The following is a 106,419-nucleotide window of genomic DNA, read 5'->3' as shown; positions in this document are numbered from 1 at the left end:
CTGGGATAGTTAAAAAAAACGGCTGTTACTAGCAGCCGTTTTTATTGGAGAATTTTGATTTGTTAATCGATGTAAGTCAACCAACCGTGTTTATCTTCAACTTTGCCGTACTGGATTCCGGTTAGTTCTTCATAAAGTTTAGTTCCTAATTCGCCCGGTTTACTCTCATCAAACATCAGGAGTTTTTCGTTATACTTCAGTTTGCTGATTGAAGAAATAACGGCGGCAGTACCGGTTCCGAAAATTTCCTGGAGCGTTTTGCTTTCGTAACCGCTTACAACTTCCTGAATTGAAATCAATCTTTCGTTGATATTGTATTTCCAGTCCTTCAACAGTTGTATAACTGACATTCGGGTAATGCCGGGGAGAATTGAGCCGTTTAAAGCCGGAGTAACCACTTCATCTTTAAAGCTGATGAAAATATTCATAGCCCCGACCTCTTCAACAAATTTTTGTTCAACACCATCGAGCCAGAGTACTTGAGAAAATCCTTCTTTCTTAGCTTCTTTTTGAGCGAGCATTCCGGCTGCGTAGTTACCTGCAGTTTTTGCTTCTCCCATACCTTTTCTTACCGCGCGAACATACTTATCTGTTACAAGAATCGGAACCGGAAGGAATCCTTCAGGATAATAAGGACCGACAGGACTGAGCATAATAATCAGTTTATAAGTTTCTGATGCCCTAACGCCGAGTAACGGTTCGGTAGCGAACATTACAGGACGGATATAAAGAGAATGACCAGGCTTTGTTGGGATCCAGTCCTGTTCAAGCTTAATAAGTTCCAGAAGGGAATTGAGTACGAATTGGGGATCAACTTCCGGGATGCACATTCTTTTTGCTGAACGGTTCAATCGCTCAATATTTTTTTCCGGACGGAAAAGTGCTATTCTTCCGTCAACCTGTTTGTATGCTTTAAGTCCCTCAAATATCGATTGTCCGTAGTGAAGAACTATAGCCGCCGGGTGAAGTTCTACTTTGCTGAACGGTTTAATTGTTGCGTTGTGCCATCCGCCGAATTCGGGATCGTAATCCATTTCGAAAACGTGGTCAGTGTAGACTTTCCCGAATACCAATTTCTCCGGTAATACTACTTTTGTGTCTCTTTCCAGAATATCAAGAGTTAATTCGTTCATATCTCTCACCATAATTTTTAAAATTAATTGGATCTTACTTCATTTAGATGTTATATAAAATAAAATGCCCGGATATATTTTCCGGGCATTATTCATAGATGAAAAATGATAATGACGATAATCAATAACGATATTTTTAATCTCTGCTTCATTAATTAACTGGAGAAAACCAAATTCACTTTCTTCTACTTGAAATATATATGAATTTGGTATTAATTGGCAATAATAAAAGAATTACTTAATTTGAATCAAAAATCTGAATTGTAAAATGATATTTAAAAAAATCGGATTAGCAATTACTTTCTCGCCAAACGGTTTACCGTTAATTAAAACAGCCGTCCGTCTTAAAAATCTTTTTAATTCTCAACTCTATTTAATTCATGTCGGACATAGGTCGCCCCAGGTAGAATCTCAAATGAATTACCTTATTGAGAATTCTGGACTTACTCAAGAATCATTTCACATGATATGGCAGGAAGGTGAACCGGCCAAAGCAATTTTAAGAGCTGCATCTGAAAATAATATCGACTTACTGATTGCCGGAGCACTTGAAAAGGAGAGCGTTATCAAATACTACCTTGGTTCGGTTGCGCGTACGATTATGAGGGAAGCAAATTGTTCTGTACTTATAATTACAAGTCCCATTAGGGAATCCAGACCATTTAAAAAATTCTGTGTCTCGGTTGATTTCTCATCCATCGGTGAAACCACAATAAAAAAATCTTACGAATTTGCCAGGCTTGAAAAGGCCGAAGAGTTTATTCTTGTAAAAGAATTTGAAGTTCCAGGTCTTGCAATCACGGTATATGATACGGGTTCAACAAGCGACAACGAAAAGAGGAAACTGATCTGGCAGAAAGAGGAGGAGGAAAAATTAAAACTGTTTGCCAAAGAACTTAATTTAACCGGAATTAACTACTCTACAGTTGCCCTATTCGGAAAACAGGGCTGGGAAGCCAGAAACTTTGCAAAGAATAACGGAAGCGACCTTTTCGTTGTCCCTTCACCTCCTAAGAAACTTAAATTTTTTGATAAGTTATTTCAGCATGATCTAGAATTCGTACTTAGTCAGCTGCCCTGTTCATTATTAATAGTACGCGAGTAAGAGGAATTAATTGAGTATAGCCGAAACAACTGTATTCTTAATAAGTTTGAGCGTAATACTACTATTCGCGAGGGGATTCGGCGAACTCCTGCGCTATTTTAAACAACCTGTTGTCATGGGTGAAATAATTGCCGGAATAATTCTCGGGCCTACAATTCTAGGTACTTTTTTCCCGGAAACTTTCAATAAGCTTTTTAATCAATCAGATACAGTTACTATTGCTTTGAGCGGAATTACACTGCTTGGTGTTGTAATGCTGATGCTGGTATCCGGTCTGGAGATTGATCTAACGCTTGTAATAAGACAGAGCAGGTCTGCCGCAACAATTAGTTTTCTTGGTGTTCTTTTTCCATTCTCATTGGGATTTGTTGCTGCTTATTATTTCCCCGAAGAGCTCGGTATCTCAGAACTGAAAATGCGTCTGGTTTATGCACTTTTCATCGGAACAGCATTATCAATTACGGCGCTTCCGGTTGTTGCCCGTACCTTAATGGACCTTAATATTTTTAAAACTGAGATCGGTTTCTCAATTATTACTTCCGCGATGATCAACGACCTTATCGGCTGGATTATTTTCTCCATTCTTCTTGGAATGATGGGTGTTGGATCCGGGCACGGGCTTGAATTCAAATCATTGATAATCACAATCGTAATTTTTGTTTTTGTACTTCTGATTATTCTGAGAAAATTAATCCATTATTTGCTTCCGCTTCTCGAAAAATATACCTCATTCCCTGGCGGCGTACTCAATTTTATATTAATTGCCGGATTTATCGGTGCTGCATTTACTGAGTATATTGGTATTCATGCAATATTCGGTGCATTTATTGTTGGAATTGCAATTGGCGATTCTGCAAATCTTAAAGAGGGTACCAGGGAGATTATTAATCAATTTGTGACGAACATTTTTGCCCCTCTCTTTTTTGTATCGATCGGATTAAGAATAAATTTTATCGATAATTTTGACCTTTCCTTAGTTTCAATTTTTATTCTCCTCTCTTTCATTGGAAAAGTATCAGGGTCAACGCTCGGTGCACATTTAAGCGGATTTAATAAATACGACTCACTCACAATCGGATTCGGTCTAAATTCCCACGGTGCTATTGAAATAGTTCTTGGAACAATCGCATTTCAGGCCGGACTAATAGATGAGAAAGTATTTGTTGCACTCGTAATAATGGCTCTGGTAACATCAATCTCAAGTGCGCCGATTATGAGCTATTTCATAAAGAAAGGAAAAGAAAAATCCGGATTCCTTTCCTATTTAAAAACTAACAATATCATCTTCTCTGATGCTGAATCAAAAAATGAGATGATAACAGAATTGTGCAGGATTGTATCATCCGGCAATAAAATTGATTTTCAAATCCTTTATAACGAGGTGATTAGAAGAGAGGAATCCATGTCCACCGGATTGGTAAATTATCTGGCTCTTCCTCATGCAAGGATCGTATTAAACGAATCAATAGTCGCAGTTGGAATAAGCAGGAGGGGAATTGAATGGGACTCTCTTGATAAACTTCCTGCCAAACTAATTATTCTCCTTCTCACCCCGAAAGAAAAGCCGGAGATTCAGCTTCAATTACTCTCGGAGATAGCAAAGAAATTCGCTGATCCAGGACTCATCAATAATTTGTGCGAAGCTAAGGATCAAAAAGATTTTGTTTCCAAAGTAAAACAACTTTCTTAGTTTAATATTCGAATTTTATGGACTCTGAATATTGATCGGACTATTATCAATACTGGGCAGAAAAACACTCGATTTTTTTCAGGAGTGCGGTCAGGTTTTTAAGCTGCTTGCTGAAATAAACCGTTTTGCGCCGTCGTTATTTAAGAACAGAAAAAATTTTATTTATCAGATGGAACATATCGGCGTTAATTCGATACCGCTTGTAATGATAATAGCTGTTTTTACCGGAGCTGTTGCGGCATGGCAGGCTGCTTATCAGTTGAAAGGAATTGCACCTCTTTCATTTCTTGGAACCGCTACTAGCAGGGCAATTATTACAGAACTTGGACCCGTTCTAACTGCTATAGTTATTGCCGGAAGGGTCGGCGCTTCAATTGCCGCGGAAATCGGTTCGATGAAAGTAACCGAGCAGATCGACGCTCTTGATACAATGGGTATTAGTCCGGTCCGGTTTTTAGCTACTCCGAGGTTCTTTGCGGCGGTTACTATGATGCCTGTATTGGTGGTTTTTGCTAACGCAATTGCAGTAATAGGGGCCTATTTTATTTCCAATTTGTTTCTCGGCGTTTCATACAACGTCTTCTTCGAATCGGTTAGAAGATATTTTGAATTCAGCGATCTAATTTTCGGTCTTATAAAAGGGATGATTTTCGGGGGCGTTACCGCATTGCTTGGTTGTCATATCGGATTCAAAACCGAAGGGGGAGCCGAGGGAGTTGGGATTTCTACCATCCGTTCATTCGTACTAAGCTCTGCAATGATCCTCATTATTGATTATGTAATGTGGACCCTCATATTCTAAACCGGATTTTACGAAAGATTATTTTTAACCCTATTCAAATTTTATTTCAAAAAATTATTATGAGTTTAATAATATAAATGTAATTCTTACTGCCGATTTTCCCGGACGAAAAAAAATCCTCATAATCTGAAGTAAATATTTCTGTGTAATTAAAACAAAATGTTGTCCCTGCTTTCTAAATTGAAGTTAGTAAACAAATAGACTAATTTTTCCGGGCAACTATTTTTTTTATTGATTACGGAGTTATGATGACAAATTTTAAAATTAAACCTGCAATTAGAACCGAAAATGTTACTTATGCCGTTAGGGATATTGTTGTTTTAGCCAACGAAGTAGCCAAGAGCGGCAGGGAAATGCTCTATTTGAATATCGGCGATCCGAATCTTTTCGACTGGCAGCCGCCGAAACATCTGATTGAAGAAACTCATAAAGCAATGCTTAAAAATCTGAACGGATACGCACCTTCTTCCGGAATTAAAGAAGCCGTTAAAGCAATTGAAACTGAAGCCGATAAAAAAGGAATTAATAATGTTCAGGATATTTTTGTTACTACCGGCGCGAGTGAAGCTATTGATATCTGTCTTACCGCTCTTGTAAACGACGGTGAAAATGTTTTAACTCCTACTCCGGGTTATCCGCTTTATACTGCAATCCAGAGCAAGTTAATGATGTATGAAAATCCTTATTACCTGGACGAGAGCAACGGATGGCAGCCGAATATCGAGGATATTAAAAGTAAGATTAATGAAAAAACACGCGCTATTATTCTGATTAATCCGAATAATCCCACCGGCTCCAATTTTTCACCCGAAACTCTCAAACAGATTATCGATCTTGCTGTTAAACATAATCTTGTAATCTTTGCCGACGAGATATACGACAAGTTACTAATGGACGGGAAAAAACATACATCCATAGCTTCTCTCAATTCTGAAGTTCCGGTAATAACATTCGGCGGGTTATCCAAGAATTATATGGTCCCCGGTTTCAGAATTGGATGGGGAATTGTCAGCGGTAACAGGGAGGTTCTCAAAGATTATATAGAAGCTATTAATAAATTATTACGCGCCCGGCTTTCAGCTAATCATCCAGAGCAATACGGTATTGCGCCGTCGCTTCTCGGTGATCAGTCGCACCTTGAAGTCGCAATGAAAAAACTTACAAACCGCAGGAGTTTGACTGTTGAAATGATGAATGCAATTCCGGGAATTTCGTGCGTTGAGCCTGAAGGTGCGTTTTATGCCTTCCCAAGTATCCACAATATTTCCGACGATGCTCACTGGACTCGGGAACTGATTAAAGAAACCGGAGTAGTTGTTGTACACGGAAGCGGATTCGGACAGGTCCCCGGTACAAATCATTTCCGGATTGTTTTTCTGCCGCCTGAAAATATTCTGGAAAAGGCTTATAAAGCGATTTCGGAGTTTCATCAGAAGTATGTTGAAAAATTCGAAAAAGTACAGGTTAAGTAGTTACAATTGAAAAAGCGGGAGTTAATTCTCCCGCTTAACTCTTTCGATTGAAAATGCAGGGATGCAGAACGAAACATATTCGCATGGTTCATCAAACGGATTTGAATACCTGACGCGCGTTCCTTTCTTAACACAAATCGATTCACCTTTTTTCAGAATAATTTCATTTCCGTCAACTTCAAATTTTTTCCTTCCGGAAATAATAAATGTAATCTCATCGAACTCGGGAGTTTGAAATGGTTCCGACCAGCCTGCCGGAGCTATCATATGTGCAAAACTGTAATCCCCCGTATTAATGCTGGTTATACCGAAATGTTCTTCTATTACTTTACCATCGGTCGTCGGTACAATATGCGGCGACTTTTGTATTTCAAATTTACTCATCGTTTTTCCTCAATTCTTCTGTATTTAAATTTTTGCCTTTTTCAGTCTTAGTGAATTAGATACAACCGATACGGAACTAAGAGACATTGCCAGCGCAGCTATCATCGGATTGAGCATCCCGGCGGCCGCAAGAGGGATTAATACAACATTGTAAATAAATGCCCAGAACAAATTCTGTTTAATTGTTCTTAGCGTATGAGTTGAAAGATTGATCGCCTTTACCACACCCGAAAGGCTTCCCTTTACAAGAGTTATCTGCGAAGTTTCTATTGCAACGTCAGTACCTGTACCTATTGCTATCCCTACATCCGCACGAGCCAGCGCTGGTGCATCATTGATACCGTCGCCTACCATTCCTACAATTTCATTCTGTTGCTGATATTTCATAACAACTTCGGCTTTTTCGTTCGGTAATATCCCGGCTTTAAATTCATCAATACCAGTCTCCAAAGCAATCCTGGCCGCTGTTTTATTATTATCACCTGTAAGCATAACGGTTTTAAGTTTCATCGAATGTAATTTTGAAATCGCATGCGCACTGTCGTCTTTTATTCTGTCCTCGATAGAAATCAATCCTTTCAATTCTCCTTCTATTGCAGCACATATAACAGTTTTTCCTTCTTCCGCTAACTTGTTGTAATCTTTAATTCCGATCGCAGTTTTTACAGAATACTCATTCATCAGGTTTAAGTTACCTGCAATTACTGTTTTTCCATCTACAATACCGGTAATTCCAAATCCGGTCAAACTCATGAAAGACTCCGGTTTTAATAAAGGGACGCCATCGGATTTGGCTCTGTTGATAATTGATTTTGCCAGTGGATGTTCCGAATTAGATTCAAGAGATGCAATGAATTTTATTAACTGATCGGAATTAATTCCATAAGTAATTATTTCTGAAACTACAGGTTTACCTTCGGTGATGGTCCCGGTTTTATCAAAAACGAGAGTCGTAATTTTATTTGCCATTTCAATGCTCTCACCGTTGCGAATCAGAATTCCGTGTGAAGCTCCTAATCCTGTGCCTACCATAATCGCAGTGGGTGTTGCTAATCCTAATGCACATGGACATGCAATGATTAGAACGGCAACAAAATTTATAAGAGCATTATTGAATGAGTCTTCTCCTCCCGTAAAAATCCAGACAACAAATGTTGCAAGAGCAATTATAATTACTGCCGGTACGAATATCCCGGCAATTTTATCTACAAGCTTTTGTATTGGCGGTTTGGTCGCCTGCGCGTCTTTAACAAATTTAATTATCTGGCCGAGAACTGAATTATCCCCAGTACCGGAAACTCTGAAATTGAAAGATCCGTTTGTATTGATCGTACCGCCGATAACATTATCACCGATTCCTTTTTCGACCGGAATGCTCTCGCCTGTAACCATCGATTCATCAACAGCGCTGCTGCCCGAAATAATTTCCCCATCAGCAGGAATTTTTTCGCCCGGTTTTATTATTACAATATCATTCAGATTCAGATCGGAAATATTAATTTTTTTCTCATTTCCGTTTCGGATTATTGTAGCTGTTGGTGGTCTCAGTTCTAGTAGTTTTCTGATGGAATCGGTTGTGCGGTTTTTTGCTCTATGCTCCAGTAATCGCCCCGTTAGTATAAGTGTGATAATTACTGCCGACGTTTCAAAATAAACATGAATTGCCGATTCTTGCACTCCTGCGAAAGCGGGGAAAAGGGTTACCAGTGTACTGTATCCATATGCAGCACCCGTGCCTATTGCAACAAGTGAATTCATTTCAGCGGTAAAATGCTTTAAATTATTCCAGAAAATTTTAAAAAATCTTTTTCCTGAAATGAATATGACAGGAGTTGTTAAGATTAACAGGATTTTACGGGTATCTTCACTGTTAAGAAACCAGATCTTTTGAAAGAAAGAAAAGTCTGAAAGCATGCTGATTAAAAATACCGGGATGGTAAAAAGTAATGAGATTATAAATTCTTTTTTAAGCTCTATATAGGCACGATTCTTCTCCCCGGACTGCGATTCGAAACTTTCCGACTGTTTTTTTTCAAGAACTCCTACGTTAAGTTTATAACCGTATTCTTCAACAGTTTCGGCAATCTTGAGGAGATCAACATTCTCTTCTGTAAATTCAATGTTAACGCTCTCGGTAGCAAGGTTTGCAGTTACATTTCCGACACCGTTGAACTTACTTATGGTTTTTTCCACGCGGGTCACACAACTTGCGCACGTCATACCTTCTACTGGGATCTCGATTTTTTTCGGCATCTTTTAATTCTTTCTGACTGAATAACCGGCTTCTTCAATCGAACTGATTATTTCTTCTTCAGTGACTTTTGTCTCATCGAATTTAACCTCAGCCGAACCGATTTCCACATCGCAGGATTCCAGTTCCAGTTTTGCAAGTTCTTTTTTAACTGCCATTACACAATGCTGGCAGCTCATATTTTCAATTATATATTTTTTCTGATTCATGTTATATCTCTTTTTATGTTTGAAATTAATTTATAATTAGGGAAATCAAATAGGAAAACAGAAAAAATTCCTTTCCGAAGATTTTGGTGAAATGACTGAATATTATTTTTCGGGATTTTTCTTCTTAGTATTGAGCGTATACATATCGTTGTTTTCATTTTCGTCGTACTTATCCAATATCTGGTCGCCTAATGAAGAAACAATTTTTTCTTCTCCATAATTCTTTGCTTTCGGAGATTTTTGTTTTGTAGTAACATCTGGACTTTTCTGGCTGGATGTTTGCGGAGTTAAATTCTTTACGATTTCAATTCGGTCCGGTTTGGAAACCTGTTTCTTAATATTCGATTCCTTTTTAACTTCCTTTTTAGGCTGAACAATTGGTTTTACATCTTCCGGCTTCTTAATCTCTTTAATTGGTTTTGGGTTTCTATCAACAGGTCTTTGATGAGGGATCTGACCGGTAAGTCGTTCTACTATTCTTCTAATCGGTTTGCGCTCGGCAGCAGATGCTTTTGCAATTCGTATCTCAGCTGATTCAATCAAACCTTTTTTTTGCTTTATCTTATAGGTAATAAATGAAAAACTGATCACAACTACTGCAAGGATCGCAACAATCTTCAGAACGGTCACTATTATCGGGATTAATTCCATGAATTAAAAATAGGAAAATTAAATTATCCGGACAATTTATTACTTGGATACGACTGCTTAATTATGCGATGTGACTGGAGGAAGCTGCGTTAGCAGTTACTGCAACAAAATCATTATCAATATTATTGTCTGAATAGAAGCTAAGGATATTAAATTGCGACAAATCATTCAAATATTTTGCTCTGGATGTTTTTTTATAAACTCTATCGCCCTCATTTGTCCTGTATTTTTCGTTCTCATTCATCACTTCAATTCTGGATCTTTGTAAATATGTTTTAGGCTGTTTATAAATCCTGTTGCGCTCTTCATAATTAATTGTATTATCTGAGCGTCTTTCCCTGCCACCGTTTTTATTAATGGCTTGCTCGTTCTGGAAGTAATCTCTCGGTAGTATAACCGGACTATGAGCTGAATCAATATTCTGCGTTCTGCTGCTATTGTTCGCAATTACCTGTTTATTATAGATGGATGGATCGATTGCGACTCTCCTAACTATAGGTGCTGGATGCCTGATTTCCCTTTTTTTGATCTCTGCTTCTATAACCGGATTTGATTTACCTCTTGCCTTAAATGATAAATAAGAGATTGTGGTTACAATCAATAATAATCCAAAGAAAAGGATCAAACTCGTATATATAATCGGGACAAGTGACATATTTTCCTCTTAATTCCACATTAATCATTCAAACACCATACCACAATTTTTTTTGTGTTTCAGGCAATTTTCAAAGCTTAAGAATTCTAAATTCAGGAAAGTGTATTGCTTTGGGACATCTACTATGTTATGACGAAGTAATTTTTTCTTCTTATAAATTCCGCTAACTCCTTTTGCCGTTGGATTTTAATACGATTATTGATATTTTGCCACGCTAAAAATTAAGTATTGAAGTAAACAGAGGAAGAATATGACAAAAGCCGACATAGTTGAGAAAGTCGCTTTAGGGACCGGTCTTACAAAACTGGAGACCGAAGCAATAATCGAAGGATTTTTGAATACTGTGATCCATGCTTTGAGAGAGGGAAAAGGGATTGAAATCAGAGGATTTGGCAGTTATAAAGTTAAAAAGAAAAATGCCCGGTATGCCCGTAATCCTAGAACAGGTGAAAAAGTGTACGTTGGCGATCACTTTGTCCCTGTCTTTAAATTTTCCAAGGATTTTAAAAGTGCGGTCGATTCCGGAATGAAAGAGTTGAGTATAGAACAGGAAAGCTAGAATATTGAATATGACTACATTTCCAGAAAAAATAAATTGTTCAGTTTGCGGCGAAGAAGTTGATGTAAATGATAACTTCTGTTCAAGTTGTGGTGTCGTTCTTAAGAAAAAAACCAAGTCCGACTCCAGTAGAGGTACAAAAGGGATTGAAAGTAAAAGCAAAGATCTGAAAAATGAAAATTTTTCCGGAAGGAAATCGAAAGAGAACACTAAGAAAAATACTTCCGATTTAAAAAAGATTTCTTTTGTAAAGCTTTTCTATGTCGCTTTTTCCCTTTTGTTAGTTGGAATGGTAATTATCTTTTCTTCGGGTGTTATTGATAACGGGGGATCCGTTTCATCTTCTGCTCAAAATACTGATGATGTTCATAGCGGCGTTGATCTCCAGTATCTTCAAAGAATAAATTCGCTTGAAGAGGAATTAAAAGTAAAACCGGATAAATCGAAACTACTTGAACTTGCTCACCTTCTGAATGATTCTGGCTTAAAACCAAGAGCTATAGAAAAATATCAGGAATATCTAAAGATAGACCCGAAAAATGCTGACGTTCTGGTTGATATGGGTGTCTGTTATTATGAACTTGGAAAATATGATGATGCTCTGAGGTTTATGAAAGACGCACTCAAATTTCAACCGAAACATCAGATTGCTCACTTGAATATTGGCATCGTTTCCTTATCGGCAGGTATGCACGATGAAGCTGTTGATTGGTGGAAGAAGGCGGTCGCCATTAATCCTAATAGCGATGTCGGTAAACGGGCGCAGGAATTAATTAATTCACACTAATGGAGGTACAACATGCCTTGCGGCAGAAAAAGAAAACGCCATAAAATGGCAACACACAAACGGAAAAAACGTTTGCGTAAAAATCGTCACAAAAAGAAATTGAGATAATATTTCCTTAAGCCACCTTAGCTCAGCTGGTAGAGCAGCTCATTCGTAATGAGCGGGTCGTAGGTTCGAGTCCTATAGGTGGCTCTCAATTCTTTACTTCCCACAAATCAAGATTAATCATCCTCCCTAATTCTATCCTTGATCTTTAATTCTAATACTCGTTATCAATTCAGTGTTGACTTTATTTAGGTAGCCTTTAAATTCCTAAAATCCAGTTTTCTCCCTCATTGTTGCGTTATGTCAAAATCCTGATCTTTTTGGATTTTTTAGAAAAAAAATCTTGACAATCCCATACAAAATCAGTTATTTTGCATGCAAGTGGGTAATAGTGTTTAATTTTCCCAAAGAGTGGTGGAGAATGTTTTTAGGCAGCTTTAAATACTCGGTCGATTCAAAGGGTCGGATCAGCATACCGGCACGATTCCGTAAATACGTAACTCAGGAAGCCAACGATACATTTATTATTACAAGGGGCATTGTTCAGTGTATCGATATCTATCCGCAGGATTCCTGGAAAAATGAAGTGCTCGTTAGAATTAATCAACTCGATGATTTTGATCCAGATGAGTCGGCATTTAAAAGAATGTTGCTCGAATTAGCTGCTGAAGATAAACTCGATTCTCAGGCACGTCTACTCGTTCCTAAAAACCTTCTTGAGTTTGCGGGTATCGACAAGGATGTTCTGATCCTTGGTCAGAATAAAAAAATCGAAATCTGGAATCCAGCGGTTTATGAATCGCATAAAAAGGAAAATTTAAAACCGTTTGCTGAAATCGCTAAACAGGTGATGCAGAAAAAACCGAAATGAATCAACATGTGCCGGTTCTCTTAAAAGAGAGCGTTGATTTATTAGTTGGTAATATTCAAGGAATTTATTTCGACGGCACAATAGGTTTTGGCGGGCACTCTTCGGAAATACTGAGTCGGCTTCACAAAAAAGGGAAACTTGTTGCAACGGATAAAGATTTTGAAGCGTTTGGTTTTTGCAAAGAAAAATTCAAGCACGACAAACGCATCGCTATCTACAATACAGGTTTTTCCGATATCGATACTATATCAAAAATTGAGTTCATTGAAAAATTTGACGGCATCTTTGTAGATCTAGGGGTTTCTTCCTATCAGCTCGATAACATCGAATCGGGCTTTACTTTTAGAGAAGATGCACCCCTTGATCTAAGGATGAATAAAAACGCAGGTTCTCCTGCTTCAGACATCCTGAATAATTTTTCTCAGGAACTCATTTCACAAATTATCTGGAATTACGGTGAAGAAAAACTTGCCCGTAAGATTGCCCGACTCATTTCAGAAGAAAGGGAAAAACAAAAATTCGAATCTACGCTTCAACTGCGAAAAATAATTGAAAAGATTGTACCCGAAAGATTTCAATCAAAAACTTTATCAAGGGTTTTTCAGGCTCTTAGAATCTATGTGAATAATGAATTGGATGAATTAAAAATATTTTTAGATAAAGCTGTCAACCTTTTGAATATTAACGGGAGTATAGTTGTACTTACTTATCATTCCCTCGAAGACAGAATTGTTAAAGAAAAATTTAAGTACGAAAGCCTTGAATGCATTTGTCCGCCCGGCACTCCGGTTTGCATCTGCGGCAAGGAAAAAAGATTAAGAATTGTGAATTCAAAGCCAATTCTTCCAGGCGAAAACGAAATCAAAGAAAATAAAAGATCAAGAAGTGCAAAATTGAGAGCCGCTGTCAGGACTTGATATGAAAGGATCTTCATTGAAAATTTTTATTGTGGTAATTATCGCCGCTGCGGTTGCTCTCTTTGTTTATGTGGCTTCACTTACTGAAATAAAAAATATGAACAGGGAACGGCTGAATAAAAATGAGTCTCTTGCCGAAAAGAAAAATAGAATTCAATCGTTGTTTGTCGAGATCCAAAAACTTTCGGCTGAAGACCGAATTGTAAAATTTGCCATTGATTCCCTAGGTATGCAGCGGCCTTTTGAAAATCTTGAATCAATAGTTGTATCAAAAGAACAGATTAATCAGGTAGAGAAAATTACAAACGGAAAATATGATTAATAAAAGAGCCCTGATCATTACTTTTATTCTCCTCTTCGGCTTCATTGCGCTTAGCGTAAGGCTTTATGTTATTCAGATCTCCGGAAATGAATACTATTCACTTATTGCCGGGAGACAGCAGAACAAACCTCAAACCGTTAAAGCCGGTCGCGGTACTATTTCCGACAGAAACGGTGAAGTACTCTCTTATACAAGTGATAATATCTCCTTCTTAGTCGATACCCGTATGATCGATTCTCAAAAAGCGGATTCTGTTGCATCTCTTTTCTCCGGATTGTTCGGAAAAAACAAAAATCACTATCTCGCGCTGATCGAAAACGGTTTTAAAAATGTCTGCCTCGAAAAAAAAGTCCCGATGGAAAAAGCACTTCAGCTTAAGAAAGTTGTAATAGAAGGTCTGTTTTATGAAGAGGATTTTTCACGAGTATATCCTTACGGAAGCCTTGCTTCGCATCTTCTCGGATATGTTGATAAGAAAATGACCGGTGTGGACGGTGTTGAAAAAGTTTATAATGAAAAGCTAATCGGTACCGACGGATACTATGTTTTTGAAAAAGATGTGCTTGGACGGATTGTTTCCGTTAATGAAAACGAATCCCGCTCTCCTTCGGCCGGGAATAATATCACACTTACTATAAACAAAACTTATCAGCAGATTCTTGAAGAGGAATTATCTAAAGGATTGGAGAAATATGAAGGCGAATCCGCTGTCGGTATTATTATGAATCCTGATTCCGGCGAAATCCTTGCTATGTCGAATTCACCGGACTTTGATCCCGCTAACTACGAAATATTCCCGGATCAGGTTAGAAGAAACCGGCTCCTTACAGATACTTATGAACCCGGATCTACAATGAAATCAATCTCGATGTCTATTCTGTTTGAACAGAAACTGGCAAAGACAGACGAGATAATTGACACAGAAAAAGGTACGTATTATTTCAAGGGAGTAAAAATATCCGACACACATCCGCATACGAGTTTAACTGTCCGGGAAATCCTTGAACAATCGAGTAACGTAGGAATGGCAAAACTTTCACATCGCATTCCGGATGATTTGTTTTATAAATTTTTAAGGGATTTCGGATTCGGCAATCCTACTTCAATTGATCTTCCGGGAGAAGCTTCGGGACTTCTTAAAAAACCGAATAGTTTCTCGGCCGTTACGAAACCCTTTCTTTCATACGGTTATGAAATTTCGGTTACGCCTCTTCAGATGATAGCGGCTTTCAGTTCTTTAATTAATGGCGGTACTCTTTATCAGCCGTTTGTCATGAAATCGGTTTCGGATCAGAATGGTAAAATTCTGGAAGAAACACATCCGGTTAAAATCAGAAATGTCATTAGGAAAGAAACTTCGGATTTAATTAGGGAGTTAATGGTTGGTGTTGTTGAACATGGAACTGGAACACCGGCTCAACTGGATGATGTTATCGTCGGAGGTAAAACGGGTACAGCTCAATTGCTGATTGATAATTCCTACTCAAGGAAAAAACATAATTCGTCGTTTATCGGATTCTTTCCGGCGGATAATCCCAAAATTGTGTGCCTTATTCTCGTTAATGCCCCGCAGGTAGGTAAGTACGGCGGACTCGTTGCAGCTCCTATATTTAAGGAAGTTGCAAGAAAAATAGTTGATGCGGATCTGACTCTTGTACCGGAAAAGAAATTGATTAAGCGGAATAAAAATATTGCCGATAAATTTATTGCTGATCTTAAGACATCGCCGGTTTCCACATCAAAAAGTTATCTCAACATTTCTGCAAACAATAAGAACCGGACAACCGCCAGGAGAATTTTTAATGAATCAAGAACTACAATGCCTGATCTTAAAAATCGTTCACTAAGGGATGCCATCGCTCAATTGAATGAACTCGGGCTCGAATACAAAATTTCGGGTGCCGGAAAAGTTGTTGGACAGAGCATCGAACCGGGTGCTCCGTTTTCACCCGGCGATACGTGCTTAATTAAATGCGAACCTGTAAGTAAATTGAATAATAACAGAATTAATTGATGAAATTATCTGAACTGTTAAATAAGGTTAAGGTTATCCAGGTCTCGGGTAGAGCAGAATTCAAGGAAATTGACTCCCTCTCTATTGATTCAAGAACTGTCGGCAATAAAACTCTTTTCTTTGCAATTGATGGATTTAAAACAGACGGACATAAATTCATACCAGATGTAATCAGCCGCGGTGCTGCAGCAGTTGTACTAAGCAAACCCGAGCTGGTACCCGATCATCTCTTCGCTCACTCCGGATCTGTTAAAATAGTTGTTGATGATACAAGAATCTCGCTGGCCAGGTTTGCAAGTCAATTTTATAAGGAACCCTCCCGTAAATTAAAACTGATCGGGATTACAGGTACTAAGGGAAAAACAACCACAGCTTTCTATATCAAGAGTGTATTTGACTATGCCGGATTCAATTCCGGTCTCATCGGAACAATTGCGAATTACATTGGCAGCAATGAAGTAAAGACACTACTTACAACACCACAGTCGCATGAAATTAATTTCCTTCTTAACGAAATGGTCAAAAGCGGTTCTACTCATTGTGCAATGGAAGTCTCCTCGCATGCGCTGCATCTGCACCGTGCAGATTGTCTTAAATTCCATGCGGGAGTCTTTACCAACATTACTTCCGATCATATGGATTACCATAAAACGGAGGAACATTACCTTCATTCAAAAAAAATTCTCTTCGATATGATCGGTCCCGATGGTTATGTGATATATAATCTGGATGATCCTAAATCGAAACTCCTTATAAAAGATTCCAAAGCTGAAAAATTCTCTTACGGAACCTCCGATAAAGCCGATTTCAAAATCGGCAGTATTGAATTTGATCTCGACGGAACTACATTCAATATAACTTATGAGGGGAAGGAATATAATCTATCAACAAAACTGGCGGGACATTTTAATGCATACAATGCCGCTTCGGCATTTGCGGTAGCTCTACTCGACGGAATCGATCCTCTCACAGCCGTTGAAGGAATCAAAGCGGCTAAACAGGTGCCGGGCAGATTTGAAATTGTATCAAGAAAAAATAAAAAAGTGATAATCGATTATTCCCATACATCGGATAGTCTTAAACAGGCGCTTCTTGCTGTTCATCATATCGTTAGGAAAGAACGGCCGGTCTACACCGTATTCGGCTGCGGCGGAGACAGAGATAGAACTAAAAGGCCGCTTATGGGTGAAATTGCCTCTTCTATGAGCGACCGTGTCTATGTCACTTCGGATAATCCCAGAACTGAAGATCCGTATCTCATTATTAACGAGATACAGATGGGAATTAAAAATAATAATTACAGAATAATAGAAAACAGGGAAGAAGCTATTCGTGCAGCAATATTTGAGAGCGAGGATAATGCTGTTGTTCTGATTGCCGGAAAAGGACATGAGAATTATCAGGAAATAAACGGAGTAAGGAAACATTTCTCCGATAAAGAAATTTCAGAAAAATATCTGGACGAATGGGCAAAATAAAAATTACAATCGAAGACATTTTTAATCTGCCGACGGCGGTTATTTATAATCCGGATAATTACAGTCCGGCAAGATCAATTCAAATTGATTCCCGCAAAAAACTGCGGGGCTCCATCTTTGTTGCCATAAAAGGTGAAAAATACGACGGGCACAATTTCATACCGGAAGCAGTTGAAAAAGGGGCCGGATCGGTATTAATAAACAAAAAGAATTATAACAAATTCCGTTCGTTGAATATTCCTGTAATTACAGTTGAAGATACTGTTAAAGCACTTGGCGACCTAGCTGCTTTATGGAGAGACAAACTGAATGCTAAAGTGATTTCAATTACAGGAAGCACAGGAAAAACTACAACTAAAGAAATTGCAGCTGTTCTTCTTAACGAAAAATATAAGGTTGTTAAAACCGAAGCGAATAATAACAACCATATCGGTGTTCCTATTACAATCTTATCTGCAGATGAAAATTGTGAAATGCTTATTCTGGAACAGGGAACGAATCATATTGGCGAGATTCCTTATTCCGCAAAAATTTCACGGCCCGATCTCTCTCTTATAACTAATATTGGTGATTCACACATCGAGTTTCTGAAAAACAAAAAAATGATCTACAGGGAAAAATCTGCTCTGTTCGACGAAACTGCCAAAAGAGGCGGAATCATTCTTGCCAACACAGATGATCCGATAATCGCCTCGAATATTAAAAAGTATCCGAATGTGATAACGTACGGTTTCAATAAAAATCCGGACCTTAAAGGAAAGTTGTTGGGTTATACAGACGACGGCCGCACTATAATAAAGATTAACCAAGCTTCCGGACCAATCACATTGCCCATTTACGGTCAATCGAATGCCGCGAATTTTCTGGCTGCGGCTGCAATAGCAAAACAGGTCGGACTTTCTGGTAAATTGATTAAGCAGGGTGCGGAAAAATTAACTCCGGTTCACGGCCGCCTCGATGTTAAAAAGTTTCATAAAGCTGTACTGATCGACGATACTTATAACTCCAGTCCGGCTTCTGTTGCAGCAGCCTACGATCTGGTTAAACGGATCAGAACTTTTAAATTAAAAATCGTTGTACTCGGGGATATCTTCGAGTTAGGCAAGCAATCGGAAAAAATTCATAGAGAACTTGCAAAAATTTTTACATACGACAAACAACTGTTTGTCCTTACCGTAGGTAAGGCAATGGGAAGTCTGACGGATCAACTAAGGAAGAGAAACATTAAATCAATTCACTTCCATTTACGCGAGGCACTTTCTCTCTATCTGAAGTATGAGGAGATCGAAAACTCGGTAATTCTGGTTAAAGGCTCGCGTGGAATGAAGATGGAAGAATTTGTAAACATTCTGGAGAAAAGGTTTGAATAATGTTCTACTATCTATTTGATTACATCAACGAAAAATTTAATCCGCCCGGATTCGATCTGTTCCGGTTTCTTACTTTCCGGTCAGCACTCGCGGCAATTACCGCTTTGATTTTGTCTTTCTATATCGGACCCAGAATCATTGCAAAATTAAAAGCAAGACAGGTAGACCAGCCGATTCGCGAAGAAGGACCAGCTACTCATAAGAAAAAAGCAGGGACTCCGACGATGGGCGGATTGATTATACTATTCTCTGTTGTACTTCCGGTTCTCCTCTGGAGCGATATCAAAAGCATTTTTATTCTGCTGGTCCTCTTCGCTACTGTTGTTCTCGGAATTGTCGGATTTCTGGATGACTATCTTAAAGTTGTGAAAAAACTTCCGCAGGGATTGATTGCCCGCTATAAATTGATCGGGCAGATTTTTGTTGGACTTATTGTTGGATTGGCAGTCTACTATTTGCCCGAGTTCTCGAACTATAATACTCAAACGACATTGCCCTTTTTCAAAAATCTTAACTGGGATTTTTCATACCTCTATATACCATGGGTCATTTTCATTATAACCGCAACTTCCAACGCCGTAAATCTTACTGACGGCCTGGATGGTCTTGCAATTGGAACGATGATAATTGTGATGCTCGCGCTCGCGATAATTTCTTATATGACGGGCAATGTTATTTACGCCGATTACCTGAATATTTTTTACATATCCGGAAGCGGTGAACTTACCGTTTTTATTGCAGCTCTGATCGGTGCGGGACTCGGATTTCTCTGGTTCAATTTTTATCCTGCTCAGATTTTTATGGGCGATACCGGATCGCTAGCGCTGGGCGGTGCTTTCGGTGTAATAATGATTGTGATTAAGAAAGATCTTCTTATCCCGATTCTCGGTGGCATCTATTTCGCTGAAACCCTGTCTGTTATTATCCAACGCCTCTATTTCAAATTTACCAAACGGAAATACGGAGAAGGCAGAAGAGTCTTTAAGATGGCGCCGATTCATCACCATTTTGAAAAACTCGATTGGGCTGAACCCAAAATCGTAGTAAGGTTCTATATCATTACTATCATTTTAACAATAATCAGTCTCGCTTCATTTAAGATAAGGTAATGGAAATAAAAGGGAAGAAAATATCGATTATCGGCGCTGTTAGAAGCGGGATTGGCGCTGCACGACTCTCAAAAAAACTCGGCGCTGTTCCGTTTGTAAGTGATTCGGGTAGCGAGGAAAAACTGAAAACATCAATTGCTCTTTTTGAATCGGAAGGAATCGATTTTGAACTTGGCGGACATTCGGAAAGAGTTTATGAATGTGATCTTATCATTACAAGTCCGGGTGTTCCAACAGACTCGGTAGTACTAAAAAACGCGGCTGCAAGAAAAATAAAAATTATTAGCGAGGTTGAATTTGCCTCGTGGTTCTGTAAAGGCGGAATAATCGCAATTACCGGTACTAACGGAAAAACAACTACAACGGCTCTTATGAACCATACGCTGAACGAATGCGGAATCAAATCTTATTCGGCCGGAAATATCGGCAATGCCTTTTCCGATATTGTTCTGGATGTTAAAGAGGATCAATTTGTTGCTCTCGAAACTTCAAGCTTCCAGCTCGACTTTACTGAAAAATTCAAACCCTTTTTCTCGATCATACTGAATATTACTCCTGATCACATGGACCGTTATGAGAATAAACTTGAAAAATACATCGCTTCCAAAATAAAAATTACTGCTTATCAGGATGAATCGAATTTCTTTTTGTTTAATGCCGATGATATTAACACATCCCGTACAATGCAGAATAGGCGGGTTCAGAAATTAAGCTTCTCACTTACTAAGGAAGTTCCGGCAGGCGCTTTTGTTCGAAACGGTAAGATGTTTTTTGCCTGGTTCGGCGCTTTAGAAGAAGTTTGTCCGGTTACGGATCTTTTTATAAAAGGTGAACACAATGTGGCTAATGCTCTGGCGGTTCTGGCGGTGGCTAAAACATTAAATCTGCCAAACTTGAAAATCCGCGGGGCGTTTCAGTCATTTCATGGTGTTGAGCACAGAATTGAATTTGTCCGCGAACTTAATGGTGTTGAATACTACAATGATTCCAAAGCTACTAATGTCGATTCCGTTGTGGTCGCGCTTAAGAGTTTTGAAAAACCGATCTACCTGATACTCGGCGGTAAAGATAAAGGGAACGACTATTCACAGATTGAATCACTCATCAGCAGGCATGTTAAAAAAATCTATGCCATTGGTGTTTCGGCTGAAAAAGTTAAAAGTTTTTTTGAATCAATTGTTGAAACGGAAATAAAAAACTCTCTCGAGGAATGTGTTGAATCGGCAATGCTGCAGGCTTTACCCGGTTCAGTGGTTCTGTTATCGCCGGCATGCGCCAGTTTCGATATGTTCACGGATTACGAACACAGAGGAAGGGTTTTCAAAAAGGCGGTTAATAATCTATAATATGAAAGGTCTATTAAAAATATTCATTCTGCTTGTGGTTGCATTTATGCTTCTCGGCGCAATTATGGTTTTTACCGCGAGCGGTACATACAGCATCTCGAAATTCAATAACATTTATTTCCTTTTCAAATCTCATCTCTGGAAAGTTATTGCTGCCGGATTTTTATTCTGGGTTTTCGCCCAGATACCGTATGACAACTACCGCAAATACAGCAAATATCTTTTAATCGGTGTAATTGCTCTGCTGGTATTTACATTTCTTTTTGCTCCTAAAGTGAAAGGGGCTGCAAGATGGATCGACCTCGGTTTTATTCAGTTCCAGCCTTCGGAAGCGGCAAAACTGATTCTGATTATGCATCTGGCGGTTATGATTGAAAAGTTCGATCAGAAAATTTCCGAATTCAAGGGTGGATTTGTTTTTCCTCTTATCTGGATAATTGTTGTAAGCGGACTGATTCTTATTCAGCCTAATGTAAGCACGAGTCTCATAATTGCCGCAACGGGATTCACTTTGCTATATATCGGCGGCGCAAGATTTAAGCATATCGGATTTACTTTCCTTTCCGTTTTCGGCATTGCTTCAATCGGAATTATGATATTCAAACACTCGCGCGAAAGAGTTTTAACTTATATAAACAGTTTGTCCTCCGGCGGTGATATTAATATTCAGGTTACACAGGCTAAAATTGCGCTCGGCAGCGGGGGCTGGTTCGGACTCGGATTAGGACACAGCAGGCAAAGCGATCTTTTCCTTCCCGAATCTTACGGAGATTTTATTTTTTCTATCCTCGGAGAGGAAATGGGCTTTGTTGGAACTGTTGCAGTTCTCTTCTTCTATCTCGTTCTTTTTATTATTTGTCTGATAATAGCTAAAAAATCTCAGGATCAATTTGGACAGCTGCTTGTCTTCGGACTCGGTTTCAACATTATTCTAAGTGCTTTTATTAATGCGGGAGTGGTAACCGGAATACTTCCTACGACAGGTATTACACTTCCTTTCATAAGCTTCGGCGGAACGTCTATTATCCTTTTTGCAGTATCAACAGGAATTATTGTAAATGTTGCCCGTCAGTCGATGGCAACAGAAGAATTAAGGATTGCACAGGTAGGATGAGCGGAACAACTATATATCGTTTTCTATTTGCGGGCGGCGGAACCGGGGGACATCTTTATCCTGCTCTTGCAGTTGCACAGCAGATTAAATTGATGAAACCAGAAGCCGAAATTTTATTTGTTGGAACCGCGGATAAAATTGAATCCCGCGTGGTTCCCGAATACGGATTTAATTTTAAGTCGATCTGGATAAGCGGATTCTCTCGAAAGCTTACATTCGCAAATATTCTTTTCCCGCTTAAATTGTTCGTCTCAATGGTTCAATCGCTTTTGATCGCAATGAAATTTAAACCGAGAGTGGCAATTGGATCCGGCGCATATGTCTCCGGCCCTGCTGTATGGGGCGCTTCTGTTCTGGGATCGAAAATAGTTCTGCTCGAACAAAATAGCTATCCGGGTGTCACTAACAGACTTCTCGAAAAGAAGGCTGATGAGATTCATATAACGTTTGAAGAATCAAAAAAATATTTCCGCGACCAGCAGAAATTAAAACTAACCGGTAATCCGGTCCGGTTGAATCTGAACTTGATACCAAAATCCGATGCTCTGAAAAAATTTGCACTGACGACGGATAAAAAAACGGTTCTTATTATCGGTGGAAGCGGAGGCGCCCGCGATATTAACGAAGCTGTTGCTCTCTCTGTTACTAAACTGATTAGTAAAAATATTCAACTGATCTGGCAGACAGGTCCCTTCTACTATGAGCAGTATAAAAAGTTTGAGGGAGTTAATGTAAGGGTAATGAGGTTTATTGATGATATGTCGGCAGCATATTCGGCCTGCGACCTGCTTATCGCAAGAGCCGGAGCCACAACAATTACCGAAGTATCGTTTCTCGGTATTCCTGTAATCTTTGTTCCTTCTTCTCATGTTGCGGCGGATCATCAGACAAAGAATGCCAGGGCCATCAGCGATGCCTCTGCTGCAATTATGATTGAAGATAAAAATTTGAAATCGGATCTCTTTCCTGTAATTGTAGAATTGATTTCGGATGAAATGAAATTGAATTCACTTAGAGAAAATATTAAGGCCTTTGCAAAACCGGACGCCGTTAAAATAATTGCCGGTAGCATAATTAAAATGGCCGAAAGTTTATAAGGATTTTTTATCATGATGATGCAAACTGTAAAGAATGTTCACTTCATCGGTATCGGCGGAATCGGTATGAGCGGTATCGCCGAGATCCTCTTGAGTCAGGGATTCACTATTACAGGATCCGACCTCAATAAGACTGAAGTGACCGACCGCCTCGAAAGCCTCGGCATTAAAATCTACGAGGGCCATTCTTCCGAAAACCTGAAAGAGGCTGATGTTGTTGTCTATTCTTCTGCTGTTAATCTTGATAATCCGGAAGTTAAAGCTGCTATCGAAAGAAAAATACCGGTGATCAAACGCTCGGAAATGTTAGCTGAGTGTATGAGGATGAAATACGGTATCGGCATTGCCGGTACTCACGGAAAAACAACTACTACTTCGATGGTCGGACTTGTTCTTACCGAAGCGGCTATCGATCCTACGATAATTGTAGGCGGTAAACTGAGCAGTCTTGGCGGCACAAATGCCCGTCTTGGAAAAGGAGAGTACATCGTTGTTGAAGCTGATGAATTCGACAGGACATTCCTGAAACTTACTCCTGTAATCGCAGCTCTAACAACTCTCGAAAAAGAACACCTGGATACATATAAAGATCTTGAAGATATTAAATCGGCATTCATTGAATTTGCAAATAAAGTTCCGTTTTTCGGTTTTGTTGTTCTATGTCTGGATGAACCTGCGCTTCAGGATATTATTCCTCTTATCAATAAGAAAATATTTACTTATGGTCTTACACCTCAGGCTGATGTTCGCGCTGTAGATATTATCCATAAGGAAAATTCTTCGGAATATACACTTGTATATAAAGGCAGAGAACTCGGCAGAATTAAATTGAATATACCCGGGCTTCATAATGTCCGTAATTCTCTTGTAGCTGTAACGATTGCTTATGAGATGGGGGTCGGCTTCAATATAATTCAGAAAGCACTCGGTTCTTTCGCCGGAGTTTACAGACGTTTCGAAAAGAAGTATGACAATGAAATAATGGTAATTGATGATTATGGCCACCACCCGACAGAAATTAACGTTACTCTCGACGGAATTAGAAGGGGCTGGAACCGGAGACTGGTTGCTGTATTTCAGCCGCATCTTTATTCAAGGACTAGGGATTTTTATTCAGAATTCGGCCGGTCGTTTCTTAATTCGGATGTTTTTATTTGTACCGATGTTTACCCGGCGAGAGAAAAACCGATCGATGGAATTAGTGGTCAGCTTATTGCCGATACTGCAAAAAAATTCGGTCATAAAAATGTTTACTACGAGCCCGATAAAACTAAAATACCTGAATTGCTCAAGAAAATTTACAGGAAGGATGATATCGTAATAACACTTGGCGCCGGAGATATTTGGAAATTCGGCGAAAAATTTATCGACCTTATTAAAACAAAAAAGTAGATGACTAAAAAACAAAAAATATTCAATCTCTCTCTTCTGTTCATCATGCTCGGACTGATAATCTATCTCTCTTTCTCCTTAAACAGAAATGAGAAGGAGAGAATTGATGTTATTTCACTCGAAGGGAATGTTCATCTTTCAAAGGAACAATATTTTGAATTCGCAAATATCCTAGACCGGAATCAGTACTTCGGACTAACTACAGAATTAATTAAGGACAGACTTCGCAAGCATCCTTACGTTGATAATATCGATGTCCGTTACGACGGTAGCGGAAAGGTTTCGGTTAAAGTAATAGAAAAAAGTTTTGAGTCGATTCTTCTCTACGCGGATAATCAATTTCTGGTTACAGATAATCTCCAGATTCTCCCGATGCTTCCGAAAACCCGTAGAATCGATTATCCGGTGATTATTAATCCGGTTATAAATGATCTTGTATCGATGAAGTTCTATAAGAATAATGAAGATATTCTTACAGCATCAAAAATAATTAGTGCCGTCAAATTGATTAACCCGGAACTGTACGACGGGCTTTCCTCCGTTGATATGCAGACGGGCGGAGATATTATGCTCGAATTCTCTTTCATCAATTATCCTGTGATAATTGGAAGAGGAAGCGAAATAAGAAGAACAATTTATTTTAATAATCTATGGACTTATCTGAAAGGGAAAGAGATAAATAACATAATGAAATATGTCGATTTGAGATATGGAGGTCATGTCTATCTGGGCATACGTGAAACCTCAAACGAGGGGGATAAAACATCATGAAGAAAAATATAATTGCAGGACTCGATCTTGGTACAACAAAAGTATGCGCGGTAATTGCTGAAAAGGCGGAGAACACGGTTAATATTCTCGGTTTTGGCATCGCCCCTTCGGATGGATTGAACAGAGGTCTCGTCGCAAATATTTCGAAGACTGCGGAAGCTATTACGGAAGCTATGAATGTTGCTTCCAACAGGGCTGGTCTTTCAGTTAAAGAACTTAATGTCGGTGTCGCCGGCGAGCATATAACTTCGCTCCGGCACAGAAATTATGTTACAATCAATAATCCGGAACATGAAATCGCGGCATCTGATCTTGAACGTCTCAAATCCGATGTTCAGACGATCAGAATTCCGTCCGACAGGCAGATCCTTCACATAATTCCTGAAGAATATTTCGTCGATTACCAGGGCGGAATTGAAGATCCGATCGGTATGTGCGGATCGAGATTGGAAGCTGTTAATCACGTTGTTCTCGCTTCTGTACCGGCAATTCAGAATATAAAAAAATCGGTTGAGCGTGCAGGTTTCGTTGTTAAGGATTACATACTTCAGCCAGTTGCCTCAAGTCTATCGGTTCTTGAAGAAAACGAAAAAGATCTGGGAATACTTCTCATCGATATAGGCGGCGGCACTACGGATATTGCAATCTACCATAAGAGGGCGATTAAACATACTAAAGTTATCGGGGTTGCAGGTAATCAGGTTACTAATGATATCCGCGAAACCCTTGGAATCGTTACGGCAGATGCTGAGAAACTGAAGAAAGAATACGGGTATGCGACCGAAACGGCTATTATTAAAGATGAAGATATATATATCAAAGGTGTTGGTGCGAGGGGAAATATAAAAATTCCTGTTACGCTTCTTACCCAGATTATCAGTGTAAGAATGCGTGAGCTCTTCTCTCTTATAGATAACGAACTTCGCCACACGGGATTCAAAAACAAGGTAAAGGCGGGAGTAGTTCTAACAGGCGGCGGTTCTCTACTTAAAGGATGTACAGAACTTGCTGAAGATGTTTTCGGATTACCTGCCAGGATCGGCGTGCCGCTTGAGCTCGGTTCCGGACTCTCAAACGAAGTTGAAAGCCCCGAATTCGCAACCGTAGCTGGATTGATAAAAGGAATTCCGGGTAAGTCTTCTTCTGAAAGTTTTACAATTGTAAAAGCTCCAACCAAGAAGATCAACTTTGGAAAAGCATTTAAGAAAGTACAAGATTTTTTTGAGAAACTATAAAAATACCACAACAAGGAGGCTATATGCTTAAATTCGTCACTCTGGATATGGAAGAACCTAAAAAACTATCCGCACAAATTAAAGTAGTTGGTGTTGGCGGCGGCGGCTGCAATGCTATCGATAGCATGATCAAACGCGGCTTGAGCGGAGTTGAATATGTTGCCGTTAATACCGACGCACAGGTTCTTGACAGCAGTCTTGCTATGCACAAAGTTCAGGTGGGTACAAATGTAACGCGCGGACTCGGAGCCGGCGCAGATCCAAACGTAGGTAAAAAGGCAATCGAAGAAGACCGGGAAAAACTAACACACATTCTGGAAGGAAGCGATATGGTTTTTGTTACTGCCGGAATGGGCGGCGGTACGGGAACCGGAGGCGCTCCTATAGTTGCTTCTATTGCTAAAAGCCTCGGCGCTCTGGTTATTGGAATTGTTACTAAACCGTTTGCCTGGGAAGGCAAGCAGAGAATGAAAAATGCCGATGAGGGCATTAAAGAACTTCGCCAGTATGTGGATAGTTTGATCATCATTCCTAACGGTAGAATCTTGAGCATTCTCGATAGCTCCACGGCCGCACGTGCTGCTTTCGATAAACCCAATGAAGTTCTCTACGAAGCTACAAGAGGTATCGCAGATATTATTACCATAACAGGAATTATAAATGTCGACTTTGCCGATGTTCGCACCGTTATGAAAGAGAGCGGGCAGGCATTGATGGGCTGCGGTATTGCAAGCGGGGAAAACCGTGCGATCGAAGCGGCGCAGAAAGCTATTTCCTCACCGCTCCTCGAAGGTATTTCAATCAAAGGCGCAAAAAATATTCTTCTCAATGTTTCCGGCTCATCTAATATGACGATGCAGGAAATTGAAGAGGGTAATAAAGTGATCTACGAAGCTGCAGGTGAAGAAGCCAATATCATTTTCGGACTTGTAAATAAAGATGAATTGACTGAGTACATATCCTATACTGTGATTGCAACCGGATTCGGATCCGAAATGAGTACCAAGACAATCAGCAACATTAAGAAAGAGAAAGAAGAAAAGGTTAAAGAGAAAAAGACGGTTGCTGTTGGCGGTTTTGCCAAAGGGAAAATTGAAGTGGATCAGAATGCAGATCTTACTATCCCTACTATTCTCCGTTATAAACCGAAAGGAAACGATCCGGAACTCTTCCCGGACGATTCTATGATACAAAGCGGTTTTAAAACAGAACCGAATATTTATATGGAAGAAAACGACTTCGGTAAATCCAGATTTGATGAAGAGGACAGCTCTTCGTTCTTAAGAAAAATTATGGATTAAAATGATCCTTTAATATAAAGGTGAAGATATGACAGGGTTCATTTTACTCGGTACAATGTTCCTTGTAATTGTTCTTATGTCATACAAGGCATTTAAGATCTTTCATTATTTCAGATCTGATGTTGAATAGTCTTACTCAAAAGGCTGTTGTTGATTTTCCCTTGTTGTGGTGACGAGCGGATTAAAGAAAATCAACGCAGCCTTTTTGTTTATTACCTCATTTCCTGATAATCACGATTTACCTTCAATTTCTGTTTTATTTTCATTCTGTAATTACTAATTTTATCCCACTTAAAAATAAAGTCTATCCTTATGAAAAAACTATTTGCAATAATTTCCCTGTTTCTTTCATTAAATCCGTTATTTGCACAGGAGGGAGAGGATGTTGGCTGGGTTGCCCGATTCGGACTTGCCGGCGGATTTAATCCTTCATTTGTATTTCCTGATATTGATCCCTTAAACGTCGAAGTTAAAAAGATGGGTTTAAGCGAGCTTTCCGGCTCCAATCTCTTTCTTTGGGGCGGCGGCGGTTATGCTTATATAATGCTGATCGATAACCTGCGTATCGGCGGAATCGGCTTAGGCGGTTCTACCAGCAGCAAAGGTATAGTTAACGGATATAACAGGGAGGTCGATTATAACTTCGGTCTCGGTGGTGTTACCGTCGAATATACTCTCCCGTTTATAAAATCCATTGCCTTATCTGTTGGCGCAATTATCGGTGCCGGTTCGCAGAGTATAGAAGTCTATCAGAACAAGAATGACTATTCATGGTCCGGAATCTTCGGTAAGGTAACCAGCAGCGGAATTACATTTCATGATGATGTCAGTTACGAAATAACTAATACGTTTTTTACAATTGTACCAACTTTGAATCTGGACGTTCCAATAAACCGGTTTGTAGCTCTCCGGTTCGGCGGCGGATACATTTTCAACTTCAACAGCGATTGGGAAGTTAATAACGGCAGGAATATCTCGGGTGTTTTTCCTGAACTGACCGCAAACAAATTTTTTATTCAAACCGGAATCTATTTCGGATTCTTTGCATTTTAAATAATATGAAAACAATTTTAGTTACAGGTGGCGCTGGATTTATCGGGAGTAATTTTATCAATTACTTTCTCGATAAAAATCAGGAATACAGAATTGTTAACCTCGATAAACTTACCTATGCAGGCAATCTGGAAAACCTCCGTTCCAGCGAGAAGAAAGAAAATTACAGCTTTGTAAAAGGGGATATAACAAACAACGAGCTTGTTGAATTTCTTTTCAGGAAGTTCGAATTTAATTACGTGGTTAATTTTGCCGCGGAATCGCATGTAGACCGGAGTATTCTCGGCTCGGAAGTTTTCTACCGCTCAAACGTGATAGGCACTAATGTTCTGCTTGAAGCTGCCCGCCGTCATAAAATTGAAAAGTTTGTTCAGATCTCAACCGATGAAGTCTACGGAAGCCTCGGCCCGACAGGATTGTTCACAGAGGAGACTCCGCTTTCGCCTAATAGTCCCTATTCATCCAGTAAGGCTGCTGCCGATATGATGGCGCTCTCATTTTTCCATACATACGGATTACCGGTTGTGATTACGCGATGTTCTAATAATTACGGCCCCTTTCAGTTTCCGGAAAAACTGATTCCTCTGATGATTATTAATTCATTGAGCGGTAAAAATCTTCCGGTTTACGGCGACGGACTTAATGTCAGGGATTGGGTCTATGTTATTGATCATAACCGGGCAGTTGAAACGGTTATGATAAACGGCCGCCCGGGGCAGGTCTATAACATCGGTGCTAGCCGCGAAATGAAAAATATTGATATTGTTAAATTAATTTTAGCTAAATTAGACAAGCCGGAAAGTCTGATTCAGTATGTTAAGGACAGGCCTGGCCACGATAGAAGGTACGCGATCGATTCTTCAAAAATTCAGAGTGAACTCGGCTGGAAACCCGAATTCGATTTTGAAAAAGCTATGGATCGTACGGTCGAATGGTATCTTGGAAATAAAGTTTGGTGGAACAGAATTATTTCCGGCGACTATCAGAATTATTACAAAACTCTTTACGGAGACCGCTAGAGACAAATCTTTACTATCCTTCAGATTTTAGAGTTATATTAGTGCCCGAATATTTTAATTTTTTGTCATTCAGAACAAACGGTAAAAAGATGGTCTGCTGTCTTTATTATTATATCCGTTTCTTCTTAACAGGTATTATATTTTAAAAAGCATTATGAAATAACCGGATAAAAACATGAAAATGACAATTAGAATTCTTCTGTTAATATTTTTATTCAGTTTTAATTCTCTTTTTTCACAGACCAACGACCAGATTCTGCAGAAAGGGAGCGATACAAAACTTCTTCAGCCGATTACAGTTACAATCGGCGGTAATTTTGTTGTTACCGGTTCGTTCACTGCTTTCGCTTCTCAGAGACTCGATCATTTCATCACACAATTGTTTAATGAGTCGATGGAAAGATCTCTCGGAAATATTTCCCAGTTCGAAGTACTTAAAAAAATGAACGATGAGTTCGCTAAATATCCTCTGAGAGATATTATCCTAAAGAGAATGAACGGCCAGAAAATAATGATTGACCTCTTTAAGTATAGACTGTCAGGGGATTTTTCTCAAAATCCTTATTTAATGAATGATGATGTAATAATCTTCCCGGGCTACGATGAAAAAACAAACTTTGTTGATATCACAGGAGCAGTTAATAAACCGTTGAAGTTCCAGTTTGTAGAGGGTGACAAACTATCCGACGCAATCCTTTTTGCCGGCGGGATCAACCAGGCATATAACGGCGTTACATCAGCAGAAATATCAAGACTCCATGAAAAAGGGAATAGAGAGGAATTAATAACAGTAAATATTCAGGATGACTTCCCTTTAAATCGCGGCGACCGTATAAGAATTCTTTTTGACGAGAACAGCAGAAAAGATTATAAAGTACTTGTGATCGGCGAAGTGAACAGTCCCGGTTATATCCACATTACCAGAGACAACACAACTATTAAAGAGGTAATTCAAAAAGCAAAGGGATTTACTTCCGGTGCATGGCTCGAAAGATCCGAACTCCTTCGGGGAACAAATGAATCTCAAATCCTTAAAATGAATTCATTAAGAGAATCATATGAAAAGGATAAAAATTTCAATATGCTCTTTACCGAAAAGTTAGTGAATGAAGTTAACCTTGAACAATTAAAACTGTTTCGTATGGCCGATACATTCCCAGAAGATTCGATGGTTGTTATTATTGATAATGCCCTTCGAGTTCTTCAGAGTAAAAGTATAATTGATTTTACTAAGATTAATTCCGACACAGCTTCGGATGGCAGTTACAGGGTTGGCGATGGCGATATAATAGTTGTACCCAGAAAAGAAGAGCTGGTATATGTATTCGGGCAGGTAAATAATCCCGGATTTATCAGATATGAAAACGGAAAAAAATACAACCATTATTTGATGAAAGCAGGCGGAATGGGTGAACGAGCAGAGGATGAGGTTAAGATAATTAAAGGTGATTCATATGCCTGGATTACTGCTGATGAACATTCTATTGTAGATGCAGGCGATTTTATTTATGTCCCTAAAAATGTTCCTGTTTCCTTTGATTATTATTTAAGGGCGATCGGATCGATTTCAAGCGTCGTTACTGCTATTGCAACCGTTATTCTTATTCTGTTGCAATCGAATAAATAAATTTAATTACCAGGTTACTTTTTAACGGTCAAAAAGTAAATACATAACAAAAAGCCGGATGAGAAATGAGTAATAATCAAATTGAAAATCAAAAAAGTCAGATGAAAGTCGGAAGCTCTTTATTTGATCTCTTCGAGTTAATAATCACCTACAGAAGATTCCTTTTTATATTCATCTTCCTGGTAACAACCGGCGCTACAATCTATGCGTTGCTTGCTCCAAAATGGTATAAATCTACTGCCTCGGTTTTTCCGGCCGAAAGAAATGACTTGCTTTCGAGTCTATCCGGTCTCTCAAGTCTCGCAAAAGGATTTGCCGGAAGTGGAGGTCTTGCAGCTTTAACCGGATCCAATACCGAATCCGATAAATATATTGCTATCCTGAAAAGCGGTACAATGACTAATGATGTCATAAAAAACTTCGACCTGATAAAAGAATACGAACGAGAAGGAGACTATTACGATAAAGTTGTGGGCGACTGGGAAGATAACCTTGAGCTCGAAGTTCAGGATGAAGGTAATCTCACTATATCCGTTTACAGTAAAAATCCGCAGAAAGCCGCCGACATGGCAAATTACCTGGTCGGAAAACTAAATGAAATTAATACGAGTCTAAGTGTTACTAATGCAAAGGCCAACCGGGAATTTGTTGAAAAAAGATATCTTCAGAATATCGGTGATATCAATAATCTTGAGAATGCTATGAGGTCTTTCCAGGAAAAATATGGTGTTATCGCCATTCCCGAACAACTTGAAGCGACAGTTAAATCAATGTCCGAAATCTATGTTGAACTCTATAAAAAAGAAGTTGAATTTAATGTGGTTAAGCAGACTTATGGAAAAGATCATCCGCTAACCACTAATTCTGAAATTGAAATGGTTGAGCTGAAGAAAAAAATTGATATGTTGAATAAAGGGACGGATGATTCACAGAAAGATGTTAAACTGATCATTCCTTTTAAACAGGCACCTGAACTGGGAAATGAATACCTCAAAATTTACCGGAACCTCGAAATCCAATATAAAATTCTTGAGTTTGTTCAACCACTTTACGAACAGGCAAAAGTTGAAGAAGCAAGAAACACTCCCAGTGTACTGGTTCTCGATTATGCCGGACCAGCCGAACGCAAATCAAAACCTAAAGTTCTGCTATATCTCCTTCTCTCATTCGTTATCTCTTTCTCCATTTCAATGACGGCGGTGATGATCTGGCAGGCAATAAAAAATCTGAGACTTATCGATCAGGAGAGGTTTGATACTCTCGTTAAATCTGTGAAGAAAGATTTTTTCATCAAGAGTTAAATCAAAAGAGATAATCTGAAATTGGCCAGGAAAATGAATCCGGAAAGTAATTCGCTATGGAAAAAATCAATGTTTGTTTCTATGTCCCAGTTGATCAGATTATTTACAAATGTTTTAATATTTGTCGGTATTGCCCGTCTCTACGGACCTGAGGAATACGGCCAGTTCACAATCGCTTACACACTTGCAACCATTTTTATTGTTGTTGCCGATTTCGGATTTGATGTGCTTCTTACTACCGAAGTGGCTAAGAACAGGGATGACGTTGTTAATATCGGCCGGAAATTCTTCTCGATGAAAATACTCTTCACACTTCTGAGTACAACATTTATGCTTTTGATTCCGGCTTTCAAAGCATTCAGTCCCGGAAGCAGAAATATTATCTATGTCCTTGTCCTCTATATGATCTTTACAACGTTTACCAACTTCTTTAATGCAATTTTCAGAGGTTACGAACGATTTGAGTTTGAAACTAAAATTTCATTCATAACCAACCTCATTTTGCTGTCACTGCTTATTCTGCTCGGCACACTGAAAGTAGATCTTTACTTTTTAATGATCAGTTTTGTAATGGCAAGATTCGTCGGACTTATTATTTCAATTATTAAATCAAGAAAACTTGTGGGCGGAGATTTAATAAAACTTGATTTTTCGGGTTGGAGAATAACATTGGCAAGTGTTCTTGTTTACGGGATTCATTTCCTCTTCGGCAACCTCTATTTTCAGATCGACACAATTCTTCTCGGCTTTATTCGAGGTGATCAGGATGCAGGTATTTATCAGGCTGCATTTAAGATCATGTTAATGCTCCTGCTGATTCCCGAGATTGCAATCAGTACTATTCTGCCGATGTTATCAAAGGTTTTCGTAAATAATAGAGAATCATGGAGTAATATAGGCCGGCTGCTTTTTAAAATTCTTTTCTTTATTGCCCTTCCGGTAGCAATTTTACTCTATTTTAATTCCGATATAATTATCACTATCGTTTTCGGGGGTAAAGCATTTAACGAGGCGATCCCCGTACTGCAGATCTTTTCATTTGTAATTCTACTAAGATTTTCTGTTGAACCTTTTGCCCTGATGCTTACAACAGCTAACCGGCAGAGGATAAGAATGTATGTGGTAATTACCGCAACGATTCTCAACCTTATTATTAATTCATTAGTAATTCCGTATTATGGAATTATTGGGGCTGCGTGGGTTTCAGTTGGTATTAATGTTCTAGTCGGATTAGGATATATCATTCCGAACCGGAAATTTTTATTTGAGTGGCTCAATGGTATTAAGATTTTATTTTTTCTGGGCCTCATAATCTTTTCATTTCTATTGGTTGATTCAACCATAGCTGCAACCGTGGTTACGCTCTTGTTGTACGGAGGACTTTCATATTTTATTGGATTCACCGGAGCCGAAAGGTCATCGATAATTAATAATTTTCTCTTCAGGAGATTCTGATATTTTGAGCTGGGTATCTGTAATATCGTTCATCGGATGTCTGCTTATAATTTTATATTTATTGCGAAATAAAGTGGACGTATTCTCACCGGGAAAGATTTTTGCATTAGTCTGGCTACTTGCAATCGGGTTGACGGATCTTAAGTTAAGCCGCCTACAACATGAATGGCCGCCAATCGTCTGGCTTCAGGTTCTGATCGGACCTTTCACTTTTCTATTGGGCGCAGGACTTGTTTATATAATTAAATTGAATAAAGAAATCTGCACAATCGAAACGATCAGGAATTATCGTAATCAATTCAATCTGAACACTTCGAGAATTTATTCAACAATTATTCTGCTCTTTGTACTTTTCATTTTCGGTTATGGCGTAATTTATCTATATACCGGTGAGATCCCAATTTTCAGCCCTAAACCGGGTGTTGCAAGGGCAAACTTTACTATGTTCGGAATCGGGCTGTTTCTTCACAATGTTGTTCTCATTGTACTTTTTACAGTCATTTATTCAATTCTCGTTCAAGAAAAAACAAAAAAGAAATTATTGCTTGGCGCTTTGTCCGTTATTTCGGTCGGCCTTTATTCACTTACGCTTCAAAGATATCAGATATTTATGACGATTCTCCTTGTCATAATTCTTCTATACTACACTACATATAAAATAAAACTGAGCACAACATTAATTACCGGTGTAGTAATTGTAGTTTTCTTTTTTCTTGTTTCATCCTTCCGTGCAGGGGAGATAATAATTCTTGTTCTTTACAAGATTTCGAAAATGAAATTTTCTCCTGAGTATGCGGTTTTCACTGAACCGTATATGTATGTAACAATGAATCTGGAGAATTTTGCCAGATCGATAGAGAAAATTGAGGAGTACTCTTTCGGCTATTATACTTTTGATTTCGTAACCGCGATTACCGGTTTAAAACACTGGATAAGTGAATATTTTTTCATGACGGAAAATCCCTTCCTTATTAGCAGTTACAACACCTATTCGGCATTCTGGACTTATTACAGGGACTTTGGTGTGTTGGGGATTTCTGTAATACCTTTTTTCGGGGGTGTGGGAATCAGCTCGCTTTATTATTCGCTGCGTGAAAAGCCGACTCTATTCAAAATCTCTATTTACGGGATGCTGATTTATGGAATAGTATTCTCTTTTTTCAACAGCATTTTCGGATTTTTATGGTACGTTTATAATGTTGTGGTACTGATAGTCGTCTTTAAGTTTATTTCCAATAAATAAAAGAAGATTTGAATCTTTCAGAAAAAATAGTTTCCGGAATCTCAGACCGTCCTTCAATCGACGTAATAATTGTCAACTGGAATTCCGGCGGACTGCTCAAAAATTGTATTCAATCTATTCCCGCAGCACTGGACGGTTCTTTCGTTCTGAATCGAGTAATAATCGTAGATAATGACTCGTCCGATAATTCTCTCAATTTTGAATTTGATCGGAATCTGCCATTATCATTCATAAAGAATCGGCAGAATTCAGGTTTTGCAAGAGCATGTAATCAGGGGGCGTCCGGTTCGGAAGCGGATTTTCTGCTTTTCCTGAATCCCGATACGGTTCTGTATAATGATTCATTATCAAATCCGTCCGGATTTCTGGCCTGCAACCCTGAGGTTGGAATTGCGGGTATTCAACTGGTTAATGAGGAGGGCGAAGTAGCCAGAAACTGTGCGAGGTTTCCAACACCTTTTAGAATGATCTATCAATCTTTCGGGCTGGATAAGATTTTTCCGCGAATTTTTCCAGGACATTTTATGAATGAGTGGGATCATCTTTCGGACAGGCAAGTAGATCAGGTAATGGGTTCTTTTTTTATGATAAGAAGAGATTTATTTGCAGTGCTGAAAGGTTATGATGAAAGTTTTTTTGTTTATTTTGAAGATCTAGATTTGGCTCTAAGGGCAAAAAAGCTCGGATACAGTAGCTACTACCTTTCCGGTACCAGAATATTCCACAGGGGAGGGGGAACTACTGAAAGTATTAAAGCAATGCGGCTTGCACTTATAATTCACAGTAAACTGATTTATTGCAAAAAACATTTTAATAAGATCTCATATTTTTTAATTTTTTGCGTAACGATGATTATTGAACCGGTGACCCGATTAGTCGATTCTGTTTTGAAAGGACAACCCCGGGAAATGAAAGAAGTATTAAAAGGTTATAAATTATTGTTCAGGAGATTATCAGCTTAATTACAAAAGCTTCGCTATGAAAATTTTACTTCTATCCAGATACGACCGGCGCGGATCCAGCAGTATGGTCCGGATGTTTCAGTATTTTCCATATCTCGAAAAAGAAGGCTGGGAAATAATTGAACAGCCGCTCCTGAGTTACAGATATATTAACTATCTTTTTGAGGATGCCCCTGTACCCTATTTAGAAATTATTAAGAACTATTTTAATAGAATAGCCCTGCTGATGTCTAAAAGCGGAATAGATCTTATATGGCTTCAGCAGGAGGCATTTCCATGGCTTCCAAGATGGTTCGAAAAAATGCTGCTCAAATCGAATATCCCGGTCGTTGTTGATTACGACGACGCCTTCTTCCATCGTTACGACCTTCACAGCAATCCGCTGGTCCGTAGATTATTAGGAAAAAAGATTGACAGTGTAATGAATCTTTCGCGCGTTGTTGTTGCGGGCAATGAATATCTTGCAGATCGCGCCAGGTTGAATTCTGCCAGGCAGATTGAAATATTTCCGACTGTTGTAAGCCTTGACCGCTTCTTTGTCGGCCCGGAAGTTAAGAATGATAAGTTCATAATAGGATGGCTCGGCTCTCCTCCAACGGCCAAATACCTGTTATCGATCCATGAGGAACTTAAAACTTTCTGCAGCGATAATGAATCTGAATTGATTGTTATCGGTTCCAAAGATTTTTCCATGGACGGTTTGCCGGTAGAGATAAGGACCTGGAAAGACGAAAATGAAGTTAAGGATGTTCAGGGATTTGATATAGGTATAATGCCGCTGGTAGATAGTCCGTGGGAGCGGGGCAAATGCGGATTTAAGTTAATCCAGTATATGGCGTGCGCTAAACCGGTTATTGCTTCGCCGGTTGGTGTGAACGTAGAAATTGTTCAACACGGAGTTAACGGATTCCTTGCCAGTACATCGGAAGACTGGATAAAGTATTTTACCATTTTAAAAAACGATATTGAATTGAGAAAGAAGATGGGTTTGGCAGGACGGAAACTTGTTGAGGAGAAATACTCTCTTCAGGCAACGGGGCCCAGACTGGCCGGACTCTTCAAATCCATCTACGAAGAAAAAAGGCTTAAGAACCGATGAGGATCCTCTACGTAATTACTAAATCGGATATTGGCGGAGCTCAGGTTTTTGTTCTTAACCTCGCCAGGGCTTTCCGGAATAACGGTGATGAGGTGGAAGTGGTTGCGGGCGACGGCGATTTCCTGTTCCGCGAGCTCGATAAGTACAACATTAAATATTATTATCTGAACTCATTAAAAAGAAATTTCAGTGTCTTTAATGCCCTTTATTTTGTGTTCCAGCTCCGAAGTCTGTTGAAAAGAAATAAATATGATGTTGTTCACTTGAATAGTTCAAATACTCTAATCGGTGCGGCGGCCTCACTCTTTCTCAAAAATAAACCTAAAAATGTTTTTACTTTTCACGGACTCTCCTTCATCGATAAAAACTTCAATCCTAATTTTATTGTTAAATATCTTGCCAAGCTCTATTTTAAAATATTTCTTAAGGCCATTGACGAGATAATTTTTGAATGCCGGATGAATTACGATGAACTGGCAGGAGAAAGAATGTTTAAAAATGCCAGAATCATTTATAACGGATTGAATCCGGAAGAACTGGAATTCCTGAATGCCGATGAAGCCCGGAAATTTCTTTCTGATAAATGCGGGACTGATCTTGAGAAAAATTTTGTAATCGGTTCTACAGGGCGGCTTGCTTATCAAAAAAATTATGAATTCCTTATAAATAATTTTCATTTAATAAAAGAAAAGATGCCCGATGCAAAGGTCATAATTATCGGAGACGGGCAGGATTATGATGAGTACATGAGGATGATTAAAGAGCGGGGCATTGAAAACGATTTTTATCTGCTTGGTGAGATTAAAAATTCCCACCGTTTTATAAGCGGGTTCGATCTTTTTACGCTTACATCGAGATATGAAGGAGTTGCTATAAGTCTGATTGAGGCAATCTATTCCAATACTCCGGTTCTGGTTTCCAATGTGGGAGGTAATCCGGATGTGGTGGGTATGGACAGCAATCAGCTTTTTGAACTCGATAACACCGAAGAATACCTCGAAAAATTATTAAAGATACGGCATGAACGGAAAAAGATTGTTGAGCATAATGCTTCTCTTCGAGTAGATTTTTCTTTATCAAAGATGGTCAATAATTATAAAGAAGTATATTTTACAACCGGAAATTCGCAGGTTTAATCTCTTCAATCCGGATTAATTGGAAATACATGAATAATTTGTTCAAAAATAAAAATATTCTTATAACCGGAGGACTCGGCTTCATCGGCAGCAATCTTGCTCACAAACTTTTAGAGCACGAAGCCAATATTACCATTGTCGATAATCTTAATCCTTTATACGGCGGAAATTTTTATAACCTGGATAATATAAGAGACCGTGTAAAAATAGTTATAGGCGATGTGAGGGATTCGGAACTTATTAAACCTATTATTGAAAAATCAGATTATCTCTTTCACCTGGCCGCGCAGGTAAGTTATATCGATAGTCTCAGTATTCCGTTTGAAGATCTCGATGTTAACTCAAAATCCACACTAAATATTTTAGAAATCTGCCGTAAGTTCAATCCGGCCATCCGTATTATTTTTTCAAGTTCGCGAATGGTCTATGGCAAAGCCGAACATTCGCCTATCACCGAACAGAGCGAGACCAATCCCCTCAGTCTTTACGGAATCCATAAGCTGACTTCCGAAAAATATTTATTGATGTACTACAAGGACTTTGGAATCCCTTGTACTATTTTCAGAATTACGAATCCGTTCGGACCAAGGCAGCAGATTAAACATAATAAATATTCTCTCGTCGGCTGGTTTATAAGACAGGCGATGGAGGATAAGACAATTAAAATTTACGGCGACGGCAAACAGCTGAGAGACTATATCTATATCGATGATATTATTGATGCAATAGTCCTGGCATCTTCAAGCAATGAGGCTATTGGAGAAATCCTAAATATCGGTTCGGGAAATTCAACTAGATTCTGTGATATGGTGAGCAGTGTTATCTCATGTGTTAAAAAGGGTAGAATGGAATTCATTCCGTGGCCCGATAATTACGAGAAGATTGAGACCGGCGATGTTTCTGTTGATATCTCAAAATTGCACAAAATTACTTCATGGCATCCGAAGTATTCTATTCACGAAGGAATACAACTTACTTACGAGTACTTTAAGAACAATTATTCCAATTACGTAACGGATGAAGAGAAGTAGAAAAGCAGTTTCAAACTCTGTTAATGTATTTTGTTGAATAATAATCTGCTAATCGGTCCCACGCTGCAGACTCGTTCCAATTAAAAACATCCCTAATTCTATCTGTATTAATTCTCTCTAACGGTTCGCTGAAATCAGTCTGTTTTAATAATTTGAAATCGCATTTAATATTTAATCGCGTTTCCATTTCATGAGCTACACGCCCTGTAAATGCCCCCTGTGATTCGGCATATAAACCCGGATTAGTTTTACTTTCCGGATTATTCCCGTTAAACACTTTTTGAACAAATGATTCATATGCTTTTGCAAGCAGGTCTGCATGAATATTATCGCGTATATAATCGGGTGTTTTTACTTCAGGAGTTTTTCCGTTAAACCAGTTCTGAATTAAATAATTCGTAAACCGTGCCTCTTCGAAAGGACCGAATGGATTCGGAATAACAAATTTGCCGAGTTTTATTTCGAATGTTGAGCAGTAATAACGAAGGATTTCGTAGGTTAGACTTTTTGATAAACCGTAAGGGGAGAAAGCGTCAAGAGGTTTTGTCCCGGATCCTTCGTTCGGTTCAAATACGCTGCCTGTATAAACAATCGAGCTGCAATTATTCTTTTTTAGATGTTCAATAACGCCAATAATATTATTCGTATTCTGTTTAACCGCATTGGCGATATCGAACTTAATGCTTTTGTAATCTGTCACTTCAGAGCCGTGGTGGCATAAGACATCAATACCAGATTCAATAATTTCATTAAATACCGCATCACCGAATCTGGAACCGAAAACGGGGGTTACTTTATCCAGAATTAACGAGATCCGTTCCTTTCGTATTCCTTCATATTCATCGGGAGAATTTTTTGTGAGTGTTGCAATTACTTCATGACCTTTATTGGATAATTCCTCAGCAAACCAGAAACCTGTAAATGAGCTTATACCGGTTAATAGAATTTTCATCGTTTACTTTAAATGATATGATTGGTTGAAATCTGGGTGATTCAAATCTTTATCCGAAATTATCTTCGGCTCTATCGGCCATTTTATGTTAAACTCCGGATCATTATAACGGATGCCTCTCTCATGCTCGGGCGAATAAAATTCGGTGACCAGATAAAATGCTTCTGTGTTCTCCTCAAGAGTTATAAATCCGTGCGCGAATCCTTTCGGTACATACAGCGATAATCTGTTTTCAGCACTAAGCTCTACACCAAACCAGTTTTTAAATGTTTTGGATTCCGGGCGAAGATCAATAATTACATCATATAACCGGCCACTTATACACCGCACTATTTTATCTTCGGACTTAGGAGCCAGTTGATAATGCATTCCCCTCAGCGTACCGGTGTCCTTACTCAAAGAATTGTTAATCTGCACAATATTCCTGTTAAGCCCATTCGATTCAAATTCTTTAACACAGAATGCGCGTGCAAAAAATCCCCGGTCGTCCCCGCGCTTTTCCAACTCAATTACATATGCGCCGATTAATGGTGTAGGAATAAATTTCATCTCTGCTATTCTCCGAATTGCCCTAATTTCTTTTTTAGTGTTCTTAATCTAACAAAACGGTCACCTTCAAAATCGCTTAGATTAAAATTGTGTTCTCTATATTTAGAATATAATTCCTCCATCCCTTTTTCCAGATTGTATTCAAGTTTAAAACCGGGCAGGACTTTATTCAACAAGTCAAAATTTACTCTGTAATTTCTAGGATCCTCGCCGACTTCTCCGGTAAAGACGATTTTTGCAGATGGTATAAGTTTACCGACGTTTTCTGCAACGTCCTTCACCTGATAGTTTTCATGATTGGCACCTATATTAATTGCCTTATTATGAATTTCCTGTGCGGGAGCATTTGCAAAAGCAATGAATGCTCTTGCGATGTCACGGGCATGAATCAACGGGCGCCATGGAGTTCCGTCACTCATTATCCGGATTTCATTTCTTGAAATTGCGCATGCCAGAAGGTTGTTTACTACCAGATCAATTCGTAAGACGGGAGAGAATCCGTAAGCGGTTGAATTTCGCAGGAAGACCGGAGAAAAATTCTGATCGGCAAGTTTTCCTATTTCTACTTCCGATTTTACTTTTGAAACCGCGTATGCAGATACCGGATTTAATGTGGAGTTTTCATCAAGGTCCAGGTTAACACCTTTACCGTATACGGAACAGCTTCCGGAAAAAAGAAATCTAGGAATCCCGGCTTCTTTTGCTTTTCTTGCCAGATTGACAGATCCATGCAGGTTTATATTGTAAGTAAGTTGTTCTACCAGGTCGCCCATCGGATCGTTCGATATTGCCGCAAGGTGCATTACACAATCGTGATTTTCAATTTCATTCGGTTGGAGATTCCGGAAATCTTTCAGTAATTCTCTGTCAGGCTTTACTGTATTCTCCCATTCGGCTTCGGGAAATAAATTCAGATCCACGCCGGTTACCGAATGGCCTTCCTCTTTTAATATTTCTAACAGATGTGCGCCGATATATCCTTTGTGGCCGGTTAGTAATACTCTCATTCATTAATTCCAGTTTGCTTGTTAGTTTACCACGGAACGTTGCCGCTATTCCATAATTGATTTAAATATTCTCTGTCTCTTTGAGTATCCATACATGCCCAGAATCCTTTATGCCGGAACATCTGCAGCTGCCTGTCCGATGCAAGCTTAACTAAAGGCTGACGTTCCAGAATGCACTTTTCATCTTTGGATAAGTAGGATAAAAATTCCCGCTTGAAGAAAAAATAGCCGCCGTTAATCCATTCATCCTCGAATTCAGGTTTCTCGCTGAATTCCTCAACAATTTCTCCATTCAGTTTGATTGATCCGAATCTCGATGGCGGGTTTGTGCCTAATATGGTCCCAATCTTACCGTGTTGTTTGTGGAATTCAAATTCCTCTTTAAGGTTGGCATTTGTTAATCCGTCACCGTATGTAACGGCAAAGTCTTCAGAAGGTCCTAAGTACTTTTCCGCAGCTATCGCTATTCTGCTTCCCGTCATGTTCAATTCACCGGTATAGGCAAGTGTAACCTCCCAGTTCAAATTGTGACCGACTGAATGAACCGTAATTTCATTGTTCTGAAGATTTACGGTAAAATCGCTGTTGAGAGATGAATAATTCAAAAAATAGGACTTAATAATTTCCGATTTGAAACCGAGACAGAGAATGAATTTCTTGAATCCGAATTTGCTGTATGAATTCATTATATGCCAGAGAATTGGTTTATCCCCAACGGGAACCATCGGTTTGGGTCTGAATTCGGTTTCTTCCTTTAACCGGGTACCGAGTCCGCCGCAAAGAATGAAAACCGGTATATCCTTATTAATCATATTTGTAATCACCTGCTGTTAATCATAATTTTATTAGGCCAAATATAACTTCCATGTCAGGAATAACCAATTAATATATAATTGATTATAAAGTTCGTGATAATTTAATATTTTGCATCGGCATTTAAAGATAATGTAGGTATTTTTATGACCGGCGCCCGGCTATAATTAATTTATTAATTGAAGGCATTCTATCCAGAAGATCACTAAAAATATTTTTTCATTGTCGGTCGGACAGGGTTTATCGCTTGCCCTTAATTTTGCGGCATTTGTCCTGGCTGCAAGATTTTTATCGGTTCACGATTTCGGCAAATTCGGCTACCTCGTTGCAATTGTTGGAATTCTATCGAAGGTGATCGATTTCGGTCTCGGTCCAATCGTCTTCCGTGAATCCTCAAAAGAATCTGGTGACGACAACTTTCTTAACAGCGCAATCTCGATTCGGCTGGTTCTTTTCATAGCTGTGCTGGCAGTCTTCGATCTGGTAATCTATCTGATCGATTTTACAACCGAGGAATTCATACTCTCGAATATTTTATTTGTAAGCATAATCTTTTCTACAAGGATGGCAAATTTCCGGGAGCTTCTTTCAACACCGTTCAAGGTTCATCTAAAGATGCACTACCCGATGACACTAACTATACTCGACAGCCTTCTCTTCCTTATACTTGTTGCGATTATGCCCTTAGTGAATGGGGGGATCTATTACTTTGTTCTGGCATATGTTTTTTCAACACTGCCCGGATTTGTCCTTCAATTCATCTATCTCGAGAAAAAATTCAATTTTAAGCCGAAGATCATTTTTTATAAAGCTGCCTGGCTTCTTAAGGAATCGGCTCCGCTGGCAGGATTCGTTCTGCTCGCTATTGTATATCAGCAGTTCGATGTTGTCTTGTTAACTTTTTACAAGGACGAGTATTCCGCAGGTATTTATTCGGTTGCTACAAGGCTTACAATGCCTCTTAATATTATTCCGAATGTAGTGGTTACAACGGTTTTCCCGTTCCTGGTTAAGAATATTACAGACAGGTTAAAAACCGATTCGATAAACTCGCTGGTTTACAAAGTACTCTTCCTGGTTTCATTTGCACTTGCTCTGGTTTTTTCTTTCAGGTCGGAATCGATAATAACAATTCTCTTCGGTGCAAAATTCCGGGCTGCCGGACTTCCAGCCGCAATGATTTTCTGGTCACTCGTTTTTATGTTCTTCAACTATTTTACGCTCGATCTTCTTACAGCACACGGAAGGCAGTTAATAAACCTACTTTATTCGTTTCTTCTGGTTTCATCAAATACAATTTTGAATGTTCTGCTTATCCCGGAATTTTCCTACGCGGGAGTAGGATTCTCGAAAGTGATTGCCGGATTTACAGGATTCGCTTTTCTCTTCTGGGCATTGAACAGAAATAAATTCAGTCTATCATTTATAAACCTCCGTTTTATTATTTGGGCCACAGCAGTTGCTCTGCTGATATTTCTCTTCTCATTTCTCCCGCTTCTGGTCTATCTTATACTTTCATTAACATCGATTCTTTTCTCTCTTAAAATATTCGGCTACTTTGAAAATGAGGAATGGAATCTCATCTTTAAGTTAATCAACAGGGAAAAATGGAGCCGGTACCTTCACAGATAGATGTATCAATTATTATTGTAAATTACAACGCCTTCGATCTTCTAGATAAGTGTCTCGGATCGTTATTCAATTTCTGTAAAGGAACTGTGAATGAAATATTCGTAGTTGATAACAATTCAACTTCCGGAAATATCGAGAAGCTTACCGCAAAATATTCCGGAGTCCGGCTTATTAAAAATGAATCTAATATCGGTTTCGCCGCAGCCAATAATGTTGCGTTGCCGTTCGTTAAAGGGAAGTATATTCTGTTCTTGAATAACGATACGGTTTTTAGAGAGGATTCTATTAAGACAGTTTATGATTTTGCCGAATCGAAAACCGTACCGGTATTTACGGGGATTCAATTGCTGAATTCAGATCTCTCGAAACAGGAAAGCGTTGTTGAATTTCCCGGATTGTGGAATACGATAACTGAGAACCTCTTCCTCTATAAGTTATTTGCCGGGAAAAAGTTATTCGATAAGTACTGGCAGAACCGGGTAACTTTTGAAGAACCAGTCGAAGTGGATGTTATACGCGGGGCTTTCATGTTCTGTCCCTCCGCAAAAATTATGGAGATGAAAGGATTTGACGAAAGATTCTTTTTCTATTCTGAAGAAACAGACCTCTGCAAACGTTTTAAAGACTCGGGCGGCAGAGTATTTTTTAATCCCTCCACTTCCATAATCCATTACGGCGGAGCTTCGGCCGATTCGGATCTCTGGTTCAAATTCAAAAATCAAACTACAGGCAAGATTCAGTTCTATCAGAAACACTTTCGCGGCGCTAATTTCATGGTTCTAATTTTATTTCACTGGATAGGACTGGTTCTCAGAGGCTTCATATTTTCAGTTGTCGGAGCAGTATCTTTTAACAGGAATACGATTCTGAAAGGATATTATTTTTTCAGGCAATTATTTGTTTACCCAGTAAACAGGTCTAAATAAGATGCGGATACTACAGATACTTCCGAAAATTCCTTATCCTCCTGTCGATGGCCATACGAAAAGTATGTGGGGTGTTATCAAATATCTTCGGCAGTGCGGTCATGAAATTGATGTAATTGCTTACAGCCAGCAGAAGGATTTTCGAAATGATATTAGTGAAATAGAAAAATACGCAAAACTGTATCCGCTCGATCTGATTACCCGGAACAGCATTGCTGGTGCCGTCGTAAATCTCTTCAGCAAAACTCCTTACAACCTAAGCAAGTATGTCCGTCCCGAACTTGATTCTTTTATTTCCGGTCATCTTAAAAAAAATAAATATGATATTATTCATATTACCAATGCTCACATGGGATGGATTGTTGACAGGATAAGAAGTCTGTGCGACACACCGGTTGTATTGCGGCAGGAGAATCTTGAATTGACAATTATGGAGAGGTATTACAAAAAACAATCGAATCCTCTTCTGAAATTCTATGCCTATATTCAGTATAGAAAATTTATAAAATATGAACCGGTTCTCTGCTCCCGCTTCGACTGCGTTATTATGATGAGCGCCGAGGATGAAAGAAGATTAAAGCGGTTTAATCCGCATGTAAAAACCGTTACTATTCCCCTCGGTATTGAAAAGGAACTGCTGGAAGTAAATAGAACTGAAATTGAAAAATATTCCTTGGTTCATATCGGTTCGCTTGATTGGTATCCGAACTACGACGGTTTTAAGTGGTTTGTTAATTGTATTTTCCCGGCAATTGTAAGAAAATTCAAAGACGTAAAACTTTATCACTACGGCGGGGGAATACCCGGAAAATTTTTCTTTCCCGAGTCCGTGAAAGATAATATAATTGTTAAGGGATTTGTGAAGGATATATTCCAAGAATTGGCGGACAAGTCCCTTGCTATTGTTCCGCTCAGGATAGGGAGCGGTATAAGAGTTAAGATCCTTGAACTGCTTGCCTCCGGTGTTAATATTGTTACAACTCCGATGGGAATGGAAGGAATTCCGGTTGAAAACGGTAAGGAGATTCTTGTTGCGGAGAATGAGTTAGGGTTTGAATCTTTAATTATCGAATTCTTCGATGAGAAATTTGATGGTAAAAATATATCCCTGAAAGGAAAAGAATTCATTAAAGAGAATTATCTTTGGGAGTCGATTGCTGAAAAATTTGAAGATACATACCGTAAGTTGCTGAAAGGCGGGGAATGATCTATTTAGGTGAAATATTATTTTATCTGGCGGGATTTCTTATCCTCAATTCCTTTTTTCTTTATCCTGTTGTTATTTATTTTAAAAGCAGAAAACATTCCGGACCCAAAACCGAATCCGGCTTTGAACCCAAAGTATCTATTCTTATCGCTGCTTATAATGAGGAAAAAGTTATTGAGGAACGGATCAAAAATATCTCCGAACTCAATTATGACCTGAATAAAATTGAAGTCTTTATCGGCTCCGATCTCTCTACCGACCGAACAAATGAAATTCTGATTGAACAGGGAAAAAAATATAACTGGCTGAATATTTATCTCTCCGAAGAAAGAAAAGGGAAAGCCGGAATTCTGAACGAACTCTTCAGAAAAGTTAATAACGAAATCCTAGTGTTTACGGATGCAAATACTAAATTTCACAGAAACGCACTACGAAATCTTATAGAGGATTTTTCGGATAAAATGATCGGAGGAGTATGCGGCAAACTTGTCCTCGTCGATAACGAATCGAGTAAAAGCGAAGGGGTTGAAGAGGTTGAATACTGGAAATACGAGACCTTTATAAAAAAACTGGAGGGACGGTGCGGAATACTTCTTGCCGCCAACGGAGGTATTTTTGCAATAAGAAAAGAGCTTTATCATCCTGTACCGGTTGTTAAAGCGGTTACAGATGATCTGTTTATCTCCCTGTCGGTTATCTCAGGTGGTTTCAAATTTTCATACCGTAACGACGCACTCGCTTATGAGGATACGGGAAAGGATCTTTCGGCCGAGTATGGAAGAAAAGTCCGGTTCGGCGCAACCAATTTTCAGACTTTGATCTATTTTAAAAATCTTCTGTGGGATAAAAATAAATTTTTAAGTTATGCATTCTGGTCGCACAAAGTAACAAGGTGGTTTCTTCCTCTCCTTCTATTTATTCTGTTTATTATAAGTTACATGATAATGAACCAGAATCTTTTTGCACAGAAAGTGTTTTATCTTCAGTTTATACTTTATCTGCTCGCTCTTTGCGGTTATCTGCTTTCTCTTATTAAAGTGAGAATACCTGTATTCTCGCTCCCGTATTTTTTTGTTGTATCTAACCTGGCGATAGCAGAAGGATTCATAAAATTTTTGAAGAAACAGCACAGTGTAATTTGGACATCTACGGAGAGATAAATGAAATATGACATTATTGTGATAGGTGCGGGAATTGTCGGATTGGCCTCGGCACTTAAAATCCTCGAAAAAAATCCTTCACTTAAAATCCTTATCCTGGAAAAGGAAAGTTCGGTTGCCCGCCATCAGACAGGAAATAACAGCGGTGTTATTCATTCGGGTATCTATTATAAACCCGGCAGCCTGAAAGCAACAAACTGTATTAACGGTTATAAGATGCTTCTCGATTTCTGCGATAGTAATGATGTAAAATATGAAATCTGCGGAAAGATAATTGTTGCAACTTCCGAAAAAGAAATTCCTTATATGAAAAACCTCTATGAACGCGGAATCCAGAACGGACTTACCGGATTGAAATTGTTGAGCAGAGAAGAAGTCAGTGAAATTGAACCGCATGTTGATTGCAAAGGTGCTATCAAAGTACCTCAAACTGGAATTATAAATTACACCGGGGTATGCAATAAATATCTTGAGTTGATTCTAAAATACGGCTCTAATATTCTCTTCAATGAGACAGTTACTGATATTAAAATTTCCGGAAGCGGATGCGAAGTGATAACCTTTAATTCCGTTTATCAATCGGACTTTGTTGTTACATGCGCGGGACTTCAGTCGGACCGTTTAGCCAGGATGACCCACCCCAATCTTCAGATTAAAATTATTCCTTTCCGCGGTGAATATTATAAGATAAAAGATGAAAAGAAAGATCTGGTGAAACATCTGATCTATCCGGTACCGAATCCCGAATTCCCTTTCCTTGGTGTTCATTTTACACGGATGATAAACGGTGAAAGAGAGGCCGGGCCTAATGCCGTCCTGTCATTCAAAAGGGAAGGATATTCTAAAACAAGTTTTAATATAAAAGATGCTTTCGAAACTTTTACTTACCCCGGTTTTCATAAGGTTGTTAAGAAGAATTGGAAAGTCGGCATCGGAGAATTTTACAAATCTTTCAACAAGTCGGCTTTTGTTAGTGAACTTCAAAAGCTGATACCCGGTATTCAAAAGGACGATCTTATTACCGGAGGGGCAGGCATACGCGCTCAGGCATGCAGTAGAGACGGAGGATTGCTCGACGATTTTTACATTGTCGAGGATAAAAGAATTTTCCATGTTTGCAATGCTCCTTCGCCGGCAGCAACGAGTTCTCTTTCAATTGGCGATTATCTGGCAAATAAAGTTTTAGCGAATCTGAATTAAATCCTTGAGGAAATATTGAACAAAAATATTGAAAAACTCCTTATACTCGTTACTGATTTCTTTACGGTAAATCTTTCCTGGATTCTCTTTTTTTATCTCAGGGTTGAAACCGGATGGTTCCAGTTGTTGTCGCAGCCCGATTTTCTTCTTCCGCTTTTTTCAATTTATTTCTACTGGCTGATTATCTTCACATTTGTAGGAATGTACCGCACCTGGTTTGCTCTTTCGAGATTTGATGAATTATCCACACTCTTCAAGGCATCGTTCGTAGGTATCTTCATTCTTCTTTTCGTTATAATGTGGGATGATTATAATACTGGTGCTGTATCTTCTTTCAGGTTCTATATTTTCCTCTACTGGCTGATCTTCCTTTTCTTTGTAGGAAGCGGACGTCTTATTGTCCGGAGTATTCAGCGCAATCTTTTGATAAAAGGTATTGGAAGAAGGAATGCGCTCATTATCGGATTTAATGAAAGAGCTAATCAAATACATGATACCATTCTGGATCACCGTGCCTTGGGTCTCGATGTTGTTGCCTATGTTGCCGTCTTCGGTAAAAACCTGGGAAAAGAATATAAAGATGTAAAAGTAATAGATATTGTCGCCAACCTTGAGAAGATTATTGACCAGTACAGCATCAAGAATATTATTATATCGATTGAACGTCATCACGAAGATACTCTTCTCGAAATAATATCCAAATGCGAAGGGAAAAACATATCCATTAAAATTGTTCCGGACTTATATGATATTATAAGCGGACAGGCCCGCACTTCACAGATTTATGGTGTACCGCTAATTGACGTTATGCCGGAACTGATGCCCGAATGGGAAAAAAAACTGAAACGGCTTATGGATATCCTTCTTTCACTTGTCCTGATAATAATTACACTGCCATTCACTTTACTGACCGCTCTTGCAATTAAACTGGAAAGCCCCGGCCCTGTTTTTTACAGACAGGAGCGGATGGGTATGAACGGAAAAATATTCCGCATTGTAAAATTCAGAACTATGGTGAAGGATGCCGAAAAATTAACAGGTCCCGTCTGGTCAACCAAGGACGATCCAAGAATTACTAAAACCGGAAAACTTATCCGTAAGATCAGAGTGGATGAAATCCCCCAGGTATATAATGTGCTTAAAGGTGATATGAGCTTTGTTGGCCCGCGGCCCGAACGCCCTTACTTTGTTGAAAAACTCTCCGAGGAAATTCCGCTCTATAAAAGACGCTTAAAAGTAAGACCAGGAATTACCGGCTGGGCTCAGGTGAAACATAAGTACGATGAAACCATTGAAGATGTTAAAGTTAAATTGCGTTACGACCTTTTTTATATCGAGAATATTAGTCTCAGAATGGATTTTAAAATTCTTTTCAGGACAGTTTTTGTTGTTCTGTTCGGAAAAGGTCATTATGATTAATTTCCTATAATCCGTTTATAATTTTAAGTGAATTCCATAAGATGAAAACTATAGTAATTATACCAACATATAACGAACTGAATAATATTCAGAAATTGATTCCGGAAATTCTCGAATCATATCCCGGTATTAATATTCTTGTAGTTGATGATAATTCTCCAGACGGTACTACGGCTTATGTTGAAAAATTATCGCAAAATGATAAGAGGATAAATCTTATCAGCCGGCCCGGTAAAATGGGACTCGGAACGGCATATGTAGCCGGATTCAAATTCGCTCTTCAGAATAATTTTGATGCGGTCATTCAGATGGATGCCGATTTCTCCCACGATCCGAAGGAGATAAGGAATTTTCTCGAGCTAATACCAATTTACGACCTTGTAATCGGAAGCAGGTATATTTACGGCGTAAGAGTAATTAACTGGCCTATCCGTCGTTTGTTACTTAGTTACTTTGCGAACCTCTACACCCGGGTAATAACCGGTCTTCCGGTTAAAGATGGTACTGGCGGATTTAAGTGCATAAGAAAGGAAGTGCTTCAATCGATCGATCTCGACAGGATCCATTCCAACGGATATTCCTTTCAGATCGAAATAAATTTTCTAGCCTGGAAGAAGAAGTTTAGATTGACCGAAATGCCGATTGTTTTTGTTGATAGAGTGAAAGGGACTTCTAAAATGTCTAAAAAAATTGTTCGTGAAGCCGTCTTCATGGTTTGGAAACTTAGATTTAAAAGTTTATTCGGATCGCTTAAATAATGAATAATCTGATCGATCTCTCCATAATAATTGTTAACTATAACGTGAAGGAGTTTCTTCTCAACCTTCTCCAGTCGATTAGGAACGGCGTTAATAACATAAGAACCGAAATAATTGTTGTCGATAATGCGTCTGATGACGGAAGCGTTGAACTGCTGAAAGAGAGATTTCCTGAGGTTAAGTTAATTGTTAATTCATCCAATGCCGGTTTCGGTGCGGCAAATAATCAGGCGCTTCAGATTGCCGAAGGTAAATATCTTCTTCTTATCAATCCTGATACAATAATTAAAGAGAATACGCTTAAAGAGATGATCAGCTTCTTCGAAAGCCATACTGAAGCCGGAATAGCGGGGTGCAAAGTACTTAATCCGGATGGCTCTCTTCAGCTTGCCTGCCGAAGAGGTTTCCCGGGTCCATGGACCTCATTTACAAAAGTGATGGGACTTAGCCGTCTCTTTCCTAAGAGCAGATTGTTCGCGCGCTACAACCTTACCTTTCTTCCGGAAAATGAGACTTACGAAGTTGATGCTGTCAGCGGTGCCTTTATGATGATGCGGAGAGAACTCTATAAGAAAATCGGCGGCTTCGATCCAAGGTTCTTCATGTACGGTGAGGATCTCGATCTCTGTTACAGGGCTCAGAAATCCGGTTATAAGGTTTTCTATGTCCATACTACCGAAGTGATTCACTTCAAGGGCGAAAGTACTAAAAGAAGCAGCATGGACGAAACCAAAGTGTTTTATGATGCAATGCATCTCTTCGTTCGTAAACATTTTTCTTCCTCTTTCGTAACTGAATCGATTCTACAGGTTGCAATAATTTTAAGAAAACTGATTGCCTTTGCCAATGTCTATAAGCTTGCCCTTGCGAGTATAGTGATCGATTTTATAATTGCTGCCGCTGCTGTCCGTGCCGCGGAATCGGTCTACTCTAATAATAACTGGAACGGTTTCCCCGAATTCAGCAAGCCCTTGGTCTATTTCATACCGGCTCTTATGCAGGTCGTTATTTCGTTGATGAATGGAAGTTATAAGAAAAAATCCTTGTCAACTCTTAGAACAATCGGTTCTCTCTTCTACGGATTGATTATTCTTAGTGCGTTTACTTACTTCTTCAAACAGGTTGCTTTCAGTCGTGCGGTTGTACTGATTACTTATATTATTCTCTTTGTATCATTTCCGCTCTGGCGGATTTTTCTAAAAGGAATTTTCAGAATAGGACTTGAAAGCGATACGCGAAAGTCGCGGACTCTTATCGCCGGTAGCGAGACGAAAGCTTTGGAACTGACAGGCAAACTCAAATCGGATTTCAGTAATCTATATCAAATCGTCGGTTTTATCGGACTTACAAGAAGAAACATCGGAAGTCAAATCGGCAGTTACAAAGTCCTCGGCACTCTCGAGAACATTAAAAAAATTATTGCTGACGAAAAAATAGACAGAGTAATTTTCTCTTCGGATGATATTTCGTTCGATCAGATGTTCTCCGCTGTTTCCTCATCGCAGGGAGAAAATGTTGAATTCATGGTTGCCGGTAAAGAGCTCGATTACCTGGTCGGCAAATCCTCTATTAAAATGCTCGACGATATTCCTCTCCTTAAAGTCCAGTATAATATTTCCTCATTCCCGCATCGGATTACAAAACAGATATTCGACTTCGGTTTCAGTTTAATTTTAATTTTACTTTTGGTCTACCCTTTGATATATTTGATCCACAAGTTCACATCTAAGAAGAGCGATTTTTTTCAATTCATTCTAGGAATTCCGTCGGTTCTTGCCGGGAAAAAGAGTTTCATCGGTCCTTTGAATTCTTCTTTCCACGGTGAACTTTTTATAGGAAAGCCGGGATTAACGGGATTGTGGTATATTGAAAATGTGGACAGGCAGGATCCCGTTGAATTAAAGAACCTGGATCTCTTCTATGCCAAGAACCAGAGTATCTGGTACGACATGGAGATCCTAGGAAGGACTTTTTCTAAAATGTTTTTTAGGTCGGAGTAACAATGGCAAAAAATGTTCTGGATTTTGAAAAACCTATTATCGAATTAGAAAATAAAATTGAAGAGATGCGTAAGTACGAAGGGCATCTCGATATTTCAAATGAAATTAAGACTCTTGAAGAAAAAGTAAACGAACTCAAAAAAAATGTTTATGATAATCTTACCCGTTGGCAGAGGGTTCAGCTCGCCCGCCACCCCGAAAGGCCGTACACTCTAGATTATATCTATATGATGACCGAAGGATTCATCGAACTCCACGGCGACAGGCAATTTAAAGATGATCATGCCGTTGTAGGCGGATTTGCAAAACTGGATGAGTTCAAAGTTATGTTCATCGGCCAGCAGAAGGGCAGGGATACAAAATCGAATCTCTTCAGGAATTTCGGAATGATGAATCCCGAAGGTTACAGAAAAGCTCTTCGACTTATGAAGCTCGCCGAAAAATTCGGTAAACCTGTCGTTACACTCATTGATACTCCCGGCGCTTATCCTGGATTGGAAGCCGAGCAGAGAGGACAGGCGGAAGCAATAGCACGCAATCTCCTCGAAATGAGCCGGCTCAAAGTCCCGATAATCATAGTTATTATCGGCGAAGGCGCCAGCGGCGGGGCTCTCGGAATCGGTATCGGCGACCGTATTATAATGCTTCAGAATACATGGTATTCGGTTATAAGCCCAGAATCCTGCTCAAGTATTTTATGGAGAAGCTGGGATTATAAAGAACAGGCGGCCGAAGCTCTTAAACTTACGGCCGAGGATCTTCTTCAACAAGGTATCATCGACCGTATAATTCCGGAACCTCTCGGCGGTGCCCATAAAAATCATGAACTGATGGCCGCTACTTTAAAGCTTACTCTTAAAGAAGAACTTTCGGCGCTGATGAAAATCAAACCAGAAAAACTGGTTCAGAACAGATTAGAAAAATTCGGCAGAATGGGTGTTGTTGTTGAATAAATTTTTCCGGAGAATCCGTTAATGATTTCTCATACTACAGAAATTCGTGTACGTTATGCCGATACGGATAAGATGCAGTTTGTTTATAATGGAAAATACCTCGAGTACTTCGAGGTGGGGAGAACAGAATTACTCCGCTCGTTAGGACTTCCATACAGCGAGGTTGAAAAATCGGGTTATCAGCTACCCCTTCTTCATGCAGGATTAACCTTCAAACAACCGGCCGTATACGACGATCTGTTGTCAGTAACCGCGATTGTAAGAGAACTCTATTCACCGAAGCTTCATATTGAATATGTGATTAAAAGAAAAGATACCGGGGAGATTATTGCCGAAGGTTTTACAACTCACGTTTTTATGAATGCTGAAACTAAAAGGGCTGTACGACCTCCAAAATTATATACTGATATTCTGGCTCCTTATTTCAAAAAAAAATAATCGATTTCTTTTTCCAGTTTTTGTGGTCTGTTAATTATAATGATCGAAAAAATTAAAGAACTTACCAAAGACACTATTATTTACGGAATCAGCACTATTGTGGGTAGATTTCTCGGTTTCCTCCTGATCCCGTTTTATACTAATGCCCCGTCAATTACTGAGAGTGATTTCGGTGTCTATTCTAATATCTATGCCTATATGGCGCTTCTGGTTATTGTGTTTATTTACGGAATGGATGCGGCTTTTATGAAGTATTATTCAGTTGCCGATCCTGAAAAGAAAAAAGATAATTTCTCCACCCCTTTTCTGTTTGTCCTGATCACTTCTTTAATACTTGCTTCTGTACTTTATCTTGGCAGCGGAATTGTAATTCCGTTAATGGAAATTCCGGAAAAGTATTCCAGTATCTACTATTATTTCATACTCATTCTTATTCTCGATGCAATTGCATTAATTCCGTTTGCCAGTCTACGTCTTAAAAGAAAAGCCGGTCAGTTTACGCTTATAAAACTTTCGAATATCATTCTCAATATTTCACTTAATCTGATATTAATTTTAAAATTCAATATGGGGATTGAAGCAATTTTTATAAGCAACCTTGTTGCTTCAATTTTTTCGTTTACAGCTCTTATACCAGAAATTACACTCAATTTTAATTTCAGAATTGACCGTGAAATCGTCATTAAAATGCTGAAGTTCGGTTTACCCTATCTTCCCGGTTCCCTTGCTGCAATGATGGTTCAGGTGATCGATCGACCTATTGTTCAGGCACTTACAGATTCTAAAACGCTCGGTATATACCAGGCAAATTACAAACTCGGCATCTTTATGATGCTCTTCGTCTCAATGTTTCATTACGCGTGGCAGCCCTTCTTTCTTAATAATGCTAAAGAGGAGAATGCCAAAGAACTTTTTTCCAGGATTCTCACACTCTTTCTGCTGGCGGCAAGTATCATCTGGATTATTCTAACTTTATTCGTGAGCGATTTTGCAAGCTGGGAAATACTGAACGGTAAAACTATAATCGGTAAGAAATATCTGGGCGGGCTTTATATAGTTCCCGCAGTCCTTCTCGGTTACCTGTTCCACGGACTCTTTGTGAATTTTACGGCAGGAATATATATAGAGGAAAAAACAAAATATTTTCCGCTTGTAACCGGTATAGGTGCGGCAATTAATATTGCTGCCAATTTTATTCTGATTCCTTCAATAGGAATATTGGGTGCGGCACTGGCAACTCTTTTTTCTTATGTAACTATGTCGGCGGGACTTTTCGTTATTTCACAGAAGTTTTATAAAATAAAATACGAATACTGGAAAATATCAAAGATCCTGCTGCTTCTGATTACTACCTGTATAATCTATTATTATATCTATTTCAATTATGAATTTTCGTTTGTAATTAAATTCAGCATACTGTTTGCATTTATCGCCGCATCTTTTATTTTGAAAATAATTGAGGTAAGTGAAATCAAACATATGGCCAGATTGCTGTTAAGAATTAAAACCGCTGAGTAGAATTTTTATTTCACAACTAAAGCCTGATTGTATTTCTGCGGAAAAAATTATGGAAAAAATTTTAATTAAGATTCAGAGAATAGAGAACAGATTTGATGATATACCGCTTCCGGAATACGCAACCGGAGGCAGCAGCGGGCTTGATCTTCGTGCCGCGTTGGAGAACGACCTGGTAATCGGTAAAGGGAGTTTCACGCTAGTCCCGACAAATTTGCGTGTGGAAATTCCTTACGGTTATGAGATAGAAGTAAGACCGAGGAGCGGACTGGCAGCCAAAAACGGAATTGGTGTTTTAAATTCTCCGGGTACAATCGACTCCGATTACAGGGGCGAAATTAAAGTGATTCTTTTCAACTTCGGGCCGGAGGACTTTGTTGTTAAACGAGGCGACCGTATTGCACAGATGGTTTTATCGAAAGTATATAAAGCGGAACTTGATCTTTCGAACGATCTTAATAACAGCGGAAGAGGAGAAGGCGGTTTCGGGCATACCGGAACGAAGTAGAGATGCAGAATTTGAGAATTAGAATTTTTAGATCAGCAACCATGAACGGGATAAATCTAACTAAGAACTAAGAACTAAAAACCAAGAACAAAGAACTAAGAACCCCCAACATGTCAGATTTTATTCACATACATAATCATTCACATTACAGTTTGCAGGATGGCGCCTGTACAGTTGAAGATCTAGTTTTAACCGCGAAGAAAAATAATATGCACGCCGTTGCTTTAACTGATCACGGTGTGATGTTCGGTGTTTCAGAATTTTATAAGAAAGCGAAGAAAGAAGGAATTAAGCCTCTCGTTGGAATGGAAGCTTACGTTACATTCGACCGTTCCCGTTTCGATAAATCGGGCGATTTTGAAAACGGCAGAAAAAAATCTAAACATTACAATCATCTTCTTCTTCTTGCGAAAAATAAAACGGGCTACAATAATTTAATTAAGATGACTACTATCGGTCATCTCGAAGGATTCTACTACCGTCCGCGAATCGATCTTGAAATTTTGGAGAAGTACAGCGAAGGTCTGGTCTGTACTTCTGCCTGTCCTGCCGGACCGATTTCGACTCATCTTATAAATGACGAATACGCGAAGGCAAGAGAAATTGCGGTCAGACTGAAAGAGATCTTCGGCGATGATTTTTACCTTGAGATTCAGGATCACGGACTTGCAATCGAAAAACCGATCCTCTCGGCAATGCCGAAACTCTCGGCAGACATCGGCGCTAAACTTGTCGCAACCAATGATATTCACTATATCGATAAAGATCATGCGATCGCGCATAACATCCTTATAATGCTAGGCGATAAAACCGGTACCGCGGATTACCGGGAACTCCGGTACGGTACAGATCAGATCTATTTCAAAACCGCCGATGAGATGAAAAATATTTTCATGAATTATAAAGGCGCAATCGAAAATACTCTGGAGATTGAAGAAAAAATAAATCTAGAACTTGAATTCGGAGATTACCACTTCCCGATCTTTCCGATTCCGGAAACTTCAACTGCAAAAAACCTGGATGAATACCTTGTTCAACTTGCTTATGAACGTCTGGATAAAAAATTTAAAACAATTACACCGGAGATTGAAGATCGTTTTAAGTACGAGCTTGATGTAATCAATAAGATGGGCTACTCAGGTTATTTCCTGATTGTTCAGGATTTTATAAATGCTTCTAAGAAGAGAGGAATTCCGGTTGGGCCGGGACGGGGAAGTGCCGCAGGAAGTCTTGTTGCGTATGCTCTCGGTATCACCAATGTTAATCCTCTTCAGTACAATCTTCTATTTGAAAGATTTTTAAATCCTGCACGTAAATCGATGCCTGATATCGATGTTGATTTTGCTGACGATAAACGGGAGGAAGTAATCACCTATGTTAAGGAAAAATACGGAGAGAATTCGGTTGCGCAGATTATTACATTCAACCGCCTTTCGTCAAAACAGGTTATAAGGGATGTTGCAAGAGTTCTTAAAATTCCTATTCCGCAGGTGGATAGTATTACTAAATGGATTCCGTCAAAATTCGGAAGAGTTTTTACAATCGATCAGGCTCTCGAAGAGGTAGCCGAACTCGCATGGCTTAAAAAATCTGATGACCCTACAATTAAAGAACTTCTCAAGTATGCCAGAATACTGGAAGGGATGAACCGGAATGCATCCAAACACGCTGCCGGGGTTGTTATTACTCCGGGCGATGTAAGCGAATTTGTTCCCCTTGCTACTTACGGAGACGAAGGTGTTATTGTAACTCAGTTCAATATGAAAGACCTCGAGGACGCCGGTCTGCTGAAAATGGATTTCCTCGGTCTCGATACTCTCTCGATCATTCGCGATACTATTGAACTTGTTAAGCAGAACAGGGGAATTGAAATAGATATTGAAGAAATTCCGACCGACGATTTAAGAACATACGAACTTTTCGGAAGAGGCCAAACCACCGCTGTATTCCAGTTTGAATCCGCCCCGATGCGTGAATACCTCAAAAAGCTGAAGCCTTCCAGTATTACAGATCTTGCAGCAATGAACGCACTCTACCGCCCGGGCCCGATGGACTTTATAGACGATTTCATTGCACGCAAGCACGGCCGGAAAAAAATTGCATACCTTCATGCCGTTCTGGAACCGATACTCAAAGAAACTTACGGAATAATTGTTTACCAGGAACAGGTTATTCAGATAGCAAATAAAGTTGCGGGGATGAGTCTTGCAGAAGCCGATCTTCTAAGAAGAGCGATGGGTAAGAAAGATCTTAAAGCGATGCAGGAACAGAGAGCTAAATTTGTTGCCGGCGCCGAAAAAAATAACATAACTAAAAAAATTGCCGAAGAGATATTTGAAGCGATCGATAAGTTCGCCAATTACGGTTTCAATAAATCTCACGCTGTTGCTTACAGTGTGGTTGCTTATCAGACTGCCTATTTAAAGACTCATTACCTCGAAGAATTTCTTGCCGCAAATCTTACCAACAAATATGACAGCACGGAAAAGGTAACGATATTATTAGAAGACTGCCGGAAACTCGGTGTTAAAGTTCAACCGCCTGATATCAATCATCCTTCAGTCTACTTTAAAGTAGTCAAAGGTGAAATAATTTTCGGCATGGCTGCAATTAAAAATGTCGGCATCCAGGCAGTTGAAGAGATTAATAGAGTTCATCAGGAATTAGGAAGGGATTTTACAGGCATTTACGATTTCTGCTCTCATGTTGATACCAGAATAGTAAACAAGCGTGCCCTGGAAGGTCTTGTACTTGCTGGTGCATTCGACTCTACCGGCGGTTCGCGTGCCGGTCACTTTGCAGCTATCGAAGAAGCACTTTCAATCGGAAGCAAAATTAAATCAGCTAAAAATTCTCATACAGACAGCCTCTTTGGCGGATCTTCCGAAACAATCGATTTTGAAATGCCCTCGCTTCCGGATGTCCGTCCATGGGATGATAAAGAACGGCTTGCGAAAGAGAGGCAGGTGCTCGGATTTTATCTAAGCGATCATCCATTAAGAAAATATGAAACCGAGTACAATTCTTTTGCTACAGTCCATCTAGGGGAACCTTCAACATTTCAATTCAATGAGATTGTAAGGGCTTGCGGTGTAATTACCGATGTATCGCCGAAAACAGACAGACAGGGAAGACAGATGGCTTTCTTCCGCCTGGATGATTTCAGCGGATCGTGCGATTGCCTCATGTTCTCCAAACCTTTTTCGGAATTCGGAGAATTGATTCATCCTGAATCAACTATTCTGGTTAAAGGAAAACTTGAAAGCAGCGGAGACGCTATCAAACTTCATGTGGATGAAGCAATATCTCTCGATAATGTAAAATCGAAACTGACAAAACGGATCGGAATTATTCTCGATTCCTCTTTGCACGACGAATATGTTATCAATCTTATTAAAATGATTATGGAGGAGAATCAGGGCAGCATTCCTGTCCTGGTTTGCGTTAGGGATATCGGATCGTCAAGAGAATTTGCGGTCGATTTCAAAGTTAATCCGACCGATGCGTTTGTAGATAGTATAAAAAAATTATTGGGTGATGAATCCCTCGTTTATTTTACCACTTGACGGGTGGGAAATTCTGTGCCAATCATTTCGTTTGATTTATATTTTCGTTTTCTTAAGTTTGTGCCACAATTAACCAAAGGGGAATAAATGGAACAGAAGTGGGCCCTGATTCTGGGCGCATCAAGCGGATTCGGCGGTGCATCGGCCGTTGAACTTGCTAAAAACGGCTATAGTATTTTCGGTGTCCATCTCGACCGCCAGGCTACTATGCCTCAGGTTCAGCAGGTTATTAAAAAAATTGAACGGACCGGTCAGAAAGCCGTCTTCTTTAATATAAACGCAGCCGACCAAATTAAAATAAACGATACTCTCGATGAAATTAAAGAGAGATTTGCAACTAAAGATCACCCTCATGTTCATGTACTCATTCATTCTCTGGCATTCGGTACTTTAAAACCCTATATATCAAAAAACGCAAACGATTGCCTTTCTCCATCCCAGATGAACATGACACTCGATGTTATGGCCCACTCTCTTGTCTACTGGACTCAGGGATTGGTTTTTAGAAACCTGCTTGCTCAAGGCGGCCGGATATTCGCTCTTACCAGTGCCGGTTCTCATTCTGTCATTCCTAATTATGGTGCTGTCTCCGCAGCAAAAGCGGCTCTTGAAGCTCATATCCGCCAGCTTGCCGTTGAACTCGGTGCTATGAAAGTTACATGCAATTCTATTATGGCCGGCGTTACCAATACTCCTGCAGGAAATAAAATCCCGATGTTCGATAAAATGATGAATGCGGCCAAAATGAAAAATCCCTACAACCGTCTTACAACTCCCGAAGATGTTGCAAAAGCGATTCTACTTTTGTGCGACGAAAAAGCCGGATGGATCTCAGGGAATGTAATAGGTGTTGACGGCGGTGAATATATCGTCAATTATATCGGCGAAAATACAAGTACAATAATCAAATAATATAGAGCTCACAATTATGCAATTTATACTTACTGAAGAACAGAAAATGCTTCGCGATATGACCCGCGAATTCGTTAATAACGAAATAAAACCGGTCGCTTCAAAAATTGATGCCGACGAAAAAATTCCCGATGAACTGATCTCAAAACTTGGTGAGCTCGGATTTCTCGGCGTTTCCTTTCCTGAAGAATACGGCGGAGGAGGTTTTGGTGAAGTAGGATACTGCCTTATGCAGGAGGAAATAGCGCGCGGTTGTATGTCCACCGCAACTTTTATCGGTGCCCATCAATCGATCGGCGCAAATACCATATATATAGGCGGCAATGAAGAACAGAAAAAGAAATATCTTACCCCGCTCGCAAAAGGTGAAAAGATTGGTGCTTTCTGTCTCACAGAAGCACAGGCAGGATCCGATTCTTTCAATGTAAGAACACGGGCAAAACAAGACGGAGACCAATGGGTAATTAATGGCGAAAAACTCTGGATAACAAACGGTGGAATTGCTGATATCGTTTCTGTCTTTGCGAGAACCGATAAAGGCGTAAGTGCTTTTATTGTTGAAACTGACAGGGAGGGATTTCATGCAGGACCCCCCGAAAAGAAAATGGGAATTCGCGGAAGCTCAACAAATCCCATTACGTTCGATAATGTCCGGATTCCTAAAGAGAATCTGATAGGAACCGACGGCAGAGGATTTATACTGGCAATGAAAACGCTCGATGCCGGCCGGTTGGGCCTAGGAGCCGCATGCCTCGGCGCTTCAAAAGAATTGCTCGAAATGTCCGCACAATACGCTAAACAGAGAAAACAATTCGACCAGACCATTTCACATTTTCAGGCAATTCAGTTTATGCTTGCTGAAATGGCTGCTATGATTTTTGCTATGGAATCGATGGTCTATAGAACCGCCACTGACTATGATAATAAGAAGGATGTTGCCAAACAATCGGCAATTGTAAAACTCTTCTGTTCGGAATCGCTTGATAAGATTGCGGATCATGCAGTTCAGATTCATGGCGGAATGGGTTATTCAAGAGAATTACCCGTGGAAAGATACTACAGGGATTCCAGGATTAATAAAATTTTTGAAGGGACAAATGAAATTCAGAAAGGTATTATTGCCCGCGAAGTACTAAAAAGAAATGGGGTTGTTTAATTTATAAAAATCGATAGGAGTCAATTATAATGAAACCTTTTACTTTTACTGATGATAACTTTGACGCAGAAGCTTTAAAATCGGATCTTCCCGTGATTGTTGATTTCTGGGCTGCCTGGTGCGGACCCTGTAGAATGATTGCACCGATAATTGAAGAAATGTCGGCTGAATATGATGGAAAAGCAAAAATCGGAAAACTTGATGTAGATGATAACCAGCAGACTGCAATTACATACGGTGTAAGAAGTATTCCAACTGTATTATTTTTCAAAGGTGGCGAATTAAAAGATACCGTTATTGGCGCGGTGCCCAAACAAGTCTTTGTTGAAAAACTCTCGAAACTCTTATAATCATCTTTTCTGCATTTATGATAAATAATTATTTATCATCATTTATTTTTATTCTGTTCTCATTTATTTTGAATTCGGTTGCCGTGGCTCAGGCCGGCAACTGGATTCAATTTGATACTACAAACTGCGGATTGCCAAGTAATACGATAAGGTGCGTTACTCAGGATCCAGCCGGAAATTACTGGATCGGAACATGGGATAAAGGCCTGGTTAAATACGACGGGAAAAACTGGTCGGTCTTTAATAAAGAGAATTCTCCTCTTCCTCATAATTGTGTCTACAGCATCGCGTTCAATAACGGGCATATTTATATCGGGACCATGGGTGGAGGATTGGCAGTCTTTGATGGGAATTCCGAATGGAAAGTTTTTAATGAAAAAAATTCCGGCATCCCCCAGGATTGGATCTATTCGGTTGCTTTCGACAAACAATCGAATATCTGGGTAGGCACTTTCTCGAATGGGCTTGGAGTTTTTGAAAACGGAAACTGGACCATTTACGATAAAACGAACTCTATACTTATAGATAATAAGGTTACATACATTTATATAGATGATAACAATAATAAATACCTTGCAACACAGGGGGAACTTGCTTTTATAATTGATGGCGTCTGGAAATCCGAATCCGATCTTAATGTCGATAGTCTTAGTTATGTAGCCTACTGGATCTCGGAAACATCAGATAAGAATAAATTGATAAGTTATAAATACGGCGATCTGGTTCTATTTGACGGCCTGACTTTCAAATCTCTAAACAAAGGAAATCCGCCAATTCCGATCCAGGGTTTTTATTCCGCAGTAGAGGATAAAAATAAAAAAATCTGGGCGGGAAGTTTTGGTGAGGGCATTATTATATATGATTTCAATAAATGTATTCACTGGAATAAATCAAATTCACCTTTGAAGGACAATTTCGTTTTCAATGTATTTGTCGATTCATACAATAATAAATGGATCTCAACTTATTTCGGCGGAATTGCAATTTATAATGAGGACGAAATCAGATTTTCAAAATAGTTCTGTACAAGTAATTTGAAAAGAAACCGTTGAAAAGCTCCAAAGATTTTCGGATAGAAAAACGGGATTAAAAAAGAGAGGGGCTTCCGGGAAGCAGGTCTATATAAATTAGACCTTGACAAAAAAACCATCATGTATTATTTTCAGTCAAAGATTAGGGGCTTCTGGTAAAAACCCCGAAAAAACGTAAAATTTCCTTGACTTAGAAAAATCATTAAGTTATTTTGAGCTCGCTACAATCAAGAAAAATTAAATAATCTCTTTGGGGCTTTAGACTTTGCATTAAGGAATCCGGTTCCTTTTCAATTAGGGTAATTTTTTAGTACCTGCAAAAATGAGTTTTATTTAATTAACAAAAACAGAATGGAAATCTAAAAGTAAAGGAGGTAATTATTGTCAATTTCTTTACAAGTTTTCACTTCAAGAAACCCTTTCTTAATTAAATCAACAAATTAAGGAGTATAGTATGCATCGAAGGATTTTTTACTTTTTGCTTCTTCTAGCTCTTTGTCCTGTCTTACTTACTGCTGGTACAAAGGGTAGAATTAAGGGAAAAGTAGTTGACTTGCAAACAGGTGAAGCACTGATTGGCGCAAACGTGATCGTAATGGGTACGACCACCGGTGCGGCTACCGACGCAGGCGGCGAATTTCTCTTACAAAACCTGGAAGCTGGTGTTTACACAGTTAGGGCTTCGTATCTCGGATATCAGACTGTTACAATATCCAACGTGAGAGTTAATGCTGACCTCACAGCGTATATTGATTTCGAACTGCCGAGCGAAGACATTCAGGTAGGCACAGTGGAAATTGTTGCACAAAGGCCTCTTATCCAGAAAGATAACACCAACGCTGTTAGAATTACAACCGGCGAAGACATGGAAAAACTTCCTATCCGCGGTTTTAATAATATCTTCTCTCTAACTCCTGGCGTTACTACCACCAACGGCGAATTCCATATCCGTGGCGGTCGTGAAGATGAAGTTGGTTATTATATTGAAGGTGTTTCTGTTAGAAATCCGAGAGGCGGCGGAAGAGCAGTCTCTATTTCTCAGGACGCACTCGAAGAAATTCAGGTTCAGTCCGGTGGTTATACTGCTGAATTCGGCGGCGCTAACTCCGGTATCGTCCGTTCTACACTCAGAAGCGGCGGCTCTCAGTTCAAAGCTTCTTACGAGTATATCACTGATAACGTTGCTTTCCAGAGCAGAGAAGGTGCTTTCGAAGGTAAAAAACGTTTAGGTACTTATTACTGGGGATACCACGAGCAGTCTCTCTCTTTAAGTGGTCCTCTCTTTACTCAGGCTGTTAAATATTTCTTGAATGTCAACTCTACTTTCCAGTTAAGCCCGACTCATATGGATCAGCCGGAAATTAATGTCGGCCTCATCTGGAACGAAAAAACACCGGCTGCTCAGAGAGATACTGTTAATTTCGTTTACCCGAACGGTGCTCAAAGAAAAGCTGCTAGACAGTATTATACATTTACCGGTACATTAAACTTCGATTTCAAACCGGTTATTTTCAGACTCTCCGGAAGTTATAATCTTAATGAAAATGATGCTAACGCAACAGGTCCTTTTCAAGTTAATAACGACCGTCCCGGCGAGTACACAAGCAACGACGGTTCATTCAATTTAAGAATGACTCATATCTTAAGTCCGAAAATGTTCTACGAATTATCCGCAGGCATGGTACTCTCTTCATACATGCAGCAGGATAAAGCTATGAAAGACAACTACTGGGCTTACGGCGATAGTATTGCCAACGCAGCTGCAGGATATGTCTGGACAAGAACACCTCAGGACATTGCAAGAAGAGTATACGGTCGTTTTGTAGCTCCAAGATCTCTCAACGTTTACGACTGGAATTTCCCCAGAACAGGCGCTCCAAACTATGGTTACCAGAAGAGCAGCACAAGTTCGCTTTCATTTAACGGTGCTTTAAACTGGTTGCCTAATAAATATCATTCTATTAAGATCGGCGGTGAATATATTACATGGACATACAGAAACTTCATCCCGGCTTACAGCGCACAAATGCTTTATAACAATCTGCAGAATCCTCAGGGTAAAACCGAAGAACAGATCAAAATCGATATCTTGAGAAATAATGGCTCAACTATTTACGGTTATGATTACTTTGGCAACGAACTTGACGAAGGAGATATTTTCCACGCTCCTCACAAACCTGTTTTTGCTGCAGCTTATATTCAGGATAAGATTGAATTCGAAGATATTATCTTGAACGTTGGTTTACGTTACGACTATTTTGATATTGATAACCTCCAGATGATTGATCCAACCAGACCTGACTTATCAATTATCAAAGCTACCAATACGCTTGTTGAAAGCGGTTGGGAAAAAGTACCTGCATTCAGTGCAGTCAGCCCGCGTATCGGTATCTCCTTCCCTGTAACCGATAAGACAGTTTTCCATGCTCAGTACGGAAAATTCGTTCAGCAGCCTGACTTGAATCAATCCTATGTTGGATATGATTATTATGCATATCAGTTAACAACCGGATATTTCTTCTCTAACTGGAGAGGATTGGGTCTCAGACCTACAAGAACAACCAATTATGAATTAGGTTTTTCACAGCAGATTGCTGACTTCCTTTCATTCGACATTACAGCATACTACAAAGACGTGAAGGATCTTGTTCAGATGGTTTCTCAGTCAGTTGATATAGTTTCCGGTTATCAGAACTACTTTGTTCAGGATAACGTAGACTTTGCAACCACAAAAGGTATCGAAGTATCCCTTACTATGAGAAGGTATAACAGATTAGCAGTTAACGGCAGCTTCTCATTCCAGGATGCAAGAGGAACCGGTTCGTATCCGAATTCGAATCGTGGTATTGTTGGAGCTCCGGTTATTGCCGGTCAGCCATTTAATCCTAAAAACATTTCTCCGCTTGAATTCGACAGACCATTTACTGGTAACCTGAATATCGATTACCGTTTCGGTGATAACGATGGTCCGGCTATTCTTAGCAACTTTGGTGTTAATCTCCTCTTATCTTACGCATCGGGCCGTCCGTTTACACGCGGTATCGGTAACCCGGCTTCTGTTGGTATTTCTCAGCAGGGCAGCGGTGATGCAAGATTCAGAACACCTGCCGAGCCTCTCGGATCTTCTTCTATGCCGGCTTCATTCAACGTCGATTTAAGAGTGGATAAATCATTTACAATTTATGATCGATTAAAAGCTAATATTTACATCACTGTATTGAATCTGTTAAATGCGAAGAATGTAAACAACGTATACCTTACAACCGGTACAGCTACTGATGACGGTTATTTAAGTAATCCAACTACCTACCAGGAGCAGTTAAGAGCTCAGGGTCAGCAGTATATCGATTTGTATCAATTGCTGAATATTCAGAGGAACGGATTATGGAGTGGTATGCGTCAGGTTAGATTAGGTGTAAGATTAGAATATTAATCGCATATTATAAACAAAGGAGAAAGTGGTATGAAATTAATTAGATCAAGCTTTTATCTTGCTTTTGCTTTGATCCTTCTCTGTAGCTTTTCTCTGAAAGCTGAAGGTGTCGAAGGAAAAGAGAAAGGTAAAGTTTATAAAACAGCTGGAACTCCCGGTGTTACCAAATTCAATATAAATAACATCTCTACTTTCTTTGGTAATGATGGTATTTCTGATTTGAGTACTACTGGTGACTCTGGTTTCCAATTCCCAATCGGAAGCGGAAAGACCGTATTCTATGAATCAGGTTTCGTTTATGGTGGTGATTTTCCTCTTGATGATGGTACAAAAGAATTCCGTATCTCAGGTTCCACCTATAACCGCGGCCAGCAGCCCGGTAGAATTCTTCCCGACGGAACAAGAGAGGATTCTAACCTTCCACATGTAAGAATATATAGAGTACGTCCGGATTATAAAGATCCGCAGGCAGATTATAGCAAAGAAATCCTTGATGAAGGAAAAACCCAGGCAGCTATTTATGCTCAGTACGATAAAGACTGGCAGGAATGGCCGGCTCAGTATGGCGCTCCATATAAAGATGTAAATGGAAACGGAACATATGAACCCGCTGTTGATATACCCGGCGTTCCGGGCGCAGACCAGACTATCTGGTTTGTTGCCAACGACGTTGATGATACGCAGGCTCAAAAATTATACGGATCCAAAGGATTCGGTATTGAAATGCAGGCTACCATCTTTGGTTATAATCAGCAGAATGCTCTTGGTGATGCATTATTCAGAAAATACATGATCATCAATAAAACAAACAAAACATTTACAGATTTCTACGTTTGTATGTGGTCCGATCCTGATCTCGGCGGAGATGCAGGCGACGACTTTGCAGGCGTTGATACTGTATTAAGCCTTGGTTACATTTATAACGGTGACGATTCCGATCCATCCTACGGTTCGAATATTCCTTCTTCAGGATTCGACTTTTTGCAGGGACCAATCGTTCCCGGTAATCCAGGCGACCATGCAATTTTCAAGAATAAAATTAAAACCGGTTATGTCAATTTAGGCGCATCTGCTTTCTTCCTCTTTACTCAAAGCGTTGCAAACTGGAGTGACCCGACCTTAGGAAACTATGCAAACGGAGCTCTCCGTTTCCGTAACCTGTTCGAAGGTAAAAACGCTACGTTAGGTACTCCTTTTATCGATCCTCTTACCGGAAAAACCTCCAAGTATTTTGCGCCCGGCGATCCGGTTGCAGGTACAGGATGGATCGATGGTATCTTATTCCCGAAACAGGATAGACGTATCGGTCTGGTAGCTGGTCCATTTACAATGGCCGCCGGCGATACTCAGGAAGTCGTAGTTGGTCAGCTCGCTGCAGGCGGTGTTGCTCCTGTAACACGTCTCGGCGCTGTTGCTCTCTTGAAATATCAGGATTTGCAGGTTCAGCAGGCATACAATAACTTCTTCCAGGTTCCTAATCCTCCTGCTGCTCCTATAGTTCCTCTCGATGAAGTTACCAAGATCGGTAAAGCATCCGAGTTCGATCAGCAGCTCGTTATCTCCTGGGGTGAAGATCAGGCACGCGTTGCCCAGATTGAAAGCCACGACCAGTTAGGTTACAAATTCGAAGGTTATGTAGTTTATCAGCTTCCGCGTCTGAATGCTCAGCTCAACGAAGCTAAAGTTGTTGCAACATACGATCTTAATAACCTTATCGGAAACGTAGAAAGCTTAACATTCGATGCTAATACAAATAACGTAACAAGATCTGTTACCAAGTTCGGAAGGAACGAAGGTATTCAGAGATCTATTACAATTACAAAGGACATGATTCGCGATGGTATTCCATTGGCTAACGGTACTGAATACTACTTTGTAGTTTCTGCCTACTCCGTAAATCCTGATCCTAATGCTGTTCCGAACGTTCTCGAAACCTTATCGGCAAGAATTGTTGCTACTCCGCATCAGCCGAATCCGGGAACCATTTATGAAGGCACAACCGGCCAGGTTATTACTGCTACCCATACTACCGGAACAAGCGACGGTTCTGTTAAAGCCACAGTATACGACCCTGCAAAACTTACCGGCGATACATACCAGGTAAGTTTCGCTAAGGTTAATAACCAGATGGTTTGGAACCTCAAGAATACAACAAAGAATACAACTCCTGTTACTAATGTTACAGATCAGAGCGCAAGCCCGACATCTCCGTTTGTTGACGGTGTTCAGGTAAAAGTATCCGGCGCTCCGAATGACTTCAAGAACTTTGAAGTTCTTGCAAATGCTAACGGTCCTCTTAATCCTCCTGCAAGTGTTTCTGTTAACTGGACTGAATCATTGGGCGGACGCTGGCCAAACGCTGGTGCCGGTCAGCAGAAGAGCGGCGCTGTTTGGGTCCTCGGATCTAACGGCGGCACTGATTATGCTTACTCATACTGGGTTGGCAGAGTAACTCAATACACCGGCGGTTTCGGTTCTACTCCTAGCGGTGTTGCTGCTTTAGTTCCTGATGACTTTGAATTCAGATTTACCGCGACCGGTAGCGAGGCCTTCCTGAACTGGACAACTGGCGGATTTATGCAGGTTCCGTTTGAAATCTGGAATACAAGAGGCACTGCATCAACAGCAGATGACTTTATGTGTATGGCATGGGTTCTTGATGACGGCGACGGTATTTTCCAGGTTCAGGCTGTTGATAACGTTCAGTCGGGCGGTACAAACGATCCTCAGACAGACGCTATTTATTTCCTTATTCCTCTTGATAAGACACCTGGCAAAGTAGGATATAATAATCTCCTTGCTAAACATAAAGCCAACCCGGCTGGTGCATCAGCGGATGTTCTCTGGGCTTACTATGATGACGTTTGGGGTTCCTATCCTGGTATGATGAGATTGGTATTCGTCGGTTTCAACTTGATCGATGCATCCCAGGTTGCTACTCTTCCTGCTGAAAAGAAAGCACCGGAACAGGGTACAATCATCAAGATCTCTACAACAAAGCCGAATCAGTTAAACGACGTATTTACGTTCACAACTCCTAAGGTTGTTAAAGGTAACGTTGAAGCTGCCAAGGAAGAAGTTGAAAAGATCAACGTATTCCCGAACCCATACTATGGTGTTAACCCTCGCGAAATAAATAAATATCAGCGATTCGTTACATTCAGCCACTTACCGGAAAAAGCTACTCTCCGTATCTTCAACTTAGCCGGTCAGTTGGTTCGTACGATCGAGAAAAATTCTCCAAGCCAGTTCATGACATGGGATCTGTTAAACGAAAGCGATTTCCCGGTTGCAAGTGGTTTATACATTGTCTATGTGGATATGCCTGAGTTAGGCAAAACGAAGGTAATAAAACTGGCTGTCATTCAAGAACAACAGATTCTTGATCACTATTAATAGATGGGAGAAGAAAAAATGAAAAATATATATTTAAGAATATTTATAATCTTAGCTCTTGCTGCAAGTGCTATCTATGCGGGCGGCGGTGTAAGAAACGGAACGGGAGCTGCTTCTCAGCTTCTGATTCCCGTTGGTGCCCGCGGTATTGCAATGAGTGGATCTTCTATCTCAGGTACTTCCGGTTTAGAATCCGTTTATTGGAATCCAGCTAACCTTTCTTACGATCAGGGTACAAATGTATTGTTCTCCCATATGTCATACATCGCTGATATCGGAGTTACATACGTTGGTGTTTCTACAAATATCGATGGCTTCGGTGCTCTCGCTTTCAGCTTGAAATCCCTTGCTATCGACGCGATCAACGTTACTACCGTTGAAAATCCGGATGGAAACGGCCAGACTTTTCAGCCGACTTTCCTTACTCTCGGCGTTACATTTTCCAGACTGTTAAGTGATAGAATTGCTGTTGGTGTTACTATGAATTATATCACCGAAAAACTTGGATTGGTAAGCGCTAATGCTGTCGGATTCGATATCGGTATTACTTACAGAAACCTCGCTAACGTCGATGGTCTCGGTCTTGCTATGGCTCTTAAGAATTTCGGCCCTCAGATGAAGTACGACGGCTCCGGTTTGTATATCAATGCTACTCCTTCAACTCTGGAAAGAGGAGAAGCTGCTTACAAACGCGAAGCTATGGCTTTCGAACTTCCTTCTCTTCTCGAAATCGGTATGAGCTATAATCTAAACTTCAATGCTTCCAATTATCTGCAGCTTAGCGGTACATACCAGAATGCTAACTACTACGGCGACGAAGTTAGATTAGGTATGGAATATGGTCTTAACGACATGTTCTTCGTACGCGGCGGATATATGTTCCTGCCTGAACTCGAAAACGACGATGCCAATATCTACGGTCTTACAGCCGGTCTTGGCATTAAGTACGATCTGGGCGGAACTCAGCTTAAGTTCGATTATGCTTTCAGACAGACCCAGTTCTTCGATGATAACCATGTATTTACAATTCAGCTTGGATTGTAATTTGTAGTTAACTTTAAAAACCTGAGCATCTATTTTAGGTGCTCGGGTTTTTTTATTTTAAAAAGGTCTTTTATATCTTTTCGTACCATCTTTATGGATTGATTAATAAGCTTTTATTATTTATTTAACCGGCTGCAATAGTAAACTTGCGGAGTATTAGAATGAAAAAAATATCTTTAATTATTCTCTCTGTTTTATTATTCGGATCAGTTATTCGTTCACAGAATGAACTGAGATTCGAATTCGACTACGCTAAATTCAAGTACGATTCAAAATCAGTCTACCTGGAATTTTATTACGATTTGAATCCGGAGTTTATGACTACCTCTGCCTCGCAGTCCGGTAATTCACTCGAAGCAATCGTTCATATCGAAATGAAAGATCTTGCCGCCGATACATTCTATATTAATAAAAGCTGGCGGATTCAGAACGTAATTGATGCCGAAGCCGGAATTGCTAAAAACCTTGTCGGAGTTTTCGGATTCCAGGTCCCTGAAGGCGATTACTCCCTTCTTGTTAAGGCCTATGACGCCAATAATCAGAATCTTCAGAAAATTATTAATGAAAAGATTATTGTCCGCCCTTACACTTCAAAAAAATTCTCTATAAGCGATATTGAATTATCCGCTAATATTAAAAAGTTTGATGCAGATCCTCTCTCTCTCTTCTATAAAAATTCTCTGGAGGTTGTACCGAATCCTTCCATGGTCTATTCTGATAAAGCGCCTGTACTTTTCTATTATACCGAACTCTATGACCTTTTATTGGAGGATAATTCAGCGGACTTTACACTTTCTAAACAGGTGTTCAATAGTTCGGGAAATTCAGTTTATAAGTCGGATAAAAAAGTTGCACAGAGCCCTAATTCTATTGTCGATTATGGGTTGATCAATTTATCGAAACTGCCGACCGATTCATACAGTCTTGAAATCAGTCTTGTTGATAACGCTACAAAGCATGCTTTTGTTTCTACAAAAAAATTCTTCCATTATAATCCCGGTGTTGCTGCACCGAACCAGGGTCAGCTTGTTAGCGGAAGTTTTATCGGAAGCGAGTTTGCACTTATGACTAATGAAGAATGCGATAAGATGTTTGAGCAGGTCCGTTTTATTGCGACTCAGGCTGAATTAAATCAATACAAGCTGATCGATTCATTGAATATTAAGAGGGATTTCCTGTTCAAATTTTGGAAAAACAGGGACACCGACTTCAATACTCCGCAGAATGAGTATAAAATGGAGTATATGAAAAGACTTGAATATGTTAACCTTAATTTTTCCTCAAAATATAAAGTGGGCCATCTGAGCGAAAGAGGTCGTGTTTATTTATTGTACGGTGAGCCGGACCAAAGGGATTATTTCCCGAGTGAGCCGAATCTTAAACCTCATGAGATCTGGTTCTACGGTGATCTTGAAGGAGGTGTTAATTTTATTTTCGGTGATTTAACCGGATTCGGAAATTATGAGTTGCTTCATTCTAACATGAGGGGAGAATATAGAGACGATAACTGGATGCGAAGAATCAGCACACTATAAAAATTGAAAATCGATAAAAATAAGATCGAGTTTTTCCTCTTCAGCAATCTTACACGGTTGTTGAAGAAGCTTGGACTTGAAAGAACACGCCGGTTTGCCAGAATAATCGGCGTGTTCATTTATTACTTTATCCCTATCAGAAGATCAACTGCAATCTCGAATCTTTCGAATGCGTTTCCGCAAAAATCCAGCTCCGAAATCAGATCTATTACCAGAAAAAATTACCAGAATATTACCATTACTTTTTTTGAACTGATGCTTATGCCCCATCTCTCAACAGATATTATTAAGAACCAGGTTGAATGTGATAAGATAAAACTGATTCAGGAAAAGATGGAAGAAGGCAAGGGGGTAATCCTACTTACCGGTCATTTCGGTAACTGGGAATTTATTGTTTCCTCTATTGCTGCTAAAATAGCGGGTAGTTTTAATGTCCTCGTTAAACCTCAGAGAAATCCCTATGTCACCAAATGGCTCGAAGAGACACGGCATGTTGCCAATACCAAAGTTATTCCGATTGGAGTCTCTGTTAAATCGATCTATCAGGCATTGAAGAACGGGGAGGCTGTTCTTATTGCGGGCGATCAGAGAGGGCATAAGGATGGGCCCCGTTTCAGGTTTTTCAACCGCCAGACCGCATTGTATACAGGCGCAGCTTCAATAGCAGACAGGACGGGAGCCGCGGTACTGATGTGCATTATTGAACGGCAGAATAATCTTAAATATAATCTTCACGTTGAAGAACTCGATTTCTCCGGCATTCCAGAAAATAACGAAGAGAAGATTGCAATCCTTACACAACGGTATATTGATTACCTTGAAAGAATTGTAACCCGGTCTCCCGAACAGTATTTTTGGATGCACAAACTCTGGAAGTATTGATGAAAAATGAGAAGATACTTGTTATTCAAACCGCCTTCCTGGGTGATGCTATCCTGACCCTGCCCATGATTCAAAAGCTGAAAGAACTTTTTCCCGTTTCGGAAATTGATGTTGTCTCTATACCTTCAACAAGAGAGGTCTTTGAACACTCACTGTTTGTAAACCGTGTTTACAGCTACGATAAAAGAGGATCTCAAAAATCGTTTCTTAACCTGATTAAATTTGCAAAACATCTTAAGGCGAACAATTACAACAGAATTTATTCGCCGCACAGGTCATTCAGGACTTCACTAATCGTTATGATTCTCAATGCCGGCCTCTCGTTCGGGTTTGATAACTCATCATTCGCATATTCATATAAAAAACTGATAAAGTATGATAAGACTGCTCATGAAGTTGAGCGGAACCTTCAGTTAGTCGGAATCGATACGCAGCGTAATGATTGGCGGATACCGCCGTTAATAAATATTCCCGGCGCCGTAAAAGAAAAAATTAAAAATGTTTTGAACATATCTTCTTCTCGGTTTATTGCAATTGCGCCTGGTTCTGTCTGGAATACAAAAAAATATCCGGAGGAGTATTATCTGCAGCTTTCCCGTATGCTCGCAGAAAAGAATTTCTTTATTCTCTTCTTGGGAAGCAAAAGTGATTTCGATTTATGCGAACGCCTCCATAATTATATCGGAAACTTTTCCATCAACCTTGCCGGAAGCTTCACTGTTATTGAATCTGTTGAGGCGCTTAAGTACTGCGGACTTCTAATAAGTAACGACAGTGCGCCCGCACATATGGGCATGATTGCTGGCATTCCGGTTCTTACTCTCTACTGTTCAACTATTCCGGGCTTCGGCTTTTATCCGTATAATAGTCGGAGTTCGTTTCTGTCGGTAGACGGACTCGATTGCAAGCCATGCGGAATCCACGGCCGTAATAACTGCCCGATTAAATCATTCGAATGCGGATATCGCCTTAAACCCGAATCTGTTCTCCAGGAATCGCTGCGCCTTATAATGGTTAAGGAAAAATAGAACTCAAATTTATATATTTACATTCCCTTTATAGGAATTGATATGAAATGGTTTAAATGGGATTTTCTTAAGAAGACGTCCTTTTATATTACTCCTAATTATCCTGATGCTGCTACTAAAAGCTATAAATTCAGTCTGCGCAAGACTGTAGCTTATTTATCAATATATACTCTTGTTGCCTGGCTTATTTTGATCTTCATACTGTCAGTTACTCCTCTAAAGGATTTTATTTTTGTACTCGATAACCAGGAATTAAAACTCCAGAGGGAGAAAATTGTTGAGCTTCAGTCCAAAGTTGAGTTCCTAACCTCTCAATTGCAATCAATTGCAAGCACAAACGAGAAAATGAAATATGCTCTCCGGCTTGCCGGAAAAGATTCAATTGCTGCCGATGATCCCCTTTACGATACACTGAAAACAAGAATAAATAAAAAACTTCAGATCGGCGGAAATATTTTTTCGGTTGTTAAAGATCTTTTTAGCCAGCTCTTTCAATCGGACACCAATCTTATATTCCTTGAGCCCGTTAGCGGTATTGTAATTCAGAATTTTAATGCGGAAGCCGGACACCTCGGTATCGACTTTGGTGTCCCAACCGGGTCGCCGGTATTCGCGTCTGCCGGTGGACTGGTTATTTTTTCGGACTATACATACGAAGACGGTTTTATGATAATAATCAGTCATGATAAAAATTATATTACTGTTTATAAGCATTGTTCAACCTTGATAAAAAAAACGAGGGATTTTGTTCGGCAGGGCGAACTAATTGCGCTCAGCGGAAATTCAGGTAAAAACACTACCGGGCCGCACCTTCATTTTGAAATGTGGCGGAAAGGAAAACCGGTTAATCCGGCAGAACTAATTTTTTAAATAAGGAGATTTTTACATGTCAGTCAAAAAAGAGACACATGCTGAAGATGTTAGCATTATCAGCAGTGGAGTTATTATTGACGGTAACCTGCAGAGTGAAGGAAATGTCCGAATCGATGGAATTATTAATGGTAATGTGGCCGTTAGCGGTAATCTTACAATTGGAGATTCTTCAAGGATCAAAGGTGAAATAAAAGCCCGCAATATTTCTATGAGCGGGAAAGTTGAAGGTAAAGTAGTTGTTGCTGAAAAACTCCGCCTTGAATCTAAATCGGTTTTGCAGGGCGACCTGATGGCCAAAATTCTGATTATCGAAGAAGGTGCTCTCTTCGATGGCACAAGTTCTATGAATCAGAACAACTCCAATTCTTAAAGGTGAGTGACGGAAAGGAAAGATTATACTTCCAGGTTTTCCGAGAGTTACAGGAAAGTTGGACCTTACCTGGGTCTGGGGACTCAATTAGCCGCAACAATGATACTTATGTTTTTTCTTGGCCGGTGGCTCGATGAACAATTCAATACAGAGCCGGTATTAATGATTATCTTTTCTTTGTTCGGAGGTTTCGCCGGAATTTATAACTTCATTAAAACAACATTAGACCTTAACAAAAAGAAAATTGATAAAAAAAGCTAAATACCCGGTACTTGTCTTCCTGTTCTATATTATTTCGATATTGATATTATCCCATTTTGAAATATTGACTCCGGTAATATCCGGATCTCTCTTTTATTCGGCCGGGCTGGTCGCGCTAAATTTTATCCTATTCCTCATTTTCTGGGAATTTTCGAGGAATAAACCGAATAAAACTTTTCTCATATTTAACCTCGGCGGTATGGTCTTAAGGCTCCTTCTAACATTAATAGGTGTATTTGTGGTGATAAAATTCTTGAATATTGACAAATATGCGTTTATATTTGCACTCTTCATATGGTATATCTTATTTCTTTCATATGAAGTTAATTTATTTAGGAAAAAAGCTGAAAAGCCTTAATAATCCTCAAAAACAAGTTAAATGTGGACAACTGATTCAACTGCAGTAGCTGATACATTACAAGCTTCCGGTGCCCAGGATACCGGCTGGATTATGCACCATGTTCTCGATGCCCGTGAACTGGATCTTACTCCTTTCGGTATTATTCATCTACCTGAAATCCATCTATTTGGTATGGACCTCTCCATTACCAAACACGTTGTATTTATGTGGATTGCCGTACTCCTTCTCGTTTTAGCATTTATTGCGGCCAAAAAATCGTATCGGAAATCCTTGATTCCTAAAGGAGTTACAAATCTACTCGAAGTTCTTATTATATTTGTCAGAGATGAGATAGCAAAACCGACTATCGGGCATGGCTTCGAGAAGTTCCTGCCTTATCTTCTTACGGTCTTCTTCTTTATTCTCACATGTAACTTTTTAGGTCTGATACCTTACGGTTCAACAGCTACAAGTAATATTTCTGTTACTGCGACACTCGCAACAATTTCATTTATGGTAATTCAGATCGGCGGAATAATGAAGAACGGCTTCTTCGGATATTTCAAGGGACTGATTCCCCACGGAATTCCGATGTGGCTTCTACCGATCATGTTTGTTGTGGAAATATTAGGATTGTTTACAAAACCGTTCGCACTGGCTATTCGTCTCTTTGCGAACATGACCGCGGGTCATATAGTTATTATGGCTCTTATAGGATTAATTTTCATACTCAGGACGTATTTCGTGGTACCCGTATCTATATCGTTTGCATTGTTCATATTCCTGCTCGAAATACTGGTAGCACTTATTCAGGCATATATTTTTACAATGCTGTCTTCGCTTTTTATCGGGATGGCATATCATCAAGAGCATTAATTATTTAATAACAGTACATAATAGGAGGAAGTTAAATGGAATACGCATATTTAGCAGCCGGTTTTAGCGCAGCATTGACCGTTATCGGCGGTGCTTTCGGTATCGGTAAATTAGCAAGCGCAGCTATGGAAGCCAGCGGCCGTCAGCCCGAAGCTGCCGGTGAAATCAGAACATCTATGATTATTGCTGCAGCTCTTATAGAAGGTATTTCGTTATTTGCTTTGGTTATCTGTATCCTTCTGGCTTTAAAGTAATTTCTGTTTCTCTTATAAAATTATCAGGAAGATTATAAATGACTTCAGCTAATTTATTAATGCTGGCTCTTGCCTCGGGCGGCGAAAGCGGCGGTCCACTGGATGTTAATCCGGGCGTGATATTATGGACCGTGGTTACTTTCATCTTTTTGCTCCTTATACTAAAAAAGATTGCATGGAAACCGATCCTTAATTCGCTGCGGGATAGAGAAAACTTTATTAAAGAATCTCTCGAAAAAGCTGAAACTGCTAAAAAAGATGCCGAGAAGCTGATTGCCGATAATAAGCAGAGCATGTTGAAAGCCGAAGAGGAAGCTAAAAAAATCGTTGACCAGAGCAGGGAATTCGCCGAAAAACTGAAATCCCAGATCCTCGACGAAAGCAAATCCCAGGCTAAGAAAATGGTTGAGAATGCTGCGGCCGAAATTGAACGGAAAAATGCGGAAGCTTTTAATAAACTGAAAGAACAGGTGGCCGATATTGCTATTCAATCGGCTGAAAAAATACTTAGGGAAAATCTTGATAAGGATAAACAGGTTAAATTAGTTAAAAAATATCTGGACGATCTTTCCAAAAACTGAATATGAGCATTTACAGAATTTCATACCGTTATGCCAATTCATTCTTTCAGCTCGCTGAAGAAAAGAAACTGTTGAAAAAATATGGCGAAGATATTGAGCTTATCTTCAATACTCTTAGTCAATCCAAAGAATTGAGATCTGTTCTTCGTAATCCGGTTATTAAACAGAAGGATAAAAAGAACCTGCTTTCAAAAATTTTCGGTTCCAAAATCCGTAAGGAGACTTCTGAATTCCTCGATTTTATTGTGGGTAAAAGCAGGGAGGATATCATGATGGAAATTATGAAGGAATTTCTGAACCTGCGTGATGACAAGGAAGGTATTGTTAGAACCGGAATTACTTCCTCGGTTGATTTAACCGATTCTGTTAAGAAAGATCTCGTTTCAAAACTCGAAAAAAGAACGGGTAAAAAAGTAAAACCCGAATATTATGTTGATAAAAATTTAATCGGCGGTTTTATCGTTAATATTAATGATACTATGCTCGATGCATCGGTAAAACACCAGCTCGATTTATTAAGAAAAAAATTCTCGGAAGAGATTAGTATCTAGAACAATTAGGAAAAAAAAATGGCTGAAATTAGACCTGACGAAGTCTCTGCTATTCTTAGAAAACAACTTGCCGGTTTTGATAATGAAGTCGATATCTATGAAGTCGGTACGGTTCTGCAGGTTGGCGACGGAATTGCCCGCGTCTACGGTTTGTCCAATGTTATGGCTAGCGAACTGGTTGAGTTCCCCAATAACGTTACCGGTATGGTTCTTAATCTTGAAGAAGACAATGTCGGATGCGTTCTGTTCGGTGAATCAAGCCTGATTAAAGAAGGAGATACCGTTAAGAGAACCAACCGTGTTGCATCTTTCCCTGTTGGCGATAAGCTCCTCGGTAGAGTTGTTAATCCGCTCGGTGAACCCGTAGACGGCAAAGGCACCATACAGTTCGATAAGTATATGCCGATCGAACGGAAAGCCCTCGGCGTTATTGCCCGGCAGCCCGTTAAAGAACCGGTTCAAACCGGTATTACGGCTATCGACGCGATGATACCCATCGGCAGAGGGCAGCGCGAACTTATTATCGGTGATCGTCAGACCGGTAAAACAGCCATTGCTATTGATGCTATTATTAATCAGAAGTATACTCATACTGAAGAAGCAAAGAAGTTCGGTATCAAACCGGTCTATTGTGTTTATGTTGCTATCGGTCAGAAGAATTCAACCATCGCACAGGTGGTAGCTAAACTTGAAGAGCAGGGAGCTATGGCCTATACTACTATTGTTGCTGCACCGGCTTCTTCTCCTGCGCCTCTTCAGTATATCGCTCCTTATTCAGGTGCGACTTTAGGCGAACATTTCCGCGATTCTGGAAGACATTCGCTTGTAATTTACGACGACCTTTCAAAACAGGCGGCCGCATACCGCGAGCTTTCGCTCCTCTTAAGAAGACCTCCCGGACGCGAAGCATATCCCGGCGATGTTTTCTATCTCCATTCTCGTCTTCTCGAACGTGCATCAAAGCTTAGCGAGGATCTCGGCGGCGGCAGCTTAACAGCCCTTCCGATAATTGAAACTCAGCAGGGTGACGTTTCCGCTTATATCCCTACAAACGTTATTTCTATTACAGACGGCCAGATTTATCTCGAGCCAAACTTGTTTAACGCAGGTGTTCGGCCCGCTATTAACGTTGGTATCTCCGTATCCCGTGTAGGCGGTAATGCACAGATCAAAGCTATGAAAAAGGTTGCCGGCTCTCTTAAGATCGATCTCGCTCAGTACCGTGAACTAGAAGCTTTCGCTAAATTCGGATCCGATCTTGATAAGGCTACTCAGAAAATTCTTGCAAAGGGTGCCCGGCTTGTTGAACTTTTAAAACAGGGTCAGTACACTCCTATTCCTGTTGAGAAACAGGTCGTTAGTGTTTACATCGGTACCAACAACTTTCTCGACTCTGTTGATGTTAAGGATGTAAAAAGATTTGAAAAAGAATTTCATGAATTCGCTGACTTGAAATACCCGGCAATTTATGAGAATATTAGATCTGCAAAAGAATTAAAGGATGATACCGTTCAGCTGCTTAAAAAAGCAGTGGAAGAGTTCATCGAAAAATTTAACAAAGGATAATATTTTACGTAAGAGATCTGAATTCTAATGGCTACACTTCGCGACATAAAGAGAAGAATTAAAGGTGTGAAGAACACGCAGCAGATTACTAAGGCAATGAAAATGGTTGCCGCTGCAAAACTGCGCCGTGCTCAGGAAAACATTATTAATTCCCGACCCTATTCCAGAAAAATCTCCGAAGTCTTAGGCCATCTTCTGAAAATTGAAAAAAATATTAACAACCCTTTGATAACCGAGCGTAAAACTGAAAAAGTTGCTCTGATTGTTATTACTTCCGACAGAGGTTTATGCGGCAGCTTCAATATGAATGTTATCAGAAATGCTGAAGATTTTTTGAAAAATGAACTTGATGAGCTGAACAGAAACGGAAAGGTCTTACTCTACTGCCTCGGTAAAAAAGGGAACGACCACTTCACCCGCAGAAATTATAATGTTTCCGGTTCATACCCGGGAATATTCTCACACTTGAAATTTGAATTCGCTTCCGGACTTGTTAGAGAATTAACTCACAAATATTTATCCGGCGAAATTGATAAAGTTTTAGTTGTCTATAACGAATTTAAATCCGTGATTCAGCAGAAAACGGTTATCGAACAGTTTTTACCGATTAAACCTTTTGAAGATACTTCCGTTGAATCAAGTTATTCGGAATATATTTATGAACCGGATAAACCCGGCATTATTAATTCAATGCTTCCAAAACATCTTAATTCACAGATGTGGCGGTACCTGCTCGAATCATATGCTGCTGAACTGGGAGCCCGGATGACTGCTATGGATATGGCAACTGAAAATGCTAAAGAGTTGATTCGTTCATTGAACCTGACTTATAACAAAGAACGTCAGGCTTCTATTACAAGAGAAATTATTGAAATTGTTTCCGGAGCAAATGCCTTAAAGGGAAGTTAAATAATTAACTTTTGAAATGAACCCTCTTTTTATTATCTTTTAACCGAGTTGAAAGGCAATGCTCGAAGATTTAACTGAAAAACTTGAACGTACTTTAAAAAAAATTACCGGGCAGGGGAAACTATCTGAATCGAATATCTCCGATACCCTGCGCGAAATAAGACGCGTTCTTTTAGATGCTGATGTTAATTATAAGGTCGCCAAACAGTTTATTGACGACGTTAAAGAGAAAGCTCTTGGCAAAGAAGTACTTGCATCTGTTACTCCGGGGCAGCTCATCACCAAAATTATTTACGATGAACTGACAGTTCTTCTTGGAAGTAAAGGCGCCGAACTTACACTTAATCCGTCCGGCATTACAACTATAATGCTGATCGGATTACAGGGTTGCGGTAAAACTACTTTTAGCGCCAAGCTTGCTAATTATCTTAAAAATAGAAAAAGAAATGTTCTTTTAGTTGCTGCTGACGTTTACCGCCCTGCTGCAGTTGAACAGTTGAAGATTCTCGGAACACAGATCTCAGTTCCGGTCTTCACTATTCCCGACAGCAAAGATCCGGTAAAAATTGCTTCCGAAGCTCTGATTTATGCTAAGGAAAACGGGCTCAATACCGTCATTGTCGATACGGCCGGACGGCTTCATATTGATGAAGAAATGATGAATGAAGCTGCCGCAATTAAAGCTAAGGTCAATCCGACCGAAACTTTATTCGTTGTCGATTCTATGACCGGTCAGGACGCTGTGAATTCCGCTAAAGCTTTTCACGATAAGGTCGACTTCGACGGAATCGTTGTAACAAAGCTCGACGGCGATTCAAGAGGCGGATGTGTCCTCTCTATCCGTGCTGTTGTAAATCGTCCGGTTAAATTCACAAGTCTTGGTGAAAAACTCGATTCGATTGAACTCTTCTATCCCGACCGCCTGGCCTCAAGAATTCTCGGTAAAGGTGATGTTATCTCTCTGGTCGAAAAAGCTCAACAGCAGATCGACGAAAAAGAAGCTGAGGACCTGGAGAAAAAGCTCCTTACGAACAGATTTGATTTCGACGATTTCCTGAAGCAGATCAAGATGATTAAGAAAATGGGTTCGCTCAAATCATTGCTTGCAATGGTACCCGGTGTTGGTTCTGCCGTTAAAAATGCCGATATCGACGATAAGCAGATCGTGAAAGTCGAATCGATTATTCAGTCGATGACATTAAAGGAAAGGGCTAATCCCAAAATCCTTAACGGAAGCAGAAGAAAAAGAATTGCAAGAGGAAGCGGTAATACTATTCAGGATGTTAACCGTCTTATCAAGCAGTTCGAAGAAATGCAGAGGATGGTTAAAATGCTCAGTTCCAAATCCGGTAAATCCGGTTTGATGAATCTGAAAAATTTTAGAAATAATTAATAAAAAAAATCAAATGGAGGAAAAAACAAATTGGCAGTTAAGTTAAGACTGAGAAGAATGGGAAAGAAAAAACAGCCTGTTTACAAACTTGTTGCGGCTGATTCACGTTCACCAAGAGACGGTAAATTTATCGAATCGATCGGATTGTATAATCCTAAAACTGATCCGGCTACTGTTGAATTAAAAGAAGATCGTGCTCTTTACTGGCTCGGTGTTGGCGCTCAGCCTACCGGTACGGTTAAAAATATTTTGTCTGATCAGGGTATTATTCTTAAAAATGATCTGAAGAAAAAAGGTCTGTCTGATGAACAGATCTCTCTTAAACTTGATGAGTGGAAAAAATTGAAAGAAGCTGCGCTCGCTGAAAAAATGAAAAAGCGTGCTGACAAAGCTAAATCTAAAAAAGCATCCGCTGATAAAGATGAAGAAAAGTCTGGTAATGCAGCGGAAGCAAAGGGTACTGCTTCCGAATAAGCTGTTCCTGTTAATGGTTCAGCAGGCACCATTAAATACGTACCCTTATTCACTTAATTATAGGTACTCTCATGAAGGAATTTATTGAATTTATAGCAAAACATCTTGTCGATAACCCCGACGGCGTTACGCTCGAAGAAGTTGCTCCCGATGAAAAAACCATCGAGCTTACTCTTAAAGTCGGCGCTGAAGATGTAGGCAAAGTCATTGGCAAACAGGGTAAAACCGCTCAGGCTATGAGGACATTGCTGACTGCTATTGCAGCTAAAGACGGAAAACGGGCTATTTTAAAAATATTAGATTAATCCTCTCCGTTTCTGGTTAATGGTCTGGTGTGGATCAATTTGTTTTAATAGCCAAAATTATTGCTCTGCATGGCTCAGATGGTTTTCTGGTTATAAATTCCTTTTCTGATTTTAGTGAGAGATTTTACGACCTGGAAAAGGTCTTTATTGAATTCTTCGGCACTAAAAAAGAATTTGATGTCGAAGAAGTAGATAAAAGAAAAGGTAAATATTTGCTTAAACTCAGTGGATTCTCTTCCGCTGATGATGCTAAAATATTTATCGGCAGGAATGTTTTTATTGAAGAGATTAACTCCGTCGAATTGTCCGATGATTCCTATTTCATTCACGATTTGATAGGGTGTAGTGTCTTTAAAGAAAAAGTTCTTTTGGGTTCTGTTACGGACGTCCTTGTTTTACCGGCAAACGATGTCTATGTGATCGAGTGCGAAGATAATAGAAAAATTTTATTACCGGCAATCAAAGACTGTATAAAAAAAATAGATCCGGTTAAGAAAAGAATTGATTTAGTTCCCGGCTGCGAACTTCTATATGACGATGAGAATTGATCTTATTTCCGCCGTACCGGATTCTCTGATTAGTCCTCTCAATACCAGTATTCTTAAGAGAGCTCAGGAGAGAAACAAGGTCCAAATTATTGTCCATAATCTGCGTGATTATGCCTACGATAAACACCGTCAGATAGATGATAAACCCTTTGGCGGCGGACCGGGTATGCTCCTTAAACCCGAACCGTTCTTTGAATGTATTGAAAAATTAATGGCCGATAGAAAATACGACCACGTAATCTATCCCTCTCCCGGAGGAAAATTCTACGATCAGAAAATGGCAAACAGATTTTCTCTCGCTGAAAATATTTTGATTATTGCCGGGCATTATAAGGGAATTGACGATAGGGTCCGCCAGATATTTGCGACCGAGGAAGTCTCTATCGGAAGATATGTTTTAACAGGCGGGGAAATTGCTGCACTTGTTATTATCGATTCGGTCGTCCGGCTTCTGCCCGGTGTTCTGAACGACAGCGAATCTGCATTGAACGATTCACTTATGGACGGGGATGTAATTGAAGCCCCATATTATACTCGGCCGGCTGAATACAAAGATTTGAAAGTACCGGAAGTTCTTCTTTCCGGTCACGAAAAAAAAGTAAAAGACTGGAAAGACGAACAGTCAAAAGTTTTAACAGAAAAGTGGAAAAAAATAAATAACCTGGAGTAACAAATGGATAATCTAAAAGAAATAGTAGCTGATCAGATGAAATCTGATATACCGGCGTTTAAAACCGGCGATCATATTCGTGTTCACGTAAGAGTTATTGAAGGCGATAAAGAAAGAATTCAGCCCTACGAAGGCGATGTGATTAATATTAGAGGTGCCGGTTTAAATAAAACTTTCACCGTTAGAAAAATTGCAAGCGGCGTTGGCGTTGAAAGAATTTTTTCCTATTACTCTCCCAAAATCTCTAAAATTGAAATTATTAGAGAAGGTAAAGTAAGAAGAGCCAAACTCTTCTACTTAAGAGAACTCTCCGGTAAAGCTGCCAGAATCAAGGATAAGAGAGTTAAGTAATTTGTTTAGACTGACCCCGATTCGTCGGGGTTTTTTATTTAGATCATCGGAGATCAAATGAAAATTTTTGCACCCTCTAATATCTATGCGGATATTATCGCTTCGGTATTGAAAAAACAGGACGACGCAGAAATCATTACAACAGGCTCTTCACTTATAAGCCGGGAACTTGAAAGTGATGAGAATGCTGTCGGTCTGATCCCGGGTCTGGATCTTATAAATCACAGGGAGTTTTTTGTCTCTTCTAAAACCGGTATCTCTTTCGACGGCGCCCTCAGCAATTCTTACTTTTATCTTACTGAGAGTAGTGAAAGGACATTGGGAACGGTATCGGTTCGCGGGGATGTCTCATTAAATGAAATAATTCTGACAAAGATATTGTTCGAGGAAAGATTCTCTTCAAAAGTAGAGATTGCGCTTGATACGCACAAGGATCCGGACAAAGAGGAAAACACACTTGTAGTAGGAAGCGAGAATTTCCGGCTCTGGGATTTTGAGAAGGGAATAAGCTTCTCGGATCTTATGGCAGATGTACTCGATCTTCCCTATGTTAATTTTATCTTTGCTTCTAAAAACAGGAATTCACTTCTGCAAATTGAGAATTATACAAAACAGGTCGATGAAATTATCCAGGATGACCTTCAGGGCATTCTTAATAACCTCAATTACTCCGACAACGTTAAGAATCTAATCCGCGAAAACTTCAATACCGTCTATTACCAGATAACATCCAACGAATCGGATTCGTTGAATGAAATGATCAAACTCGTTTACTACCACGGAATAATTGATGATATTTTTGAAGTGAAGTTTATTTAAAACCTCTCCCCGGATAGGGGAGAGGTTTTGTTTGATTCTATTTGTCGAGTGAAACGTGTGAGTAGGAGATAACATTCGGATTGTTTCTAATTGCCTCCAGCATATCGCCTGTTGCTGAAGTTTGAAGTTTAAGTGTACAGCACGCTACGAGCCCGCCGTCAAAAATTATATTCTCAACTTCTTCAATATTGATATTTCCCTGTCTTAGTACATCCAGAATACTTGCCAGCACTCCGGGTTTGTCGTAATGTTTAACTACAAGCTGATAATGCGCGTCTGTAATTCTTGCACGGTTTACCCAGTGATCGATAACGCCGCTGTGGATATAATGAAGTATAATATTTATTGTTTCTTCTGCAACCGCATTCTGTGCCTGCTCGGTAGATGCGCCGATATGATGTGTAATATATACGTTATCAAGCTCCTGTAGTTTTGATGAAACGGTTCCGTCTTTTCCTTCCGGTTCTCCCTTGAATACGTCGAGTCCTACCTTGAGATTCTTTTCTTTTACCGCTTTGATAAGAGCCTCTTCGTCTATTACGTCCTGGCGGGAAGTGTTTATCAGAATAGCACCCGGCTTCATCAGTTTGAACATGGCATCGTTAAATAAACCCTTAGTCTGAGGTGTGGATGGCAGGTGAATAGATACAATATCTGCGATTGGGAGAATCTGATCAAACTCCGAAAAATCTTTTGCGCCGTATCCTTCAATTCTTGTAATATCCTTGGCATAAATATTCAATCCGAATGCCTGTGCCCGTTTTGCAACTTCTTTGCCGATATTTCCGTATCCGACAATTGCCAGTGTCTTTCCGAACAATCCTTCGGATTTGGAGTACTCAGCTTTGTTCCATTTCCCCGCTTTAAAATCTGCAACGTTATGCGCAATTCTTCTGTCGAGTGCAACCATTAAACCGATTGCAAGTTCTGCAACTGCAATTGAATTTTTACCCGGACAATTGGAAACATAAATTCCTTTCCTGTTTGCCGCTTTAATATCGATGTTGTTTACGCCGGCTCCGGCCCTTACAATTAAATTAAGTTGATTGGATGCTTCCACCGTTTTTGCATTTACAACTGTTGAACGGACTACTAAGCAATCTACATTCTTAACCGCTTCCGGAAGGTCGTTCTCTCCGAGCTTCGGATTATAGATCACTTCAATATCCGAATCCTTTAATCTCTGAATGTAGAGATCCGGAAACTTGTCCGCAATTAATACTTTCATTTTCATTTTGTCACCTTCTGTTGTTTTTCAAATTGATCTTGGCTGATTTCATCTTAACGGATGAATAATCATTACTTTAACATTGGAATTTTTATTCCAAACTTTTTAGCATTGTCAATTGCCTGTGTATAACCGGCATCGGAATGGCGTGCTATTCCCATTCCCGGGTCGTACGTTAAAACTCTTTCGAGCCGTTCTTCGGCTTCCCGGGTTCCATCAGCAACTACAACCATTCCCGCATGAATCGATTTCCCGATTCCAACACCGCCGCCGTGATGTACAGATACCCAGCTTGCGCCTCCGATAGCGTTTAACAGCGCATTCAGAATCGGCCAGTCGGCTATTGCGTCGCTTCCATCCAGCATTCCTTCCGTTTCCCGGTTCGGCGAAGCAACCGATCCGCAATCGAGATGATCCCTGCCTATAACTATTGGTGCGCTTACTTTTCCTTCTGCTACCAGTCGGTTGAATATCTTTCCCATCTTTGCCCGCTCTCCGTATCCGAGCCAGCAGATGCGCGATGGTAATCCCTGGAAATGAACCTTCTTCTGTGCCATCTCTATCCAGCGTCTCAATCCTTTATTCTCCGGAAATGTTTCTAATACGGCTCTGTCGGTTGTGTAGATGTCTTCCGGATTTCCGGAAAGAGCAGCCCATCTGAAAGGACCCTTGCCGTCGCAGAAGAGGGGACGTATATATTCCGGAACGAATCCCGGGATATCGAATGCGTTTGCAACGCCGTTCTCTTTTGCTTCGCCACGTATATTGTTCCCGTAATCGAATGCCACAGAACCTCTCGCTTGAAACTCGAGCATCGCGTTAACGTGAGCTGCAATTGTCTTGCGCGATAGTTCTATGTATCGTGCAGGATTCTCCGATCTGAGTTTAATTGCTTCTTCAAATCTCATCCCCATCGGAACATATCCGTTCAGAGTATCGTGTGCAGAAGTCTGATCGGTTATAATATCAGGCGTAATATTTCTCTTTAAAATTTCCGGGAGAATTTCTCCTGCGTTTCCTACGAGTCCAACCGAGACCGCATTTCCTTTGGATTTTGCTTCCATTACAGTATTTAACGCTTCATCAAGGTTATCGGTAATCATATCGATATAACCGGTATCGATCCTCTTCTGAATCCTGGTTCTATCTACATCAATTCCCAGGAATGCTGCGCCGTTCATTGTAGCGGCGAGGGGTTGAGCACCGCCCATACCGCCTAAGCCGGCAGTTAAAAGAAATTTACCCGCGAGCGATCCGTTAAAATATTTACGCGCGCACTCTGCGAATGTTTCATATGTCCCTTGCAGAATTCCCTGCGTACCGATATAAATCCAGCTTCCCGCTGTCATCTGGCCGTACATTGTTAATCCCAACTGATCGAGCCGGCGGAATTCGTCCCATGTTGCCCAGTCCGGTACAAGCATTGCATTGGAAATTATTACTCTCGGAGCGTTAACGTGGGTCTTGAATATTACAACCGGTTTACCCGACTGCACAACCAGAGTTTCATCGTTCTCCAGATCTTTTAGTGATCTAACGATAGCTTCGTACGATTCCCAGTTCCTGGCGGCTTTGCCGGATCCGCCGTATACAATTAAGTCGTCGGGGCGCTCTGCAACATCGGGGTCCAGATTGTTCATAAGCATTCTTAAAGCTGCTTCCTGAATCCATCCTTTACAGGATAAGGATGTACCGGTAGGGGCTTTAATTGTTTTGGTTTTTGTACCCATCATTTCCTCTTAAACTCTTAATTAACAGAAGAGATTTTCTCTGACGGAAAAAAATCGTTTTAAAATTAATACTGTCTAATTACTGAAATAGCTATCCAATAAAACTTTGTACTGATTGTATGCCGATTTATAGAGCCACCTTTTAAGAAATCCGCTGCCCTTTATCTGCTTTGCCATATGGTCGACATTCTCTTTGAGACGGAAAGCGAGTTTTGTCTTCTCCTCCTTTGTCAATTTGATCTCTAAGTCGGAGGAATTTAATTTATCTACTATGGATGTAAATGATCTTACATCGGCATAAAACTTTTCGTCGGCCGAAATCTGTTTTAAAATTGTTTTGCAGAAATTGAGAAGAATCTTCTTCTCGTTTTTATCAAACTCGAATGTGTAGTTTTTGAATAAGGGTTTTGCCATAATTTTATCAGACTTTTAGTGAAAGGAGTTTTTCCCTCATACTGTTGTAACCGGGTTTAATTACATTGTAGATATAATGAAGCCTCTCTTTATAAGGAATGAATGAGGATTTCATCGCGTTTATATTAAGTTTTTCCACATCGTCCAGGTTTAATCCGAACATTTCAATTGCCGTCAGATATTCTTTTGTCAGGGTTGTATCGCTCATCAGTTTATCATCGGTGTTAAGGAATACTCTGAACTTTTCCCTGTAATATTTTATGAAAGGATGATTCTCAAGTTTATCGACCGCCCCAGTATGAACATTGCTTAGAAGGCAAATCTCCATTGGGAGTCTTGTATCCAATATGTATTGTGAAAGCTCTCCAAGGGCCACAATATTTCCGTCCTTATCGAAAGCCATGTCCTCAATGAGACGGGTGGCATGCCCGATTCTTAGAGCGCCGCAGAGCTGTATTGCCTGCCAGATCGAGTCCTTACCGAATGCTTCACCAGCATGAATAGTAATGTTAAAGTTCTTCTGTTTTATATACTGAAACGCATCTAGATGCTTTTTAGGGGGATAACCGCCTTCTTCTCCGGCCAGATCAAATCCTACTACACCCTGGTTCCTGAAATCAACGGCCAGTTCGGCAATCTCTAATGTATTTTTCATATTTCTCATACCGCACAGGATCAGTCCGAAGCCAACTCCAAAATCTTTTTTCCCTTTCTCTAATCCTTCCAGAACTGCCTGGATAATATCTTCGTGATATAATCCTTTCGAAGTATGAAATACCGGGGCAAACCGGGTCTCCACATAACAGACTCCGTCGCTTTTCATGTCCTCCATCATCTCATATGCTACTCTGGTTAGCGAATCCTTTGTCTGCATAACTGCACATGTATGTTCGAATCCTTGAAGGTATTCTACAAGATTTCCTTTATTGGCCCCGCGGTGGAACCACTCGGCCAGCTCCCCGGGATCTGTTGTTGGAAGTTTTGTATACTTCATTTCCTTTGCCAGATCGATTATTGTTTCCGGGCGAAGGCCCCCGTCCAGATGATCATGCAGCAGAACTTTTGGTACGTTTCTGATTATCTCTTCGGTTTTCAAATTTTTTTACTCCTTTAGTTTCAAAAATATCCTTTTAGAGTCCGAAAATCAATTTAAAGGAAATCAAACGGTTTGATTGATTAAGCTGAAACAAGTGAAAGAAATTAATCTTGACTTCCCTATCTCAAAATGGTTATTTTTCGTGGAATTTAAATCAGAATTTATATTAAAATCAGGAGAATCAATGAAAAGAGCACTAATTTCTTTAAGTATAATAGGTATGGTATTGAGTATCACTGCCTTTCAATGTGCTTCTGCCGAATTAACCGGTGCAAAATTGTATATCAATCAGAAACAATACGAAAAAGCTAAAGAATCCTTGATGAAAGAAGTGACCAAAAATCCTGCCAGCGACGAAGGATGGTATCTTCTAGGATCTATCCACGGCGAAGAGGGGAATATAAATGAAATGCTGGATGCTTTTGGTAAATCATTGAAATCAAGCAAAAAGTTCCAAAAGGAAATTAACGATTCCCGCCAGTACTACTGGGCTACAAGTTTTAACAAGGGAGTAATCTTCTTCAATAATGCTACAAAAGCAACTCAGGAGGATTCGGTTAAAATCTTCTTTGATAAAGCGATTTCAGAGTTCAACAATGCAATCCTATGCGAACCCGATTCTGCGGTTTCCTATCAGAATCTCGCCTATGCTTATCTTAATCAGAATAAAATAGACGACGCAATTGTTCCCCTTGAAACACTTACAAAACTTGGAACATCCGCAGAAGCGTTTGCCATGCTCGGTCAGATCTATACTGAAAACGGTAATACTCTTATGGATAAATACAAAGAAAGTAAAGTTGCTTCTGACAGTGTTAAAGCATATGAATGGTTTGATAAAGCCATTTCAACACTTCAAAACGGCAAAACAAAATTTCCTGACGACGGCGAAATCCTTCTAAGACTCTCCAATGCTTATATCGCAGCAAATAAACTTGATGTTGCTATGACAGCTTTTAGAGAAGGAATTGAGAAGGAGCCTAATAATCAGTATTACCATTACAACTACGGCGTTCTTCTGCTAAATGCAGATGAATACGAAAAAGCCGAAGCTGAATTCAAGAAAGCTATTGAACTCGATCCGGAATATGTTAATGCTATCTACAACCTTGGCGTTGTTTATGTCCGTCAGGGTACTGCTATGAGAGAAAAAGCTGAGGCAGAAGGTAAAGAGGATCTCTCTTATCAGGAAAAATTTAGGGCTGCGATTCCTCATATGGAAAAATACCTCGAATTCAATCCTAAGGAAGCTGTTATTTGGGAACTCCTCGGAAAAATTTATGCTAACCTCGGCATGGCTGATAAATCCAAGGAAGCTTTCGAAAAAGCCGATCAGTACAGATAAAATTCTTTGTGGAATTTAATTACAAACCCACAGTCTTTTAGTAAGATTGTGGGTTGTTTTTTTGAAACCGGACTAAATGAAAGATAATAGGAAAAAAAATGAATCAGAATAAAGAGAATGTTCAGCAGCAGATTAATATTGAGCTTGGTGAAAAAGAAGCGGAGGGAATCTATTCGAACCTCGCAATAATTACCCACTCGCCGGCCGAATTCGTAATCGATTTCACTCGTGTGGTTCCCGGGGTTCCAAAAGCACGGGTACTCTCCCGCATTATAACTACTCCTCAGCATGCCAAGATGTTACTTAGAGCACTAAAGGAGAATATTGATAAATTTGAATCGCGGTTCGGCGAAATAAAGATCGATGCCCAGCCGGCCCATCAGTTCGGATTTATTAACGCGCAGAAACCCGAACCGATTAATTAATTTTAACTTAGGGAGAGATTAATACTCTCTCCCTTTAATATGATCCAGTGCAAACACTCGTCAACTTTCAAAATCTTATCTTGAGTAAGACTAAATAAATAAGTACCTTTCTTACGAAATAATCCCTTTAATTTTTTTTTGACATAGTAATCCGGAGATAAATTATGCGAAAGATTTTAATGCTTTCCGTAATTGCAGTCTTGCTGGTATTTTCACAAAACCGGCTAAGCGCACAGGCTTCAATTGATTTAATAATCTTTCCTGAATTAAATACCGTTGATTTTGCAGCCTTCGATTTTACAAGCGCCAGAAATGTGTCCCAGCGGTTAATCCAGGTTAATATTAATCCGCCAGGCGTTGAAGTGATTGTTGAAGGAAAGGTGGATTGGAAGAAGGACGATCGTTCGGGATTTCAGGAATTATTCCGGTTCAGGACAAAAAAATTTATTGCCCGGAGCTTCTCTAACGATGAGATCAATAATTCCGAAATCGAAATCGACAATACCAGTTTTAATTCCAGTCTTACTTCAGAAATAATCAGACTCGGCAAGCCGAGCGGAGTTATTACAATTGAATTGCGTCTGCTTGATTCAAGAGGGAATTCCCTTGATAACGATAATGAGGAGATCTCTTTTCTGAATCCCACGGCTCCTTCTATCATTTTACCTGTTGAAGGGAGTTCCTACGATATCGGTTCTATAATAGTTCAGTGGACCGCTTCAATAGGGGTTACGAGTTACAAGATCAAAGCTAATTACGCTCCCGATAATGCGGCCAATCCCGAACAGGCACTCAATTCCGGAAAACCTCTTATAGATGACCGCGACGTCGGCACCGTTACTTCAATCCGTCTGAATGATATCCTCAACCGGGAATTACTGGCCGATACAAATATTGTTATTGTTGTAAAAGCTTTCGTACAGGGGCCGGGCGGCGGAGATGTCCTGAGCAGTCCTCTCGTTACCTTTAAAACAAATTCAACCGGAACGGAAACAACTGTTGTGAAGATCGGCAATCCCGATCTTGTAAGACTGGCCAATCTGCTTCCGGGTCAGATCAGCAAGGAATTCCGCGATAAACTGATCAACGGCGATATAATGCCCGAACAGATACAGTTCTCCGACGAGAACGGTAATTCTCTCACCTTTTCCGATTTTGTTTCAATATTGAATTTCCTTGAACAGAATAACGATGCAATTATTACAGTAATCTTTTCTCCTAAATGAAAACAACCGGGGTTTTGAAATGATAAATCCAAAAAATATTTTGATTGTGCTTGGAGTCTTTCTATTAGTCGGTTTCTCAACAGAAAAAATGAATCCGCCTTCATCCGATACTCCAATTGCTTTGGTTAAAAAAATAATTAAGGATGTTACATACCGGACAGGTTCCAATCAGTCCGATTGGGAAAAAGCCAAAGTAGGTCTCCCGTTGAACGACGGCGGCGAAGTAAAGACCGGGTCGAACTCCCTCGCGCTCGTCCTTTTTACCGATGGCTCAGGATTGCTGAGGGTTAGAGAGAATGCTATTCTTCATATCTACGGCAAATCTCAAAATAAAAAAATGGATAAGAATACTTTTATCGACAGGGGAATGGTCGGTTTTGAAGTTAACAAACAGGCCGAGGACGAGGAATTCAAATTCACCACTCCTACAGTGGTTGCGTCTATTCGCGGAACAGAGGGCTACATTGAATTCAACGATCTCGATTCTACTTCAACCATTTTCCTCAATACCGGATCTGCCCTTTTTCAGACTCTTAAAGGCGAAGAAGGAACTATTGTAAACGGCAGAACACTTACGGTTAAGAACGACGGTACTTTTTCTCTCTCTAATTCTACTGCCGAAGATTCGGTCCGGTTTAAGTCTTCAATCCAGACAAATCCAAAACAGATAATTCTGAAGACTCCGGATGGCGATGTTAAAATTGAATATTTACGCAATAAATAATTTCTCTATTATGAAATATTGAGAACAGAGGTTCAGATGAAAAAGTTTTTATACCCTCTCTTTATTTTAATTTTTTCAACCTCTCTAATTTATTCGCAGGCGAGCGATTATATCTCAACTGTAAGGATCGGTTCGGCTAAAGAGAACTCTACCGTTTCTGTTGCGGCCGACCTTATTGCGGCAGAGAATATCTCAAGTATTAATTTGTTCTTTAAAAAATTCGGGGAGAATGAATACAGGAATCTGGAAATGCTTATTGCCGGCAACACCGCTTCGGTCTCAATTCCTGCAGAATATATTGTCCCCCCTTATCTCGATTATTATCTGATGATTCAACTTAAAAACGGGAATCCCCAGAGTTATCCGGTCGGGATTGAACAGGGAATTACTCCGCTTCAAATTGCTGTCTCAGGTGTGAGCGAAAAAGATAAGGAAATAATTATTCTAAGTCCTTCGGACGGCGAACTCCTGGCACAGGAAAATCTCCTTGTCTCAATCTCATTCGTAAAAGCTCCGGACGATGTTGATATAAGCAGAACAAAAATTTATCTGAACGATCAGGATGTTAGCGGAAATGTCCTGATCGCCGGAGAATTGATTGTCTTGAGCGGCGAAAGTTTTGAAGGCTCCCTGTCAAGCGGAACCCGGTTGCTAAAAGTTGATGTCTATGATAAAGAAGGAAATTTATATCATTCTCTTTCCCGCACTTTTCAGGTAGTGTCTGCCGAAGTAGCTGCGGAGGTCAGCACCCGCTGGAAATCTTCCGGTAATCTGAGGGCTGAATCGAGGAGCGAATCGTATAACTCACTCTCCACCTGGTACAATAACGTGACTGCCGATCTTAATGCCTCCTACGAAAGCTGGAAATTCAACGGTTACATTTATTTTACATCCGAGGAAAAGAGCAGTCTTCAACCTTATAACCGTTACTCGGCAAGTATCAGCGGCGGTGACTGGCTCAGCCTGAATGTTGGCGATTCCTATCCGCGGTTCCCCAGCTTGATTATGGACGGTAAAAGAATACGCGGTTTCAGCGGATCACTTAACCTCGGATTCATCAATGTTGCCGCGGCTATCGGCGAATCGGACAGAAAAATTGAAGGAACACTGTTCGAGACTTATCCGCAGGGTCAGGTTCCGTTGGGTTCCGATATTATACAGATTAACGCCGTTAAGTACGGAAATCCCTACGGCAAAGTTGCTCTCGGCACTTATACAAGAGATCTATTTGCTCTCAGGCCTTCGTTCGGAAGCGGCGAGAACTTCCAGCTCGGATTTACTTATCTCCATTCAAAAGACAACACCGGCTCCATCGAGTTCGGATCCAGGCCGCAGGAGAATGTTGTTCTCGGATACGATTTGAAATTTGCCATCGACGATCAGAATTTCATTTTCACCACTCAGGGCGCTTTCAGTATGTTCAATAAGGATATCGCTTCGGGAAATCTGACCGATGCCCAGATCGATTCTATCTTCGGCCCAAACGGATTGTACGACATCGATCCCGATCAGGTTAAAACCATCAGGGATATTTTGGGAAAATTTATAACTGTTAATCAGTATATCGGTCCTCTCAATCCTCAGGAATTTGCGTCGATTGCCGGCGAAGCTGTTTTAAGCATGAATTACTTGAACAACAATCTCCGTGCCTCCTATATCTACCGCGGAAATGATTACCTCTCATTCGGACAGTCCTTTATACGCACCGACGTTAAGGGTATTAACATAGTAGACCGGATCAGGATGTTCGATAATAAAGTTTTTCTGTCTCTCGGCTACGAAAGCCTTGAGGATAATCTGCAGGGTACAAAGCGTGCTACTACAAAGTATAATACGCTGAGCGCTTCGGTTTCAATCTTTCCGCGCGCCGACTTCCCGAACATTACTATCGGTTATAATAAGTCGGATAATAATAACGGACTGAAAACATCCGATCCGGCGAATCAAGATTATGTGGTAGACGATATAACTAACAGGGTAATCGTTCAGCTCTCATACGACTTTATGGCGCACGTAAAACATAATTCATCACTCTCTTTCACAACCCAGAACAGGGAGGATAACAGTCTCTCTAATACCGACGCTACTTATAATGCTGCCGGCTTTACATTGAACAGCTACTGGTCTCCGCAGCTTAATTCACTGGTCCAGATTCTCTACAGCTCAAGCGAAATTAAGAGCGTACCGTTCGATTATTTTACCATTACACTCGGAGGACGTTACAGATTGCTCGATAACAAACTTCAGCTCTCGGCTACTTTGAGTCCGAGCTTCGGCGATTTTAAAAGACAGGCCCTGGAATTTGTTGCCGATTATAATATACTGGCTAACTTAAACCTGGCTTTCCAGGCCCGTGTTTACAGGATACCGGACAAGGCGACGAACTCTATAATCGGATTGGTAACGCGGTTTACTTTCTAGATCGGATCGTATTATAATGACGGGCGGCAGAATCAAGTTTAAAAGTCTCTGGAAAAGTTTAGTATTTATTCTTGCCGCCTCTTTTCTCACCATAATCCTTACGCAGGATCTCCTTTTTACATTCGCACCTCTCAAAGAACTTGAACTTAAACTGATTGACAGCAGATTCTCCGAAAGGGGAAAAAAAGAAATTAAAGATTCGGCAGATGTTGTGATTGTAGAAATTGATCAGGAAACTATTAATCAATTAACTCCACCTTATAACCGCATTCCTCTGCCCCGCTCAATTTATGCAAAACTGATTGAAAACCTTAATCAGGTGGGAGTCCGGGCAATTGGTATTGATGTTATTATGTCGAATCCCGATTCACAATCTCCCGGTGGTGATTCACTGCTCTTTGAATCAATTAGAAAATACAGGAACGTTGTTGTCGCCGGGAAAATTGATGAATCTGAAGACTTCAGAATGGAAAATTCTGGATATATGCTAAGTGATACAAGCAGAGTTAAAAAATTCTACAATTATGAAAATTTATTCTTCTCTGCAGATAGTTCGATCGGTATTGTTCAACCACCGGCTGATTTCGATTTTGTCTACAGAAGGTATATCCCATTCCGTGTAACCGGTATAACTGATTCCAGAGTACCGTCTTTCGGTTTTGCAGTTATCAATAAAGTATTGGGCTTGCCTGGATTTGCTACTGCTCTCGTTGGTGAATACTTCTTCGAACTGGGTCAAAAGAAAATTCCAAAGTATGATAATAATTCAGTCCTAATTAATTTCTATGGGCCAAGCCGTACGTTTAATTATATAAAGCTTCAGGACATTATTGATGATGATAGCCTTCTAACTAAGGATGAAGTAGATTATCAAACCGAAATTAATGTCTGGGATGAATACCTGTCTGATCCGGATATGCGGAGCCGACTTGAAAATAAAATTGTACTTGTCGGTTCAACTATGCCTGAGGACCGTGATATACTGGCTGTATCCTTTGCAAAAGGGACAAGGAAAGGGGACAACCTGATGCACGGGGTCGAATTCCATGCGAACACCATTCAGAATATCCTTTGGAATGATCATATAACCGTTCAATCCGTAGAAAGTGAAATTATTCTCGTCCTAATATTAACCGTAATTGTATTTATCGTTACTTCGCTGGTAAGAAAAATAAAATTGCGAATCGGTATCTTCATCGAAATTATTAACCTGCTTTTAATTGTCCTTTCTGTGTATGGACTTTACCAGTTGAGCATTTATCTCTTCATTAACAATAAGTTTCTGATTGTAATTGTAAGCCCCGCACTTGCACTTATACTCGGCTATATTGGAAGTACCGCGTACCATTTTATTATGGAACGTCAGCAGAATGTGCTTATTAAAGGAATGTTCAGTCAGTATGTAAGTAAATCGATTGTAAATGAATTGCTCGCAGATCCGGATAAATTAAAACTCGGCGGCGAGAAGAAAAATCTTTCCGTCCTCTTCAGCGATATTGCCGGATTCACAACCTTTGCAGAAAAGAAAGAACCCGAAGAACTCGTTAGTTTCATAAATGAATTTCTGAACGAGATGACGGAAATAATCCTGTCGAACGGAGGAACTCTCGATAAGTATCTCGGCGATGCCGTAATGGCTTTCTGGGGCGCGCCGGTTGAAATTGAAGACCACGCTTACAAAGCATGCCTTACATCTCTTCAGATGCAGGATAAACTTGCAGAACTCAGGGATAAGTGGTCTAAAGAAGGCGAGCCGCTTATCCGTATCCGTATCGGAATTAATACAGGTGAGGTAATTGTCGGAAATATCGGCGGCGTTAAACGTTTCGATTATACAGTTCTTGGCGACGATGTAAACCTTGCCTCCCGCCTTGAAGGTGCCAACAAGGAATACGGCTCTAACATTATGATTAGCGATTCAACGTATCAGCTCGTTAAAGAGAAGGTACTTGTAAGAGAACTCGATATTATCCGCGTAAAAGGGAAGACCGAGCCGACACGTGTATACGAACTGATCAGCTTAACAGGGGATCAGAAGGCCTCCGCCGCTATTGAGCAGATGCATGAATACTTCCAGGGCCTCGAACTCTACCGCAATAAAAGTTTTGAACCTGCTCACGATTATTTTAAAAGATGCGCTGAAAAACTGGGGGACTATCCTTCAAGAGTCTATTTGAACCGTTGTGAATATTATCTGAAGAATCCTCCTGCGGAAAACTGGGACGGGGTGTTCGAATTCAAAACCAAATAATTATTTGATCGACCGCTTTATATTGATTACAGCCGCAGCAAGAAAAATAAAATTAGCCATCCATGCTGTTATCAGAGGATCGAGTACACCGTTTTTCCCGAATGCCTGGCTTACCTTCATAAATACCAGGTAAATGAATGTGATCAGCAGGTTAATCCCGAATTGAATTGCCAGTCCTCCCCGGCGCCGGTTGGCCGATATCGGCAGCCCGAATAGAACTACCACCAGACTCGCAAACGCATATGCAATTCTCGACTGGTATTCAATCAGTATTGATGTCGGGTCATTACCGGTTCTTCTCTGTTCGTCGGCAAAGTCCGAGAGTTCAGCGAGGGACATCTCCTCGGGTTTGCGCTGCTTCTTTATTACATCTTCAGGTTTGAAATTTAATCCGGCAAAATCGATCTGTATAAACCGTTCCATTACTTCTGTAGAATCTGTAATGTCTCTTACAGTTCCGTTCATAAGTGTCCAGAGGCTTTTAGTTGAATCGTATTTCATCCGGAACGCGTCGGTTCGTTTTATCAGTTTTGTTTTATCGGATGGATTGAACTCCTGTATGCTTACCTGATGCGCCTGCTCGTTTGAAAGATCATAATAACTGATTGTTACTATACGCGATTTTGTATCCTGGAAGAATATGTTGCTTCCGAAATAAACGATTCCTTTCTTCATATACGTCTGTTCAATAAATACTTTATGCTTGTTGGCCATCGGAACCAGATATCCGCCGACGTATACGCTGAGCAGGCTTATAAAGAACGTGACAATTATAAAAGGAGCTATAAAACGGTAGAGGCTTATTCCGCCCGCCTTCATCGCGGTCAGTTCATTGAGTGTGGACATTTTGCCGGCTGTAAACAATCCCGCAAGCAGAACCGCTACCGGAATTACAAGCCGGATTATTTCGGGCATGAATACCAGGTAGTACTGAAGTATCATCTCCGATGGAACGTTCTGATCGATAAAATCATCCAGGTTCTCCATCATATCGATTACTACAAATATCATCGTAAAAGCCAGCAGGCCGAATAATGTAGTCTGTATGAATTGTTTTATCAGGTATCTGTCCAGGATCTTCATGCTATTCAGAATCCCCGGAATTGTTTATTTCAGAAGTACGCCATGATCTAGGTATAAGTTTTGAAAGCCAGTCGAAGCTTATTGTTACCTTCTCCCGCGCGCTTTTTATCATAAGCCAGATTCCAACAAATGTAAGAAGGAAATTCGCGCTCCACATTCCCCAGAACGGCGATAGTAAACCTCTGTCTGCTAATTTTTCGCCTCCTATCAGAAATGCCCAGTAGAGGAGGAAGAAAAAGAGACTTATACCCGCGGCCATTCCGAATCCGCCGCGCTTCATCATAGTTCCCAGCGGCGCTCCTATCAGAATAAATACTATGCAGGCAAAAGGTAAAGAATACTTCTTATGGATCTCTACCCAGTACCGGTTAATTTCCTGCTTGCCGTAATCAATCCTGTTCAAAATATTTATTAATGAATTTTCGTCGGATTTAATTCTCTGCTGCGATCGCGTGTAAATATTTGTGTTTGCTTCGGCATTTATTATACCGGTTGATGAACTGTCACTTAATCCGGATATAACAGGCTCCCGTCTGGCTTCGAAATCGGATCTATTTTTATTGTAAATAGCGGTAAGACTGTCAACAATTTTTATCATTTCAGAGGAACTCAATTCCCTGTCGCCCCGCGGGCCGCCCGGTGCCGTCTGCTCAAATGTAAACTGTTCTGCCGGCAGGGCTATTTTATGTCTTGTGAACCGGAGCTTTCTGTAAGCCGACTCTTTAGTATTATCGGTCTCGTGTATTTCACCCTCGTTAAGATCCATTATAAGCTTCTTCTGATTCTTCGATAAATATATTTTCCCGTTCCGCGCGGTTACTATATTTACCTTTGGAGGCGTTGTATAATCATAGATCAGTACTTCTCCCAGCTCATTCCTGTTCTGGTCTATCTCCCTTACGAGTATCGAGTAATTCGGTATCTCCTGCGAAAAAACTCCGGGAACTAAGGACAATGTTGGTTTCTTACGCGAGATATCCTCCATCAGCAATCGAGCTGCATGATTTGCATCCGGGTAAATATTATTGTTGAAATAAACTAACAGCAATGCGATTACTGCGCTCGCTATCAATGGTGGGATCATCATCTTGTAGAGACTTACACCGGAGGATTTGAGAATGGCTACCTCATTGTTCTGGGACATCGATCCGAATGCCATTAGCGTTGCTACAAGTACTGCCATTGGAACTACAAGTACCACCATCCAGGCAAGATTGTATAGTATCAGCTGGATTATTATCCACGTATCAAGTCCTTTCCCTACAAGCCGGTCGGCAAATTTCATCATAAACTGGAGAAGAAAAACGGCAATTAATGTGAAAACCGAAAAGAGGAACGGCGCCAGATGGTTCTTCAATATGTATTTAACTATTATCATTTCTATTACCTAAAACGGCTCTTAAATTTACCAATATTCCGAATAGAATGAAAAACAGTGGATTTGTACGAATCAGAGATCGGGTTATCTGAGTAAGTCTGCCCGACTTTTTATTCGGGCATTGGCTTCCGGATGTCTTTCTTCTTAATCATACTGATAGCTGTTGCACCCGCCCCAATATTAATTTTATTCACTTGAAGCGCGTATTTGTTAGGCGTATATTTGTTTTTGTAAATGCTAAATCGGTACTGAATTTAAAACATAGATCATTTCTGAACTAATTTTTTTTGGGAGGGTAAGTGGATTCCGTTATTAGTTTTATCAAGTCGAACACCGGAAATTATATTAACGAATTAATGGATTACATTAGGATTCCGAGTATAAGTACTCTTGAATCTCACAAAAACGAAATGCAGAGATGCGCAGAATTCGTTTCCGGTAAGCTTAAAGCTGCCGGCATGAATCGTACTGAAATTTTTCAGACAGATGGGCATCCGATTGTTTACGGTGAATGGCTCGGCGCTCCGGGTAAACCGACTGTTCTTATCTACGGTCATTACGATGTCCAGCCGGTTGATCCAATTGAACTCTGGAATAATCCTCCTTTCGAACCGGTTATTAAGGACGGAAAAATCTGGGCCCGCGGCGCTAACGACGATAAAGGCCAGGCATTCGTTCATTTTAAAAGTGTTGAGGCATTTTACAAAACTAAAGGTGAACTTCCGCTGAATGTTAAATTTATTATTGAAGGGGAAGAGGAAATCGGCAGCGCCAATCTCACAAAATTCCTTTCGACTCATCAGGAACTATTAAAGTGCGATGCGATTCTTATCTCCGATACAAATATGTTTCAGCCGGGCGTGCCTACAATAACTTACGGACTCCGCGGATTACTCTATATGGAGGTTGAAGTAACCGGACCTAACCGGGATCTTCACTCGGGCAGCTTCGGCGGATCTGTGGCAAACCCTATTAATGAACTCGCCAAAATTATTTCTAAGCTGCAGGATAAAAACGGCAAAGCTACAATTCCGAATTTCTATAAAGATGTAATGAAATTGACTAAAGAGGAGAGGGAAAACTTCAGGAGGCTCAAACATTCCGATAAAAATTTCGCTAAGGAATTGGATGTAAAGGAACTTCAGGGCGAGAAAGGATTTTCTACACTCGAAAGAATATGGGTCCGTCCTACTCTCGATTGCAACGGAATCGTCGGAGGTTTTACTGAAAAAGGTGCCAAGACCGTTCTGCCTTCCAAAGCAACTGCAAAAATTAGCATGCGGCTTGTGCCTAATCAGGATCCCAAAAAAATCGCTAAAGAATTCGAAAAGCATATTAAAAAACTCGCACCGCGCAGCATTAAGGTCGAAGTTAGAAATCTTCATTACGGCTACCCGGTTGTTGCACCCCTGGGTGGAGCCGCTATTAAAGCCGCTGCTGTCGCTGCTTCAAAAGCCTTCGGAAAGAAAACTGTCTATACGCGCGAAGGCGGATCGATTCCGGTTGTCGTTAACTTTATGAAAGAACTCAATGCACCCGCTGTTCTTATGGGATTGGGGCTCGATAGCGATAATATCCATTCCCCTAACGAACATTTTAGAATAGAAAATTTTGAGAAGGGGATTCTAAGTTCTGCTTACTTCCTGGATGAATTCTCGAAAGTTTAATTTAAACGGGTAATCAAATGAAACCCTTATTAAAAAAATTAGCTCTGCTTTCTCTCTTTATTTTTCTCGCCGTATCGTGTACTTCAAAAGATACAGGCGACGGCGATGCCGCTACATCCACATCCAAGGATGAATCGATCCGAGAGTATAATATCGATGTTCAGAAGGAACAGGCAAAGAACAGATTCCCGTGCGATACTATCGCCCTTCAGGAACATATACTCGCAAGCTATGAACCGGGTACTTACCTGGTAAGGTTCGATAGAACTTATACATACAATATCCCTAAACCCGCTGTTATCTATTTCCGCGACGGCTCAAACAATTATATCCTTGCCGTTATTGCTAAATCGAAACCGGGCGAAAGGAATATTGAAGCCAAGAATATTACCGGATTCGAATCGAGCTTTATCAATCTCGATAGTACCAAACTCGGAACTGCTTTCTTCTTTCTTACGTTATTTGAATGTAAGGAGAGCCAGTTCGAAAGAATCTGGGAATCCGAAGTACCTATTCACGGCGGATTCAACAGGATGACTATCAAAACCTGGTCCCCTAAAAATATCAAATATGTTGAACTTAATTATGAGGACGGAATAATCTCCGGTCACCGTAACTATAACTTTTTCCTTGTGGACGGATGGCGTAAAGAACCCCATCTGCTCGAAACATACGTCGGCATTGTTCATAAGAGAAACTTGAATATTGTTAATAACGATAAGTACCCGGATTATTATGAATACCGGTTTATAGAAGACTCGCTCCGCATAAGAGTAAGAGATTCAATACCGTTCTACTGGAGCGAAAAAAGAAATCTCTATATAACCGACCGGAATCCAAGATGGTTCAGAAAATATTAATTACTCATTTCCAGAGATAAAATGTTTATTGAGAATTACACAGTAAATTCAATGATCGATCAAATTCTAAAAAAATTTCCGCATGCCTCTTTGTCGGGATCTGATGTAAATCTGTTTAGCGGTATTGAGGAGGAATATAATGCCCTTAAGTACGGAGCGGGTATCCGTCTGGCATTCGGTAGGTCCGTTGTAAAACTGACGGGAAAGGATACGCTCGACTTTCTGCACCGAGTCTCTACAAACGATGTTAAGGATTTGAAACCTTTTTATAAACACCCTACACTTTTTCTTAATGAAAAAGGAAGGTTTATTGATAGAACTGTATTGCTGAATCTTGATTCTCACTTTATTCTTATCGGCGAAAATGATTCAGGTCGCCTGAATAACTGGCTGACTAAATATATTATAATGGAGGAGATTCAAACTGCCGATCTCTCAAAACAGAATGTTATATTCGATCTTATCGGTCCGCAGTCTGAATCTTATCTTACATTAATTCTCGGTGATGAAATTAAATCCTTGAACGGGGAGAACATCTTAAATCCGTCGGTTGACGGTTTTAACTTTTTCCTCTTTTCGATGCATGAACCGGGCGGGTTGAAGTATTACCGCATACTGATATCAAGCGATCAGGCCCCCAACTTTTTCGATTATCTGTTAGAGAATAAAAGCGTATTCGATGTCGCTCCTGTCGGTTCCTCGGCTTACGATATTTTCCGTGTGGAGTCCGGTATCCCGGCCTATCCTAACGAAATAAACGATCAGTTTAATCCTCACGAAAATTCACTTATCGGTGAGGTCAATTTCAAAAAGGGCTGCTATATCGGTCAGGAGGTTATTGCCCGTCTCGATACCTACGATAAAGTATCCAGGGTTATGACGGGGTTTGTTTTTGATCAGCCGTTCGAAAACCCATTGCCCGCTTCAATCTTCGACGTCAGCGGAGAGGAGATCGGGCTTGTTACGAGCGTTGTCGGCTCTATTCAGATCGGTAAAAAGATCGGCCTCGGTTTTCTCAAGAAAAAATTTATCGGCTCGGATAATGAAATCTATCTAAAAGCCGGTTCGCAAAAAATTAATTTGTCGGTCTCCGGAATACCGTTTAAGAAATGAAAATTTATACAAAGACAGGTGATAAAGGGGAAACTTCGCTCTTCGGAGGGGAGAGAGTCTGGAAAGATCATTCCCGTATCGAAGCTTATGGAACTGTAGATGAGTTGAATTCCGTCATCGGCGTTTCTATTAATGAAATAAAAGACACGGAACTGAAAGAGATTTTAAGAAGTATACAGAACGATTTATTTACTGTGGGTTCGGATCTGGCTACTCCTGCTCAAAAAGGGAATAAGGGTTTTATAATTCCGCGCGTGGAATCCCGGTTCTCTTCGCGGCTCGAGGAATTGATCGATTCATTCGATTCACGGCTTCCGGAACTCAAAAATTTTATTCTGCCGGGCGGTTCAAAAGGCGCAGGGTTTCTTCACCTGGCCAGGACTGTCTGCCGGCGCGCTGAAAGAGAGGTCTTTTCACTCTCGAAAGCCGAAGAGATAAATTCCGAAATCGGGATCTATTTAAATCGGCTCTCCGATTTGCTCTTTGTTCTTGCCCGCTTCGAAAATTTCTTGTCCAATCATCCGGATATCGAATGGAAGAAATAATTTCCCTTGCAGGAAATTGATTTTTGAAATTTGATTTTTAATTCAGGGGGTGACACTGGTTTCGACGGGGTTATAAGTTCTTTGAACTGCACACCGTGTTCTCCGTAGACACGTTAAACGACGGTAAAAAAAGTAAATGGCGAATATAACTACGCTTTAGCTGCGTAACTAAACGCAGCCGTTCTTCAATTCTACTCACGCTGGGGGTTGAATGAACGTCGCACAGTGTGATAGCCGAATCGAATGTCCGGATAGATGAGGCGAATCTTTCTCCGGAATAGTCCCTTCATAATCTGTTTGCCGATGCTGCGGGGATGAATCTAAAAGACAAACTATGTGTGTAGATGTTCCTGGAAATGTAGCTTCGGACCCGGGTTCGACTCCCGGCACCTCCAC

The 106,419-nt window shown here is 40.0% G+C and carries 95 protein-coding genes, 1 tRNA gene and 1 other RNA gene; 81 read left to right on the top strand and 16 right to left on the bottom strand.

Annotated features, from left to right (window positions below; genetic code table 11):
* Positions 1-62 precede the first annotated feature (62 nt).
* On the bottom strand, positions 63-1,133 hold the full coding sequence (locus PLZ15_14650) for a branched-chain amino acid aminotransferase (GenBank protein ID HOI30982.1): 1,071 nt from the start codon (positions 1,131-1,133) through the stop codon (positions 63-65).
* Positions 1,134-1,401: 268 nt separating this feature from the next.
* Here PLZ15_14650 and PLZ15_14645 point away from each other — a divergent pair, with 268 nt between their 5' ends.
* The 4 genes from PLZ15_14645 to PLZ15_14630 all read left to right on the top strand — a co-directional run bounded on the left by PLZ15_14645 (position 1,402) and on the right by PLZ15_14630 (position 6,202).
* Positions 1,402-2,238 (top strand): universal stress protein, encoded by an 837-nt coding sequence (locus tag PLZ15_14645; protein HOI30981.1) that lies wholly within the window; start codon positions 1,402-1,404, stop codon positions 2,236-2,238.
* Between the two features lie 10 nt (positions 2,239-2,248).
* Positions 2,249-3,928 carry a cation:proton antiporter gene (locus tag PLZ15_14640; protein HOI30980.1) on the top strand — a complete coding sequence of 560 codons (1,680 nt, stop codon included), beginning with the start codon at positions 2,249-2,251 and terminating at the stop codon, positions 3,926-3,928.
* 31 nt (positions 3,929-3,959) lie between these two features.
* Positions 3,960-4,730 carry an ABC transporter permease gene (locus PLZ15_14635; protein ID HOI30979.1) on the top strand — a complete coding sequence of 257 codons (771 nt, stop codon included), beginning with the start codon at positions 3,960-3,962 and terminating at the stop codon, positions 4,728-4,730.
* 248 nt (positions 4,731-4,978) lie between these two features.
* Complete coding sequence (locus PLZ15_14630; protein ID HOI30978.1) at positions 4,979-6,202, top strand: aminotransferase class I/II-fold pyridoxal phosphate-dependent enzyme; 1,224 nt, start codon at positions 4,979-4,981, stop codon at positions 6,200-6,202.
* 21 nt (positions 6,203-6,223) lie between these two features.
* Here the strand turns inward: PLZ15_14630 and PLZ15_14625 are convergent, their stop codons facing one another.
* The 5 genes from PLZ15_14625 to PLZ15_14605 form a co-directional block, all read right to left on the bottom strand.
* The gene (locus tag PLZ15_14625; protein HOI30977.1) at positions 6,224-6,586 is read right to left on the bottom strand and encodes a cupin domain-containing protein; all 363 of its coding nucleotides are present in this window, start codon (positions 6,584-6,586) and stop codon (positions 6,224-6,226) included.
* A 24-nt stretch (positions 6,587-6,610) separates the two neighbouring features.
* A complete protein-coding gene (locus tag PLZ15_14620; GenBank protein ID HOI30976.1) occupies positions 6,611-8,839 on the bottom strand; it encodes a heavy metal translocating P-type ATPase in 2,229 nt (742 codons plus the stop codon).
* A 3-nt stretch (positions 8,840-8,842) separates the two neighbouring features.
* Complete coding sequence (locus PLZ15_14615; protein HOI30975.1) at positions 8,843-9,046, bottom strand: heavy-metal-associated domain-containing protein; 204 nt, start codon at positions 9,044-9,046, stop codon at positions 8,843-8,845.
* Positions 9,047-9,148: 102 nt separating this feature from the next.
* Positions 9,149-9,676 carry a hypothetical protein gene (locus PLZ15_14610; GenBank protein HOI30974.1) on the bottom strand — a complete coding sequence of 176 codons (528 nt, stop codon included), beginning with the start codon at positions 9,674-9,676 and terminating at the stop codon, positions 9,149-9,151.
* Positions 9,677-9,758: 82 nt separating this feature from the next.
* Positions 9,759-10,352 carry a hypothetical protein gene (locus PLZ15_14605; GenBank protein HOI30973.1) on the bottom strand — a complete coding sequence of 198 codons (594 nt, stop codon included), beginning with the start codon at positions 10,350-10,352 and terminating at the stop codon, positions 9,759-9,761.
* Between the two features lie 250 nt (positions 10,353-10,602).
* Between PLZ15_14605 and PLZ15_14600 the strand changes: the two genes are divergently transcribed.
* From PLZ15_14600 to PLZ15_14470, 27 genes are all read left to right on the top strand, one after another.
* Positions 10,603-10,911 (top strand): HU family DNA-binding protein, encoded by a 309-nt coding sequence (locus PLZ15_14600; GenBank protein HOI30972.1) that lies wholly within the window; start codon positions 10,603-10,605, stop codon positions 10,909-10,911.
* A gap of 10 nt (positions 10,912-10,921) precedes the next feature.
* Positions 10,922-11,698: a tetratricopeptide repeat protein gene (locus PLZ15_14595; protein ID HOI30971.1), complete on the top strand. Its 777-nt coding sequence runs from the start codon at positions 10,922-10,924 to the stop codon at positions 11,696-11,698.
* Between the two features lie 119 nt (positions 11,699-11,817).
* Positions 11,818-11,890: transfer RNA gene (locus tag PLZ15_14590), tRNA-Thr, on the top strand.
* A gap of 274 nt (positions 11,891-12,164) precedes the next feature.
* On the top strand, positions 12,165-12,614 hold the full coding sequence (gene mraZ / locus PLZ15_14585; GenBank protein HOI30970.1) for a division/cell wall cluster transcriptional repressor MraZ: 450 nt from the start codon (positions 12,165-12,167) through the stop codon (positions 12,612-12,614).
* Positions 12,611-13,531, top strand: coding sequence for a 16S rRNA (cytosine(1402)-N(4))-methyltransferase RsmH (rsmH, locus tag PLZ15_14580; protein ID HOI30969.1), 921 nt, complete (start codon positions 12,611-12,613; stop codon positions 13,529-13,531). The genes mraZ and rsmH overlap by 4 nt, the downstream gene beginning before the upstream one ends.
* 1 nt (position 13,532) lies before the next feature.
* Positions 13,533-13,853 (top strand): cell division protein FtsL, encoded by a 321-nt coding sequence (locus PLZ15_14575; GenBank protein HOI30968.1) that lies wholly within the window; start codon positions 13,533-13,535, stop codon positions 13,851-13,853.
* Positions 13,846-15,867, top strand: coding sequence for a penicillin-binding protein (locus tag PLZ15_14570; GenBank protein HOI30967.1), 2,022 nt, complete (start codon positions 13,846-13,848; stop codon positions 15,865-15,867). Before PLZ15_14575 ends, PLZ15_14570 begins: the two co-directional genes overlap by 8 nt.
* On the top strand, positions 15,867-17,345 hold the full coding sequence (locus tag PLZ15_14565) for a UDP-N-acetylmuramoyl-L-alanyl-D-glutamate--2,6-diaminopimelate ligase (GenBank protein HOI30966.1): 1,479 nt from the start codon (positions 15,867-15,869) through the stop codon (positions 17,343-17,345). Before PLZ15_14570 ends, PLZ15_14565 begins: the two co-directional genes overlap by 1 nt.
* Positions 17,333-18,715, top strand: coding sequence for a UDP-N-acetylmuramoyl-tripeptide--D-alanyl-D-alanine ligase (gene murF, locus PLZ15_14560; GenBank protein ID HOI30965.1), 1,383 nt, complete (start codon positions 17,333-17,335; stop codon positions 18,713-18,715). Before PLZ15_14565 ends, murF begins: the two co-directional genes overlap by 13 nt.
* Positions 18,715-19,824, top strand: coding sequence for a phospho-N-acetylmuramoyl-pentapeptide-transferase (mraY, locus tag PLZ15_14555; protein HOI30964.1), 1,110 nt, complete (start codon positions 18,715-18,717; stop codon positions 19,822-19,824). Before murF ends, mraY begins: the two co-directional genes overlap by 1 nt.
* Positions 19,824-21,170 carry a UDP-N-acetylmuramoyl-L-alanine--D-glutamate ligase gene (murD, locus tag PLZ15_14550; protein HOI30963.1) on the top strand — a complete coding sequence of 449 codons (1,347 nt, stop codon included), beginning with the start codon at positions 19,824-19,826 and terminating at the stop codon, positions 21,168-21,170. The genes mraY and murD overlap by 1 nt, the downstream gene beginning before the upstream one ends.
* Before the next feature lies 1 nt (position 21,171).
* Positions 21,172-22,284, top strand: coding sequence for a putative peptidoglycan glycosyltransferase FtsW (locus PLZ15_14545; GenBank protein ID HOI30962.1), 1,113 nt, complete (start codon positions 21,172-21,174; stop codon positions 22,282-22,284).
* Entirely contained in the window at positions 22,281-23,381 is a 1,101-nt protein-coding gene (gene murG, locus PLZ15_14540; protein ID HOI30961.1) for an undecaprenyldiphospho-muramoylpentapeptide beta-N-acetylglucosaminyltransferase, read from the top strand. Before PLZ15_14545 ends, murG begins: the two co-directional genes overlap by 4 nt.
* Before the next feature lie 12 nt (positions 23,382-23,393).
* Entirely contained in the window at positions 23,394-24,773 is a 1,380-nt protein-coding gene (murC, locus tag PLZ15_14535; protein HOI30960.1) for a UDP-N-acetylmuramate--L-alanine ligase, read from the top strand.
* Positions 24,774-25,544, top strand: coding sequence for an FtsQ-type POTRA domain-containing protein (locus tag PLZ15_14530; GenBank protein ID HOI30959.1), 771 nt, complete (start codon positions 24,774-24,776; stop codon positions 25,542-25,544).
* Complete coding sequence (ftsA, locus tag PLZ15_14525) at positions 25,541-26,779, top strand: cell division protein FtsA (GenBank protein HOI30958.1); 1,239 nt, start codon at positions 25,541-25,543, stop codon at positions 26,777-26,779. The genes PLZ15_14530 and ftsA overlap by 4 nt, the downstream gene beginning before the upstream one ends.
* A gap of 23 nt (positions 26,780-26,802) precedes the next feature.
* Complete coding sequence (gene ftsZ, locus PLZ15_14520) at positions 26,803-28,080, top strand: cell division protein FtsZ (protein ID HOI30957.1); 1,278 nt, start codon at positions 26,803-26,805, stop codon at positions 28,078-28,080.
* Between the two features lie 312 nt (positions 28,081-28,392).
* Positions 28,393-29,133 carry a hypothetical protein gene (locus tag PLZ15_14515; GenBank protein ID HOI30956.1) on the top strand — a complete coding sequence of 247 codons (741 nt, stop codon included), beginning with the start codon at positions 28,393-28,395 and terminating at the stop codon, positions 29,131-29,133.
* A gap of 5 nt (positions 29,134-29,138) precedes the next feature.
* Positions 29,139-30,152, top strand: coding sequence for a dTDP-glucose 4,6-dehydratase (gene rfbB / locus PLZ15_14510; protein ID HOI30955.1), 1,014 nt, complete (start codon positions 29,139-29,141; stop codon positions 30,150-30,152).
* A 175-nt stretch (positions 30,153-30,327) separates the two neighbouring features.
* Complete coding sequence (locus PLZ15_14505; protein HOI30954.1) at positions 30,328-31,779, top strand: SLBB domain-containing protein; 1,452 nt, start codon at positions 30,328-30,330, stop codon at positions 31,777-31,779.
* 65 nt (positions 31,780-31,844) lie between these two features.
* The gene (locus PLZ15_14500) at positions 31,845-33,080 is read left to right on the top strand and encodes a Wzz/FepE/Etk N-terminal domain-containing protein (GenBank protein HOI30953.1); all 1,236 of its coding nucleotides are present in this window, start codon (positions 31,845-31,847) and stop codon (positions 33,078-33,080) included.
* 33 nt (positions 33,081-33,113) lie between these two features.
* Positions 33,114-34,535 carry a flippase gene (locus PLZ15_14495; GenBank protein ID HOI30952.1) on the top strand — a complete coding sequence of 474 codons (1,422 nt, stop codon included), beginning with the start codon at positions 33,114-33,116 and terminating at the stop codon, positions 34,533-34,535.
* Between the two features lie 4 nt (positions 34,536-34,539).
* Positions 34,540-35,778 (top strand): O-antigen polymerase, encoded by a 1,239-nt coding sequence (locus PLZ15_14490; GenBank protein ID HOI30951.1) that lies wholly within the window; start codon positions 34,540-34,542, stop codon positions 35,776-35,778.
* An 8-nt stretch (positions 35,779-35,786) separates the two neighbouring features.
* Entirely contained in the window at positions 35,787-36,740 is a 954-nt protein-coding gene (locus tag PLZ15_14485) for a glycosyltransferase family 2 protein (GenBank protein HOI30950.1), read from the top strand.
* A 16-nt stretch (positions 36,741-36,756) separates the two neighbouring features.
* The gene (locus PLZ15_14480) at positions 36,757-37,839 is read left to right on the top strand and encodes a glycosyltransferase family 4 protein (protein HOI30949.1); all 1,083 of its coding nucleotides are present in this window, start codon (positions 36,757-36,759) and stop codon (positions 37,837-37,839) included.
* Entirely contained in the window at positions 37,836-38,975 is a 1,140-nt protein-coding gene (locus PLZ15_14475; protein HOI30948.1) for a glycosyltransferase, read from the top strand. Before PLZ15_14480 ends, PLZ15_14475 begins: the two co-directional genes overlap by 4 nt.
* Before the next feature lie 29 nt (positions 38,976-39,004).
* A complete protein-coding gene (locus PLZ15_14470; GenBank protein HOI30947.1) occupies positions 39,005-40,006 on the top strand; it encodes an NAD-dependent epimerase/dehydratase family protein in 1,002 nt (333 codons plus the stop codon).
* A gap of 10 nt (positions 40,007-40,016) precedes the next feature.
* On the opposite strand, the gene PLZ15_14465 is transcribed toward PLZ15_14470, so the two are convergent.
* From PLZ15_14465 to PLZ15_14450, 4 genes are read right to left on the bottom strand one after another with little or no spacing between them, the layout of a single operon-like run.
* On the bottom strand, positions 40,017-40,958 hold the full coding sequence (locus PLZ15_14465) for an NAD(P)-dependent oxidoreductase (protein HOI30946.1): 942 nt from the start codon (positions 40,956-40,958) through the stop codon (positions 40,017-40,019).
* Positions 40,959-40,961: 3 nt separating this feature from the next.
* Positions 40,962-41,507, bottom strand: coding sequence for a dTDP-4-dehydrorhamnose 3,5-epimerase (gene rfbC, locus PLZ15_14460; GenBank protein ID HOI30945.1), 546 nt, complete (start codon positions 41,505-41,507; stop codon positions 40,962-40,964).
* 5 nt (positions 41,508-41,512) lie between these two features.
* Positions 41,513-42,514: an SDR family oxidoreductase gene (locus PLZ15_14455; GenBank protein HOI30944.1), complete on the bottom strand. Its 1,002-nt coding sequence runs from the start codon at positions 42,512-42,514 to the stop codon at positions 41,513-41,515.
* 26 nt (positions 42,515-42,540) lie between these two features.
* The gene (locus tag PLZ15_14450) at positions 42,541-43,326 is read right to left on the bottom strand and encodes a glucose-1-phosphate cytidylyltransferase (GenBank protein ID HOI30943.1); all 786 of its coding nucleotides are present in this window, start codon (positions 43,324-43,326) and stop codon (positions 42,541-42,543) included.
* Positions 43,327-43,540: 214 nt separating this feature from the next.
* On the opposite strand from PLZ15_14450, the gene PLZ15_14445 reads away from it, so the two are divergent.
* The 39 genes from PLZ15_14445 (at position 43,541) to PLZ15_14255 (ending at position 86,517) form a co-directional block, all read left to right on the top strand.
* A complete protein-coding gene (locus PLZ15_14445; GenBank protein ID HOI30942.1) occupies positions 43,541-44,959 on the top strand; it encodes a flippase in 1,419 nt (472 codons plus the stop codon).
* Positions 44,935-45,885: a glycosyltransferase family 2 protein gene (locus PLZ15_14440; protein HOI30941.1), complete on the top strand. Its 951-nt coding sequence runs from the start codon at positions 44,935-44,937 to the stop codon at positions 45,883-45,885. The genes PLZ15_14445 and PLZ15_14440 overlap by 25 nt, the downstream gene beginning before the upstream one ends.
* Position 45,886: 1 nt before the next feature.
* Positions 45,887-47,092 carry a glycosyltransferase family 4 protein gene (locus tag PLZ15_14435; GenBank protein ID HOI30940.1) on the top strand — a complete coding sequence of 402 codons (1,206 nt, stop codon included), beginning with the start codon at positions 45,887-45,889 and terminating at the stop codon, positions 47,090-47,092.
* Entirely contained in the window at positions 47,089-48,252 is a 1,164-nt protein-coding gene (locus PLZ15_14430) for a glycosyltransferase (protein ID HOI30939.1), read from the top strand. Before PLZ15_14435 ends, PLZ15_14430 begins: the two co-directional genes overlap by 4 nt.
* Positions 48,253-49,452, top strand: coding sequence for an L-2-hydroxyglutarate oxidase (lhgO, locus tag PLZ15_14425; GenBank protein HOI30938.1), 1,200 nt, complete (start codon positions 48,253-48,255; stop codon positions 49,450-49,452). It begins immediately after the preceding gene.
* Positions 49,453-49,467: 15 nt separating this feature from the next.
* Complete coding sequence (locus tag PLZ15_14420) at positions 49,468-50,871, top strand: sugar transferase (protein ID HOI30937.1); 1,404 nt, start codon at positions 49,468-49,470, stop codon at positions 50,869-50,871.
* A 41-nt stretch (positions 50,872-50,912) separates the two neighbouring features.
* A complete protein-coding gene (locus PLZ15_14415; GenBank protein HOI30936.1) occupies positions 50,913-51,629 on the top strand; it encodes a polyprenol monophosphomannose synthase in 717 nt (238 codons plus the stop codon).
* A complete protein-coding gene (locus PLZ15_14410) occupies positions 51,629-53,629 on the top strand; it encodes a glycosyltransferase (GenBank protein ID HOI30935.1) in 2,001 nt (666 codons plus the stop codon). The genes PLZ15_14415 and PLZ15_14410 overlap by 1 nt, the downstream gene beginning before the upstream one ends.
* A gap of 2 nt (positions 53,630-53,631) precedes the next feature.
* The gene (locus PLZ15_14405) at positions 53,632-54,582 is read left to right on the top strand and encodes an acetyl-CoA carboxylase carboxyltransferase subunit alpha (GenBank protein HOI30934.1); all 951 of its coding nucleotides are present in this window, start codon (positions 53,632-53,634) and stop codon (positions 54,580-54,582) included.
* Between the two features lie 21 nt (positions 54,583-54,603).
* Positions 54,604-55,020 carry a thioesterase family protein gene (locus tag PLZ15_14400; GenBank protein HOI30933.1) on the top strand — a complete coding sequence of 139 codons (417 nt, stop codon included), beginning with the start codon at positions 54,604-54,606 and terminating at the stop codon, positions 55,018-55,020.
* Between the two features lie 39 nt (positions 55,021-55,059).
* Positions 55,060-56,538: an oligosaccharide flippase family protein gene (locus PLZ15_14395; protein ID HOI30932.1), complete on the top strand. Its 1,479-nt coding sequence runs from the start codon at positions 55,060-55,062 to the stop codon at positions 56,536-56,538.
* A gap of 49 nt (positions 56,539-56,587) precedes the next feature.
* The gene (gene dut, locus PLZ15_14390; protein HOI30931.1) at positions 56,588-57,043 is read left to right on the top strand and encodes a dUTP diphosphatase; all 456 of its coding nucleotides are present in this window, start codon (positions 56,588-56,590) and stop codon (positions 57,041-57,043) included.
* 110 nt (positions 57,044-57,153) lie between these two features.
* On the top strand, positions 57,154-60,609 hold the full coding sequence (gene dnaE, locus PLZ15_14385; GenBank protein ID HOI30930.1) for a DNA polymerase III subunit alpha: 3,456 nt from the start codon (positions 57,154-57,156) through the stop codon (positions 60,607-60,609).
* A gap of 87 nt (positions 60,610-60,696) precedes the next feature.
* On the top strand, positions 60,697-61,521 hold the full coding sequence (locus PLZ15_14380) for an SDR family oxidoreductase (protein HOI30929.1): 825 nt from the start codon (positions 60,697-60,699) through the stop codon (positions 61,519-61,521).
* Positions 61,522-61,537: 16 nt separating this feature from the next.
* Positions 61,538-62,677, top strand: coding sequence for an acyl-CoA dehydrogenase family protein (locus tag PLZ15_14375; GenBank protein ID HOI30928.1), 1,140 nt, complete (start codon positions 61,538-61,540; stop codon positions 62,675-62,677).
* Between the two features lie 29 nt (positions 62,678-62,706).
* Complete coding sequence (gene trxA / locus PLZ15_14370; GenBank protein HOI30927.1) at positions 62,707-63,027, top strand: thioredoxin; 321 nt, start codon at positions 62,707-62,709, stop codon at positions 63,025-63,027.
* A gap of 17 nt (positions 63,028-63,044) precedes the next feature.
* Entirely contained in the window at positions 63,045-64,046 is a 1,002-nt protein-coding gene (locus PLZ15_14365; protein HOI30926.1) for a two-component regulator propeller domain-containing protein, read from the top strand.
* Positions 64,047-64,512: 466 nt separating this feature from the next.
* The gene (locus PLZ15_14360; protein ID HOI30925.1) at positions 64,513-67,491 is read left to right on the top strand and encodes a TonB-dependent receptor; all 2,979 of its coding nucleotides are present in this window, start codon (positions 64,513-64,515) and stop codon (positions 67,489-67,491) included.
* Positions 67,492-67,521: 30 nt separating this feature from the next.
* Entirely contained in the window at positions 67,522-70,887 is a 3,366-nt protein-coding gene (locus PLZ15_14355) for a T9SS type A sorting domain-containing protein (GenBank protein ID HOI30924.1), read from the top strand.
* An 18-nt stretch (positions 70,888-70,905) separates the two neighbouring features.
* Positions 70,906-71,931, top strand: coding sequence for a PorV/PorQ family protein (locus PLZ15_14350; protein ID HOI30923.1), 1,026 nt, complete (start codon positions 70,906-70,908; stop codon positions 71,929-71,931).
* 161 nt (positions 71,932-72,092) lie between these two features.
* A complete protein-coding gene (locus PLZ15_14345; protein ID HOI30922.1) occupies positions 72,093-73,466 on the top strand; it encodes a GWxTD domain-containing protein in 1,374 nt (457 codons plus the stop codon).
* Between the two features lie 3 nt (positions 73,467-73,469).
* Positions 73,470-74,348, top strand: coding sequence for a lysophospholipid acyltransferase family protein (locus PLZ15_14340; protein ID HOI30921.1), 879 nt, complete (start codon positions 73,470-73,472; stop codon positions 74,346-74,348).
* Positions 74,348-75,376 (top strand): glycosyltransferase family 9 protein, encoded by a 1,029-nt coding sequence (locus PLZ15_14335; protein HOI30920.1) that lies wholly within the window; start codon positions 74,348-74,350, stop codon positions 75,374-75,376. The genes PLZ15_14340 and PLZ15_14335 overlap by 1 nt, the downstream gene beginning before the upstream one ends.
* Positions 75,377-75,418: 42 nt before the next feature.
* Positions 75,419-76,246: a M23 family metallopeptidase gene (locus tag PLZ15_14330; GenBank protein ID HOI30919.1), complete on the top strand. Its 828-nt coding sequence runs from the start codon at positions 75,419-75,421 to the stop codon at positions 76,244-76,246.
* 16 nt (positions 76,247-76,262) lie between these two features.
* Positions 76,263-76,619, top strand: a complete 357-nt coding sequence (locus tag PLZ15_14325; protein ID HOI30918.1) for a polymer-forming cytoskeletal protein — start codon at positions 76,263-76,265, stop codon at positions 76,617-76,619.
* Between the two features lie 6 nt (positions 76,620-76,625).
* Positions 76,626-76,880, top strand: coding sequence for an AtpZ/AtpI family protein (locus PLZ15_14320; protein HOI30917.1), 255 nt, complete (start codon positions 76,626-76,628; stop codon positions 76,878-76,880).
* A gap of 379 nt (positions 76,881-77,259) precedes the next feature.
* Positions 77,260-78,096 carry a F0F1 ATP synthase subunit A gene (atpB, locus tag PLZ15_14315; protein HOI30916.1) on the top strand — a complete coding sequence of 279 codons (837 nt, stop codon included), beginning with the start codon at positions 77,260-77,262 and terminating at the stop codon, positions 78,094-78,096.
* Positions 78,097-78,131: 35 nt separating this feature from the next.
* The gene (atpE, locus tag PLZ15_14310) at positions 78,132-78,350 is read left to right on the top strand and encodes an ATP synthase F0 subunit C (GenBank protein ID HOI30915.1); all 219 of its coding nucleotides are present in this window, start codon (positions 78,132-78,134) and stop codon (positions 78,348-78,350) included.
* 38 nt (positions 78,351-78,388) lie between these two features.
* Entirely contained in the window at positions 78,389-78,931 is a 543-nt protein-coding gene (gene atpF, locus PLZ15_14305; GenBank protein HOI30914.1) for a F0F1 ATP synthase subunit B, read from the top strand.
* 2 nt (positions 78,932-78,933) lie between these two features.
* Positions 78,934-79,482 (top strand): ATP synthase F1 subunit delta, encoded by a 549-nt coding sequence (gene atpH / locus PLZ15_14300; protein HOI30913.1) that lies wholly within the window; start codon positions 78,934-78,936, stop codon positions 79,480-79,482.
* An 18-nt stretch (positions 79,483-79,500) separates the two neighbouring features.
* A complete protein-coding gene (gene atpA / locus PLZ15_14295) occupies positions 79,501-81,048 on the top strand; it encodes a F0F1 ATP synthase subunit alpha (protein ID HOI30912.1) in 1,548 nt (515 codons plus the stop codon).
* Between the two features lie 27 nt (positions 81,049-81,075).
* The gene (gene atpG, locus PLZ15_14290) at positions 81,076-81,957 is read left to right on the top strand and encodes an ATP synthase F1 subunit gamma (protein ID HOI30911.1); all 882 of its coding nucleotides are present in this window, start codon (positions 81,076-81,078) and stop codon (positions 81,955-81,957) included.
* Positions 81,958-82,015: 58 nt separating this feature from the next.
* A complete protein-coding gene (gene ffh, locus PLZ15_14285; GenBank protein ID HOI30910.1) occupies positions 82,016-83,350 on the top strand; it encodes a signal recognition particle protein in 1,335 nt (444 codons plus the stop codon).
* A gap of 30 nt (positions 83,351-83,380) precedes the next feature.
* Positions 83,381-83,824: a 30S ribosomal protein S16 gene (gene rpsP, locus PLZ15_14280; protein ID HOI30909.1), complete on the top strand. Its 444-nt coding sequence runs from the start codon at positions 83,381-83,383 to the stop codon at positions 83,822-83,824.
* 71 nt (positions 83,825-83,895) lie between these two features.
* Complete coding sequence (locus PLZ15_14275) at positions 83,896-84,129, top strand: KH domain-containing protein (GenBank protein ID HOI30908.1); 234 nt, start codon at positions 83,896-83,898, stop codon at positions 84,127-84,129.
* A gap of 29 nt (positions 84,130-84,158) precedes the next feature.
* On the top strand, positions 84,159-84,677 hold the full coding sequence (gene rimM / locus PLZ15_14270; GenBank protein HOI30907.1) for a ribosome maturation factor RimM: 519 nt from the start codon (positions 84,159-84,161) through the stop codon (positions 84,675-84,677).
* On the top strand, positions 84,661-85,347 hold the full coding sequence (gene trmD, locus PLZ15_14265; protein ID HOI30906.1) for a tRNA (guanosine(37)-N1)-methyltransferase TrmD: 687 nt from the start codon (positions 84,661-84,663) through the stop codon (positions 85,345-85,347). Before rimM ends, trmD begins: the two co-directional genes overlap by 17 nt.
* A 3-nt stretch (positions 85,348-85,350) precedes the next feature.
* Positions 85,351-85,698 (top strand): 50S ribosomal protein L19, encoded by a 348-nt coding sequence (gene rplS / locus PLZ15_14260; GenBank protein HOI30905.1) that lies wholly within the window; start codon positions 85,351-85,353, stop codon positions 85,696-85,698.
* A gap of 57 nt (positions 85,699-85,755) precedes the next feature.
* Complete coding sequence (locus PLZ15_14255; protein HOI30904.1) at positions 85,756-86,517, top strand: hypothetical protein; 762 nt, start codon at positions 85,756-85,758, stop codon at positions 86,515-86,517.
* A gap of 37 nt (positions 86,518-86,554) precedes the next feature.
* On the opposite strand, the gene PLZ15_14250 is transcribed toward PLZ15_14255, so the two are convergent.
* The 4 genes from PLZ15_14250 to PLZ15_14235 form a co-directional block, all read right to left on the bottom strand.
* Positions 86,555-87,751, bottom strand: a complete 1,197-nt coding sequence (locus PLZ15_14250; protein ID HOI30903.1) for a phosphoglycerate dehydrogenase — start codon at positions 87,749-87,751, stop codon at positions 86,555-86,557.
* A 65-nt stretch (positions 87,752-87,816) separates the two neighbouring features.
* On the bottom strand, positions 87,817-89,478 hold the full coding sequence (gene hutU, locus PLZ15_14245) for a urocanate hydratase (protein HOI30902.1): 1,662 nt from the start codon (positions 89,476-89,478) through the stop codon (positions 87,817-87,819).
* A gap of 72 nt (positions 89,479-89,550) precedes the next feature.
* Complete coding sequence (locus PLZ15_14240) at positions 89,551-89,889, bottom strand: hypothetical protein (protein ID HOI30901.1); 339 nt, start codon at positions 89,887-89,889, stop codon at positions 89,551-89,553.
* A 7-nt stretch (positions 89,890-89,896) separates the two neighbouring features.
* Positions 89,897-90,985, bottom strand: a complete 1,089-nt coding sequence (locus tag PLZ15_14235) for an adenosine deaminase (GenBank protein ID HOI30900.1) — start codon at positions 90,983-90,985, stop codon at positions 89,897-89,899.
* Positions 90,986-91,169: 184 nt separating this feature from the next.
* Here PLZ15_14235 and PLZ15_14230 point away from each other — a divergent pair, with 184 nt between their 5' ends.
* The 6 genes from PLZ15_14230 to PLZ15_14205 all read left to right on the top strand — a co-directional run bounded on the left by PLZ15_14230 (position 91,170) and on the right by PLZ15_14205 (position 99,377).
* A complete protein-coding gene (locus tag PLZ15_14230) occupies positions 91,170-92,330 on the top strand; it encodes a tetratricopeptide repeat protein (GenBank protein ID HOI30899.1) in 1,161 nt (386 codons plus the stop codon).
* 98 nt (positions 92,331-92,428) lie between these two features.
* A complete protein-coding gene (locus tag PLZ15_14225) occupies positions 92,429-92,755 on the top strand; it encodes a DUF3467 domain-containing protein (GenBank protein ID HOI30898.1) in 327 nt (108 codons plus the stop codon).
* Positions 92,756-92,919: 164 nt separating this feature from the next.
* On the top strand, positions 92,920-93,981 hold the full coding sequence (locus PLZ15_14220) for a hypothetical protein (GenBank protein HOI30897.1): 1,062 nt from the start codon (positions 92,920-92,922) through the stop codon (positions 93,979-93,981).
* A gap of 19 nt (positions 93,982-94,000) precedes the next feature.
* Positions 94,001-94,705, top strand: coding sequence for a FecR domain-containing protein (locus tag PLZ15_14215; GenBank protein ID HOI30896.1), 705 nt, complete (start codon positions 94,001-94,003; stop codon positions 94,703-94,705).
* 36 nt (positions 94,706-94,741) lie between these two features.
* Positions 94,742-97,126 carry a hypothetical protein gene (locus PLZ15_14210; GenBank protein ID HOI30895.1) on the top strand — a complete coding sequence of 795 codons (2,385 nt, stop codon included), beginning with the start codon at positions 94,742-94,744 and terminating at the stop codon, positions 97,124-97,126.
* A 16-nt stretch (positions 97,127-97,142) separates the two neighbouring features.
* Positions 97,143-99,377, top strand: a complete 2,235-nt coding sequence (locus tag PLZ15_14205; protein HOI30894.1) for a CHASE2 domain-containing protein — start codon at positions 97,143-97,145, stop codon at positions 99,375-99,377.
* On the opposite strand, the gene PLZ15_14200 is transcribed toward PLZ15_14205, so the two are convergent.
* Together PLZ15_14200 and PLZ15_14195 are read right to left on the bottom strand one after the other, a co-directional pair.
* Positions 99,378-100,460 (bottom strand): LptF/LptG family permease, encoded by a 1,083-nt coding sequence (locus tag PLZ15_14200; GenBank protein ID HOI30893.1) that lies wholly within the window; start codon positions 100,458-100,460, stop codon positions 99,378-99,380.
* A 1-nt stretch (position 100,461) separates the two neighbouring features.
* Positions 100,462-101,838 (bottom strand): LptF/LptG family permease, encoded by a 1,377-nt coding sequence (locus PLZ15_14195; protein ID HOI30892.1) that lies wholly within the window; start codon positions 101,836-101,838, stop codon positions 100,462-100,464.
* Between the two features lie 299 nt (positions 101,839-102,137).
* Here PLZ15_14195 and PLZ15_14190 point away from each other — a divergent pair, with 299 nt between their 5' ends.
* From PLZ15_14190 to ssrA, 5 genes are all read left to right on the top strand, one after another.
* Entirely contained in the window at positions 102,138-103,505 is a 1,368-nt protein-coding gene (locus tag PLZ15_14190; protein HOI30891.1) for a dipeptidase, read from the top strand.
* 17 nt (positions 103,506-103,522) lie between these two features.
* Entirely contained in the window at positions 103,523-104,365 is an 843-nt protein-coding gene (locus PLZ15_14185; protein HOI30890.1) for a hypothetical protein, read from the top strand.
* A gap of 21 nt (positions 104,366-104,386) precedes the next feature.
* Complete coding sequence (locus PLZ15_14180; protein ID HOI30889.1) at positions 104,387-105,478, top strand: glycine cleavage T C-terminal barrel domain-containing protein; 1,092 nt, start codon at positions 104,387-104,389, stop codon at positions 105,476-105,478.
* A complete protein-coding gene (locus PLZ15_14175) occupies positions 105,475-106,023 on the top strand; it encodes a cob(I)yrinic acid a,c-diamide adenosyltransferase (GenBank protein HOI30888.1) in 549 nt (182 codons plus the stop codon). The genes PLZ15_14180 and PLZ15_14175 overlap by 4 nt, the downstream gene beginning before the upstream one ends.
* Positions 106,024-106,068: 45 nt before the next feature.
* Positions 106,069-106,419, top strand: a transfer-messenger RNA (tmRNA) gene (gene ssrA / locus PLZ15_14170).

Source organism: Melioribacteraceae bacterium (assembly GCA_035362835.1).
Taxonomy (GTDB): Bacteria; Bacteroidota; Ignavibacteria; order Ignavibacteriales; family Melioribacteraceae; genus DSXH01.
Note: the sequence above shows the minus strand (reverse complement) of the source record. Positions and strands in the feature narration are given on the sequence as shown.

What these genes read in the sequence shown, in the direction of transcription:
- PLZ15_14515 (HOI30956.1), top strand. Translation starts at nt 28,393, where the DNA reads ATGAAAAAACTATTTGCAATAATTTCCCTGTTTCTTTCATTAAATCCG.
- PLZ15_14210 (HOI30895.1), top strand. Translation starts at nt 94,742, where the DNA reads ATGAAAAAGTTTTTATACCCTCTCTTTATTTTAATTTTTTCAACCTCT.
- PLZ15_14255 (HOI30904.1), top strand. Translation starts at nt 85,756, where the DNA reads ATGAAAATTTTTGCACCCTCTAATATCTATGCGGATATTATCGCTTCG.
- ffh (HOI30910.1), top strand. Translation starts at nt 82,016, where the DNA reads ATGCTCGAAGATTTAACTGAAAAACTTGAACGTACTTTAAAAAAAATT.
- dnaE (HOI30930.1), top strand. Translation starts at nt 57,154, where the DNA reads ATGTCAGATTTTATTCACATACATAATCATTCACATTACAGTTTGCAG.
- murC (HOI30960.1), top strand. Translation starts at nt 23,394, where the DNA reads ATGATGATGCAAACTGTAAAGAATGTTCACTTCATCGGTATCGGCGGA.
- PLZ15_14450 (HOI30943.1), bottom strand. Translation starts at nt 43,326, where the DNA reads ATGATTAATAAGGATATACCGGTTTTCATTCTTTGCGGCGGACTCGGT.
- PLZ15_14435 (HOI30940.1), top strand. Translation starts at nt 45,887, where the DNA reads ATGCGGATACTACAGATACTTCCGAAAATTCCTTATCCTCCTGTCGAT.
- PLZ15_14595 (HOI30971.1), top strand. Translation starts at nt 10,922, where the DNA reads ATGACTACATTTCCAGAAAAAATAAATTGTTCAGTTTGCGGCGAAGAA.
- PLZ15_14530 (HOI30959.1), top strand. Translation starts at nt 24,774, where the DNA reads ATGACTAAAAAACAAAAAATATTCAATCTCTCTCTTCTGTTCATCATG.
- PLZ15_14495 (HOI30952.1), top strand. Translation starts at nt 33,114, where the DNA reads ATGAATCCGGAAAGTAATTCGCTATGGAAAAAATCAATGTTTGTTTCT.
- dut (HOI30931.1), top strand. Translation starts at nt 56,588, where the DNA reads ATGGAAAAAATTTTAATTAAGATTCAGAGAATAGAGAACAGATTTGAT.
- PLZ15_14630 (HOI30978.1), top strand. Translation starts at nt 4,979, where the DNA reads ATGACAAATTTTAAAATTAAACCTGCAATTAGAACCGAAAATGTTACT.
- PLZ15_14430 (HOI30939.1), top strand. Translation starts at nt 47,089, where the DNA reads ATGATCTATTTAGGTGAAATATTATTTTATCTGGCGGGATTTCTTATC.
- PLZ15_14395 (HOI30932.1), top strand. Translation starts at nt 55,060, where the DNA reads ATGATCGAAAAAATTAAAGAACTTACCAAAGACACTATTATTTACGGA.
- PLZ15_14375 (HOI30928.1), top strand. Translation starts at nt 61,538, where the DNA reads ATGCAATTTATACTTACTGAAGAACAGAAAATGCTTCGCGATATGACC.
- PLZ15_14345 (HOI30922.1), top strand. Translation starts at nt 72,093, where the DNA reads ATGAAAAAAATATCTTTAATTATTCTCTCTGTTTTATTATTCGGATCA.
- atpG (HOI30911.1), top strand. Translation starts at nt 81,076, where the DNA reads ATGGCTACACTTCGCGACATAAAGAGAAGAATTAAAGGTGTGAAGAAC.
- PLZ15_14570 (HOI30967.1), top strand. Translation starts at nt 13,846, where the DNA reads ATGATTAATAAAAGAGCCCTGATCATTACTTTTATTCTCCTCTTCGGC.
- PLZ15_14220 (HOI30897.1), top strand. Translation starts at nt 92,920, where the DNA reads ATGCGAAAGATTTTAATGCTTTCCGTAATTGCAGTCTTGCTGGTATTT.
- PLZ15_14625 (HOI30977.1), bottom strand. Translation starts at nt 6,586, where the DNA reads ATGAGTAAATTTGAAATACAAAAGTCGCCGCATATTGTACCGACGACC.
- lhgO (HOI30938.1), top strand. Translation starts at nt 48,253, where the DNA reads ATGAAATATGACATTATTGTGATAGGTGCGGGAATTGTCGGATTGGCC.
- trmD (HOI30906.1), top strand. Translation starts at nt 84,661, where the DNA reads ATGACGATGAGAATTGATCTTATTTCCGCCGTACCGGATTCTCTGATT.
- rsmH (HOI30969.1), top strand. Translation starts at nt 12,611, where the DNA reads ATGAATCAACATGTGCCGGTTCTCTTAAAAGAGAGCGTTGATTTATTA.
- mraZ (HOI30970.1), top strand. Translation starts at nt 12,165, where the DNA reads ATGTTTTTAGGCAGCTTTAAATACTCGGTCGATTCAAAGGGTCGGATC.
- hutU (HOI30902.1), bottom strand. Translation starts at nt 89,478, where the DNA reads ATGATGGGTACAAAAACCAAAACAATTAAAGCCCCTACCGGTACATCC.
- PLZ15_14575 (HOI30968.1), top strand. Translation starts at nt 13,533, where the DNA reads ATGAAAGGATCTTCATTGAAAATTTTTATTGTGGTAATTATCGCCGCT.
- murF (HOI30965.1), top strand. Translation starts at nt 17,333, where the DNA reads ATGGGCAAAATAAAAATTACAATCGAAGACATTTTTAATCTGCCGACG.
- PLZ15_14215 (HOI30896.1), top strand. Translation starts at nt 94,001, where the DNA reads ATGATAAATCCAAAAAATATTTTGATTGTGCTTGGAGTCTTTCTATTA.
- PLZ15_14380 (HOI30929.1), top strand. Translation starts at nt 60,697, where the DNA reads ATGGAACAGAAGTGGGCCCTGATTCTGGGCGCATCAAGCGGATTCGGC.
- PLZ15_14505 (HOI30954.1), top strand. Translation starts at nt 30,328, where the DNA reads ATGAAAATGACAATTAGAATTCTTCTGTTAATATTTTTATTCAGTTTT.
- PLZ15_14545 (HOI30962.1), top strand. Translation starts at nt 21,172, where the DNA reads ATGAAAGGTCTATTAAAAATATTCATTCTGCTTGTGGTTGCATTTATG.
- PLZ15_14205 (HOI30894.1), top strand. Translation starts at nt 97,143, where the DNA reads ATGACGGGCGGCAGAATCAAGTTTAAAAGTCTCTGGAAAAGTTTAGTA.
- PLZ15_14600 (HOI30972.1), top strand. Translation starts at nt 10,603, where the DNA reads ATGACAAAAGCCGACATAGTTGAGAAAGTCGCTTTAGGGACCGGTCTT.
- atpF (HOI30914.1), top strand. Translation starts at nt 78,389, where the DNA reads ATGACTTCAGCTAATTTATTAATGCTGGCTCTTGCCTCGGGCGGCGAA.
- murD (HOI30963.1), top strand. Translation starts at nt 19,824, where the DNA reads ATGGAAATAAAAGGGAAGAAAATATCGATTATCGGCGCTGTTAGAAGC.
- PLZ15_14565 (HOI30966.1), top strand. Translation starts at nt 15,867, where the DNA reads ATGAAATTATCTGAACTGTTAAATAAGGTTAAGGTTATCCAGGTCTCG.
- PLZ15_14250 (HOI30903.1), bottom strand. Translation starts at nt 87,751, where the DNA reads ATGAAAATGAAAGTATTAATTGCGGACAAGTTTCCGGATCTCTACATT.
- PLZ15_14455 (HOI30944.1), bottom strand. Translation starts at nt 42,514, where the DNA reads ATGAGAGTATTACTAACCGGCCACAAAGGATATATCGGCGCACATCTG.
- PLZ15_14365 (HOI30926.1), top strand. Translation starts at nt 63,045, where the DNA reads ATGATAAATAATTATTTATCATCATTTATTTTTATTCTGTTCTCATTT.
- PLZ15_14325 (HOI30918.1), top strand. Translation starts at nt 76,263, where the DNA reads ATGTCAGTCAAAAAAGAGACACATGCTGAAGATGTTAGCATTATCAGC.
- murG (HOI30961.1), top strand. Translation starts at nt 22,281, where the DNA reads ATGAGCGGAACAACTATATATCGTTTTCTATTTGCGGGCGGCGGAACC.
- PLZ15_14465 (HOI30946.1), bottom strand. Translation starts at nt 40,958, where the DNA reads ATGAAAATTCTATTAACCGGTATAAGCTCATTTACAGGTTTCTGGTTT.
- PLZ15_14175 (HOI30888.1), top strand. Translation starts at nt 105,475, where the DNA reads ATGAAAATTTATACAAAGACAGGTGATAAAGGGGAAACTTCGCTCTTC.
- atpB (HOI30916.1), top strand. Translation starts at nt 77,260, where the DNA reads ATGTGGACAACTGATTCAACTGCAGTAGCTGATACATTACAAGCTTCC.
- PLZ15_14185 (HOI30890.1), top strand. Translation starts at nt 103,523, where the DNA reads ATGAAACCCTTATTAAAAAAATTAGCTCTGCTTTCTCTCTTTATTTTT.
- atpA (HOI30912.1), top strand. Translation starts at nt 79,501, where the DNA reads ATGGCTGAAATTAGACCTGACGAAGTCTCTGCTATTCTTAGAAAACAA.
- PLZ15_14360 (HOI30925.1), top strand. Translation starts at nt 64,513, where the DNA reads ATGCATCGAAGGATTTTTTACTTTTTGCTTCTTCTAGCTCTTTGTCCT.
- PLZ15_14400 (HOI30933.1), top strand. Translation starts at nt 54,604, where the DNA reads ATGATTTCTCATACTACAGAAATTCGTGTACGTTATGCCGATACGGAT.
- PLZ15_14415 (HOI30936.1), top strand. Translation starts at nt 50,913, where the DNA reads ATGAAAACTATAGTAATTATACCAACATATAACGAACTGAATAATATT.
- rplS (HOI30905.1), top strand. Translation starts at nt 85,351, where the DNA reads ATGGATAATCTAAAAGAAATAGTAGCTGATCAGATGAAATCTGATATA.
- PLZ15_14470 (HOI30947.1), top strand. Translation starts at nt 39,005, where the DNA reads ATGAATAATTTGTTCAAAAATAAAAATATTCTTATAACCGGAGGACTC.
- PLZ15_14240 (HOI30901.1), bottom strand. Translation starts at nt 89,889, where the DNA reads ATGGCAAAACCCTTATTCAAAAACTACACATTCGAGTTTGATAAAAAC.
- trxA (HOI30927.1), top strand. Translation starts at nt 62,707, where the DNA reads ATGAAACCTTTTACTTTTACTGATGATAACTTTGACGCAGAAGCTTTA.
- PLZ15_14275 (HOI30908.1), top strand. Translation starts at nt 83,896, where the DNA reads ATGAAGGAATTTATTGAATTTATAGCAAAACATCTTGTCGATAACCCC.
- PLZ15_14645 (HOI30981.1), top strand. Translation starts at nt 1,402, where the DNA reads ATGATATTTAAAAAAATCGGATTAGCAATTACTTTCTCGCCAAACGGT.
- rfbC (HOI30945.1), bottom strand. Translation starts at nt 41,507, where the DNA reads ATGAAATTTATTCCTACACCATTAATCGGCGCATATGTAATTGAGTTG.
- PLZ15_14230 (HOI30899.1), top strand. Translation starts at nt 91,170, where the DNA reads ATGAAAAGAGCACTAATTTCTTTAAGTATAATAGGTATGGTATTGAGT.
- PLZ15_14405 (HOI30934.1), top strand. Translation starts at nt 53,632, where the DNA reads ATGGCAAAAAATGTTCTGGATTTTGAAAAACCTATTATCGAATTAGAA.
- PLZ15_14410 (HOI30935.1), top strand. Translation starts at nt 51,629, where the DNA reads ATGAATAATCTGATCGATCTCTCCATAATAATTGTTAACTATAACGTG.
- rfbB (HOI30955.1), top strand. Translation starts at nt 29,139, where the DNA reads ATGAAAACAATTTTAGTTACAGGTGGCGCTGGATTTATCGGGAGTAAT.
- PLZ15_14480 (HOI30949.1), top strand. Translation starts at nt 36,757, where the DNA reads ATGAAAATTTTACTTCTATCCAGATACGACCGGCGCGGATCCAGCAGT.
- PLZ15_14330 (HOI30919.1), top strand. Translation starts at nt 75,419, where the DNA reads ATGAAATGGTTTAAATGGGATTTTCTTAAGAAGACGTCCTTTTATATT.
- PLZ15_14605 (HOI30973.1), bottom strand. Translation starts at nt 10,352, where the DNA reads ATGTCACTTGTCCCGATTATATATACGAGTTTGATCCTTTTCTTTGGA.
- ftsZ (HOI30957.1), top strand. Translation starts at nt 26,803, where the DNA reads ATGCTTAAATTCGTCACTCTGGATATGGAAGAACCTAAAAAACTATCC.
- PLZ15_14180 (HOI30889.1), top strand. Translation starts at nt 104,387, where the DNA reads ATGTTTATTGAGAATTACACAGTAAATTCAATGATCGATCAAATTCTA.
- PLZ15_14200 (HOI30893.1), bottom strand. Translation starts at nt 100,460, where the DNA reads ATGAAGATCCTGGACAGATACCTGATAAAACAATTCATACAGACTACA.
- ftsA (HOI30958.1), top strand. Translation starts at nt 25,541, where the DNA reads ATGAAGAAAAATATAATTGCAGGACTCGATCTTGGTACAACAAAAGTA.
- PLZ15_14355 (HOI30924.1), top strand. Translation starts at nt 67,522, where the DNA reads ATGAAATTAATTAGATCAAGCTTTTATCTTGCTTTTGCTTTGATCCTT.
- atpE (HOI30915.1), top strand. Translation starts at nt 78,132, where the DNA reads ATGGAATACGCATATTTAGCAGCCGGTTTTAGCGCAGCATTGACCGTT.
- PLZ15_14335 (HOI30920.1), top strand. Translation starts at nt 74,348, where the DNA reads ATGAAAAATGAGAAGATACTTGTTATTCAAACCGCCTTCCTGGGTGAT.
- PLZ15_14615 (HOI30975.1), bottom strand. Translation starts at nt 9,046, where the DNA reads ATGAATCAGAAAAAATATATAATTGAAAATATGAGCTGCCAGCATTGT.
- PLZ15_14440 (HOI30941.1), top strand. Translation starts at nt 44,935, where the DNA reads ATGGAGCCGGTACCTTCACAGATAGATGTATCAATTATTATTGTAAAT.
- PLZ15_14620 (HOI30976.1), bottom strand. Translation starts at nt 8,839, where the DNA reads ATGCCGAAAAAAATCGAGATCCCAGTAGAAGGTATGACGTGCGCAAGT.
- PLZ15_14350 (HOI30923.1), top strand. Translation starts at nt 70,906, where the DNA reads ATGAAAAATATATATTTAAGAATATTTATAATCTTAGCTCTTGCTGCA.
- mraY (HOI30964.1), top strand. Translation starts at nt 18,715, where the DNA reads ATGTTCTACTATCTATTTGATTACATCAACGAAAAATTTAATCCGCCC.
- PLZ15_14195 (HOI30892.1), bottom strand. Translation starts at nt 101,838, where the DNA reads ATGATAATAGTTAAATACATATTGAAGAACCATCTGGCGCCGTTCCTC.
- PLZ15_14500 (HOI30953.1), top strand. Translation starts at nt 31,845, where the DNA reads ATGAGTAATAATCAAATTGAAAATCAAAAAAGTCAGATGAAAGTCGGA.
- PLZ15_14650 (HOI30982.1), bottom strand. Translation starts at nt 1,133, where the DNA reads ATGAACGAATTAACTCTTGATATTCTGGAAAGAGACACAAAAGTAGTA.
- atpH (HOI30913.1), top strand. Translation starts at nt 78,934, where the DNA reads ATGAGCATTTACAGAATTTCATACCGTTATGCCAATTCATTCTTTCAG.
- PLZ15_14475 (HOI30948.1), top strand. Translation starts at nt 37,836, where the DNA reads ATGAGGATCCTCTACGTAATTACTAAATCGGATATTGGCGGAGCTCAG.
- PLZ15_14225 (HOI30898.1), top strand. Translation starts at nt 92,429, where the DNA reads ATGAATCAGAATAAAGAGAATGTTCAGCAGCAGATTAATATTGAGCTT.